General features: G+C 69.7%; 109 protein-coding genes and 3 tRNA genes (2 of these 112 only partly in view). 44 read left to right on the forward strand and 68 right to left on the reverse strand.

Annotated elements, in window-relative coordinates:
* A protein-coding gene (locus ACRSBM_RS39205; RefSeq protein ID WP_434451770.1) for a BNR-4 repeat-containing protein crosses the window boundary here: on the forward strand, positions 1–421 show its 3' portion. It extends 893 nt beyond the left edge of the window; 421 of the gene's 1,314 nt are visible here — the last part of the coding sequence; its start codon lies beyond the left edge, outside the window; it ends in the stop codon at positions 419–421.
* A gap of 139 nt (positions 422–560) precedes the next feature.
* Here the strand turns inward: ACRSBM_RS39205 and ACRSBM_RS39210 are convergent, their stop codons facing one another.
* Positions 561–1,769, reverse strand: coding sequence for a thioester domain-containing protein (locus ACRSBM_RS39210; protein WP_434451771.1), 1,209 nt, complete (start codon positions 1,767–1,769; stop codon positions 561–563).
* A 311-nt stretch (positions 1,770–2,080) separates the two neighbouring features.
* Entirely contained in the window at positions 2,081–3,286 is a 1,206-nt protein-coding gene (locus ACRSBM_RS39215; RefSeq protein ID WP_434451772.1) for a DNA cytosine methyltransferase, read from the reverse strand.
* Between the two features lie 62 nt (positions 3,287–3,348).
* Here ACRSBM_RS39215 and ACRSBM_RS39220 point away from each other — a divergent pair, with 62 nt between their 5' ends.
* Positions 3,349–4,113, forward strand: a complete 765-nt coding sequence (locus ACRSBM_RS39220) for a hypothetical protein (RefSeq protein WP_434451773.1) — start codon at positions 3,349–3,351, stop codon at positions 4,111–4,113.
* A 6-nt stretch (positions 4,114–4,119) separates the two neighbouring features.
* Here ACRSBM_RS39220 and ACRSBM_RS39225 read toward each other — a convergent pair whose 3' ends face one another.
* Positions 4,120–5,412 (reverse strand): hypothetical protein, encoded by a 1,293-nt coding sequence (locus ACRSBM_RS39225; protein WP_434451774.1) that lies wholly within the window; start codon positions 5,410–5,412, stop codon positions 4,120–4,122.
* On the opposite strand from ACRSBM_RS39225, the gene ACRSBM_RS39230 reads away from it, so the two are divergent.
* Positions 5,392–5,532, forward strand: a complete 141-nt coding sequence (locus ACRSBM_RS39230) for a hypothetical protein (protein WP_434451775.1) — start codon at positions 5,392–5,394, stop codon at positions 5,530–5,532. The genes ACRSBM_RS39225 and ACRSBM_RS39230 overlap by 21 nt on opposite strands.
* Positions 5,533–5,724: 192 nt before the next feature.
* Here ACRSBM_RS39230 and ACRSBM_RS39235 read toward each other — a convergent pair whose 3' ends face one another.
* Entirely contained in the window at positions 5,725–5,934 is a 210-nt protein-coding gene (locus ACRSBM_RS39235) for a hypothetical protein (protein ID WP_434451776.1), read from the reverse strand.
* Positions 5,935–6,000: 66 nt separating this feature from the next.
* On the opposite strand from ACRSBM_RS39235, the gene ACRSBM_RS39240 reads away from it, so the two are divergent.
* The gene (locus ACRSBM_RS39240; RefSeq protein WP_434451777.1) at positions 6,001–6,858 is read left to right on the forward strand and encodes an NAD-dependent epimerase/dehydratase family protein; all 858 of its coding nucleotides are present in this window, start codon (positions 6,001–6,003) and stop codon (positions 6,856–6,858) included.
* On the opposite strand, the gene ACRSBM_RS39245 is transcribed toward ACRSBM_RS39240, so the two are convergent.
* Entirely contained in the window at positions 6,803–7,714 is a 912-nt protein-coding gene (locus tag ACRSBM_RS39245; protein ID WP_434451778.1) for a ribonuclease Z, read from the reverse strand. The two genes, ACRSBM_RS39240 and ACRSBM_RS39245, sit on opposite strands and share 56 nt — an antisense overlap.
* Before the next feature lie 23 nt (positions 7,715–7,737).
* Between ACRSBM_RS39245 and ACRSBM_RS39250 the strand changes: the two genes are divergently transcribed.
* The gene (locus tag ACRSBM_RS39250) at positions 7,738–8,559 is read left to right on the forward strand and encodes a serine hydrolase domain-containing protein (protein ID WP_434451779.1); all 822 of its coding nucleotides are present in this window, start codon (positions 7,738–7,740) and stop codon (positions 8,557–8,559) included.
* Here ACRSBM_RS39250 and ACRSBM_RS39255 read toward each other — a convergent pair.
* The 10 genes from ACRSBM_RS39255 to ACRSBM_RS39300 form a co-directional block, all read right to left on the reverse strand.
* On the reverse strand, positions 8,543–8,869 hold the full coding sequence (locus ACRSBM_RS39255) for a hypothetical protein (protein WP_090097679.1): 327 nt from the start codon (positions 8,867–8,869) through the stop codon (positions 8,543–8,545). The genes ACRSBM_RS39250 and ACRSBM_RS39255 overlap by 17 nt on opposite strands.
* Positions 8,870–8,949: 80 nt before the next feature.
* Positions 8,950–9,795, reverse strand: a complete 846-nt coding sequence (locus ACRSBM_RS39260) for an SAM-dependent methyltransferase (protein ID WP_434451780.1) — start codon at positions 9,793–9,795, stop codon at positions 8,950–8,952.
* A gap of 94 nt (positions 9,796–9,889) precedes the next feature.
* The gene (locus ACRSBM_RS39265; protein WP_434451781.1) at positions 9,890–11,116 is read right to left on the reverse strand and encodes a SagB/ThcOx family dehydrogenase; all 1,227 of its coding nucleotides are present in this window, start codon (positions 11,114–11,116) and stop codon (positions 9,890–9,892) included.
* Complete coding sequence (locus ACRSBM_RS39270) at positions 11,113–12,264, reverse strand: thiopeptide maturation pyridine synthase (protein ID WP_434451782.1); 1,152 nt, start codon at positions 12,262–12,264, stop codon at positions 11,113–11,115. Before ACRSBM_RS39270 ends, ACRSBM_RS39265 begins: the two co-directional genes overlap by 4 nt.
* Complete coding sequence (locus ACRSBM_RS39275; RefSeq protein WP_434451783.1) at positions 12,261–13,286, reverse strand: lantibiotic dehydratase C-terminal domain-containing protein; 1,026 nt, start codon at positions 13,284–13,286, stop codon at positions 12,261–12,263. Before ACRSBM_RS39275 ends, ACRSBM_RS39270 begins: the two co-directional genes overlap by 4 nt.
* Entirely contained in the window at positions 13,279–15,819 is a 2,541-nt protein-coding gene (locus ACRSBM_RS39280; RefSeq protein WP_434451784.1) for a lantibiotic dehydratase, read from the reverse strand. Before ACRSBM_RS39280 ends, ACRSBM_RS39275 begins: the two co-directional genes overlap by 8 nt.
* A gap of 20 nt (positions 15,820–15,839) precedes the next feature.
* Positions 15,840–17,705 carry a TOMM precursor leader peptide-binding protein gene (locus ACRSBM_RS39285; protein WP_434451785.1) on the reverse strand — a complete coding sequence of 622 codons (1,866 nt, stop codon included), beginning with the start codon at positions 17,703–17,705 and terminating at the stop codon, positions 15,840–15,842.
* Between the two features lie 130 nt (positions 17,706–17,835).
* Entirely contained in the window at positions 17,836–18,012 is a 177-nt protein-coding gene (locus ACRSBM_RS39290; RefSeq protein ID WP_434451786.1) for a thiomuracin/GE37468 family thiazolyl RiPP peptide, read from the reverse strand.
* 79 nt (positions 18,013–18,091) lie between these two features.
* On the reverse strand, positions 18,092–19,561 hold the full coding sequence (locus tag ACRSBM_RS39295) for a SagB family peptide dehydrogenase (protein ID WP_434451787.1): 1,470 nt from the start codon (positions 19,559–19,561) through the stop codon (positions 18,092–18,094).
* Positions 19,558–21,411, reverse strand: coding sequence for a hypothetical protein (locus ACRSBM_RS39300; RefSeq protein ID WP_434451788.1), 1,854 nt, complete (start codon positions 21,409–21,411; stop codon positions 19,558–19,560). The genes ACRSBM_RS39295 and ACRSBM_RS39300 overlap by 4 nt, the downstream gene beginning before the upstream one ends.
* Before the next feature lie 675 nt (positions 21,412–22,086).
* Here ACRSBM_RS39300 and ACRSBM_RS39305 point away from each other — a divergent pair.
* Complete coding sequence (locus tag ACRSBM_RS39305) at positions 22,087–22,236, forward strand: Lsr2 family DNA-binding protein (protein WP_434451789.1); 150 nt, start codon at positions 22,087–22,089, stop codon at positions 22,234–22,236.
* Between the two features lie 61 nt (positions 22,237–22,297).
* Here the strand turns inward: ACRSBM_RS39305 and ACRSBM_RS39310 are convergent, their stop codons facing one another.
* From ACRSBM_RS39310 to ACRSBM_RS39350, 9 genes are all read right to left on the reverse strand, one after another.
* Positions 22,298–22,735, reverse strand: coding sequence for an Imm1 family immunity protein (locus tag ACRSBM_RS39310; RefSeq protein ID WP_434451790.1), 438 nt, complete (start codon positions 22,733–22,735; stop codon positions 22,298–22,300).
* A complete protein-coding gene (locus tag ACRSBM_RS39315; protein ID WP_434451791.1) occupies positions 22,726–23,466 on the reverse strand; it encodes a DddA-like double-stranded DNA deaminase toxin in 741 nt (246 codons plus the stop codon). The genes ACRSBM_RS39310 and ACRSBM_RS39315 overlap by 10 nt, the downstream gene beginning before the upstream one ends.
* A 377-nt stretch (positions 23,467–23,843) precedes the next feature.
* Positions 23,844–23,919 (reverse strand) — tRNA-Arg (locus tag ACRSBM_RS39320).
* 41 nt (positions 23,920–23,960) lie between these two features.
* Positions 23,961–24,050, reverse strand: a tRNA-Ser gene (locus tag ACRSBM_RS39325).
* Positions 24,051–24,216: 166 nt separating this feature from the next.
* On the reverse strand, positions 24,217–26,160 hold the full coding sequence (locus ACRSBM_RS39330) for an acetoacetate--CoA ligase (protein WP_434451792.1): 1,944 nt from the start codon (positions 26,158–26,160) through the stop codon (positions 24,217–24,219).
* A 75-nt stretch (positions 26,161–26,235) separates the two neighbouring features.
* Positions 26,236–26,991: an ESX secretion-associated protein EspG gene (locus ACRSBM_RS39335; RefSeq protein ID WP_434451793.1), complete on the reverse strand. Its 756-nt coding sequence runs from the start codon at positions 26,989–26,991 to the stop codon at positions 26,236–26,238.
* Positions 26,988–28,265, reverse strand: a complete 1,278-nt coding sequence (locus ACRSBM_RS39340) for a PPE domain-containing protein (RefSeq protein ID WP_434451794.1) — start codon at positions 28,263–28,265, stop codon at positions 26,988–26,990. Before ACRSBM_RS39340 ends, ACRSBM_RS39335 begins: the two co-directional genes overlap by 4 nt.
* On the reverse strand, positions 28,262–28,825 hold the full coding sequence (locus ACRSBM_RS39345; RefSeq protein ID WP_434451795.1) for a hypothetical protein: 564 nt from the start codon (positions 28,823–28,825) through the stop codon (positions 28,262–28,264). The genes ACRSBM_RS39340 and ACRSBM_RS39345 overlap by 4 nt, the downstream gene beginning before the upstream one ends.
* Before the next feature lie 135 nt (positions 28,826–28,960).
* Positions 28,961–29,602: a dienelactone hydrolase family protein gene (locus ACRSBM_RS39350; RefSeq protein ID WP_434451796.1), complete on the reverse strand. Its 642-nt coding sequence runs from the start codon at positions 29,600–29,602 to the stop codon at positions 28,961–28,963.
* Between the two features lie 76 nt (positions 29,603–29,678).
* On the opposite strand from ACRSBM_RS39350, the gene hisC reads away from it, so the two are divergent.
* Positions 29,679–30,746, forward strand: a complete 1,068-nt coding sequence (hisC, locus tag ACRSBM_RS39355) for a histidinol-phosphate transaminase (RefSeq protein WP_434451797.1) — start codon at positions 29,679–29,681, stop codon at positions 30,744–30,746.
* Here the strand turns inward: hisC and ACRSBM_RS39360 are convergent.
* A complete protein-coding gene (locus ACRSBM_RS39360; protein ID WP_434451798.1) occupies positions 30,736–31,485 on the reverse strand; it encodes a sulfite exporter TauE/SafE family protein in 750 nt (249 codons plus the stop codon). The genes hisC and ACRSBM_RS39360 overlap by 11 nt on opposite strands.
* A gap of 122 nt (positions 31,486–31,607) precedes the next feature.
* Positions 31,608–33,662, reverse strand: coding sequence for an SdrD B-like domain-containing protein (locus tag ACRSBM_RS39365; protein ID WP_434451799.1), 2,055 nt, complete (start codon positions 33,660–33,662; stop codon positions 31,608–31,610).
* Between the two features lie 360 nt (positions 33,663–34,022).
* On the opposite strand from ACRSBM_RS39365, the gene ACRSBM_RS39370 reads away from it, so the two are divergent.
* A complete protein-coding gene (locus ACRSBM_RS39370) occupies positions 34,023–34,445 on the forward strand; it encodes a helix-turn-helix transcriptional regulator (RefSeq protein ID WP_434451800.1) in 423 nt (140 codons plus the stop codon).
* A gap of 19 nt (positions 34,446–34,464) precedes the next feature.
* On the forward strand, positions 34,465–34,875 hold the full coding sequence (locus ACRSBM_RS39375) for a VOC family protein (protein ID WP_434451801.1): 411 nt from the start codon (positions 34,465–34,467) through the stop codon (positions 34,873–34,875).
* Between the two features lie 364 nt (positions 34,876–35,239).
* Here ACRSBM_RS39375 and ACRSBM_RS39380 read toward each other — a convergent pair.
* Positions 35,240–35,324: transfer RNA gene (locus tag ACRSBM_RS39380), tRNA-Ser, on the reverse strand.
* Positions 35,325–35,351: 27 nt separating this feature from the next.
* Entirely contained in the window at positions 35,352–35,783 is a 432-nt protein-coding gene (locus ACRSBM_RS39385) for a MarR family winged helix-turn-helix transcriptional regulator (protein WP_434453408.1), read from the reverse strand.
* Positions 35,784–35,947: 164 nt separating this feature from the next.
* Here ACRSBM_RS39385 and ACRSBM_RS39390 point away from each other — a divergent pair, with 164 nt between their 5' ends.
* From ACRSBM_RS39390 to ypfJ, 4 genes are all read left to right on the forward strand, one after another.
* Positions 35,948–37,660, forward strand: coding sequence for a bifunctional metallophosphatase/5'-nucleotidase (locus tag ACRSBM_RS39390; protein WP_434451802.1), 1,713 nt, complete (start codon positions 35,948–35,950; stop codon positions 37,658–37,660).
* Between the two features lie 97 nt (positions 37,661–37,757).
* Positions 37,758–38,324: a hypothetical protein gene (locus tag ACRSBM_RS39395; RefSeq protein WP_434451803.1), complete on the forward strand. Its 567-nt coding sequence runs from the start codon at positions 37,758–37,760 to the stop codon at positions 38,322–38,324.
* 63 nt (positions 38,325–38,387) lie between these two features.
* A complete protein-coding gene (locus ACRSBM_RS39400) occupies positions 38,388–39,128 on the forward strand; it encodes a hypothetical protein (protein WP_434451804.1) in 741 nt (246 codons plus the stop codon).
* 580 nt (positions 39,129–39,708) lie between these two features.
* A complete protein-coding gene (gene ypfJ / locus ACRSBM_RS39405) occupies positions 39,709–40,605 on the forward strand; it encodes a KPN_02809 family neutral zinc metallopeptidase (protein ID WP_434451805.1) in 897 nt (298 codons plus the stop codon).
* Positions 40,606–40,667: 62 nt separating this feature from the next.
* Here ypfJ and ACRSBM_RS39410 read toward each other — a convergent pair whose 3' ends face one another.
* Positions 40,668–42,176 (reverse strand): M28 family metallopeptidase, encoded by a 1,509-nt coding sequence (locus ACRSBM_RS39410; protein ID WP_434451806.1) that lies wholly within the window; start codon positions 42,174–42,176, stop codon positions 40,668–40,670.
* Positions 42,177–42,256: 80 nt separating this feature from the next.
* Positions 42,257–42,889, reverse strand: a complete 633-nt coding sequence (locus ACRSBM_RS39415) for a GNAT family N-acetyltransferase (protein WP_434451807.1) — start codon at positions 42,887–42,889, stop codon at positions 42,257–42,259.
* 45 nt (positions 42,890–42,934) lie between these two features.
* Here ACRSBM_RS39415 and ACRSBM_RS39420 point away from each other — a divergent pair, with 45 nt between their 5' ends.
* Positions 42,935–43,900, forward strand: a complete 966-nt coding sequence (locus tag ACRSBM_RS39420; protein ID WP_434451808.1) for an NAD(P)H-quinone oxidoreductase — start codon at positions 42,935–42,937, stop codon at positions 43,898–43,900.
* Here ACRSBM_RS39420 and ACRSBM_RS39425 read toward each other — a convergent pair.
* Together ACRSBM_RS39425 and ACRSBM_RS39430 are read right to left on the reverse strand one after the other, a co-directional pair.
* Positions 43,884–44,528, reverse strand: a complete 645-nt coding sequence (locus ACRSBM_RS39425; protein WP_434451809.1) for a class I SAM-dependent methyltransferase — start codon at positions 44,526–44,528, stop codon at positions 43,884–43,886. The genes ACRSBM_RS39420 and ACRSBM_RS39425 overlap by 17 nt on opposite strands.
* 20 nt (positions 44,529–44,548) lie before the next feature.
* Complete coding sequence (locus tag ACRSBM_RS39430) at positions 44,549–45,748, reverse strand: cysteine desulfurase-like protein (protein ID WP_434451810.1); 1,200 nt, start codon at positions 45,746–45,748, stop codon at positions 44,549–44,551.
* Positions 45,749–45,839: 91 nt separating this feature from the next.
* On the opposite strand from ACRSBM_RS39430, the gene ACRSBM_RS39435 reads away from it, so the two are divergent.
* The 3 genes from ACRSBM_RS39435 (at position 45,840) to ACRSBM_RS39445 (ending at position 50,268) form a co-directional block, all read left to right on the forward strand.
* Positions 45,840–46,316, forward strand: a complete 477-nt coding sequence (locus tag ACRSBM_RS39435) for a bacterial proteasome activator family protein (protein WP_434453410.1) — start codon at positions 45,840–45,842, stop codon at positions 46,314–46,316.
* Positions 46,317–46,594: 278 nt separating this feature from the next.
* Positions 46,595–49,201, forward strand: a complete 2,607-nt coding sequence (locus ACRSBM_RS39440; protein ID WP_434451811.1) for an HAD family hydrolase — start codon at positions 46,595–46,597, stop codon at positions 49,199–49,201.
* Positions 49,198–50,268 (forward strand): class I SAM-dependent methyltransferase, encoded by a 1,071-nt coding sequence (locus ACRSBM_RS39445; RefSeq protein ID WP_434451812.1) that lies wholly within the window; start codon positions 49,198–49,200, stop codon positions 50,266–50,268. Before ACRSBM_RS39440 ends, ACRSBM_RS39445 begins: the two co-directional genes overlap by 4 nt.
* Before the next feature lie 55 nt (positions 50,269–50,323).
* Here the strand turns inward: ACRSBM_RS39445 and ACRSBM_RS39450 are convergent, their stop codons facing one another.
* Positions 50,324–51,859, reverse strand: coding sequence for a DUF2142 domain-containing protein (locus ACRSBM_RS39450; RefSeq protein WP_434451813.1), 1,536 nt, complete (start codon positions 51,857–51,859; stop codon positions 50,324–50,326).
* A 290-nt stretch (positions 51,860–52,149) separates the two neighbouring features.
* Between ACRSBM_RS39450 and wzm the strand changes: the two genes are divergently transcribed.
* The 6 genes from wzm to ACRSBM_RS39480 all read left to right on the forward strand — a co-directional run bounded on the left by wzm (position 52,150) and on the right by ACRSBM_RS39480 (position 57,800).
* Entirely contained in the window at positions 52,150–53,070 is a 921-nt protein-coding gene (wzm, locus tag ACRSBM_RS39455; protein ID WP_434451814.1) for a galactan export ABC transporter permease subunit Wzm/RfbD, read from the forward strand.
* Between the two features lie 15 nt (positions 53,071–53,085).
* Positions 53,086–53,886: a galactan export ABC transporter ATP-binding subunit Wzt/RfbE gene (gene wzt, locus ACRSBM_RS39460; protein ID WP_434451815.1), complete on the forward strand. Its 801-nt coding sequence runs from the start codon at positions 53,086–53,088 to the stop codon at positions 53,884–53,886.
* A gap of 3 nt (positions 53,887–53,889) precedes the next feature.
* Positions 53,890–54,792, forward strand: coding sequence for a galactofuranosyltransferase GlfT1 (glfT1, locus tag ACRSBM_RS39465; RefSeq protein WP_434451816.1), 903 nt, complete (start codon positions 53,890–53,892; stop codon positions 54,790–54,792).
* Between the two features lie 94 nt (positions 54,793–54,886).
* Positions 54,887–56,116 carry an ABC transporter substrate-binding protein gene (locus ACRSBM_RS39470; RefSeq protein WP_434451817.1) on the forward strand — a complete coding sequence of 410 codons (1,230 nt, stop codon included), beginning with the start codon at positions 54,887–54,889 and terminating at the stop codon, positions 56,114–56,116.
* Positions 56,113–56,991: a carbohydrate ABC transporter permease gene (locus ACRSBM_RS39475; RefSeq protein ID WP_434451818.1), complete on the forward strand. Its 879-nt coding sequence runs from the start codon at positions 56,113–56,115 to the stop codon at positions 56,989–56,991. Before ACRSBM_RS39470 ends, ACRSBM_RS39475 begins: the two co-directional genes overlap by 4 nt.
* Positions 56,988–57,800 (forward strand): carbohydrate ABC transporter permease, encoded by an 813-nt coding sequence (locus ACRSBM_RS39480; RefSeq protein ID WP_434451819.1) that lies wholly within the window; start codon positions 56,988–56,990, stop codon positions 57,798–57,800. Before ACRSBM_RS39475 ends, ACRSBM_RS39480 begins: the two co-directional genes overlap by 4 nt.
* A gap of 18 nt (positions 57,801–57,818) precedes the next feature.
* On the opposite strand, the gene ACRSBM_RS39485 is transcribed toward ACRSBM_RS39480, so the two are convergent.
* Both ACRSBM_RS39485 and glf read right to left on the reverse strand, forming a co-directional pair.
* Positions 57,819–59,681 carry a glycosyltransferase gene (locus tag ACRSBM_RS39485; protein WP_434451820.1) on the reverse strand — a complete coding sequence of 621 codons (1,863 nt, stop codon included), beginning with the start codon at positions 59,679–59,681 and terminating at the stop codon, positions 57,819–57,821.
* Between the two features lie 370 nt (positions 59,682–60,051).
* Complete coding sequence (glf, locus tag ACRSBM_RS39490) at positions 60,052–61,239, reverse strand: UDP-galactopyranose mutase (protein ID WP_434451821.1); 1,188 nt, start codon at positions 61,237–61,239, stop codon at positions 60,052–60,054.
* Positions 61,240–61,410: 171 nt separating this feature from the next.
* Between glf and ACRSBM_RS39495 the strand changes: the two genes are divergently transcribed.
* Positions 61,411–63,393 (forward strand): DUF6541 family protein, encoded by a 1,983-nt coding sequence (locus ACRSBM_RS39495; protein ID WP_434451822.1) that lies wholly within the window; start codon positions 61,411–61,413, stop codon positions 63,391–63,393.
* A gap of 124 nt (positions 63,394–63,517) precedes the next feature.
* Here the strand turns inward: ACRSBM_RS39495 and rfbB are convergent, their stop codons facing one another.
* From rfbB to ACRSBM_RS39510, 3 genes are all read right to left on the reverse strand, one after another.
* Entirely contained in the window at positions 63,518–64,504 is a 987-nt protein-coding gene (rfbB, locus tag ACRSBM_RS39500) for a dTDP-glucose 4,6-dehydratase (RefSeq protein ID WP_434451823.1), read from the reverse strand.
* A gap of 44 nt (positions 64,505–64,548) precedes the next feature.
* Positions 64,549–65,430: a glucose-1-phosphate thymidylyltransferase RfbA gene (gene rfbA / locus ACRSBM_RS39505; RefSeq protein ID WP_434451824.1), complete on the reverse strand. Its 882-nt coding sequence runs from the start codon at positions 65,428–65,430 to the stop codon at positions 64,549–64,551.
* A gap of 79 nt (positions 65,431–65,509) precedes the next feature.
* The gene (locus tag ACRSBM_RS39510) at positions 65,510–66,118 is read right to left on the reverse strand and encodes a dTDP-4-dehydrorhamnose 3,5-epimerase family protein (protein ID WP_434451825.1); all 609 of its coding nucleotides are present in this window, start codon (positions 66,116–66,118) and stop codon (positions 65,510–65,512) included.
* 104 nt (positions 66,119–66,222) lie between these two features.
* On the opposite strand from ACRSBM_RS39510, the gene ACRSBM_RS39515 reads away from it, so the two are divergent.
* Positions 66,223–67,113 (forward strand): glycosyltransferase family 2 protein, encoded by an 891-nt coding sequence (locus ACRSBM_RS39515; RefSeq protein ID WP_434451826.1) that lies wholly within the window; start codon positions 66,223–66,225, stop codon positions 67,111–67,113.
* 44 nt (positions 67,114–67,157) lie between these two features.
* Here the strand turns inward: ACRSBM_RS39515 and ACRSBM_RS39520 are convergent, their stop codons facing one another.
* The 4 genes from ACRSBM_RS39520 to ACRSBM_RS39535 form a co-directional block, all read right to left on the reverse strand.
* Positions 67,158–67,523, reverse strand: a complete 366-nt coding sequence (locus ACRSBM_RS39520) for a DUF2304 domain-containing protein (protein ID WP_434451827.1) — start codon at positions 67,521–67,523, stop codon at positions 67,158–67,160.
* Position 67,524: 1 nt separating this feature from the next.
* Positions 67,525–68,217, reverse strand: coding sequence for a glycosyltransferase family 2 protein (locus ACRSBM_RS39525; RefSeq protein WP_434451828.1), 693 nt, complete (start codon positions 68,215–68,217; stop codon positions 67,525–67,527).
* 105 nt (positions 68,218–68,322) lie between these two features.
* Positions 68,323–69,204: a glycosyltransferase gene (locus tag ACRSBM_RS39530; protein ID WP_434451829.1), complete on the reverse strand. Its 882-nt coding sequence runs from the start codon at positions 69,202–69,204 to the stop codon at positions 68,323–68,325.
* Entirely contained in the window at positions 69,201–70,556 is a 1,356-nt protein-coding gene (locus tag ACRSBM_RS39535) for a lipopolysaccharide biosynthesis protein (RefSeq protein WP_434451830.1), read from the reverse strand. Before ACRSBM_RS39535 ends, ACRSBM_RS39530 begins: the two co-directional genes overlap by 4 nt.
* Positions 70,557–70,676: 120 nt before the next feature.
* Between ACRSBM_RS39535 and ACRSBM_RS39540 the strand changes: the two genes are divergently transcribed.
* Both ACRSBM_RS39540 and ACRSBM_RS39545 read left to right on the forward strand, forming a co-directional pair.
* The gene (locus ACRSBM_RS39540; protein ID WP_434451831.1) at positions 70,677–71,588 is read left to right on the forward strand and encodes a glycosyltransferase; all 912 of its coding nucleotides are present in this window, start codon (positions 70,677–70,679) and stop codon (positions 71,586–71,588) included.
* The gene (locus ACRSBM_RS39545; RefSeq protein WP_434451832.1) at positions 71,585–72,466 is read left to right on the forward strand and encodes a glycosyltransferase family 2 protein; all 882 of its coding nucleotides are present in this window, start codon (positions 71,585–71,587) and stop codon (positions 72,464–72,466) included. Before ACRSBM_RS39540 ends, ACRSBM_RS39545 begins: the two co-directional genes overlap by 4 nt.
* Here the strand turns inward: ACRSBM_RS39545 and ACRSBM_RS39550 are convergent, their stop codons facing one another.
* Together ACRSBM_RS39550 and ACRSBM_RS39555 are read right to left on the reverse strand one after the other, a co-directional pair.
* The gene (locus ACRSBM_RS39550; protein WP_434451833.1) at positions 72,467–73,402 is read right to left on the reverse strand and encodes an NAD-dependent epimerase/dehydratase family protein; all 936 of its coding nucleotides are present in this window, start codon (positions 73,400–73,402) and stop codon (positions 72,467–72,469) included.
* Between the two features lie 21 nt (positions 73,403–73,423).
* The gene (locus tag ACRSBM_RS39555; RefSeq protein ID WP_434451834.1) at positions 73,424–74,227 is read right to left on the reverse strand and encodes an HAD family hydrolase; all 804 of its coding nucleotides are present in this window, start codon (positions 74,225–74,227) and stop codon (positions 73,424–73,426) included.
* A gap of 71 nt (positions 74,228–74,298) precedes the next feature.
* Between ACRSBM_RS39555 and ACRSBM_RS39560 the strand changes: the two genes are divergently transcribed.
* Positions 74,299–75,171: an LLM class flavin-dependent oxidoreductase gene (locus ACRSBM_RS39560; protein ID WP_434451835.1), complete on the forward strand. Its 873-nt coding sequence runs from the start codon at positions 74,299–74,301 to the stop codon at positions 75,169–75,171.
* 39 nt (positions 75,172–75,210) lie between these two features.
* Entirely contained in the window at positions 75,211–76,371 is a 1,161-nt protein-coding gene (gene lhgO, locus ACRSBM_RS39565) for an L-2-hydroxyglutarate oxidase (RefSeq protein ID WP_434451836.1), read from the forward strand.
* 9 nt (positions 76,372–76,380) lie between these two features.
* Here the strand turns inward: lhgO and serS are convergent, their stop codons facing one another.
* The 4 genes from serS to ACRSBM_RS39585 form a co-directional block, all read right to left on the reverse strand.
* Positions 76,381–77,628, reverse strand: a complete 1,248-nt coding sequence (serS, locus tag ACRSBM_RS39570) for a serine--tRNA ligase (RefSeq protein ID WP_434451837.1) — start codon at positions 77,626–77,628, stop codon at positions 76,381–76,383.
* Positions 77,629–77,762: 134 nt separating this feature from the next.
* Positions 77,763–78,215 carry a DUF350 domain-containing protein gene (locus ACRSBM_RS39575; RefSeq protein ID WP_434451838.1) on the reverse strand — a complete coding sequence of 151 codons (453 nt, stop codon included), beginning with the start codon at positions 78,213–78,215 and terminating at the stop codon, positions 77,763–77,765.
* 21 nt (positions 78,216–78,236) lie between these two features.
* Positions 78,237–79,400 carry a glutathionylspermidine synthase family protein gene (locus ACRSBM_RS39580; protein WP_434451839.1) on the reverse strand — a complete coding sequence of 388 codons (1,164 nt, stop codon included), beginning with the start codon at positions 79,398–79,400 and terminating at the stop codon, positions 78,237–78,239.
* 6 nt (positions 79,401–79,406) lie between these two features.
* Positions 79,407–80,075 (reverse strand): hypothetical protein, encoded by a 669-nt coding sequence (locus ACRSBM_RS39585; protein WP_434451840.1) that lies wholly within the window; start codon positions 80,073–80,075, stop codon positions 79,407–79,409.
* A gap of 192 nt (positions 80,076–80,267) precedes the next feature.
* Between ACRSBM_RS39585 and ACRSBM_RS39590 the strand changes: the two genes are divergently transcribed.
* Both ACRSBM_RS39590 and ACRSBM_RS39595 read left to right on the forward strand, forming a co-directional pair.
* Complete coding sequence (locus tag ACRSBM_RS39590; RefSeq protein WP_434451841.1) at positions 80,268–81,290, forward strand: septum formation family protein; 1,023 nt, start codon at positions 80,268–80,270, stop codon at positions 81,288–81,290.
* A complete protein-coding gene (locus ACRSBM_RS39595) occupies positions 81,287–81,637 on the forward strand; it encodes a metallopeptidase family protein (RefSeq protein ID WP_434451842.1) in 351 nt (116 codons plus the stop codon). Before ACRSBM_RS39590 ends, ACRSBM_RS39595 begins: the two co-directional genes overlap by 4 nt.
* On the opposite strand, the gene ACRSBM_RS39600 is transcribed toward ACRSBM_RS39595, so the two are convergent.
* Positions 81,634–82,233 carry a TetR/AcrR family transcriptional regulator gene (locus tag ACRSBM_RS39600; protein ID WP_434451843.1) on the reverse strand — a complete coding sequence of 200 codons (600 nt, stop codon included), beginning with the start codon at positions 82,231–82,233 and terminating at the stop codon, positions 81,634–81,636. The two genes, ACRSBM_RS39595 and ACRSBM_RS39600, sit on opposite strands and share 4 nt — an antisense overlap.
* A 67-nt stretch (positions 82,234–82,300) precedes the next feature.
* Between ACRSBM_RS39600 and ACRSBM_RS39605 the strand changes: the two genes are divergently transcribed.
* Positions 82,301–83,086 carry an MBL fold metallo-hydrolase gene (locus ACRSBM_RS39605; protein WP_434451844.1) on the forward strand — a complete coding sequence of 262 codons (786 nt, stop codon included), beginning with the start codon at positions 82,301–82,303 and terminating at the stop codon, positions 83,084–83,086.
* Between the two features lies 1 nt (position 83,087).
* On the opposite strand, the gene ACRSBM_RS39610 is transcribed toward ACRSBM_RS39605, so the two are convergent.
* Positions 83,088–83,687, reverse strand: a complete 600-nt coding sequence (locus ACRSBM_RS39610) for a histidine phosphatase family protein (RefSeq protein WP_434451845.1) — start codon at positions 83,685–83,687, stop codon at positions 83,088–83,090.
* Positions 83,684–84,574: a prephenate dehydratase gene (pheA, locus tag ACRSBM_RS39615; protein ID WP_434451846.1), complete on the reverse strand. Its 891-nt coding sequence runs from the start codon at positions 84,572–84,574 to the stop codon at positions 83,684–83,686. The genes ACRSBM_RS39610 and pheA overlap by 4 nt, the downstream gene beginning before the upstream one ends.
* A gap of 147 nt (positions 84,575–84,721) precedes the next feature.
* Here pheA and ACRSBM_RS39620 point away from each other — a divergent pair, with 147 nt between their 5' ends.
* Complete coding sequence (locus ACRSBM_RS39620; protein WP_434453412.1) at positions 84,722–85,240, forward strand: macro domain-containing protein; 519 nt, start codon at positions 84,722–84,724, stop codon at positions 85,238–85,240.
* A gap of 44 nt (positions 85,241–85,284) precedes the next feature.
* Here the strand turns inward: ACRSBM_RS39620 and ACRSBM_RS39625 are convergent, their stop codons facing one another.
* The gene (locus ACRSBM_RS39625; protein ID WP_434451847.1) at positions 85,285–85,779 is read right to left on the reverse strand and encodes a GNAT family N-acetyltransferase; all 495 of its coding nucleotides are present in this window, start codon (positions 85,777–85,779) and stop codon (positions 85,285–85,287) included.
* A 61-nt stretch (positions 85,780–85,840) separates the two neighbouring features.
* On the opposite strand from ACRSBM_RS39625, the gene ACRSBM_RS39630 reads away from it, so the two are divergent.
* Positions 85,841–86,458, forward strand: a complete 618-nt coding sequence (locus ACRSBM_RS39630; protein WP_434451848.1) for a response regulator — start codon at positions 85,841–85,843, stop codon at positions 86,456–86,458.
* On the opposite strand, the gene ACRSBM_RS39635 is transcribed toward ACRSBM_RS39630, so the two are convergent.
* From ACRSBM_RS39635 to ACRSBM_RS39650, 4 genes are read right to left on the reverse strand one after another with little or no spacing between them, the layout of a single operon-like run.
* A complete protein-coding gene (locus ACRSBM_RS39635; RefSeq protein ID WP_434451849.1) occupies positions 86,436–87,542 on the reverse strand; it encodes a GAF domain-containing sensor histidine kinase in 1,107 nt (368 codons plus the stop codon). The genes ACRSBM_RS39630 and ACRSBM_RS39635 overlap by 23 nt on opposite strands.
* A gap of 5 nt (positions 87,543–87,547) precedes the next feature.
* Positions 87,548–90,541, reverse strand: a complete 2,994-nt coding sequence (gene cydD / locus ACRSBM_RS39640; RefSeq protein ID WP_434451850.1) for a thiol reductant ABC exporter subunit CydD — start codon at positions 90,539–90,541, stop codon at positions 87,548–87,550.
* A gap of 1 nt (position 90,542) precedes the next feature.
* The gene (gene cydB / locus ACRSBM_RS39645) at positions 90,543–91,514 is read right to left on the reverse strand and encodes a cytochrome d ubiquinol oxidase subunit II (RefSeq protein WP_434451851.1); all 972 of its coding nucleotides are present in this window, start codon (positions 91,512–91,514) and stop codon (positions 90,543–90,545) included.
* Positions 91,515–91,526: 12 nt separating this feature from the next.
* Positions 91,527–92,981 (reverse strand): cytochrome ubiquinol oxidase subunit I, encoded by a 1,455-nt coding sequence (locus ACRSBM_RS39650; RefSeq protein WP_434451852.1) that lies wholly within the window; start codon positions 92,979–92,981, stop codon positions 91,527–91,529.
* Between the two features lie 332 nt (positions 92,982–93,313).
* Between ACRSBM_RS39650 and ACRSBM_RS39655 the strand changes: the two genes are divergently transcribed.
* Positions 93,314–93,892, forward strand: a complete 579-nt coding sequence (locus ACRSBM_RS39655; protein WP_434453414.1) for a TMEM165/GDT1 family protein — start codon at positions 93,314–93,316, stop codon at positions 93,890–93,892.
* Here the strand turns inward: ACRSBM_RS39655 and ACRSBM_RS39660 are convergent.
* The gene (locus tag ACRSBM_RS39660; RefSeq protein ID WP_434451853.1) at positions 93,889–94,458 is read right to left on the reverse strand and encodes a Uma2 family endonuclease; all 570 of its coding nucleotides are present in this window, start codon (positions 94,456–94,458) and stop codon (positions 93,889–93,891) included. The two genes, ACRSBM_RS39655 and ACRSBM_RS39660, sit on opposite strands and share 4 nt — an antisense overlap.
* A 75-nt stretch (positions 94,459–94,533) precedes the next feature.
* Positions 94,534–95,007, reverse strand: a complete 474-nt coding sequence (locus ACRSBM_RS39665) for a MarR family winged helix-turn-helix transcriptional regulator (RefSeq protein WP_434451854.1) — start codon at positions 95,005–95,007, stop codon at positions 94,534–94,536.
* Between the two features lie 35 nt (positions 95,008–95,042).
* Here ACRSBM_RS39665 and ACRSBM_RS39670 point away from each other — a divergent pair, with 35 nt between their 5' ends.
* Positions 95,043–95,414 carry a cupin domain-containing protein gene (locus tag ACRSBM_RS39670; RefSeq protein ID WP_434451855.1) on the forward strand — a complete coding sequence of 124 codons (372 nt, stop codon included), beginning with the start codon at positions 95,043–95,045 and terminating at the stop codon, positions 95,412–95,414.
* Positions 95,415–95,508: 94 nt separating this feature from the next.
* Here the strand turns inward: ACRSBM_RS39670 and ACRSBM_RS39675 are convergent, their stop codons facing one another.
* The 6 genes from ACRSBM_RS39675 to ACRSBM_RS39700 form a co-directional block, all read right to left on the reverse strand.
* Positions 95,509–95,670 carry a hypothetical protein gene (locus tag ACRSBM_RS39675; RefSeq protein ID WP_434451856.1) on the reverse strand — a complete coding sequence of 54 codons (162 nt, stop codon included), beginning with the start codon at positions 95,668–95,670 and terminating at the stop codon, positions 95,509–95,511.
* Positions 95,667–97,832 (reverse strand): DUF5682 family protein, encoded by a 2,166-nt coding sequence (locus ACRSBM_RS39680; protein WP_434451857.1) that lies wholly within the window; start codon positions 97,830–97,832, stop codon positions 95,667–95,669. Before ACRSBM_RS39680 ends, ACRSBM_RS39675 begins: the two co-directional genes overlap by 4 nt.
* Positions 97,825–98,910: an ATP-binding protein gene (locus tag ACRSBM_RS39685; RefSeq protein WP_434451858.1), complete on the reverse strand. Its 1,086-nt coding sequence runs from the start codon at positions 98,908–98,910 to the stop codon at positions 97,825–97,827. Before ACRSBM_RS39685 ends, ACRSBM_RS39680 begins: the two co-directional genes overlap by 8 nt.
* Positions 98,907–100,334, reverse strand: a complete 1,428-nt coding sequence (locus ACRSBM_RS39690; protein WP_434451859.1) for a DUF5691 domain-containing protein — start codon at positions 100,332–100,334, stop codon at positions 98,907–98,909. The genes ACRSBM_RS39685 and ACRSBM_RS39690 overlap by 4 nt, the downstream gene beginning before the upstream one ends.
* 181 nt (positions 100,335–100,515) lie before the next feature.
* Positions 100,516–101,679, reverse strand: coding sequence for an SWIM zinc finger family protein (locus ACRSBM_RS39695; protein WP_434451860.1), 1,164 nt, complete (start codon positions 101,677–101,679; stop codon positions 100,516–100,518).
* A gap of 32 nt (positions 101,680–101,711) precedes the next feature.
* On the reverse strand, positions 101,712–102,884 hold the full coding sequence (locus tag ACRSBM_RS39700; RefSeq protein ID WP_434451861.1) for a homogentisate 1,2-dioxygenase: 1,173 nt from the start codon (positions 102,882–102,884) through the stop codon (positions 101,712–101,714).
* A 70-nt stretch (positions 102,885–102,954) separates the two neighbouring features.
* Here ACRSBM_RS39700 and ACRSBM_RS39705 point away from each other — a divergent pair, with 70 nt between their 5' ends.
* The 4 genes from ACRSBM_RS39705 to ACRSBM_RS39720 are packed head-to-tail and all read left to right on the forward strand — an operon-like array spanning position 102,955 to position 106,749.
* Positions 102,955–103,818, forward strand: coding sequence for a hypothetical protein (locus ACRSBM_RS39705; RefSeq protein ID WP_434451862.1), 864 nt, complete (start codon positions 102,955–102,957; stop codon positions 103,816–103,818).
* Positions 103,815–104,978 carry a fumarylacetoacetate hydrolase family protein gene (locus tag ACRSBM_RS39710; RefSeq protein WP_434451863.1) on the forward strand — a complete coding sequence of 388 codons (1,164 nt, stop codon included), beginning with the start codon at positions 103,815–103,817 and terminating at the stop codon, positions 104,976–104,978. The genes ACRSBM_RS39705 and ACRSBM_RS39710 overlap by 4 nt, the downstream gene beginning before the upstream one ends.
* The gene (locus tag ACRSBM_RS39715; RefSeq protein WP_434451864.1) at positions 104,978–105,610 is read left to right on the forward strand and encodes an IclR family transcriptional regulator; all 633 of its coding nucleotides are present in this window, start codon (positions 104,978–104,980) and stop codon (positions 105,608–105,610) included. The genes ACRSBM_RS39710 and ACRSBM_RS39715 overlap by 1 nt, the downstream gene beginning before the upstream one ends.
* Positions 105,607–106,749 carry a VWA domain-containing protein gene (locus ACRSBM_RS39720; RefSeq protein ID WP_434451865.1) on the forward strand — a complete coding sequence of 381 codons (1,143 nt, stop codon included), beginning with the start codon at positions 105,607–105,609 and terminating at the stop codon, positions 106,747–106,749. The genes ACRSBM_RS39715 and ACRSBM_RS39720 overlap by 4 nt, the downstream gene beginning before the upstream one ends.
* Before the next feature lie 159 nt (positions 106,750–106,908).
* On the opposite strand, the gene ACRSBM_RS39725 is transcribed toward ACRSBM_RS39720, so the two are convergent.
* Together ACRSBM_RS39725 and ACRSBM_RS39730 are read right to left on the reverse strand one after the other, a co-directional pair.
* Positions 106,909–107,358 (reverse strand): hypothetical protein, encoded by a 450-nt coding sequence (locus tag ACRSBM_RS39725; RefSeq protein WP_434451866.1) that lies wholly within the window; start codon positions 107,356–107,358, stop codon positions 106,909–106,911.
* A 32-nt stretch (positions 107,359–107,390) separates the two neighbouring features.
* Positions 107,391–107,855, reverse strand: a complete 465-nt coding sequence (locus ACRSBM_RS39730) for a hypothetical protein (RefSeq protein WP_434451867.1) — start codon at positions 107,853–107,855, stop codon at positions 107,391–107,393.
* Between the two features lie 77 nt (positions 107,856–107,932).
* Here ACRSBM_RS39730 and ACRSBM_RS39735 point away from each other — a divergent pair, with 77 nt between their 5' ends.
* The 4 genes from ACRSBM_RS39735 to ACRSBM_RS39750 all read left to right on the forward strand — a co-directional run bounded on the left by ACRSBM_RS39735 (position 107,933) and on the right by ACRSBM_RS39750 (position 111,485).
* A complete protein-coding gene (locus tag ACRSBM_RS39735) occupies positions 107,933–108,697 on the forward strand; it encodes a DUF2470 domain-containing protein (protein ID WP_434451868.1) in 765 nt (254 codons plus the stop codon).
* Positions 108,698–108,791: 94 nt separating this feature from the next.
* A complete protein-coding gene (locus ACRSBM_RS39740; RefSeq protein ID WP_434453416.1) occupies positions 108,792–109,490 on the forward strand; it encodes a CPBP family intramembrane glutamic endopeptidase in 699 nt (232 codons plus the stop codon).
* Positions 109,491–109,637: 147 nt separating this feature from the next.
* Positions 109,638–110,825: an arginine deiminase gene (locus tag ACRSBM_RS39745; protein WP_434453418.1), complete on the forward strand. Its 1,188-nt coding sequence runs from the start codon at positions 109,638–109,640 to the stop codon at positions 110,823–110,825.
* A gap of 99 nt (positions 110,826–110,924) precedes the next feature.
* Positions 110,925–111,485: a ferritin gene (locus ACRSBM_RS39750; RefSeq protein WP_434451869.1), complete on the forward strand. Its 561-nt coding sequence runs from the start codon at positions 110,925–110,927 to the stop codon at positions 111,483–111,485.
* Positions 111,486–111,554: 69 nt separating this feature from the next.
* Here the strand turns inward: ACRSBM_RS39750 and ACRSBM_RS39755 are convergent, their stop codons facing one another.
* Both ACRSBM_RS39755 and ACRSBM_RS39760 read right to left on the reverse strand, forming a co-directional pair.
* Entirely contained in the window at positions 111,555–112,688 is a 1,134-nt protein-coding gene (locus tag ACRSBM_RS39755; RefSeq protein ID WP_434451870.1) for an RNA polymerase sigma factor, read from the reverse strand.
* 3 nt (positions 112,689–112,691) lie between these two features.
* On the reverse strand, positions 112,692–112,857 hold the 3' portion of the coding sequence (locus ACRSBM_RS39760; RefSeq protein ID WP_434451871.1) for a YciI family protein. 242 nt of this gene lie beyond the right edge of the window; the window shows 166 of its 408 coding nt (coding positions 243–408); its start codon lies beyond the right edge, outside the window; it ends in the stop codon at positions 112,692–112,694.

Genomic DNA, 112,857 nt, shown 5'->3' on the forward strand with positions numbered 1-112,857 from the left:
GTCGCCGGACTACATCCAGCAGGTCGGCACCACGCTGGGCAAGCCGTTCCTGTTGTGGTTCATGGGCGACGCGGCCGGTGGCCCGCTGCGCAACTACCTGTCCACGTGGAACGGTCGCGGCTGGGAGACCAAGGAGGTCACACGGGGACTGCGCACCCGTGAGATCGAACCGGTCGACCCGATCACCTGGCGCGTCTACGCCACCGAGGACGGCAAGCCGAACGTGAACACGTACCTCGTGCGGTTCGGTCGCTTCTGGACGCCGGAGACCGTGATCCCGACGGCCAAGCCGGTGCAGCGCGTCGACGTCGTGGCGAACTTCCGCGACCCGGCCCGCGCGATCCTCTCCGGGGCATCGTCCAACCGGGACGTCGCGATCGCCGACGGCGACATCAGCGTGGCGGGCATCAGCCGCCGCTGACCGACGCCTTTCGAAGTGCACGCGGGGGCCCTTCGTGCCGCTATGGGAAACGTAGGGCTCCCGCGTTCCCCGAAAACGGCAAACGCCCCCAGGACCGGCGCGGAACCTGGGGGCGTTCGTCAGTGGGGCGGCGGCTAAATCAGGCGCCGGCCTTCTTGCGACGGACCACGAACAGCGCACCCGCACCGGCGCCGACGAGGACCAGGCCGCCGAGCAGCGGCCACATGATCGAGGCACCGGTCGAGGCCAGGTCGTCCTCGCCGCCACCCGGAGCCGGAGCGGCCGGGGTGGAGGAGGTGGTCGGAGTGGTGGTCTCCGGCTCCGTGGTGGTCGTGGTCGTGGCCGGCGGCGTGCTCGAGGTGGACGACGGCGGAACGACCTCGAGCTTCCAGTCGGCCTTGGCCTCCTTCTCGACCTTGGCCTTCTGCGGCTGCGCGACGACGAGCGACTGCGCCACGTCTTCCTTGTCCTTGTTGTGCGCGACGAAGAGGCGGCCGATCGCGAGCTCGGCCTCGGCCGAGAGCTTGATCGAGGCGTTGCCGGTCGGGGTCTCCTCCGGGACGTTCACGAAGAACTCGGAGACCTTCTCGCCCGCGGCCTTGACGGCGACCTTGTCACCCTGCTGCTGCATCGCGAGCGGGGTGCCGTCCTTGTCGGTGAGGGTGACGCCCTCGGGGAGGTTCGCGGTCAGCTTGACCTCGGAGGCCGTGGTCGTGACGTTGAACGGGCCGATCTTCTCGCCGGACTTGCCAGACTTGGACGCCGGGTCGATCTCCAGCGTCGGCTTCGGCTGTTCCTTGATCTCGTTCTCGGCGGCGTCCTTGACCAGGCGCTCGTACAGCTTGACGACGTCGGGGGCGGTCTTGTCGCTGTTGAGCTCAGCCTCGTCGGTGAAGTGCCAGATCGCGGCCTGCGTGGCGGCGATCGTCTCCTTCTTGTCGAACTGCTCGCCGAACTTCGCCTGGACCTTGTCCATGGACTGGCCGGGGTAGGAGTTCGTCAGGATCCAGAGGACCTTGCCCGCGTTGACCTTGAACTTGGTGTTCGGGTTGGGGTGCTTGTCCCACGGCACCTCCTTGAGGGCGTCGCGGTCCTCGAGCGGCGTGGGCAGCTCCACGCAGTAGGTGAGGACGTTCGAACGCTCCGCGTCACCCTCGATGCGCAGCTTGATCACCGCGGTGTTCTGCTTGTGGTGGTGGTCACCGTTGATGAGGTGGACGTCGAGGCCGTCCTCCTGGCCCCCGCGGTCCGGCTTGATGATGACGTCAGCGTGGGCCGGAAGGGCCGAGAACGACAGAAGGGCCGAGGCGCCGAGCAGCGCCGCGCCGATCCTCAACCGGGAAGCCATGGGTCTCCTCTTGCTCACTGAAGTTAGCCCGAACGCGGCGGGAAGTCGTCATCCGTCGGGACGGTCGGCACGTCGACATCGACACAGAACCGACAGGAAGCGAGCGGACACTATCCGATGGGGTGACACACGTGTGAGTGAGGTAAGAGAACCGGACGATACTGGGCGTGAGCTGCGAAAACATACTCACGGCGTCCACAGTGGATAGGGTCGCGATGCATTCATTTTGTCAGGTGACGTTAGATTCGTTGCCGAACAGTTATCAATAGCGGCGTCCCGCTACGGATGATCGGCACCGGCGGTTCAAAGACCTACGCCACCATTTCGGTAACTTCTGCGGGGCGAATGTCTCCGGGACGGAGCGAAGTGCCCCGCAGGCACATGTCCCGCGGCTCGGGACGGTCGCCGGTGAGAATCCACCGGGTGAGCGCGGCCAACTGGTAGGCGATCAGCGGCGGAACGGCGTCGCCCACGTGCCGGTACGCGTTCCCGAGAATCGAGACGTCGAACTTGAACTGGCGCGGGAACCCTTGCAGCAGAGCCATCTCACGGACCGTGCAGAGCCGGTGCTGCACCGGGTGGGCATAACGGCCGTTGCCCACGTGGCCGCATTCTCGCTTGATCGTTCTGGCCGGTTCGTCCCACCACATCCGGCCGTAGACATCCGGGTGTGAACCCCAGTTCTGCTGTTCGACGATCTTGCGTTGTGCCGGGTTCAACAACTCGGCGGTCTCCGGTGAGCGGAGCAGATCAGCCCACGATCCGCCATTTGCCGGAATCGCACGCATTCTTTCGAGGCTGCGGTCCTGGGAAAAGGTCGGCGACACGTGAATGGGGTCGTCCGGGTCCGCCACGCCGGCCGCGACGACCGGCAGCTTGCCGATCGCGCGCCGGACCGTGACGGCGGACGGGCGGATGACCCGGCCCTCCCAGAGGTCGTCGAGCGTCATCAGCGGCAGGCCACCGTCCACGGCGACCATCAACGTCCGCTCGCGCAGCTGCGGCAGGCCGAACCTGGACAGCATGTGCGTGCCGCCCCAGACCTTGTAACCGATTCGGGTGAGTTCCTCGGCGAGGCTGTCGAAGTGGTGGCGCTGCTTGCCCTTGACGAGCTCGCGGGCGTTCTCGACGAGCACGACCTTCGGCCGGAGCTCCTGCGCGTAGACGGCGATCCGGCCCACCAGCGAGTTGCGCGGGTCGTCGCGCAGGTGGTTCTGCGAGGTGATGCGGCTGAAGCCCGAGCACGGCGGGCACGCCAGCAGCACGTCCAGCTCACCGCGCCGCAGGCCCCAGACCTCGCGCAACGCCGCGGGCGAGACCTTCGCGAGGTCGACCTCCAACGGGTCGACGCCGATGTTCGCGCGGTACGTGTCGTTGCAGCGCAACGAACCCAGCTTCGAGCTGGGCTTGCCGATCTGCGCGTCGGCGGCACCGACGACCCGGAAGTCGCGGTGGGCGTGGAAGCCGTAGCTCATGCCGCCCGCACCCGAGAAGATGTCGGCCACCGAGAAGGACACGGCGAGATCGTACGGGCGAGGCACCGAGTCGCCTTCCCTGACATCCCGTACCTTTTCCGCCTATGGAGCTGCCGCGTGCGTGGCAACGGCCTGACCCGTTGCGTGGACTCGACAGGATTTCCTGGTCCGAGGTCTACGACGGCCGCGGTGGCGCCGGTCGGGTGCCGCGGCTGCTGCGCTCCCTGATGGACACCGGCGCCGACGTCCGCTCCGAAGCGCTCAGCTCGCTCGCCGACCGGCTGCTGACCGACGACACGGTGTCCGAGGCCTCGTTCTGCGCGGTGCCGTTCCTGGTGGAGCTGGGGGCGTCGTACAAGGTCGCCGGGGACGTGCGCGATCGGGTGATTTTTCTGCTGGCCGCCATGGCGTTGGCGGGCAAGGGGTTCACCGAGGACGGGCGGCGCACGCACCGCCGGTGGAACGCCCTCGGCCGTGAGCTGCCGAGAACCGCCCCGGACTGGCTGACGCAGACCCGGCACGCCGTCGCCCAGGGCGCGCCGAAGATCTTCGAGGCGCTGGCGTCCGAACGGGTCGCCTGTCTGGTCGCGCTGGCCTGCGCGGTGCCGGAGAAGCTGCCCTCGTTCGTGCACGGGCTGATGACCGACATGGTCGATCTGCCCGGCGAGGAGATGCTCGCGGACGCCGCCGAGATCGCCGTGGCGCTGCTCAGGAACTCGCCCGAGTTACTCGGCGTGGACCTGCCGCGGCCGAAGGTGCTCGGCGAAGGGCTGGTGCGTCCGGCGCACCAGCCGCGTGAGGTCGCCGCCGCCCTGATGGGCTACCGGTTCGCCCTCATCTCCGCGTACGGCGACGAGGGCGCCTGGTAGGCCCGTTCAGGCGGTGACCGCCTCTTCGATGGCCTGCTCGACCTGGTGCTCGTCCTCGACCGCGATGGCGGGTTCCAGCGCGCCGAGGCCCGTGCCCCACTCCTGGTCCGCGAGCGCGAACGCGGCGACCGTCAGCGCCGCCACGGGGGCGCCCACGGGCATGTTCTCGCGGTGCAGGTCGAGGTCGAGACGGCCGCCGATCGGTGACGGGCTCAGCCGCAACGTCGCGTGCGCGGCCTCGTCGGAGTGCGCGAGACGGCACGCCCAGCCGGTGAAGATCACCCGGCGCTCGTCCGTCTCCGTGGGCTGCACGGCCCGCACGTTCGCGCCGACGGCACCGGAGCGGTGGTTGTCCGCCGCCTGCAGCACGAGCTCCTCGAACTCCATCGAGGAGATCCCCAGGTCCCAGTCGGCGACCAGCGCGACCTGCACCAGCGCGAGCGGCAGCGTCGGGACGGCGTCCTCGAAGCACACCATCGCGCCGCCGTAGCGGGTGTTGATCTCGGTCGGCAGGAAGCCGTCCTCGGTCGCGATGCCGTCCAGCGTGAACGTGCCGCGGTAGCCGACGGTCCCGCGCAGGTGCTCGCCGACGCGGCGGGCCAGGTTGCGCATCTCGTCGCGGATCCACACGGGCGGGTCGTAGTAGGACGCGCAGCCCGCGTAGAGGAACTTGGCCTGGCCCTGGCGGCGCGGCACGACCATCTCGATCGGGCGCAGCACCGCGGTGCCGTCCGGGAAGACGATGCCGTGCACGCTTACCGGAATGCCTTCCAGGAACGGCATGACGCGGATCTGGTCGCACTTGGGCGCGAGCACGTCGAAGGCATCCTTGGCCTCCTCGTACGTCCGCACGCGGCGCACGAAGTTCGCGCCGCCGTTGATCGCCGGGCCGTCGCCGGACCAGACGACGCCCGCGCCGCGGTCCAGGATCTCCGAGGCGCCCCAGAGGCGTTCGAAGTCGAGGTCGAACACCATCGCGGGCGCGCGACGGGCGCTGAGCTCGTCCCAGAGCGCGTCGATCGTGGTCTTGTTCTCCAGCTCGACCCACTCGTGGCGGCGCGCGTTGAGCACCGGGCGGCCCTCGAAGGTGCCGATCTCGTTGTACGGCGTGCTGATCACGACGGCTTCGGACTTCGCGTCGAAGTCGCTCAGGATCGCCCTGACCTCGGCGCCCGGCCTGGTCAGCAGCTTGCCGAGGCGGCGCTGTTCGACGGCGACGAAGCCACCCTTGATGCCCAGCGAGACCCAGCGGGCGATCTCCGAATCATGTAGCGGCGCATGATCGTCGGTATCGAGCACGAGCGTATGGCGAGCGCCGAGCGTATAGAGCTCATGCGCGCGCTTTGCCAGACGCGTGCCACCGGCCAGGACTACCAGCCGGTCACCGAACAACCTGCGGAGGCGCTCGTTGAGCGCTGAGAGGACATGATTCATCGCCGAAAACTCGCTTAAGAGAAGCGGAGGACGTGACCGGCGATCGCCGGGTGACGCGTAGCGTAGAGCCACCCGGTATGTGAGTCGAAGCACGGTCCGGCAACGGCCGGATGAATCTTGCGACGGGCCTGTCGGCTGGGGCCTCGCGGCAAGTGGATCAGTGGTTGGCGCCGGCGCTCACTGGGAGCGGGACGCGTCCCGGAGGACCTGGTCGACGCGGTTGAGGAAGCTGCGCTTGGGGTTGATCGACGGCAACGGCGCGGTGAGCTCTGCCGGCTGCAACGCGGGTGCGGCGCCCACGATGTCAGCGACGTTGCGGAGGAACTCCTGCCGCTTGAACTCGTGCACGGCGTGATCGTGCAGGAGCCCGGCGATGCTTGTGTGCACAGCGCGATGGGGGTAACTCACTCGTGTGTTATCGGCGCAGTCGCCGTCGACCTTTAGGGTCAACTTGTGCGAGTTCTAGTGACCGGTGCCACGGGGTACGTCGGCCGCGCCGTGGTGCGTGAGCTGCGGGTTCACGGGCATGAACCAGTTCCGTCCCGGCAACGCCTCTCGGAGCCGTTCGAACCGGCCGACGTGGACGCCGTCATCCACCTGGCGGCCGTGGCCCGCGTCCGGGAGTCCTTCGAAGATCCACTTTCGTACTACGAGACGAACGTGACGGGGACGCTGAACCTCCTGAAGGCGTTGAAGGGTCAGCGATTCCTCCTCGCGTCGACTGGCGCGGTGTACCGGCCGGCGGACGCCGTCCTGACCGAGGAGTCGGCCAGGGAACCCTCCTCGCCGTACGCCGCGACCAAGGCCGCCGCGGAGGACCTCGTGGCGTGGGCGGCGCGGTCCGGGCGGATCGGGGCGACCACGCTGCGTCTCTTCAACGTCGCTGGAGGGGGTGACACGGACACCACTCGGGTGATCACCCGGGCCGTGGCGTGCGCCGCCGGAACGGTGCCGGGCATGGAGGTCTACGGCGACGGCACGGCAGTGCGCGACTTCGTGCACGTACGCGACGTTGCCGCCGCCTTCGTCGTGGCGCTGGAGGCAACCTCTGTTGGCACGTCGTCGGTCTACAACGTCGGCGCCACGCCCGCGTCGGTGCGGGACGTCCTCGGCGCGGTGCGGGAGGTGACCGGGCGGTCCGTGGACGTGGACTGGAAGCCCGCGCACCCCGGTGAGGCCCGGTCGCTGCGGGCGGACGTGTCGAAGCTGCGCGTGCTGGGCTGGGAGCCTCGCCACTCGGCGCTGACGGAGATCGTCAGGGACCAGTGGCTCGCTTCGGCACCGGCACCCGGTCCAGGTCCTTCGCGATGACGATCTCCCCGTCGAACTCCCGCGCCGCCTCGGCGTGGAACTCGGCGGGGTCGTCGTAGCGCTGGGAGAAGTGCGTGAGGACGAGTTTGCGGACCTTGCACTCGCGCGCGACGCGGGCGGCCTGCTGGGCGGTGAGGTGGCCGTGGTCGCCGGCGAGCTTGGTGTCGCGGGCGAGGTAGGTCGACTCGATCACCAGCAGGTCGGCGTGGTCCGCGAGCTCGTAGACGTTGTCGCAGAGCCTGGTGTCCATGACGAACGCGAACCGCTGGCCCTTGCGGGGTTCGCTGACGTCCTCGAGCCTCACGCCGTCAAGCTCGCCCTGGCTCTGGAGGACCCGGACCTGTGGCCCCGCGATGCCGTGCTCCCTGAGCTTGTCGGGGAGCATGCGGTGGCCGTCCGGTTCGACCAGCCGGTAGCCGAAGCTTTCGATGCCGTGGTCGAGGCGGTAGGCCTCCAGCCGCCCGAACCTGCCCTCCGCCAGCAGGCCGTCGTCCTCGACCGGCTCCTCCTTGATGTCCGCGGCGTCGTAGAACGCGCTGGCGTAGCGGAGGCGTTCGAAGAAGTGGGCGCCCGACTTCGGGAAGTGGGCGTGCACGGTGTGCGGGACGCGGTCCAGGCTGATTCGCTGGACGATGCCGGGCACGCCCAGGCAGTGGTCGCCGTGGAAGTGCGTGATGCAGATCCGGGTGATGTCGCTCGCAGCGGCGCCCGACCTGAGCAGCTGCCGCTGGCTGCCGTCGCCGGGGTCGAAGAGCAGGCCCTCGCCGTCCCACCTCAGCAGATAGCCGTTGTGGTTGCGCTGGCGCGTGGGAACCTGGCTGGCCGTTCCCAGGACGATCAGTTCCCGGACTGTCACCCCCTGACGTTAACGTCTGTCCCATGCGGAGCGTGGAAGTGGCGGCGTCGTGGCCGGTGGAGAACGTGGCGGTGGCCGTCGTGTCGGACGGGGCCGTCGTCGGCTCGCTGGGTGATCAGCGGCGGGTGTTCCCGCTCGCGTCGGTGACGAAGCTGCTGACGTCGTACGCGGTCCTGGTGGCCGTCGAGGAGGGGGCGGTCGAGTGGGACCAGCCCGCCGGTCCCGAAGGCGCGACCGTGCGGCACCTGATCTCGCACACCGCCGGGTACGCGTTCGACAAGCCCGAGGTGCAGGCCGCTCCCGGGACGCGGCGGATCTACTCCAACGCCGGTTTCGACGTGCTGGCCTCGTTCGTGGGCTCGGCGTGCGAGATGCCGTTCGCCACTTATCTGCACGAAGCTGTTTTCGCGCCGTTGGGGATGAATTCTTCCGCGTTGGTCGGTTCCGCGGGTGCCGGCGCCGAGTCCTGTGCCGCGGATCTGGCTTTGTTCGCCGCCGAACTGCTGTCGCCCTCGCTGGTTTCCACCGGATTGGTGCGGGAGGCGACGTCGGTGGTCTTCCCCGGCCTGAACGGCGTGCTGCCCGGTTACGGCATGCAGAAGCCGAACGACTGGGGGCTCGGGTTCGAGATCCGCGACGGGAAGTCGCCGCACTGGACGGGCCTTTCCCATTCGCCGCGCACGTTCGGCCACTTCGGCCAGTCCGGCACGTTCCTCTGGGTCGACCCGGAGATTTCCGCGGCCTGCGTCGCGTTGACGGATCTGCGTTTCGGGCCGTGGGCGGTCGAGGCGTGGACGCCGTTCTCCGACGGCGTCCGCGCCGAGCTGGTCAGTCGGCGAGCCTGAGCGCGAGCTGCCGGAGGATCTCCTGGACGTCGGCGTCCTCGTAGTCGTTCTCGTACGCCTGCGCGACGCCGTGGAAGGCGTAGAGCAGGCCCGCGGTGAACCAGCCGAACTGCGACAGCACCTGGTCCATCGCCTGCTTGAGGGCCTGCGCGCCGGCCTCGTTCAGCTCGCCGTCGACCTTGACCTCGTAGCTGAACACGCCCTCCTGCAACGACTTCAGGGCCATCCGCAGGTAGTCGTTCGAGCCGGCGCCGTCGTAGGTGAGCGTCAGGACGCCGAGCGCCCGCTGCATGATCTCCCGCTGGTCCACAGGGCCACTCTGCCCTCTGCGTCCGCGCGCGTCACCTTCCGACACGAAGGCCCGGCACCCGCCGGGCCTTCGTCACGTCGTCAGGCGGGCTTACGGGCGACCCAGCGTGCGACCGAGAAGACACCGGCGGCACGGGCTGCGTCGAGCACGCGCTTGCCGTCGTGGATGACGGTGTTCTTCTCGCCGTCGTAGTCTCCCCAGCCCTGACCGTCGTCCGGCGGCGTGCTGCCCCAGCACTCGACGTCCGGGTAGAGGTCCTCGGCCACCTCGATGACGAAGCCCGCCGCCGCCATCTGGTCGCGGTAGCTCTCCAGGGTGCCGAGCTCCGGGATGGAGATGACCTCCTCGACCGGCCGGATGAACTCCGCGATCCGCTTGGCGGTCCGGTGCTCGCGGAACGGCCGCGCGATCCAGTCGACGCCGACCAGGCACGCACCGGGCTTGAGCACCCGGAACGCCGCGGCGAAGAAGGCACCCTTGTCCGGCAGGTGGCACACCGACTCGTAGAAGCTGACCATGTCGAGCGACCCGTCCGGCCACGCGACCAGTGACTTGTAGTCCTCGTCGCCGACGGTGAGGAACGCGGTCTGCCCGCTCATCCCCTGCTTGGCGGCGTAGTCGCGGGCCTGGGCCGACAACCACTCGTTGTTGGAGATGCCGACGACGTTCGCGTCGGCGATCGAGGCCATGTAGACCGCCGTGCCCCCGACTCCGCTGCCGAAGTCCAGCGCGGTCCCACCGGCCCGCAGCCCTGCCGCGTCGACCTGCCTGCGTGCCAACGCCTTCGCCGCGTCCTCCGGCGACAGTCCCGCCTGCTCGGCCTCCAGGTCTCCGTGGTGCCAGAACTGCCCCATGAGCGCGTGGTAGGCGGGCCCGGCGTGGTCGTAGTACTCGCGGACCTGTTGCTCGACAGTGGTGGTGTTCACCAAACCCGGCCTTTCGTGTTCTGCTCGCGGCCGCTCGGAGGGGCCGGCAGAAGCACGTCCGCCACGTCGAGGTGGACCAGCACCAGCGCCCCCCTCACGCACCGTCCGGCCATCGACGCCGGTGCGGGGTGTCGGGCACCGGCGAATCCCAACGTAGTGCCCGCTCATCCGGGTTGTCCACGGTTGCCCGGCCGAGGGGGATGACGTACTGGAGGGGCTCGGCGAGGTCGTCGAGTGCGAAGAGCTCGTGGGCGAGGTCGTCGTTGAGGCCGCCGACGGGAGCGCCCGCGAGACCCAGTGCGGAGGCGGTCATCAACAGGGACTGGGCGAGGTGACCGGCTTCGAGCAGGCCGAGGCGCAGCGCGCGCAGGCCGTAGCGCCGGCGCAGCAGGCCCAGGTCGACGTAGAGGCCGAGCAGGACGGGGACGTCGTCGAGCGCGATGGCGTTCGGCGCGTCCGGTGGCCAGGAGAAGTAGGGCGACAGGCCCTTGAGGCCGTCGAGGCCGGGCAGGTCACCGAGGCGGTGCAGCGAGCGGTCGTCCGGGACCACGTCGTAGCGGCCGGGCGGGACGCCGTCGACGGACAGGGCGAAGAGCCGCAGGCGGGCGCTGTAGAGGGTGCCGGCGCTCGGGTAGGGGCGGTGGACTTTGTCCTCGGTGCGGTGGGTTTCGGCGTGCGCGTTCCACAGGAGGGTGCCGAGTTCGGTCGCGTTCAGCGGGCCTTTCACCGCGCCGCGGGTGGTGACCCGGCCGGACACGACCTGCTGGAACGACACCGCGGGCATGGGCTCGTGCGGCAACGGGAGGTCGCCGGTGCGAACCGGCGCGGGCACCTCGGACGGGAACCAGTCCTGTCCACTGTGGAGCTTGCTGCGTTCGAGGTACCGGACGTCCTCGTTGTCATCGTCGCCGTCGAGCAGGGCGCGGGCGGTCAGCAGGAACACCGCGCGTTGCTCGTCGGGGACGACTTCCATGCGGTCGAACAGGGTGCGCAGGTGGGAAGCCCAGACCTCGGGGCTCCGGTCGGACGCTCGCGTGATCGCGTCGGTCCACTCGGGCTCGGTGGCGTTGCCGATCGCGTGCAGCAGTGCGGGGCGTTGGGCCTGGTAGACCGCGTTGATCTTGGCGTGGACCTTGGCCGGCGGGAGGCTCACCGCCAGGTCGCGGGCCTGGGTGCGGAACCAGCGGGCGGCCGTCACGCGGTCCATGCCCAGTTCGCGGGCGGTGACGACCGCGAGCATGGTCGCCGGGACGAGGCGGGCGGCGCGCACCGGAACGTCGTGGATCACCCGGCGCGCGATCCGCTCCGCCGGGCTCGTCACCGGGCGTCCGCGGTCGCGCGGGCCACCCACGCCTCGCCCTGGCTGCGCCACGAGGTGTCCGCGGAGACCACGTAGCGGTTGAAGGCGTCGATCGCGGTGATCCCGTGGGCGGCCTCGATGGTGTCGACGGCCAGGTGGCACAGCAGCGCGCGGTCGTCGGGGCGCAGGCCGAGGCGGCCGAGTTGCAGGTACAGGTAGTTCAACATGGTCTTGAACGTGGTGAACCAGATGTCGTCGGCGCGGAACGCCTCGTGACCGTGCCCGGACAGCAGCAGCCCGTGGAAGTCGCTGAGCCGCCGGGTCGGCAGCCGCGGCGCCAGCGCGCCGTCCTGGAGCAGCTCCCCCGCCACCGTCAGGCGGGCCAGCCTGGGCTGGTGTTCGCGCACCGCCGCGACCCAGTCGGTCACCAGTGGCAGTTCGGGGCCGCCGCCCTCGACCGCGGCTTCGACGGCCGCGAGGCGCGCGGTCAGCGCTTCCCGCTGCCGGTCGAAGGTCCGGACGAAGGCCGCGCGGTAGGCGTCCGGGTCGGCGGTGCGCGAGATGAACGCGTCGGCGTGCGAGCGCAACGACAACATGCCGCGCTCGATCGGGGAACCGCCCTCCACGAAGGGGATGCTGGCCACCGACGCCGTCGCCCACATCAGGTCCAGCGCCAGCGGAGCCAGCGCGCCGCCCCCGCGCAGGTACTCGTACATGCGGAAGGTCTGCTCGGTGGTGTCGGCGGCGAAGGCCGCCATGGCCTCGCTCGCCGCGACCGTGGTGAAGACGTGCAGGCGCTGGTCGTAGGGCTCCTCGACGATGCTGTTGTCCGGGTGGAACGGGTGCAGCGGCCCGCTTTCCACTTCGAGGACGGCGAGCTGGGAGTGCAGCGGGGCCAGCGCCTCCTCGTCCAGCTCGGCCGTCGACGGGTGCGCCAGCTGGTGCGCCGCCACGATCTCGGTCACCACCGCCCTGACCCGCGGCCACTTCTCCTCGCCGACGAGGAGGTTCAGCCGCAGGTGCGGGCCGCGGCGCCAGTGCCGTCCGAAGTAGACGGCGTCGACGTCCACGGCGACGGCGGCGAAGGCGGGGCGCACGGCGTCCAGGACCAGGTCCGCCTCGGTGGCCGGGTCGTGGTGGTGCACGTGCAGGCTGTGCCAGCTGCTCATGACCGCACCAGCAGCTGGGGGTGGTCCTTCAGCACGTAGCCGACGAGGTAGCGCACCTGCACCTCTTCCCACAGCGACAGGCCCATCCGGTTCACCACCAGGTGCGCGCAGCGCAGCAGCACCAGCAGCGTGCCGGGGTGCCTGGTCGACGGCAGGTCGAGCGGACGGGCCAGCGGCGACTCCGGCCACTCCGTGGTGAACGTCCCGTCGTCCTCCAGTTCGCCGAGGCGTTCGCGCAGTTCGAACTGCGAGCGCAGCCAGAACGCCAGGTACCCGTCGCCGACGTCCTCGCGGCGCTCGACCCGGTCGGTCAGCCGCCAGGTCGCCGTCAGCCGGTCGCGCAGCGACTCCTTCTGCCGTTCGTACTGGACGATCACGTCCGGCGACTCCTCACCGGTGCCGAACGGCGTCGACAGGCCCGCGATGGCGGACCAGCGGTCACGCAGGTCGTCGCACATCGCGAAGTTCGCGACCATCAGGTCGAACGCGACGTTCGCGCGCAACGGGACCGGCGCGCCGGACTGGAGCACTTTGAGCGCCAGCAGGCTGGAGTCGTGGAAGTGCTTCTCCACCACCGCGATCGCCGCGCCGCGCCCGTAGTCGGCGTGCTCGCGGACGTAGGTCGCGACCTCGACGTGGTTGTTCGGCCGGACGTACGAGTCGTACTCGGTGCGGCCCTCCAGCTCGGCGAGGTTGGCCGCGTTCGCCGCGAACTGGACGCGGTCGACCAGGTCGGGCACCGGGTTGGCGGCGAGGTAGGCGTTCACCGTCTCGACGGCGCGGCGCTCGATCGCGGCCCGGTCGGCGCGGCGGTGCGGCAGCAGGCGCAGCCGGACGTGCGGGCCGCCTTCCCAGTAGCGCAGGAAGAACCAGCGCTGCACGTGCCCTTCCTCGGTCAGCGCGAGCGCGAGCGGGCCGATGCAGTCGGTGATGAGCTCGTCGTGCGCGGCGTCGAGGAAGGTGTGCACGCACACCCAGTCCGCTTCGAGCGAGGTGTCGGGGTCGACCAGGTCCTCAGTCACGGTTGCCTCCGGAGATCTCGATGAGGTGTTCGGTGTTGCGGCGCCCGTCGTCGCCGTAGGAAGGGGCGTCGCCAGGGGCGGGCAGCGCCTCCTGGAGGAAGATCAGCTGCTCCGGGCCACCGAGCATCCGCTCGAACAGGCCGACCAGCGACAACGACGCGAAGTCGACGTACTGCGGTTTGCGGGACTTCGTCCGCCACAGGTTGCCGTCGAGCATGACCTCCGGGTCCAGCCCGCGTACGAAGCACCGGTCGGGAACCCGGTGCTCGACCCGCCACGCGGTCAGCCGCAGCAGGTAGGCACCGTCGGTCTCGCCCTTGGCCCGCACCGGGAACTCCCGCACCGGGAACACCCACTGCGCCCGGCTGACCACGACCGAGCCGAGCACGACGCGCGGTTCGGCGCGCACCCCCGACACGCGGGTGATCGAGCTGTCGCCGAACATCCGGCGACCGGGAACCAGCAGGTAGGGCGTGACACCGAAGACCTGGAGCAGCAGCCGCAGCGCGGGTGGCATCCACATCTCCGCGACCAGGTTCGGGTGCACGAACGCCACTTCGGCGGCGCGCTCGGCCGACCACAGGCGCAGCAGCCCTGCTTTCGGGTCGTGCACGACCCGCAGGTCGGACAGGGGAATCCGCTCCTCCGGCGGCCGCGAGCTGCGCCCGCCGGGGTAGTCGATCTCGAACGGGACGGCCGAGTCGCGCAGGCCGACGTTGGCGCCGAAGGAGAAGCAGGTGTCGGCGACCAGCCCGTCGACCCGTTCGACCGGGCCGGGCGGCTCGCCGGTCTGGGCCAGCATCCGGTGCACGCGGTCGCGACCACGGCCGTGTCCCGAGTTGACCGAGTTGAGCACGAACCCGTCCGGCGAGACCTGGCCGTAGGCGGTCATCGAGTCGAGCGGGACCATCCACAGTGGCCAGTCGGCGGTCTCGGCCAGCAGCCGGTCCCCGGCCATCCGCACGGTGCCGCCTGCGTCCGGCGCGGTGCCGTTGACCAGGTCGCACAGCCGCGTGCGCAGCCCGGAGAGCCGCCGCAACCGGGGCGACTCGACGTCCTCGATCACGTGGAACCCCTGGGTGCCGACGGCGAGCGCCGCCTGCAACGCGGGTTCGGCCTGTGCCCATTCCTGGACGGCGCGGTGGAAAGCCAGGAACCCGACGCTCGCGCCTTCGCCGAGCCGTGCGGCGAAGACGTCCGCGACGGCGACCCTGGCCGGCAGCGCCGGGTCGAGGCAGGCTTGGAGCTTGCGCACCACTTCGAGGTCACGGACGACCTCCGTCCACTCAGGACCGGGAACGGGGTCGAGCACCACCGCGTTCTCGATCACCGCGTTCTTCGCCGGCACCTCGGCGCCACCGAGCGCTGCCCGCGCGTCGGCCATCGCCCGTTCGACGGCGGTGACGCGGCGCAGGCGCGCGGCGGGGTCGGTCTCCGCGGGGTAGCCGTCGAGCGCGGTGGAGATCCGGCCGAGCGCTTCGGCCAGCGGAGCCCAGCGCGGCCCGCCGGTGGCGACCCATTCGGTCAGCCGTCCCAGCTGGTCCGGCTCCTGGTCGGCGATCGGGGCGAGGCACTCCAGCAGCCCGACCTCGACGAGTTTGCCCAGGAAGGCGGCCGCTTTCTCGGCACCGGCTCCCGTCTGGCCGGCGAGCCGTTCGCGGGCCACGAGGAGGGTGGGCTCGTCGGCCACGACATCGAGGCAGGCCGCGACCGCCGGACCCGCGGGCAGCCCGCGCAACGGCTCGTTGTCCTCGGGCGCCAGGAACTCCCAGCGGCCGTCGGTGAGCGTGGCGCTCGGGTTGCGGCGCAGCACGGTCGTCGCGGCGAACTCGGGCTCGGTCACCAGGCGGCGGCTCACCTGGCGCAGGAACCACAGGTTCGCCTCGACCGTCGTCGTCACGCGCAGCCGGTCGACGGGCTCGCCGCCGGGCGCGCCGAGGCCGCTGATGGTGAAGGTGCTGAACGGGCTCGTCTTCACCGCCGCGCGCGAGAGGTACTTGGTCAGCCGGAGCGCGAGCTGGCGGTCGGGCGTGGTGCCGTCCGGGCGGGCGAGCCACTTCTCCAGCTGGCCGTGGAGGACGGGGCTGCCGAGCAGGAGACCGTGCCGGAACCACGGGTCGGCGACGGCCTTGCGCAGCGCCGCCGCCTCCGCCCGCACTCCCCCGGCGACCGCGTCGTCGACCCCGGCGCGGCGGGCCCGTTGCGCGGTGACCAGGTCGCACCACTCCTGGATGCCTTCGGCCAGCTCGGCGGGCAGCAGCGCGCGGGTTTCGGCGTTCCACAGGCGTTCGCCGGGCAGGCGGTGGTTGTGCAGGGCGCGGCGCAGCGCCACCAGGGCCGAGCGGTGGCCGTCGGCGGCGCCGATGACCGGGTACAGCGTGTCGGCCAGTTCGGTGGCACGGGCGGCGATCGTGGCGTCGGCGCGCAGGATGCCGGTGAGCAGCGCGAGCAGCTCCGGGGAGCGGAGGTCGTCCAGGACGGTGACCGGCTGGCCGCCGATCCGCACCCCGACGGCCGGTTCGGGCGTGGTCATCGATTCGGCTCCTGTCTGGATCACGGGAAGGGGTGCGGGTGCGGGTTCGGCCCGGCACCGCGGTACCCGAGCTCGGCGGGCAGCGTGCTCAGCCGGGACAGGCCGTGCGTGCGGCGCATCCGGTGCCCGAACGTCATCGGCAGCAGGCCGGGCACGATCACCTTGACGCAGGCCAGGCCGGTCGCGCGGTGCTCGTCGGTGGTCTGGTCGACGACGATCACGTCCAGGCCGTGCTTGGTGAACCGCTCGACCGTGTGCGCGAGGTCGTCGCGGAGATCGCCGAACCGGGGGCGGCAGTCGGCCCTCGCGAACGCCTCCGCCAGCGGCACCGGCTTTTCCTGAAGCAGGAAGGAGAACCGGTCGAACGCGCCGGGGTGGCAGTAGAGCAACGCGTGGTCGCGCATCTCGCGCACCTGCTCCGGATCGTCGACCATCCCGGCGACCCGCTCCCGCTCGGCCAGGTAGGCGTCCCGGTTCCAGCCGAGGTTCGCGGTCAGCTCCAGCAGTCCGTTGAGGACAGCCTGCTCGGGGTCGAAGTGCGCACCCGCCGCGCAGATCGCGGCGGGCTCGTCGGGCGCGGTGTGCACCGCCATGACCCACGAGGTGGGGATACCGTGCTCCCCCGGCGTCGCGAAGGCGAGCACCTCGTGACCGCTCTCCTGGCGGATCCGCTCCACCAGCAGGGAGATCCGCCGGTCCTCCACAGTGGACAGATCGACCCGCGGGACGGCCAGCCGGGCGTACCAGGTGAGCAGGAACGCGTCCCGCTCGGCGAGTTCGATCAGACCGTGCAGAGCGGCTTCCTCGAGGCAACCACCGATCGCACAACCGTTGGACACCTCGTAGGCCAGCGGCCGGGCGGCGGGATTGGTGTGGTGCGTGCGGTAGTAGGCGTAGTCCTCGGGCACGAGCACCGGCTCGTCACGGGCGAAGGAATGGCCCCACACCCATGGCAACGGCAGGTCGCGGTCGAACGGCGGGTACGGGAAACCGGTCTCGGCGTAGCGCTCGTCGGGGTAGAGGCCGAGGTCGAGCGGGCAGATCGCCTGCGCGGCGACCGCGCGGTATGGGGCGTGGACGACGGTGCGACTGCCACCGGGACGGGCGCCACCGAGGCGTTCCATGGCCTCGGCCAGCGAGGTGCGGGCGCAACCGCGGTAGTCGAGGCCACGGCCGAAGCCCGCCTCCTCTTCGCTGCCGGGCAGGTACAGCGGGGCGGAGACCATCGGATAGCGGTAGTCGGTGCGCACGTCGAGCTGACGGACGACGCCGGTGTGGCCGTCGACGTAGGCGCGCTCCATCAGGTCCCCGATGCTGTCGAGGTCCTTGACGCGGTAGACGGCCGGCGACAGCTTCGGCCGGGGTTCGGCCATGAGCACCGGTGGCCGGTTGTCCGGCAACCCGCCGCAGGACGGGCAGGCCGGGTCCGGCAGGAACGGATGCGCGTCCACGGTCAGCGTCGACAACCCGACCATCGTCACGACGTCCTGCTCACCCGCCCGTTCGACCAGGCCGGCGACGATCTCGGCGACCGCGGCCGCGGCGAACGCGGTGACCAGCGGTGACGGCCGGGTGGCGAGCCGGTCGGCGTGGCGGCGCACCAGTTCGGCACGGGCGCTGCCCGGTCCGAGCGCGCGCTCGCGGCGGGTCTTCGCGCACCGCACGCAGCCGCGGCGGCCGGTCACCTGGACGGGGCCGATCACCGCCGTGCCCAGTTCCACCCGCACCGGCAGCCACCAGGCGAGGCCGGGATCCGGCTCCGCGTCGGTCCAGCTGTCGTCGACGGTCACCAGGCCGGGGCCGAGTTCGGAGGCAGCGGCGCCGTCGAGCCGTCGGCGCACGGCGGCCGCGAGGCGGCCTTCGCCGCGCACGGTCGTTCGAGTCATCACAATGCCCTTCACCTGATGACGGATCGGTCACCCGGCGGACGCGAGAGCGGCCGCCGGGTGCCGGGTGTTGAACCGGGGAACGGCTACGCGGCGAACGAGGTCACCGGAAGCCGTGGTGGCAACCGGATCAGCAGCAGCAGCAAGAGCAGCAGCTGGCCGGCGAGGACGTCGAGGTGCAGTTCGAGGCACCGATTTCGACCATGCCGTGGCCGGTGTTGATCGCTTCGAGGCCACCGCCCCGGTTGACGGGCAGAACGTCCAGCTGGTCGACGCTCAGGTCCGACAGCTCGAGGGTGAAGTCCATGACAGTTTCCTTTCCTTCGGCCGACACCGGGCGGTTTCGTGCCCGATGCGTTCGTGGGCGGCCTCTCGCGGGCCGCGGTTCACCAGACGAGGAGGGGTTCGTACTGCGCGGACGGGGCGCGGCGGCCGAGCAGCAGCGCGAACACCGCCACCCGCGCCGGGTCGTGACCGAGCGCGGCGCGCACGACCTCGCAGTCGTAGCCGTTCGTGATGCGGGCGGACAGCCCCGCCGCCGCGGCCGCCACGCTGATCCGCTGCGCCACGATTCCCGCCTCCTGGTGGGAGATCCGGTAGCCGCGGGCGCCCAGCGCGCGTTCGGCGGCCTCGCGGTCGACGGTCAGCAGCACCACCGCGGCGGCGCGCGCCGCGTCGACCGACGGGGTCCGGTCGCAGAACATCCCGATCACCCGCCGCCACGGCACCGTGCCCGGCTCCTCCGGCACGAGCCGCATACCCGGCGTGAGCCGGTAGAGCCCGGGCGGGACGTCCACCACGTGCTGCGCGAGCACGTGGCAGTCCACCAGCGGAGCCAGTACCCCGCCGGTGTGGTCGGACTCCAACGGCGACAAGGCGTCCCGCAGGGCGGAACCCAGCTCGGCGGCGGTCGTCGGCCGTTTGGCGGGCCCGAACATCCGGCCGCCCGAGTCGCGCACCCGCAGCGCCGACGCCAGGTCGGCCACCCGTGCGGCCGGCAGGACCACCGGTTCGCCGCCGGGCACCGGCAAGTGGAAGTCGTTGGGCGCCAATGATTCCACCGGCTCGGGACCCAGGCGGCTCGCCCGGTCGACGGCGAGCAGCCCGGCCCAGTGCGCGGCCGGGCTCGCGTTGAGTTCGAGGGGCTCGGGTGCGATCGGCTCCAACGGCTCGGCGCGCACCGGCACCGGCGCGCCGAGCGAGAGGATCGCGAACGCGGTCTCCTCCTCGCCGTCGAGCCCGAACACCCGGTTGACCGCGTCGTCGTCGAACCGGTGCCGCACAACGCCTTCCAGGCCGAGCGCGGCGCCGACGAGCAGCAGGTTGCCGATCGTCAGGCCTGCCTCCTGCGCGGCGATGCGGTAGGCGTAGTCGCGGTAGCGGAAAGCCGTCTTGCGGAAGCGCGCCGCCGCCACGACTGTCACCGCGCCGGGCGTGCCGAGCTCGGCGGGCGGTGCGCCGGTCCGCAACCGGACGAGGCTGTGGTGCGCGACGTCGAAGTGGTAGCCGCCCGCGGGCACCTCGCTGTCGTCCGCGATCCAGACGTACACCTCGATCGGGTGAAAGCAGCGTGCCGACGCCACGGTGCGGTGGTACGGCCAGACCGCGTGCGGGCCCAGCTCGACGCGGTTGAGGCCGTAGCCGAAGTGCAGCAGCGTCGACACCAGCGGTCCGTCGCCGATCACACGACCGGGTGCCGCGAGCGCCTGTCTGGACAGACCGCGGAAGACCGTGGCCGTCAACGGGTCGTCCGCGCCGCCTTCCTCGCCGTGCCCTTCCGCGAACAACGCCTGGACGTCCTCGAACGTGCGCCGCCAGAACCACGTTCCGACGCTCTCGCGCACCGCCGCGGTCACGGCGTGCCCACCAGGACGCGGAGGATGCCGGGGACCAGTTCGTGCACGACCGAGTCGTGGTCCAGCGGCACGGCGACCGGACGAAACCCCCTGTCGCGCAACGCCTTCAGCATCTCGGCGGCGGTCGCCGCCCGTGCCGGGACCGGGGTGCCCTCCGGCGCGGGAACGCCCGTGATCGGCACCGGCCGGTAGTCCTGCTCGCCCGTCAGCGCGCCCTGGCTGTCCAGCGCGACGGCGGTCAGCCCGTCGAGCACGGCGTCCGGTCCGCAGGTGACGGCGACGACCTCGGCACCCTGCCACCAGGCGAGTACCGGTAAGCCGAGCGCGGCGCCGACGTCGGCCACCCGGAGCCGTCCGCCGGCGGCGACCACCAGCGCGGGCAGTCCGGACCGGTGGTCGCCGAGGTCGACCGGGACGGGCCGCACCCGCCCGGCGCGCACGTCCTCGACCGCGACGCGGGCGCAGTGCTGCCCGAGCCCGTCGGCGAGCGCGTCGGCCCAGCTCAGCCCGGCGGCCAGGCCGGTGTCGACGGAGAACACCGTGGCGGCAGGAAGTTCGACCACCTCACCGAGCGAGATGCCGTGCTCGCCCGGCAGCAGTGTCACCGCCGGGACGGTGGCGCCGGTGCCGCGTCGCGGGTCGGCCGAGTGCACCGCCAGCGCGCGCAGGGCCGCTTTGGCACGCGCCTCGCGGAAGCCGAGCGCGGCGCCGAACACCCGCTGGGTGCCGGGTTCGGGCAGCAGCGCTTCGGTGACGTTCAACGGGATCTGGGTGAAGTCCTGCTCGTCGAGATCGCGGATCACCCCGGCGTGACGGTCGAAACACGCGGCAGCGCGCTCGGAGAACTCCTCGGGCGTCGACGCCCTGGCTCTCAGCAACCCGTCGACTCGCCGCGCGAACGCCTCGTGCGACTCCGGGGCCGGGCTCACGACCGGCAACACCGGGTGGGTGGACGTGCGCAGGGTCTCCAGGTCGATGCGGGTCAGCTCGGTGTCCTCACGGCGGACCACGCCGGTGAGCACCCGCAGCGCGAGCGTGCCGAGGTGCGCGGCGACGACCGCGGCCGCCGGACCGGTCAGGAAGCGGTTGGGCGCCGGGGTCGCGGCCACCCGCCGGAACGCGGACAGCCAGCCGTCGCCGACCGGCCCGAGCCACGCGACGTCGCCGAGCACGTAGCCCTGGACCAGCGTCGCACCGGCCTCGCGGCACCGTTCGTCCAGCAGCAGCGCGCGCTCCAACGCGCCTTCCTCCGCGACGTGCAGCACGACGTCCGAAGCGCCGATCTCCGGCCGCTCGACCAGGTCGAACCGCTGCGCCGGGTCGTGCGACAGCGCCTCGTCCACCAACGTGGACAGCCGGCCGGTGTCGGTGACGCCTTCCGGCGAGATCGCCGCGCGCACGGTCCGGACGCCGGACCGCAGCACCGAGGCGACCAGCGAGACGAAGACCGGGCCGGACCCGAACACGGTCACCGGAGTGTTGCGGTAGCGCTCGAAACGCCGCGCGGCGGAAGCCCCGTAGTAGTCGAGAAAGGCGATCTCCGACGAGTAGGTCTCCAGCTCCCGCGCGGTCAGCCCGTGCGGCTCGTCCTCGGTCGCGTCGACCACGCACCCCGCCTCGGCGAGCCGGCGCACGATGGCCGTCACGGCGTCCGCCTTGTCCGCGGGCAGCGCGCCGACCAGCTCACCGAGCTCCCGCGAACCGTCCAGGTAAGGGGCGATGCGGTCGAGCCACGCGTAGGCGCCACCGCCGTGCAGCGCGACGTCGGCACCCGCGCCGAACACGTGCACGCCACCGTCGATCGGGACGTACAGGACGTCCGACTTCAGCCTGGGCCGCAGCTTCTCCACTTCACACCTCCGTCTCGGTGGCGGAACCGTCCAACCGGTTCCCAAGCCTGGCCACGCGTTCCGGGACGGACACCGTGGTATCTCCGCAAGAACCGCAAAAGCGCAGTTCACAGCGCTTGTTCCCACTGAGACGGACCATCGGGGGGGGGAGGAAACGGCCACGCACGAAAGCCCCGGCCAGACCGAGGTCTGACTGGGGCTTTGTGCACAACCGCTGCGAGGACTCGCCGTCAGGGCTTGACCGAGCGACTGACCGCACACTTCTTGGTGCCGGTGACACATACTTTGAGATGCACGTCGGTAACGTTCGAGTCGGTATTCCAAGTTACCGTCGGAAAAGTTGTCCCATGAACCCTGCAGCCAATTTTGACTTCCACGTACTTGATGCGGAAGTGCCGTTCGCAAGGTTTGCCGTGACATAGCCCCAGACCGGATAGTTGTCACCGGGGCAGACATCCCTGAGGGTCCAGTTCGAGACGACTACCTTCCCAACCACGCAGCCCACGCTGGTCTCGCCACCGTCAGGCTGGGCCCGATCCATCGGACACGTGCTGTGTCATGCGACTCGGCAGCCAACAATGACGGTGACCAGGCCAGTTCGGTGGCCGAGTCACCGTCATTGTTCGATCCGCCGTATCCAGGCTTAGGCGGTCCCCAACATCGCCACGTTTTCCTGTGTCCGACGACGTGCATGAACGCCTCGATGACAAGGCCGAAGCACAGCGCTTCCGCGACTGGGCGCGCGCCGAGGGACACCAGATCTGCGACCGCGGACGCATCCCACAGGCCTTCGTCTCCCAGTTCCAGAACGCCCACGCGTCCTGACCAAATGCAGAACGCCCCTTCCGTCATTTGACGAAGGGGGCTTTTTTGCTTGGCAGCCGAGTCACAACGCCGCGTCTGAAGCGGGGTTCAGAACAGAACTAGGCTGCCATTCGACTACGGTCGGACGCTCTCCGTCCGACATCATGTATTCCTTGCATGCCTGCCAGACAATATCGACCGGGTACTCTGCGGTCATCGGGAACTCGCGGTCAGATGACATGTAGTAGTAGAGGCGGTTTTCGGGCGCAGAGAATCCATCATCTGGGTTCTTGCTGTACAGCCCGTGTCGGTGTTCGCCGCCCGAGTAGTACAGGACGCCGCGGTCGCCGAAGAACCCTGCATTGAGGATGACGCGGTAGGGGTCGCTGGCGTCCAGCATCTCGAACAACACCGGGTAGTCGACTGCGCTTGCCTGCACCCGGAGGGCGTCCAGCTCCTCCAGGGTGCGAACGAACGTGGGCTCGTCGCTGTCCTCGTCCCACCAGACCTTCAGCTCCACGACGGCTTCGCCCCTCCGGTGTAGGTCTTCTTCATCATCACGCCTTGCCGGTTGATCCCGTACACGGTCAAGGAACTCCCTTCCGGCAAGACGATCGGAACCAGCGGGTCACAGCCGAAGTCACCCTTGCACGGGACGTGATTTATGGTCACGGTCGCATCGGTGATGCCCTTCTGGGCCATGTATACCGCGATCTTGATCTCGACGTCCTTCGAGGTAACTGGTAGCGCTGGGATACCCATATCCGTGAGGTGCTGCTCGACAGCCTTCGACATCTCGTCGACGCCGCTGGTCAGCCTCCGGATAGGTGCTTCGGGAACGTCGGTGTTCGTGAACCAGCGACCGTGGGTCTTCTGACCTGATCGCGGCTCCACCGGCGGCGGTAGATCCCGGCGCAGTTGTTCGATGTGGTCTGGGCTACCTCGCGGTGGAGGCGCCGATGCTGGCTTGGGGTGCGGCTGGGCAGCTGGTTCAGGCCCTGCGGGAGTCGCCGACGTTGTCCCGCTGAGTTCGAGGCTATGCAGGATCTTCTCAACGCCGGAGATGCCAGCACCAAGAAACTGGTGCAGGCCCTTCGCACCGCTGACGACTGCGGCGAACTGCGCATTTGTTGCTTCGGCGTCTCCTTGCAGGCTGCCCTCTACTGCCGATACCAGATGGTGCTGCGCTTCCTCTGCCAGTTCTGCGGCCTGTTGCAGCGCCTCGCCAGCCTGCGCGGCCTTGTCGAGCACTCTGTTGAGTCCGTCTCCGACCTCTCCGAGCGATGCCACACCGTGCCCCTCCCTGCCACGACCTCCGGATGTTCGCATGAGGCACCGACAGAAAGCGGCCTCGCCCGAGATGGGCGAGGCCGCAGAACTTCGCTGTAGCTGAGGTCTAGGACAGCCAGGCTGGCCCATCGGAGCCGCCGTTCTCGCTGCCCAAGGTGGCGCGGGACGCGGCGGAGAAGACTGTCGCACTGATTCCTCGGGCACCCACCAGAGCATCCAACGGAACGCGCGGGCACCCGTCGGGCACCTACAAGATCCACACAGTGAATTCGGAGGTGAAGGAAATGATCCGGGCATAACAAAACCCCAGCTAGACCGAGGTCTGTCTGGGGCTTGTGTGGTGCGCTCGGCAGGATTCGAACCTGCAACCTTCTGATCCGTAGTCAGATGCTCTATCCGTTGAGCTACGAGCGCGAGTATTCAATTATAACCGATCCCCTAGAGGCTCGGCCTTGCGGAGGCTCCGGGATTTGAACCCGGGATGGGGGGTTACCCCAAACCGCATTAGCAGTGCGGCGCCATAGACCAGACTAGGCGAAGCCTCCCGGGACCATCCTCGGCCACGACGCATAGGTTACACAGGTCCTCAACCGACTTGCAAAACGCCCCCCTCAAACACCAGAACGCGCTGGTCAGAGCACGTTCAGAGGGGCCGGGAGGGGCGTTGAACGCCTGGTCACCGCCGCGAGAGTGACCTAGATCATTCCCAGCTCATCCCGAGGCGAGGTCCAGGAACGGTTGGAGGGACTCGGGATTGCGGAGCGCCCCCGCGCTGACGGCTCGGTCCGGGTCCACGCCGGCGAGGATCTTCTTGACCGGGACCTCGCACTTCTTGCCGTTCAGGGTCCTCGGGATCTCGGCCACCGCCACGAACCGGTCCGGGACGTGGCGGGGGGACAGCGACGAGCGCAGTTCCCGGCGCAGCAACGGTTCCACGTCGGCCAGCTCGACGCCGTCCAGGACGACGAAGCACAGGAGCTCGCCCACGGACACGCCCGAGGTGTCGATGACGAGGGAGTCGACGACGCCGTCCACGCCCTCCACCACGCGGTAGAACTCCGAGGTGCCCATCCGGACGCCGCCTCGGTTCAGGGTCGAGTCGGAGCGGCCGTAGATCACCGCCGAGCCTCGCGGGGTGATGCGGATCCAGTCGCCGTGCCGCCAGATTCCGGGATATGTGTCGAAGTACGCCTCGCGCAGCCGTGAGCCGTCGGCGTCGCCCCAGAAGTAGAGCGGCATGGACGGCATCGGCTTCGTGATCACGAGCTCGCCCACGGCGTCCACCACCGCGGCGCCGGACTCGTCGAAGGCCTGCACGGCGGCGCCGAGGGCCCGGCAGGAGAGCTCACCCAGCCAGACCGGGCGGTCCGGGGAGGCGGTCACGAAGGCCGTGCAGACGTCGGTGCCGCCGGAGACGGAGGCGATCTGGACGTCCTTGCCGACGGCGTCGGCGATCCAGCGGAAGCCTTCCGGGGTAAGGGGTGAGCCGGTCGAGCCGACGACGCGCAGGCCCGTCAGGTCGTGGTGGGCCGACGGGGTGAGGCCCTCCTTCAGGCACGTCTGGACGAACGGGGCGGAGGTGCCGAAGTAGGTGACCCGGTGCTGTTCGGCCAAGTGCCACAACGTGTTCAGCGACGGGTACCCCGGGCTGCCGTCGTACAGGACGATGGTGGTGCCGACCAGCAGACCGCCCACCAGGTAGTTCCACATCATCCAGCCGGTCGTGGTGAACCAGAAGAACCGGTCGCCGGGGCCGAGGTCGCTGTGCAGGGCGAGCATCTTCAGGTGTTCCAGCACGATGCCGCCGTGGCCCTGCACGATCCCCTTGGGCAGGCCCGTGGTGCCGGACGAGTAGAGCACCCACAGCGGGTGTCCGAACGGCACCGGCGTGAACTCCGGCGGCGCGCCCTCGAAGGAACCCAGCAGTTCCGTGAACGACAGCGTGTCCGGCAGCGTCGAGCCGTTCCCCAGGTAGTCGATCAGGACCGTGGCGCGCAGCGACGGGATCTGGGCGCGGATCTCCTCGACGACCGGGCGGCAGTCGAACGACCGTCCGTTGTAGACGTAGCCCGAGACGGCGACGAACACGACGGGCTCGATCTGGGTGAAGCGGTCGGCCACGGCGCGGGCACCGAAGTCCGGGGAGCAGGACGACCACGTGGCGCCGAGCGAGGCGGCCGCCAGGAAGGCGATGAGGGCCTCGGGGGCGTTCGGGACGAGCGCGACCACCCGATCGCCCTCGGAGACGCCCAGGGACGCCAGGGCGGCCCGGAAGGCGGCCACACGCGAACGCAGGGCACCGAAGGTCAGGGAAGAGGTGACGCCGTCCTCGCGATGGAAGATCACGGCCAGGTCGTCGTCGGCACCGCGGCGCAGGGCGTGCTCGGCGTAGTTCAGCGTCGCGCCGGGGAACCACTCGGCGCCCGGCATGTCCGGCGACCCCAGCACGCGTTCGGGCGCGGAGTGGAACCGGACGTCGAAGTACGAGGCGATGGCGCCCCAGAACCCCTCGAGGTCGGAGACGGACCATTCCCAGAGCGACTCGTAGTCGGGGAAGTCGTGGCCGCGACCCTGGAGCCACGACCGGAAGGCGGTCATCCCGTTGCTCCCCGCGAGGTCGGGGCGCCACAGCACTTCGACGTCGGTGTCGGTCATCCCCCATGTCTAACCCAGGGACGACCGGACGTCCATGTGTGGCGGGCGGACACGCGCCCGCCCGCCGGTGTGGATCTACCCCGCCGCGAGCAGCTCGTCGACGGCGTTCGTCAGCCGGGCGGCGTCGGCGGGGGCCAGCACGAGCCAGCCGTCCTGTTTGCGCAGGAGGTAGCGGCCCTCCCTGGTGTCGAGCCAGGAGACCGATCGGCCGGTCGGGCGCGGCACGCCGTCGCGGTTCCGTGCGGTCAGGCCCAGTTCGCCGCCGCCGATGCGGGACGTCACGATGCGCATCAGGTTGTGCGCTTCCGGCTCGCGGATGCCGGCGTCGCGCAGGACCTCCAGGAACGCCTGCTTGCCCTCCTGCTCACCCGCCCGGCCCGCTCGCACGTAGTCGTCCCAGCGCACGTTCACCGCGCGCCCGGACCCCGGTACGAGGCCCGGCAACGACGACACCGTGGCCGAGGCCAGCGACGTCGGGCGGAACGGGTAGAGGTGCACCTGGCCGTTCACGCGGGCGGCGAACGCGCCGTTCCAGCCGGCGCACGCGACGCCGCGGGCCAGTTCGGTGCCCTTGAAGTACGCGATCTCCAGCGCCCGGTCGAACTCGCCGAGGCCGCTGACCAGCGCCCTCAGGTCGGGGTCAGGGCGCTGGATCGTGCCCAGCCGGCGAGCCAGCAACGTCTGCGAGCTCTCCTCGACGAGACGCTGCCGCGCCGCACGGGTGGCCCCGACGTGGGGCGTGCCGAGCGGCACGACGCGGTCCTCGCCGTGCACGGCCTGCCACAGCAGGAAGAACTCCTGCGAGCTCACCGTGAACTGGCGTTCGTTCACTGACCGATCACCGGCGGGGCCGCCTTGCGGTCCAGACCGAAGACGTTGTCGTCCTCTTCCAGGTAGCTCGCGGTCTTGTGCTCACGCGCGTCGTCACGGCCGCCTGCCGCCGCCGGGGCACCGGCCATCGGCGCGCCCATCGCGAGCGGGTTCTGGAACGCCTTGGTCTGCCCACCGGTCGACTGCGAGGCCGCGGCCGCCGCGGCACCGGCGCCACCGCGCGAGCCCTCGCTCACGCCGGCCGCGCCACCGGCGGACCCACCACCACTGGCACCGCCGGCGCCACCGGCGCCCTGGTTGCCGGTGTTGGGGCCGAACGGACGGGCCATCCCGCCGCCGAATCCGCCGCCGAATCCGCCTCCACGGCCGCCGCCACCACCGCCACCGCCGCCGTAGCGCGACGACGTGTTCGTGGTACCGCGGTTCTGGTTCTGCGTGCCGGTCGTCGCCACCGGGGCGCCGGTGCCCGCGCCCGTGGTGCCGTCCGGGGTGCCCGGCGTGCGGGTGCCACCGAGTTCGGGGCCGGTCGGAGCCGGGTTGATCGGGTTCACCGGAGGCGTGAACTGTGCGGGCACGGTCTGGTCGACGGCGGCCGAGTTGCGCTGGAAGGCCGCCATCACGTCCGCCGCGCGGCGGTGCGAGGCGTCGTTGGCCGCGAGGGTGTCGACGGGGCTGCTGCCGATGGTCTCGAAGCCGGCGAACTCACCGGGCGTCGTCTCCGCGATCATCCGCTGTTCCCGCAGGTTCGTCGAGGCGAACCCACCGGCCTGGTCGACCGCCACGACGCGGTCCTGCGGGCGCAGGACGGGCCTGGGCACCGCCGTGTCGGGCGGCACCGGCGGATCGGGGGCCTTGGGAGGCGGCGGCATCGCGGCACGGGCGGCCTCGACGTTGCTGGTCTCCGTCGTGATCGCGACCGACACCTTGGTCGCGTAGGTCGCGGTGTCGTCGACCCAGTTGGTGACCTCGGTCAGACCGTCACGGGCCAGCCGGGCCGACTCGCTGTCCCAGCCGACGGCCGAGTCCTCGACGGCCTTGAGCAGGTTCGTGCGCACGCCGGCGATGTCCTCGCCGATCTTCTGCCAGTTCGTGGCGGCGGCCTGGGCACCGGCGAGGTTCACGCCCGTGTGCACCATGTTGTAGAGCTGTTCGTGCGTGTACGTCATCCAGTCGACCGGCTCATGTAAGTCGCTGCGGTCGTACTTGTGGTCGTGGTGCGGCGACTTGTCGTCCTTGTCGCCGTTGCCCTTGTTGTCGTGCGACCCGTGACTCACCAGGACCCCCCGGCGTTATTCATCGAGTTCTCGGCTTCTTCTTCGGCATCGCGGATGGTGTCGCGGCTGCGGCTCAGGGCGTTGCTGATGTCGTCGAGCACCTTGAAGAGGTCCAGCAACGCCTTCGCGGCGCCGGAGTCCTCACCGACGGCGAGGTCGGCGAACCGCGCGCTGATCGCCTTGGCGACCGGGTTCTCCCCGAGCTGCAGCGGCGTGGCCAGCTGGTCGGTGGTGCGCTTCCACAGGTCCATCACCTGGTCGCGCGCGGCGTCGACCGCCTTGATCAGCGCGTCCGCGGCGTCGACGTCGAGCGTCAGGTTGCCGCTGTCCGCCGCCTCGTCGAGCTTGGCCGCGGCGTTGCTCGCCTCCGCCTTGTCCACTGCCATCTGTTGCTGGAGAACAGGTTTCACCGCCGCCAGCTGTTCAGCCGTGATCGGCGTGGTGGTCGCCGTCGAGACCGCTGGAGTCACCTCTGGAGTCACCGCCGGTGCCTCCGCGGGCGGCACCGTGCCGATCGCCGTGCCTGTCGTCTCAGTGCCTGTCCCCGTGCCTTCAGCCATCCCTAATAACCCCCTGCACTGCTAACTCGTCACCGCAGCACTGAGTGTTACGCGCAGCCACACCCAGCCAGCCGTCCGAAGCGTTCCTTAGATGTACCTGCAGGACGGTTCGGTTCCAATCCGCCGGAAGAACTCTTACCTCATGTGCGCGTCGAACCAGTTCAACGCACGAGCCCATGCTTCGTCACTGGAAACGTCGAAACGGATCACATCCGACGCGGTCTCCGAGCTGATCACAGCATCACGAAGCTTGCTCACTTCTTCCGAGTCGTCGTCGCGGAAGATCCCGAGCCACGGGCAGGTCAGGTCGGCCGCGACGTCCACCAGCGCGGGCAGCCCGTCCGAGAGCGGCTCGAGGATGCCGGGCGCCTGCACGGTGACGGCCGCGCCGATCGTGCGGCTCGCGGCGACGACCATCGCGACGGTCCCGCCGATGTCGAAGCCGACGACACCCATCCGGTCGGCGCCCACCCCCTGCTGCCCCAACCAGACGAACGCGACGTCGGTGTCGGCGAGCAACCGGTCGCCGGAGAGCTTGCTGACCCGGTCCCTGATGTCGTCACCGTGGACGCGGTCCTCGTCGTAGAGGTGCGGCGCGATCGCGAGCCAGCCCTCGTCGGCCAGGCTGCTGACGAGCGTGCGCACCCCCGCCGTCATACCGCGGGCCTCATGCAGCACCACGAGCCCGCCCCGCACGGCGGAGTCGGGTTCGGCGATCGTCACCCGCAGCTCACGGCCGTCGGTGAGGGAAAGCGTCTCGATGCGGGTAGTGGTCATGTTTCCCAGCCTTCCACGTGGGGGTGAACTCCAGTCAACGTGACCAATCGGACGGAGCAATGCGAGGATCGGGCACATGACCGTGCGAACCCGTGCTGACCTGGCGTCCCTGCCGTCCTACGTGCCCGGCAGGAGCATCCCCGGCGCCATCAAGCTCGCGAGCAACGAGGTGTCCGCCGGACCGCTGCCCAGCGTCGTCGAAGCGATCGCCGATGCGGCCACCGGCATCAACAGGTACCCGGACTCCGGGTGCGCCGAACTCACCGGACGGCTCGCCGACAAACTCGGCGTCCCGGCCGACCACCTGGCGATCGGCTGCGGCTCGGTGACCCTGTGCCAGCAGCTCGTCCAGGCCACCTGCGCCGAAGGCGACGAGGTGCTGTTCGCGTGGCGCTCGTTCGAGGCGTACCCGATCGTGACGCACGTCGCGGGCGCCCGGCAGATCCGCGTGCCGCTGAACTCCGAGCACGTGCACGACCTGGACGCGATGCTGGCGGCGATCACGCCGACCACCCGGATGGTCTTCGTCTGCAACCCGAACAACCCGACCGGCACCGCGCTGCGCACCGACGAGATCGAGGCGTTCATCGCCAAGGTGCCGCGCGACGTGGTCGTGGTCCTCGACGAGGCCTACAAGGAGTTCGTCGACGACGCACACGTCCCGGACGGCGTCGAGCTCGCGAAGCAGCAGTGGGCCGCGGGCCACAACAACGTGGCGGTCCTGCGGACGTTCTCCAAGGCCTACGGCCTCGCCGGCCTGCGCATCGGCTACGCGGTGGCACCCCCGGTCGTCGCGGACGTGCTGCGCAAGGTCTACGTGCCGTTCTCGGTGAACGCCCTGGCACAGGTGGCGGCGATCGCCTCACTGGACGCCGAGGACGAGCTGATGGCCCGCTGCCGCGCCATCGTGGCCGAACGCACGCGCGTGCGCGGCGAACTGCTGGCGATGGGCTACGACGTGCCCGAGACCCAGGCGAACTTCGTGTGGCTGCCACTGGCCGAACGCACGGGCGAGTTCAACGAGCACTGCCTGACGCACAAAGTCGTGGTCCGCGCGTTCGTCGGTGAGGGCGCCCGCGTGACCATCGGCGAGCCGGACGAGAACGACGCGTTCCTCGCGGCAGCTCGCGCGTTCACTTCATGAGCAGCTGAACGATCGCCGCGACTCCCACCACCACGATGACGCCGCGCAACACGGCGGGTGGGAGTTTGCGGCCGATCTTGGCCCCGATCTGGCCACCGACCACGGACCCGGCGGCCAGCAGCAGCACGACCAGCCACGCCACGTCGGCGATGAAGATGAACAGGACTCCCGCGACGAGGTTCACGAACGCGGTGAGCACGTTCTTCAGCGCGTTCATCCGCTGCAGGTGCTCGCTGACGAGCACCCCCATGATCCCCATGACCAGCACACCCTGCGCGGCGCCGAAGTAACCGCCGTAGATGCCGGCGGCGAAGACACCGATCCACAGCAACACGCCGCCGTCGTTCTCGCTGCGCCGGTGGGCGAGCTTGCGGTTGAGCCACGGCTGGATGAGCACGAGGACGAGCGCGATCACGATCAGCACCGGCACGATCGCGGTGAACGCCTTGTCGGGCAGCGTCACCAGCAGAATCGCGCCGAGGACACCCCCGAGGATCGAGGCAGGCAGCAGCCGCTTGATGCGGTCCGACTGCCCCTTCAGCTCCTCGCGGTACCCCCACGCGCCGGACAGCGATCCGGGCACGAGGCCGAGGCTGTTCGACACGTTCGCGACCACAGGCGGGTAACCGACGGCGAGCAGAACGGGAAACGTCACGAGCGTGCCGCTGCCGACCACGGTGTTGATGCCGCCTGCGAACACACCCGCGATGACCACCGCGATTGCTTCCCAGACCGTCATGTCACCCCCAGATACCCGATGGTTCGCGACGCTAACACTCCGTTCGGACCAGCGAGGTGTGGCGCTGATGACAGCGGGGCCGGCACTCAGCGTGAGTGCCGGCCCCGCAGGTCGATCTTCGGTTACGCGGTCTGCCTCCGCCTGCCGATCACGCTGGCGCCGAAGCCGAAGGCGACGAGCAGCGCGCCGACGAGGCCGAGGCCCAGCACGCTGGCGCCGGTCTTGGCCAGCGCGTCATCGGTGCCCGAACCACCTGCACCGGCGCCGCCCGCGACAGGATCTTCGCCGGCGCCACCGGGAGCAGGCTGTACGTCCGGCACGACGGGGAAGCCGCTGCGCGACTCACTGCCTGCTCGGACCCGCACGTGGCCGCCCCACTCGCCATCGAACTTCCACGGCCCGTCGACGTGGGCCCAGAAGTCGCCGGCCGGCACGTTGTCAAAGCGCACGTTGCCCTGGGCGTCCGAGATGGTCTCGGCGACGTCCACACCCAGCTCGCGATCGTGCAGCAGGAGCCGCGTGTTGGCGAGGCCTTCACCCTCGTCGAGCCGGAAGTTGCTGTTGCGGTCGTGGTAGAGCTCGCCGACCAGCGAGCCGAACCCGCCGGGAACGCGTGCGGTGTCGTGCGCGTACGGACCATCCGAGTTCCAACCGGCCTTCGGTGCGAAGGAGCACGAGGCGATTACGATGCCGACGCCGAACGCCGCAGCCGGCACCTGCTCGACCGCGACGAACGTCTTGGTCTCGCCAGGACCGACCGTCACCCCCTTGGAGTGGTGCAGGTCGCCCCAGCCCTCGGGCATGGGACGGCTCGGGGTGCCGCCGAGGTGGTGCTCGTCGCCGATGCCGTTGCAGGCCGCCGTGATGCCGCTGATCTGCCAGTCACCCGAGTTGGTCAGCGTGACCGTGATCCTGGCGTCCTCGCCGACCTGGTACACGTCCTTGTCGAGAGTCAGCGTCGCGCTCAGCGACTCGTGGTAGGGGCGCTCACCGCGAGCCGTGAGGTGGACCGGTGCGCCCGGCTGCACGCGGACCTTCGAGTCCACGCCGTCCGAGTGCACGACCCAACCGTCCGCGAAGGTGTAGCCGACGTAGTAGTCACCCGACGGCACGTCCCTGAACGAGTAACGGCCGTCCGCGTCCGTGGTGGTCTTGAAGTAGCCGTACGGCACACCGCCGTTGGCCTCGACCACAGCACCCGCGGCGGCCTCGCCCGCGTCCTGCTGGCCGTTGCGGTTCTTGTCGGTGTAGACGACGCCCGAGATATCGCCCTTGGTCTGCACGACAGTGACTTCGCCGGAGAGTCCGCACTGGCACGGGTTCGGCCGGCCGTCCCAATCGATGAGGGTCGACGGCCGCACCTTGCCGTTCGTGATGTCGCGGATCAGACCGGAGACCTGGAACGTGCGGGACTCCCCGGAGGCCAGCTCGATGCCGGCACCGCGCCAGCCGAAGTCACCCCACTGCTCGTCAGCGATCTCCACGGCGTACAGCGACCCCGACAGCTTGGCGCGCTGGGCGGTCTGACCACCGATGTTGGTGACGGTCGCCGTCATGCGCACCATCTCGTGCGACTCGTAGCTCGACTTCTCGAACGTCAGCGAGCCGCGCAGATCGGCGGCGGACGTTCCGGGCTCCATAAAGTAGATGGCGCCGCCACCTGTGTCGGACTCCGGGATGTGCACCGGCATGCCACCCTGGCCACCCCGCATCCTCCAGGCGGTGTCGAACACACCCCAGTACCGCCCGGCCGGAATCCCGGTGAACACGATCTTGCCGTCCGGCCCGCTCACGAAGTCGGCGGCCTTGGCGCCGGTGACCTCGTTCAGCACGGTCACCTTGAGACCGACGATCTCCTCACCGGCGTCGTCCCAGGAGTCGCCGTCCTTGTCGTGGACGAACTTGACCGTGAACTTGCCGACGGCGGCCTCGGGCGTCTCGACCGGCGCGGGAGCCTCGGTCGTCGGCTGAGCAGGCTCAGACGGCTGCGCCGGCTCACTGGTCGGCGTGGACGAGGGTGGTGCGGACTCGCTCGCCGACGGAGTGGGTTCCACCGGCGGCGTGGACGTCTCCGTCGGCGTGGACGTCTCCGTCGGCGCCGGCGGGGTGCTCGTCGGGTCGTCCTGTGCGAACGCGGCGGACGTGCCGCCGAAAGCCAGGACGGCAGCGGTGGTCAAGGCCCCGATTCTGAGCAGGGCACGGCTGACCGATCTTTCGGACAAGAAATCCCCCAAATAGACCCGTTGATGATCGGCCGCCGACGTCAAGCCCCCGCATGCGTCGAGCAAACCTCGCGCAAGGTATCGGACCCGCAACCGTGCTGGAAAGACCTTTTGAACATCAACACCCACTCCGGAAGGTGGCGTGCCGCACCAGGACGGCGTAGACGTACCTCGTCTCACGTCAGCTCACCCGGAACACCGGCAGCCGGGCCGGGCGGAAGGCGGATCGACCGTTCGTCCGTTCAGTGGGTCCTGCGACGAAACCGGACCCGATGACCAGATCGATCCCGAGCGCTGCGTCCAGGTCCCGGTGGCATGCTGTTGTTCGTGACACCGGAGGACCTGGCGCACCTGCGCCGGGCACGCGACCTGATGGACCGCGAGTACGCGCGGCCGCTGGACGTGCCCGCGATGGCCCGCGCCGCCCTGATGTCGCCGTCGCACTTCGCCCGCCAGTTCCGCGCCGCCTACGGCGAGACCCCGTACGGCTACCTGATGACCCGGCGGATCGAGCGCGCCAAAGCGTTGCTGCGCCTGGGGAAGCTCTCGGTCACCGAGGTGTGCGTCGAGGTCGGCTGCACGTCGCTCGGCTCGTTCTCCGCCCGCTTCACCGAACTGGTCGGCGAAACGCCCTCGGCCTATCGGGCGCGGGCTCACGCGGCGCTGGCTTCGGTGCCGGCATGCGGTTTGAAGGGCCTGACGCGACCGAGCAGGTTTCGAGAAGCGCGGCGTTCCTGACGTACCTAGGGTTTCGCCCATGAAGCTCTCACACACGTTCCTCTTCGTTCACGACCAGGACGCCGCGCTGAAGTTCTACCGCGACGTCATCGGCCTGGAAGTGCGCACCGACGAGTCGGTCGAGGACTACCGCTGGCTCACCGTCGGCCCGGCCGGTCAGCCCGACATCGAGATCGGCCTGTCCCGCATCGGCCCGCCCGTCCCGCCGACCGACTACGAGGCGCTGAACGCGTTGCTGGCCAAGGGATCGCTGCAGGGGATCATCTTCGAGCTCGACGACGTGGACGCGAAGTTCGAGGAGGTCCGCGCGGCCGGCGCCGAGGTCCTGCAGGAACCTATCGACCAGTTCTACGGCGTCCGCGACTGCGCGTTCCGCGACCCGTCCGGCAACATGATTCGCTTCTCGACGCCCCGTTCTACCCAGCCGTAAATTCGTATGCCTTTGCCGTCGGCGATGTCGACGGAAGGGCGTTCGAGGTCGGCAGTCACCGGTTTTCGGCCGTGTCGCGCCGCTGACGTCGGGACAGGGCACTCCGTTTACCCACTCGCCATACGTCCAGCACAGCCAGGGTCACAGCGAGAACGACTACTATCGCCAGCTCTGCCGACCCGATGTTGCCGAACATCGCGAAGGCGAGCGAAAGAATGAAAGCCGCCACCACGAAAACCACAACTGCGCGGAGCGAAATCTTAACAACGGGCACATTTCCCCCTTGACGTTCTCTGGACCCCCGAATGAGACTGGACGCAAACAGGGCGGCACACCGAGTGGTGTGCCGCCCCTGGTCATACTGCGGAAGCGGAGGGATTTGAACCCCCGGACGGTTGCCCGTCTCCCGCTTTCAAGGCGGGTGCATTCGGCCGCTCTGCCACGCTTCCAAGACACCGAGGTGCCCGCCGAGAAGCCTAGCCGCTCGACTCCCGCAGGTGTGTCATGACCCGGTCGAACACCTTGGCCAGCACCTCACCCTCCTCGGGCGTGAGGAGGTCGACGATGTGCTCGCGGACGCCGCGCAGGTGGGTTGGAGCTGCTTCCACCAGCTGCGCCATGCCCTTGGCCGTCAGCTCCGCCAGGACGCCCCGGCCGTCCTCGGTGCACTCGCGGCGCAGCACCAGGCCCGCCTTCTCCATGCGGGCGACCTGGTGGGAGACGCGGGACTTCGAGGAGGCCACGTCTTCGGCCAGCTGTGTCATTCGCATGCGCTGGTTGGGTTGTTCCGACAGCCTGACCAGGATCTCGTAGTCCGCCAGTGACACTCCGTGGGTGTCCTGCAGCTCTCGGTGCAGGCGGTCCATGAGCATGGAGGAACCGCTCACGTAGGTGCGCCATGCACGCATCTCACCCTCGTCGAGCCAGCGCGGCTCCTGGTCACTTGGTGTCACGGGAACAAGGCTAGACCTGGGGATGACGATCGAGTCATTCCTCTGGAAAACGTGGCGTTCGGAAGGCAGACTCCTCCGCCGTACACGCGCGTTAACCACGCCTTGGAAAGGCTCTACCCATGAGTTCGTTCAGACGGCTTTCCGTTCTGGCGATCACCGCCGCCGCGGCCTCTGTCATCAGCGCTACCGGGCCTGCCCAGGCCGATGCCCAGTCACTGCGCGGTCGGGGCACGGTTGACGTGCGCCTGATCGGCATCAACGACCTGCACGGCAACATCGAGCCGCCGACGGGGTCGTCCGGACGCGTCATCCTGCCGGACGGCACGACCGTCGACGCCGGTGGTGCCGCCTACAACGCCACGCACATCAGGAACCTCCAGAAGGAGGTCAGGAACTCCGTCATCGTCGGGCAGGGTGACCTGATCGGCGCGAGTCCGCTGGTGTCGGCGTTGTTCCACGACGAGCCGACGATCGAGGTGCTCAACGCGGTCGGCATGGACACGACCGCGGCCGGCAACCACGAGTTCGACGAGGGTTACCAGGAGCTCCTGCGCATGCAGCGCGGTGGCTGCCACCCGGTGGACGGATGCCAGTTCCGCGACAAGTACAAGGGCGCGAACTTCCCCATCCTCGGTGCGAACGTCACGCACGCCCGGACCGGGATGCCGGCTCTGCCGCCGTTCTGGGTGGAGATCCGGGACGGGATTCCGATCGGCTTCATCGGCATGCCGCTCAAGGACGTGCCGATCCTGGTCGACCCGAACGGCATCAAGGACATCAGGTTCGGCGACGAGGTGAAGGCGGCCAACAAGTACGCCAACCTCCTCGACGCGATCGGCGTGAAGTCGATCGTGCTGCTCGTGCACCAGGGCGACCAGGTCACCTCCTCGGGCGGTGGGCCCAACGCGTGCAATGTGGCTCCGCAGAACCCCGGCAGCTACATCGCCACCAACGTCAGCCCGAAGATCGACGCGGTCTTCTCCGGCCACAGCCACCAGCACTACAACTGCGTGGTCAAGGACCCGGCCGGCAACCCGCGGCCGTTCATCGAGGGCCTGGCGTTCGGGCGTGAGCTCAGCGTCGTCGACCTCAAGATCGACCGCCGGACGCGCGACGTCGTCCGTGGCGAGACCAAGGCCGACAACAAGATCGTCACCCGCACGGTGACGCCGGACCCGGCCATCCAGTCCATCATCGACCTGGCCAAGCAGAAGTCCGGACCGATCGCGAACAGGCCGGTCGGCACGATCGCCGCGGACATCGTGCGCGCGGCGGTCGCCTCCGGTGAGTCGCCGCTGGGCAACCTGATCGCCGACTCGCAGCTCGCGGCCACCACGGGCAACGGCGCGGTGCTCGCGCTGATGAACCCCGGCGGCGTGCGCGCGGACCTGACCTACGCCCAGAAGGGGGCCGAGGGCAACGGTGTCGTCACTTACGAAGAGGCGTTCACCGTTCAGCCGTTCGGCAACATCCTGCAGACGGTCACGCTGACCGGCGCGAACCTCAAGAACGTGCTGGAGCAGCAGTTCACCGCGGCCAGGACGTTCGTGTTGCAGCCGTCGGCGGGCCTGAAGTACAGCTACTCGGCGTCCGCGCCGTTCGGTTCGAAGGTCTCGGACGTCGTGCTCAACGGCGCTCCGCTGGACCCGAGCGCGAACTACCGCGTGACGATCAACAGCTTCCTGCAGGGCGGTGGTGACGGCTTCAGCGAGTTCACGCTGGGCAAGGACATCACCGGTGGTGGCATCGACCTGGACGCGTTCTCCGCCTACCTGGCGGCGCACCCGAACCAGGGCGCTCCGGCGACCGACCGCATCACGAAGCTGCCGTAACCGCGGATCGCAGGCGAAGGCCGTTTCGGCGACGAAAGTCGCCGGGACGGCCTTTTTCGTGTGTCCGGCTGCTCCATTTGATCTAGGGTGAGGGCCGATGTCGTGGTTGCGTCGGCTCCTGCTGCTCGCCGGTCTGGTGACCGGCGCCTGGCTGCTGGGCGGCGCAGGTGAGGCGAACGCCGACGTCCGGGTCGAGATCGACCAGCTCGAGGTCGAGGTGAAGCTCCCCGTCGTCGACGTCGGTCTCGAGATCGAGACCGGAGCACCGGGGCAACGACCGGAAACGCCGGATCCGCCGAAGCCGGACCCGCGCACCGAGACTCCGGAACCTGCTCCCGCACCACCTCCGGCGCCCAGCCCGGTCGTCGAAGCGCCCGTTCAGGCCGAGGTGCCGCACCAGCAGCACACCCCGCCGCTCACGACGACGCGGCCCACGAACCCCACGCCCGTCCCGCAGCAGCCGCAACCGCAGGCCGAGCAGCCGATGACCGGCACGCTCCCGCACAGCGGCGCGGGGACGTCTGCGAGCGGCACCCAGATTCCGGTGGGTACGCTGCCGCACGCGTTGCGGCCGCCCGTCACCACAGCGTCTCTCGTCAGCACCGAACAGCACGACGCGCCCCGCACCGTGCGCGCGGAGGAACCGACGTTCTCCCCCGACTGATCCCGTGCCGCGCTTCCACAGCGGTGCACAGGGATCCGTCCTTTCATTCCGGGGAGAACAGTCATGCGCAAGAACCTCAACCGCACCATGTCCGCCGCCCTGCTGACCGGCGGCCTGATGGCCGCGACCGCCGGGTTCGCCCAGGCGGTTCCGGTGCCGCTCAACATCGACGAGGAGGTCCGCGTCGGCAACCTGGCGAGCATCCCGGTCAAGGTCTGCGGCAACGCGATCAACGTGCTGGGCAACAGCGACGCCACCTGCGAGGACAAGCCCGCCGCGCGCACCCAGGCCGACAATGCGCTCGTCTCCGCGCCCATCACGGTGTGCGGCAACTCGGTCGGCGTCGCCGGGGGCGGCACCGGCAGCTGCGGCGAGACCAAGGCCGAGGAGCCCAGCGGCACCGTCGAGGCCCCGGTGACGGTCTGCGGCACCAGCGCGGCCGTGCTCGGCACCGCGAGCGGCGACTGCGGCAAGTCCGAGACGCCCGAAGAGCCGGAGCAGCCCGAACAGCCGGAGCAGCCGGAGGAGCCCGAGCAGCCGGGTCCGGAGCAGCCGGGCGGCCAGAACCCCGGCGGCGGGAACAACAACGGTGGCAACGGCGGCAACAACGGTGGTGGCAACACCGGCGACGACACGGGCGCGGGCAACTCGCAGACCGGCAACAAGGCGTCGCAGCAGGCCTCCGCGATCCCGAACCTGTCGAGCACCGGCGCCGACCCGCTGGAGTTCCTGCTGGTGGGCCTCGGCCTGATGACCGCGGGCGTGATGGCTCGCCGTGGCGCGCGTCGCGTGACCAAGTCCTGATCATTTCCTGATTGCTCTCTGATCATTTTTACGGCAATCGCCCGGCGAGACCTCCTCGCCGGGCGATTGCTGTCCGCACAGTCGATCTCCGCAGGTCACCCGTCCGACTTCACCAATTCAGGTTGCGCGTGAGGTGTTGAGAAATGCGGCGATCAAGCGCATGCTCAATTACGAGCTGGCAACCGGAAGGTGAATGAACCAGACCCCCGGATGCCACGCCCAGAAGGGGTAGGTGGTGCTGTGCAGGTATCTCCTCGCTGTGGCGAAACGCGGTCTGTCGCATCCCTGCGAATGGATCGGACGTGACCGGTCCGGTCGCGGCTGTGTAGCGACGGACACGAGGTTTCGGGTGCCCAGGCGCCATCGGCGTTGCTCGGTGCACTTCGACGCTGTTGAGCTCGGCATCGGTGTCGTCTCATGGCGTCACCGGCTGAGCGCCACGCCAACCTTCGTGGGCCGTAGTCGTCACTACCAAATGGGAAAGCCTTGGTGCGGTGCCCCGACGTCGGGCTCCGCACCAAGGCGTGTTTGGTGCTTTATCGTTTGCGGCACCCATGGGGTCCTTGGCAGGAGGATTGCGGTGCAGTTCAACGAAGGCGCGGAACTCGACCTTTCTCAGGTGTCGGACCAGCGGGGCGTCGGCGGTCGGGTGGCCGGCGTCGGCGGCGGCCTCGGCGTGGTCGGCCTGATCATCTACTTCCTGTTCCAGCAGTTCACGGGCATCCAGCTGCCCGCGGGCGGCCTCGAGGGGCTCGGCAGCAACACGCAGGTCGAGTCCGGGCAGCTGGCCGAGAAGTGCAAGACCGGCGCCGACGCGAACCGCGACAGCGACTGCCGGGTCGTGGCCACGATCAACTCGATCCAGGCCTTCTGGACCGACCAGTTCGCCCGCTCCGGCAACACCTACCAGGTCACCAAGACCAACTTCTTCCGCAACAGCGTGAACACCCGCTGCGGCAACGCCACCTCCGCGGTCGGCCCGTTCTACTGCCCCGCCGACTCCCAGGTGTACATCGACCTGGACTTCTTCAACGAGCTGCGCACCAAGTTCGGCGCGACCGGCGGCCCGTTCGTCGAGGCCTACGTGCTGGCCCACGAGTACGGCCACCACGTGCAGAACCTGCTGGGCACCTCCGACCGGGTCAGCTCGCGCACCGGCCCCACCTCGGACTCGGTGCGCCTCGAACTGCAGGCCGACTGCTACGCCGGCGCCTGGGCCAAGGCCGCGACGACCGTCCCGTCCGCCAACGGCCAGCCCCTCATCTCGGACATCACCCAGGAGGACGTGGCCGCGGCCCTCGACGCCGCGGCACGCATCGGTGACGACTTCATCCAGCGCGAACTCGGTGGCGGCAACGTCGACACCACGAAGTTCAGCCACGGCAGCTCTGCGCAGCGCCAGAAGTGGTTCACGACCGGGCTGGAGACGGGCGACCCCGCCCGCTGCAACACGTTCGACACCAACAACCTGGGCTGAGCACAGGAATGCAGAAGGCCGGGCCTCCCACGGGAGACCCGGCCTTCGTCGTGCGGAGCCGACTACGACACGGCCGCGTGCGAGTGGTCGGAGTGCGCGGCCACCGACATCGTGGCCGCCGACCGGGCCTCAGCCCGCTTGGACCGAGGCGGCACCCCGTTCACGTCCTCGGTCGACACGCCGTAAGCAGCGGTCACGAACGCGATGGCACCGGCGTTGCGCCCCAGAGCCACCCGGTCGACGTTGCCGAGGTTGTCACAGGCCGAGTGGTAGCAGGGGTCGTAGGCGACCCCGGCCGTGCCACCCCACTTGGCGGCCTGCGCCGCCGTCTTCACGCCCTCGGCGCCGGTGAACAACCCGCCGGCCGGAATGCCCTGCGCGATGAACTCGCCGTAGTCCGAGCGGCCGGAGAAGTCCGTGCCCTCGGTCGGAACGCCCTTGGCCGCGAAGTAGTCGGCGAAGGCCTTCTCGATCTGCGCCGAGCCGAACGGGCCGGGGCCCGCGCCGACGGCGTCGGAGTTGTCGCCGTCGTAGATGAAGTACGCGGCGTTCGGGGAGCCGACCATGTCGAAGTTCAGGTACAGCGCGATGTCCAGCTGCTGCTCGAACGTCAGCGAGCGGACCCACTCCTCGGAGCCGATCAGGCCACGCTCCTCGGCGCCCCACCAGGCGAAGCGGACCGCGTTGTCGACCTTCGGGTGGGAACCCATCTGCAGCGCGGTCTCGAGCAGGGCCGCGGAGCCGGTGCCGTTGTCGTTGATGCCGGCGCCGAGCTCGACGCTGTCCAGGTGCGCGCCCGCCATCACGACGTTGTTCGTGCGGCCGGTGCGGGTCTGTGCGATGACGTTGCGCTCGGTGCGGGGCTCGGTGTGGAAGCGCATGTCGACGGTGACGGCGGAGCCGGCCTTCGTGGCGAGCGTGGCGCCGTCGGCCTGGGAGATGCCGCCGGTCGGGATCTTGCCGGGGTTGGTCAGCGTCACCTCCGACAGCGGGCCCTCGACGTTGTTCGACACCAGCACGGCGATGGCGCCGGCGGCGAACGCGTTGAGGTGCTTCTGCTCGAACGTGCACGCGCCGCGGCGGATCAGGGCGACCGAGCCGGTGAAGTCCTGGCCGGCGAAGTCACTGGCCTCGCAGCCAGGGGTCGCGTCCTCGGGGACGACGCGCAGCGGGCCGGTCACGCCGCCGGCCGGGGTCTGCGGTGACTCGACCATGATCAGGGCCTGGTAGTTCACGCCGTCGACGCGGGCCGTCTCGGCGTCGTTGACGTTGATGTCGTAGGTGAAGGTCGGCGTCGTCACGATGAAGCCCTTGTCGCGGAGCTTTCCCGCGACGTAGTCCACGCTCGCGTCGTAACCGGGGGTCAGGGCGGCGCGGTTGCCGCCGTTGCGGTCGGCGATGCGCTGGAACGCGATCAGGTGCCGGTTGACACCCTCGACGGTCACCTTCTTCGCGAGCTTCTTGGCGAGGGCGGGGCCCGCGGGTTCGGTTGCGGCGGACGCGGTGGCGATAGGGGCTGCGACTAATGCCGAGATGGCAAGCACAGTCGCCAGCTTGGATCTGCCGGACATATGAACGTTCCCCTTCGTTGGAGATGGCAGAACCCTCACAAGAAGGAGACGCAGGACACAATCCATCGGTCGGCGGGTGTTCAGCCGGTGAGCAGCCGAACACACTCCGCGAGCCCTTCGACGGACACGGTCCACTCCGGCCGCACGAAGTTCGCCGCGTCCAGACGCAGTCGCACGTGCTCAAGGCGTTCTCCGCGCGGTGCGGCACCGATCGTGCCGTCGTGCACGTAGCCGAGCTTCTCGCTGACGCGGTTGGAGGCGTGGTTGCCGAGCCAAGCCGCCGAACGAGCGATGCGCGCGTCCAGGTGGTCGAACGCGAACTGCAGCACGGCGACACGCATCTCGGTGCCGAGACCGCCGCCCTGGAACTTCCGGCCGAGCCACGAGCCGGTGTTCACCTCGCGCAGCACGCCGAAGTCACGCGCACCGAGCTCCTGCACGCCGATGACCTTGCCCTCGTGCCGCACGAGGAACGTGATCGCCCAGTCGTTCGCGGCGAGCTTCGCGCGGTTGCCCCAGAAGAACTGGACCATGCCGAGGCCGCCGTCCTCGGCCAGGCTGTCGGTCCACGGCACGTAGAACGGCATCTCCGCCGGGTCGTGCACACCCGCCTTCGCGACCTCGACGAGCTCGTACAGGCCCTCGTCGTCGTCCGGGCGCAGCTCCAGGCGCGGGGTGCGGAGAACCAGATGGCGTAGCGGCCAGGCGTCCATGATCCGATGGTGCCGGACCTGTCGAACGGTATTACGGTCGACTGTATGCATGCGATCTCTGTTCGCGAACCCGGCGGCCCGGACGTGCTCACCTGGACCGAGGTCCCCGACCCGGTGCCAGGCGAGGGCGAGGTGCTGATCGACGTCGCCGCCAGTGCCGTCAACCGCGCGGATCTGTTGCAGCGGCAGGGTTTCTACCCTCCGCCGCCCGGCGCGTCGGACATCATCGGACTGGAATGCTCGGGCACCATCGCGGCGCTCGGCGAGGGTGTCACCGGCTGGAACGTCGGCGACGAGGTGTGCGCGCTGCTCACCGGTGGCGGCTACGCGGAGAAGGTCGTCGTGCCCGCGCCCCAGCTCCTGCCCGTCCCACGGGGCGTCGACGTCGTCACGGCCGCCGCGCTGCCCGAGGTCGCGTGCACGGTGTGGTCGAACGTCGTGATGGACGGCCGGCTCAAGCTCGGCGAGACGTTCCTGGTGCACGGCGGCGCGGGCGGCATCGGCACGCACGCGATCCAGGTCGCCAAGGCGCTCGGCGCGACGGTCGCGGTCACCGCCGGGTCCGACGAACGTCTCCGGAAATGTGCGGAACTCGGCGCCGACATCACGGTGAACTACAAGACGCAGGACTTCGTGGCCGAGGTGGGCAAGGCCGACGTCGTCCTCGACAACATGGGTGCCGCCTACCTGCCCCGCAACATCGACGTCCTCGCCCCGGACGGCCGGTTGATGATCATCGGCATGCAGGGCGGTGTGAAGGGCGAACTGCCGATCGGCAAGCTGCTCACCAAGCGGGCGTCGGTGATGGCGACGGGTCTGCGCGGCCGCAGCGTCGAGAGCAAGGGCGCGATCGTGGCGCAGGTCCGCGAACACCTGTGGCCACTGGTCGAGAGCGGCGCCGTCCGGCCGATCGTCGGCGAGGTCGTGCCCATGTCGGACGCCGCGCGGGCGCACCGGCTGCTGGACTCGAGCGACGTCTTCGGGAAGATCCTGCTCAGGCGAGAGCGGTAGCCGCGGCGAGCGCGGTCCGGGGAGCCGTGCGGAACTCCATCCCGAACTCCTCGGACCACCGCGCCAGCACCGCCTGTTCGTCGGGCCGGTCGGCGTCGTCGGCCAGCACGGTCGCGCCCGGCGCCAGCACGGCACGCAGCACGGGCAACGCCGGATAGCGCGAGTCGCCGAACCCCGGCCCGTCGACCAGGAGCAGGTCCACCAGCCCGAAGCGCTCGACGTACCCGAGCACCTCGTCGTGCACCTGCTGCGGCGCGTACCACTGGCCGTGCCGCGACAACGCCGCCGGATGCCGTGACAACGGCGCGTGCACCACGCGGGCGACCGAGCCGAGGCCTTCACGTCTCAGTTGCGAGGCAACGAAAGCAGCGATTCGCTCGTCGTGCTCGATCGACAACAGGTGTCCGAAACCCCGCTGCCGCAACAAACGCGCCAACAACACGGAGGACGAGCCGCAGCCCAGTTCGACCAGGACGGTCCGGGCGCCGAGCACTATCTCGTCCATCACCGCGACCAGCGCCGCGGGCCGGAGGTCGCCGGCGAGCTGCGGCAGGAACTCCGTGTTCAACGATTCGATGCGGTGCAGGGCCGAGAGATCCGCGAGCTCGCGAGCGAGCGAGTCGTCCAACGAATGGTCTCCCCAACAACTCAGCCCAGCTCGGCCACCGCGCGCACCAGGTCGTCCATCTCGACGGCGTTCGTGTAGTGCGCGAGCCCGATGCGGATGGCGCCACCGACCTCGCCGACGCCCAGCACCGAGAACACACCGTGCTGACCGGGATCGGCGAACGCGCAGACGCCCCGCGACGCGAGGTGTTCGACGCCGTCCTCCGCCTTGACCCCGGCGATCGAGAACGCCAGCGCGGGCACCCGGCGCATGGCGTCGCCGATCACCATCACGTGGCGCAACGATCGCAGTTCGTTGATGAGATTAGCGAGCAACCCCGCCTGATAGGCCTTCACGGACCCCAACGACGTGAGCAACCGCTCACGGCGCGTGCCCGACGCGGTGTCGTCGAGGTCCGCGAGGTACTCCACGGACGCGACGAGACCGGCGAGCATCGGGTAGGCGTGCGGACCGAGCTCCAGCCGCTCCGGGCCGCGCGCCGCCGGGTCGACCGAGACCGACGGCAGCCGCTCCAGCACCGACGGGTCGCGGAACACCAGCGCGCCGACGGGCGGCCCGCCCCACTGCCCGGCGGAGAGCGCGACGACGTCGGCACCCATGCCAACGATGTCGAGCGGCACGAAGGGCGCCGCCGACGACGCGTCGACCACCATCAACGACCCGTGCGCGCGGGCCACGGCCGAGATCTTGGTGAGATCCGGCCGGGTGCCGACCACGCCGGACGCCGCCGTGATGGCGATCAGCTTCGTGCGGTCGGTGACCAGCTCGTCGTACTGCCAGCTCGGCAGCTCGCAGGTCTCGATGTCGATCTCGGCCCACTTGACCGCGCTGCCGGTGCGCTGGGTGGCGCGCAGCCACGGCGCGATGTTCGCCGGGTGGTCCAGCCGGGAGACCAGGACCTCGTCGCCCATGAACCAGTCGTCGGTCATCGCGTCGGCCAGCCGCTGCAACAACACGGCGGAGGACGGGCCGAGCACCACACCGGCCGGGTCACCCCCGACGAGGTCCGCGACGGACCTGCGCGCGGCGTCGACGATGCCCTGCGCCCGTTGCGAGGCGGGGAAGATGCCACCCGGCCCGGAAACCGGGGCGCGCAGCGCGGTGGAGACGGCGGTGGCGACCTGTTCGGGCACCTGCATGCCGGCGGGTGCGTCCAGGTGGACCCAGCCGTCGCCGAGCGCGGGGAAGAGCCCTCGTACCCGTGCGACGTCGAACGCCATGCCACACACCGTACGTATGCGCGCAAACACGGTGTCGGCCAGCCCCCACCCGGATAATCCTCAAAAGGTGAAAGACGCGAGGATGGAGACCATGAACCAGGAGCAGCCCGTCGTAATCGTCGGCGGCCAGGACGGCGACATCACCGACATGGTCGAGCAGCCGGCCAAGGTCATGCGGATCGGCACGATGATCAAGCAGCTGCTGGAGGAGGTGCGGGCCGCGCCTCTGGACGAGGCGAGCCGCAACCGCCTCAAAGAGATCCACAAGCGGTCCATCGAGGAGCTCGAGGACGGGCTCGCGCCGGAGCTGCGCGAGGAGCTGGAGCGCCTGTCGCTGCCGTTCACCGAGGAGGGCACCCCGTCCGACGCGGAGCTGCGGATCGCGCAGGCCCAGCTCGTCGGCTGGCTGGAGGGCCTGTTCCACGGCATCCAGACGGCGTTGTTCGCCCAGCAGATGGCGGCGCGCGCCCAGCTGGAGCAGATGCGCGGACGTGCGCTTCCCGCCGGCGGGAGCGGCGAGACGCAGGACGGTGGCACCGGCGGCAAGGGGACGGGCCAGTACCTCTAGTACTACAGCTCTGAAGCTTCCGCCGGCCCCGAGTGCTCGCACGAGCCACCGCGGTGCCGGGCGCGATCACCGGCTGACGGCAGCACTTCCGCGTGGTCCAGGACCGACATGGCCACGCGGGTGGGCTGGGACGGCCCGCTGTGCCGCCCCGGTAAGGTGATGGCGCTATGTCGGCTGGCAGAAGCGCAATCCCGGAGAAGCGGCGTCGTCGCCAGGTGTGGGGGAGAGATGGGGTCGTCACGATGACCGATGTCGCGGAAACTGGTCGCCATCCGCTGTTGGAAGACGTACACCGGGTGATCGCGGACCGGTCCTGTGAGGTCCTGTCACTGGACATCTTCGACACCGTGCTGTGGCGTCGCGTCCCGCGGCCCGCGGACGTGTTCGGGCTGCTCGCGTCCCGGTTGAAGACAGCGGATCTGTGCCCGGACTGGATCACCGGCCCGATCCTGCGGCGGATGCGGATCAACGCGGAGCAGAAGGCCCGCACCGGTCGCGAGGCGCTCGGCACCGAGGTCTCGCTGTTCGACATCTGGCGGTACATGCCGTCGAACGTCTTCCCCGCGGCGGCGCTGGACGACCTGGTCAAGGCCGAGGTCGAGGCCGAGCGCGAGTTCACCGTCGTGGACCTCCACATCGCCGAGATCGTCCGGCTGGCACTCAAGCAGGACATCCGGGTCATCCTGGTGTCCGACACCTACTTCACCGAGGACCACCTCAACTACCTGCTGGACCGCCCGGAGCTGGGCTCCCTGCAGGGTGTGAAGGTGTACCGCTCGCACCAGCACGGCCTGGACAAGGCCAGCGGCCTGTTCGAGATCGTGCTCCGCGACCTCGGCCTCAGCCCGGAGCAGGTCGTGCACATCGGCGACAACCCCGTGGCCGACGTCGAGGCGCCCGCCGAGCTCGGTGTGCGGACCGTGCACTACGTCCGGCTCGACGAGTCGTTCGAGGCGGTGCTGGACCGCGAGCGCGAGCCGCTCGACCACCTCGGTGACTACGCGCCGCACATCGACGACGTCGACGGCGACTTCGGCATCACCAGCCTACGGGCCAAGACGCTGTCGCTGGGTGGCCGCAACTCGACGTCCGCGGTGGACACCGCCTGGCGCTACGGCGCCTCCGTCGTCGGTCCGGTGCTGACCGGCTTCGCCGAGTGGGTCGCCTGGAAGGCGCACGAGGCGGGCACCAAGGTGCTGTGGTGCCCGATGCGCGAGGGCGAACTGCTGTCCGAGCTGGTGAACAAGGCGGCCAAGGCCCGCGGCTGGGAGCTCGAGGCCAAGCCGATCTGGCTGTCGCGCCACGTGACCTCGCTGGCCTGCCTCGACACGTTCGACGAGGACTCGGTACACGAGTTCATCCGCCGCAGCTACCAGCTCACCGTCCGCCAGCTGCTCTCCATCCTGCACCTGCGGGCCGGCGACGTGCCCGGCCTGGCCAGCGAGCTGAACACGATCATCGACAACGGCGGCATCGCCGAGAAGGTCAGTATCGCGCTCACCGAGACGCCGCACCTGCAGAACCGCCTCAAGGGCACGATGACGGCGGCGCGCGAGCGCCTGCTGCGCTCGCTCAAGGCCGCGGGCGCGCTGGAGAGCTCGGACCTGACGCTGGTCGACCTCGGCTGGGGCGGCACCATCCAGGCCCAGCTGGCGAAGGCGCTGCGCCTCGCCGAGATCGACATCGCACCCGCCGGGCTGTACCTCGCCACCGACGACCGCGCGATCCGCTGCTACCAGCAGGGTCTCCGGGCCGAGGGCTACCTGGCCCAGGCCGGCGTCCCGACGGACATCGCCACCACGATCGTCCGCAGCCCCGAGGTGCTCGAGCAGTGCGTCAACGCGCTGTGCGGGTCGCTGATCGGCTTCACAGAGGACGGCTCGCCCGTGCTCAGCCAGGTCAGCGAGACCAACGCGCAGAACTCCGAGCGCCTCGCGGTGCAGGACGGCATCCGCGCGTTCCAGACCACCTGGAACCGGTACGTGCGCAACTCCGACGGCGCCTGGCCGGACCTCGCCCGTCCGCAGCTCGCCAAGGACCGGCTGGCCAACATCCTGGTGTCGGCGCTGCGGTCGCCGACGGCCGAGGAAGCCGGTGTGTTCGGCGACTGGGTGCACGAGGACAACTTCGGCTCGTCGGTCGTCACGAAGATCGTGCCGGACGACCTGAAGTCGGCGATCCCCTACCTGTCGCCGCTCGATCTCGACGACCTGCACATGCGCGACTCGTTCTGGCCCTCGCTGATCGCCGCCTCGGACACCGGTCTCGCCTCCGCGGTCAAGGCGCTGGCGTCCGGCCAGCTCGACCCGGCGATCTTCGAGCCGTCGGGCGAGCCGTACTCGACCGGCCTGCACTACCGCACCGGTGACGGCAAATGGCACAACAGCGACCGCCGCCGGGTCCGGATCAACCACAACGGCCTGTCGTTCGCCCGGATGCGCTTCGAGCACCACGACACCGTCGACGTCTCGCTCAGCCTTCCCGGCAGGCCCGCGCTCGTGCGGATCGACTGGATCGAGGCCGAGATCATCGCGGGCGGCAGGAAGGTCCTGCGCTGGGACGGCCCGGAGGACTTCGCGGGCATGTCCTACATCGGTGCCCGCTGGCTCGGCGCGAACCTGTTCGAGTTCGAGACCGCCGAGGCGTCGATCGTGCTCCCGGTCTTCCTGCGCGCCAAGGCGCTGGCGTCGTCCGGCCAGGTCACCGTCGCGTTCGCGGTGCTGCCGCAGTCGATGTCGAGCCTGGCGTCCCATCTGCCGGCGGTGGCCAAGCTGACGCGGATCAAGGGCAGGCTCCGCGAGGAGTACCGCGCTCGTGGCGCCACCGGTATGGCTGCCGGAGCAGCAAGGGTGGCCATCCGGAAATTGGGAGGTACTACTCCATGACCCTCAGCGTTGATGTGGTCAGCAGCAGCCGGGAAGACCCGCACGCCCAGGCGCGGGCCGCTCGCAGCCAGCCGCTGCTGCTGCACTCGATGTCGGTGTTCCGCGAGATGTTCGCGATCGTGTTCGCGAACAGGAAGATCTCCACCGTCGTCGAAGTGGGAGTCGAATCAGGTCAGGTCAGCTCGATCTACACCGAGCTGGGCGCGGACAGGGTCTACTGCATCGACCCGTTCCCGACGGACCACCTGAAGGCCACCCTGGCCAGGAACCCGGCGCTGGAGCTGGTCGAGCGGCCTTCTCCCGCCGTGCTCGGCGAGCTGCCGCCCGCCGACCTGTACGTGCTGGACGGCGACCACAACTACGCCGTTGTGCGCGGTGAGCTGGACTGGCTGTTGAAGAACACGCCGGACGCGGTCATCGCCATGCACGACGTGCTGTGGCCGTGGTCCCGGCGCGACCTGTACTACGAGCCGTCACCGCTGGCCGCCGAGGACCGCAACGAGCCTTCGTCCGACGGACCGACGATGTGGCACGACGAGCTGTCGCCGGCCGGGTTCGTCGGGCTGGGGTCGTTCACCGTGGCTCGTGAGGCCGGCGGTGAGCGCAACGGCGTGCTCACCGCGGTAGAGGACGCACTGGCCGCGGCCGACGAGGAATGGCTCTTCGTGGTGGTGCCCGCCGTCTTCGGCATGGGCGTGCTGGTCCGCAAGGACTCGCCGGGCGCGAAGAAGATCTTGGACGGTCTGCGGCCGTACACGTCGTCGAGGCTGCTCGGCATGCTGGAGAACAACCGGCTGGCGCTCTACACGCGGGTGCTGGAGATGCAGTACGAGGCCGTGGCGCACGCGAACGACGCGGACCGCCTTGCCGAGACGATCTCCTCCCAGCGCCACGAGATCGAACGCCTGCACGCCGAACTCGCCGGGAAGGACGCCGAGATCAGGGCGCTGCGTCAGGAGATCACCGAACTGCGCGACCCGATGATGCTGCAGCCCCCGACCATGGGCACCGTCGTCACCCAGCTCGGGCGGGTCGCCGCCGCACAGGTGCGCAAAGCCAGGCAGTGAACGCCTAACGCGAGAAGCCCCGCACCGGAGTGCGGGGCTTCTTCGTGTCCGCGGGTCAGACCGACGCGGTCTGCAGTGCGGGAGTGGAGGGCGACTCGTCCTCGGCCGGCGGTAGTTCGGCCGGGATGCGCGACGCCACCCAGTACGTGGCGAACACGATCGCGCAGCCGAGCACGCCCAGCACGAGCGGCAGCACCGCGCCGTACTGCGGCAGCCAGCTGCCCTTGAGCGGGTTGAGGCTCGTCAGGCCCGACTGCCAGCGCGTCATCGTGTACATGAGGCAGATCAGGTGGATCGGGACGAGCAGTACCGCCAGCATCCTGGTCATCGACCGCATCTGCTCGGCGGTGATGCCGCGGTTCGCCATGATGTACGCGCCGAGAATCGGCAGGCCGACGGCGCCCGCGAGGAAGTAGCGGCCCTGGTTGAACCAGCCGATCTGGCTGACCAGCAGCAGCTCGGCGGCCAGCAGAGGGATGAAGGAGCCGAGCAGGAGCGCCAGCAGGCCCAGCCGGTCGCGGCGGGCGCCCATGGCGAACCCTCCCAGGATCAGCAGGCCCGCGCCCATGAACCACGCGACGTAGATCAGCCGCGGCATGAGCACCTCGGACCAGCCGGTCACCGCCACCATCTGGTTGACCACGTTCGGCCAGATCTCCAGCACGGCGACCTTGAGGTTCTGCTTGAACGGGTCGTTCGGGTGGTAGGTCGGTACACCGACGCCGCTGACGAGCCTGGTCCAGCCGACGGAGGCGAGCACCGCGATGACGGCCACCAGGGACCAGAGTCGTACGGTCTTCGACCGCGCGAGCTCCTTGATGCGGCCCATCCGCGACGGGATCAGGAGCGAGACCAGGATGATCGCCAGCCACATCGCGCCGAGGAAGCGTGGTGTCACGAGCGCCGCGGCGGAGACGCACGCCAGTGCGACGGCGGCTCGGTTCACGCGTTCCTGGTTCTCCCGCAGGATCGCGATCAGCGCGACGAACAGCGCGACACCCGCGGCGATCTCCACGCCGTTCGGGTTGATCGAGCCGGCGAGGTGCGCCGTCATCGGCGTGATCGCCACGACGAGGCCCGCGACGACCGAGCGGTGCTTGGTCCAGCGGCTCGCGCCGACCACCGCGCAGGCGAGGAACGCCGCGACGAGCAGGCCGGTGAGCAGGCGGGACAGCATGATGCCGCGCCAGTTCGGCCACGGCGCCAGCGGCCAGGACGTGATCGCGTAGTAGATCGGGTTGTACTGTGCGGCGCTCACGAACTGGGGTTGCGTGCTCTCGTCGCCGCCCGGCTCCTGCGCGCAGCTCGCGGCGACGGTGACGTTCATGGGGAAGCAGTTCGTGTGCACCCCGCCCTTGCCCGGCGGCCGGCCACCATCGGTGTTGTTCTTGTTCAGGCTGCGGGGAACCTCGATCACGTAGTCGTCACCCGACAGAACTTCGCCGTTGACGATCCCGTAGGCGCGCAGAGCGTGTTGCTGCTCGTCAGGCGGCCCGTCGTACGGCGCGGCGAACGCCCAGCCGGCGTGCAACAAGCTGAACCCGATGAAAGCGAGGAGCCACAACCGGAACCCTGAGCGCTTGGTTCTCACGGGGGCGGATTCTATGCGAGGCCGTTTCGCGACCGACCCGCAACCCTGCGACACGGAAACCGTGGATCGTACCTCGCGACTCGGCGGATGGTCGGCCAACGGCTGTTCTGCCCATCGACGATCGATGGATTTGCGGGCGCGAACCCAGGTAGCATCGCGTTCGATTACACGCGGTGCGCCTATGACCACGAACAGGTCATCGCCGAGGTGATCGAGGTTTGACCCCGGTGATCGCACCGTGACCGCCCGGTGAGCATGCCTCCCGGCGGTCGCCGGTACGCTCAGTCCTCGTGCAAGCCACCAGTACCGTCGAGCACCCCGAGGTGCCGCCTACCGTCAAGTCGCGCAGTTTCAAACGCGCGTTCGCCGACGTACGTGAGGCGTGGGACCACCGCGAACTTTGGGGTCACCTCGGCTGGCAGGACATCAAGCAGCGCTACCGCCGATCGGTCATCGGTCCGTTGTGGATCACGATCTCGATGGGCACGACGGCGCTCGCGCTCGGCCTGCTGTACTCGGTGCTGTTCGACGCGACCGTTCCGACGTTCCTGCCGTACGTGACGGTCGGCTTCATCGTCTGGAACTTCATCGTCGGCTGCATCACCGAGGGCACCGACGTCTTCATCGCGAACGAGGGGCTCATCAAGCACCTCCCCGCGCCGATCACGGTGCACGTGATGCGCATGGTGTGGCGCCAGGTGCTGTTCCTGCTGCACAACCTCGTCGTCTACGCGATCGTGCTCGCCATCTTCTTCACGTCGCTCAACCACGAGTACCGGATCGCCGAGGGCAGCCCGCTGCAGCCCGGCCTGAGCTGGACGATCGTGCTCGCGATCCCGGGCTTCGCGCTGCTCGCGGTCAACGCGGTGTGGATCTCGCTGCTGTTCGGCGTCATCAGCACCCGCTTCCGCGACATCCCGCCGGTGGTGAACAGCTTCATCAACCTCGTGTTCTTCATGACGCCGATCGTCTGGGACACCGGTGTGCTGAACCGGGTCACCGGTGGTGGCGAGGGCGGCGGCAACTGGCGCATGCTCATCGCCGAGCTCAACCCCGTCTACCACTTCGTCGAGATCGTCCGCGCCCCGCTGCTCGGCCACGTGGTGGACTGGCACCACTGGGCGATCGCCGGCGGCTTCACCGTGTTCGGCTGGTTCGCCGCGCTGGTGATCCTGCGCAACTACCGCGCCCGCGTTTCCTACTGGGTCTAGAGGAGGTCGACACCCATGGTCAGCATCGACGTCTGGAACGCATCGGTCGACTTCCCGATCTTCGACGCGAAGTCGAGGTCGCTGAAGAAGCTCGCGCTCGGCAAGGTCGGCGGCAAGATCGGCTCAGAAGGCCGGGTCCCGATCATCGAGGCGCTGCACGACATCACACTGTCGCTCAAGGACGGTGACCGCGTCGGCCTGGTCGGCCACAACGGCGCCGGCAAGTCCACGCTGCTGCGCCTGCTGGCGGGCATCTACGAGCCGACGCGCGGCCACTCGCGCATCATCGGCAAGGTGGCGCCGGTCTTCGACCTCGGCGTCGGCATGGACCCGGAGATCTCCGGCCACGAGAACATCATGATCCGGGGCCTGTTCCTCGGCATGAACCGCAAGCAGATGGAAGCCCGCGTCGACGACATCGCGGAGTTCACCGAGCTCGGTGACTACCTGCAGATGCCGCTGCGCACGTACTCCACGGGCATGCGCGTCCGGCTGGCGCTCGGCGTGGTGACGTCGATCAACCCGGAGATCCTGCTGCTCGACGAGGGCATCGGCGCGGTCGACGCGGCGTTCATGGCGAAGGCCCGCGACCGCCTCAAGGACCTGGTCGCCCGCTCCGGTCTGCTGGTGTTCGCCAACCATTCCGACGAATTCCTGGCGGAGTTCTGCGACAAGGCCATCTGGATGGACGAGGGCCACGTCAAGATGTACGGAAGCCTGCGCGAGGTGCTGACCGCGTACAAGGGTTTCGACCCGCTCGAGCGGATGCACCAGCCCGACGAGACTCCCGTCCTCAGTGGAAATGGTGGCGAGTAGATCGTGAACCTCGAGGCACTGCCCAAGGGCTCCGTGGTCGCGGTGGTGGTCACCCGCCACCGCCGCGAACTGCTGGCCTCCTCGCTCAAGGCGCTGGCCACCCAGACCCGTGTCCCCGACCACCTGGTCGTCGTCGACAACGGCCCTGACCAGCCGGTCGACGATCTCGTCGAGCAGTGCCCGCTCCCCACGACGTACCTGCCGTCGCACCGCAACCTCGGTGGCGCGGGCGGCTTCGCGCTCGGCATCCTGCACGCCCTCTCCCTGGGCGCGGACTGGGTGTGGCTGGCTGACGACGACGGCCGTCCCGCCGACGAGAACGTGCTGGCCGTGCTGCTCGAAGAGGCCGACCGCCGCAAGCTCGCCGAGATCTCGCCGGTCGTCACGAACATCGAGAACCCGGACAAGCTCGCGTTCCCGCTGCGTCGCGGCCTGACGTGGAAGCGCTCGGCCGCCGAACTCGGCACGGACTTCCTGCCGGGGATCGCCTCGCTGTTCAACGGGGCGCTGTTCCGCGCCTCGACGCTGGACGTCGTCGGCGTACCGGACTACCGGCTCTTCTTCCGCGGCGACGAGGTGGAGATCCACCGGCGGATGGTCCGCTCCGGTCTGCCGTTCGGCACGTCGCTGCGGGTCGCGTACGTGCACCCGGACGGCTCCGACGAGTTCAAGCCGATGCTGGGCGGCAAGTTCCACGCCCAGGACCCGGAAAACCCGATCAAGCGGTACTACACCTACCGCAACCGCGGGTACCTGCTGTCGCAGCCGGGCATGCGCAAGCTCGGCGCGCTCGAGGTGTTCCGGTTCGGGCTGTACTTCCTCGCCGTGAAGCGGGACCCGAAGGCGTTCGTCGAGTGGCTGAAGCTGGTCCGTCAGGGCCAGCGGGAGCGCTTCTTCCGCAAGTGAGTTCGGAACGGGGGCGGGATCATCTTGATCCCGCCCTTTGGCAACTTCGGGTAACCGCTCGCATACTCGAGGTGATCGGAGTAAGACGGGATGAGTGATTTCCCGACGCAGACTTCTTTCACTGGCCGGTGCGAGCACGCTGCTCGCGGCGTGCGGTTCGAACACCGGCCGAGGCGGCGACGGCCAGGCCCTCAAGCAGTGGTACCACGCGTACGGCGAGCCCGGCGTCCAGCAGGCGGTGGAGCGCTACGCCAACTCGTTCGCGAAGACACCGGTCGACGTGCAGTGGAACCCCGGCGACTACGACTCCAAGCTGGCGACGAGCCTGCTGTCCGACGGCGGACCGGACGTCTTCGAGTCCACCCCGCAGATCAGCTCGGTCCGGGCGGGTCAGCTCGTGCCGCTCGACGACCTCCTCGGCGACGCCAGGAGCGACTTCACCTCCTCGATCCTCGCGACGCACACCGTCGACGGGAAGGTCTACGGGATCCCGCAGGCGGTGGACATGCAGATGCTGTTCTACCGCAAGAGCTTGCTGGAGAAGGCAGGCGTGCAGCCGCCATCCACTGTGGACGAGCTGATCGACGCTTCCCGGCGCCTCACCGGGGACGGGGTGAAGGGGCTCTTCGCCGGCAACGACGGTGGTGGCGGAGTGCTCGGCGGGCCGGCGCTGTGGTCGGCCGGTCTCGACTACGTGCGGGACCACCAGGTCGGGTTCGACGATCCCGTTGCGGCGCAGGCGATCGGCAAGCTGCGCGAGCTCTACACCAGCGGCGGCCTGTTGCTGGGGGCGGTGAAGGACTGGGCGGAGCCGGACGCGTTCACGCAGGGGCTCGTCGCCATGCAGTGGACCGGGTTGTGGGCGGTGCCGGCGGTCCAGAAGGCACTCGGCGACGACTTCGGCGTGCTGCCGTTCCCGAGGTTTTCCGGTGACGGCAAGGCGAGCGTGCCGGTCGGGGCGTTCGGTGCGATGGTCAACGCCAGGTCGAAGCGGATCGACGAGGCCAAGGAGTTCGTGCGCTGGCTGTGGATCGAGCGCACTGACTACCAGGAGGACTTCAACCTCAGCTACGGCTTCCACATTCCGCCGCGCAGGAGCATCTCGGAAAAGGCCTCGAAGCTGACGACGGGTGCGGCGGCGGAAGCGGTGAAGTTCGTGCGGGACAACGCGAAGGCGTCCAACCCGCCGGACTGGACGTCGGTGATGCGGACCGCGTTCAACGACGCCGTGTCGCGGGTGGTGCGGGACGGCGCTCCGGCCGACGCCGAGATCAAGGCCGCCGCGGACAAAGCTCGTGACGAGCTGAAGCGCCTGTACGGATGAGGCACGGACGCGCGTTCTGGCTCTTCGTCGGGCCGTTCGCGATCGGGCTGCTCGTGTTCGTGTACGTGCCGATCGGGTGGAGCCTGCTGCTGTCGTTCTTCGACGCCCGCAACACGGTGACGCCCAGCGAGTTCGTCGGGCTGCGCAACTACGCGGACATGCTGACCGACAAGCCCTTCCTGTCGAGCTTGGGGACGTTCAGCGTGTTCGCGGCGTTCATCGTGCCGCTGACGTTCGTGCTGGCACTGGCGCTGGCGTTGCTGGTCAACCAGATCGGCTTCATGCAGGGGTTCTTCCGGTCGGTCTTCTTCCTGCCGACGGCGTGCTCGTACGTCGTGGCGTCGCTGGTGTGGAAGCTGTCGATCTTCAACGGCGTGCGCTTCGGGCTCGCGAACACGGTGCTGGGGTGGTTCGGCGCGGAGCCGGTCGCGTGGACGGTGTCGACGTCGCCGCCCTGGTACTGGCTCGTGCTCGTGACGCTGCGGCTGTGGCTGCAGCTCGGGTTCTACCTGATCCTGTTCATCGCCGGGCTGCAACGGATCCCGCGGCACCTGTACGAGGCCGCGTGGATCGACGGCGCCAAGCCCGGCTGGCAGACGCTGCGGTACATCACGCTGCCGCAGCTGCGGACCACGTCGGTGGCCGTACTGCTGTTGCTGCTCATCGGCGCGTACCAGGCGTTCGACGAGTTCTACAACGTGCTGGGGACGGATCGCGGGTACCCGCCGTTCGCGCGGCCGCCGTTGATCTACCTCTACTACACGGCTCTGGGGTCCGGTGGGCAGGACTTCGGGCACGGCAGTGCGGGCGCGGTGATCCTCACGCTGCTGATCGCCGGCGTGACGTTGTTGCAGGGCAGGGTGATCACGCGATGAAGGCCCTCAGGTACCTGGCACTGTCGATGGCGGCGGTGCTGTTCCTGATCCCGTTCTACCTGGTGCTGCGCAACGGTCTGGCGACCGAGCAGGAGATCACCGCGCAGTCGTGGACGTTCTGGCCCAGCGAGATCCGCTGGGAGAACTTCACCACCCTGTTCAGCGACCCGGCCGTGCCGATCGTGCGCAGCATGGTCAACTCGTTCGTCATCGCCGTGCTGCAGACGGTGGGACAGTTGCTGTTGTGCGGGCTGGCGGGGTACGGGCTCGCACGGATTCCTTACCGGTACGCGAACGTGGTGCTGTACCTGGTCATCGCCACGTTGATGATCCCGGCGGCGGTGACGTTCGTACCGACGTTCGTGGTCGTCTCGACGCTGGGCTGGGTGTCCGACCTGCGCGGGCTGGTGATCCCCGGGCTGTTCAGCGGGTTCACGACGTTCCTGTTCCGGCAGTACTTCCTGAACTTCCCGCGCGAACTGGAGGAGGCCGCGCGGATCGACGGGCTCGGGCCCTGGGGCACGTACTGGCGGGTCGTGGTGCCGAACTCGAAGGGGTTCTTCGCCGCACTCGGCGTCATCGCGTTCGTGACCAGCTGGAACCAGTTCCTCTGGCCGCTGGTGATCGCGCAGGACCAGGACTCGTGGACCGTGCAGGTCGCGCTGTCGACGTTCCTCACGGCTCAGTCGATCAACGTGCAGGAGCTGTTCCTGGCGGCGGCGATGTCGATCACGCCGCTGGTCATCGTCTTCGTGGCGCTGCAACGGTTCCTGGTGCGCGGGGTGGCGGAGACCGGGATCAAGGGCTGATCCCGGTCTGTCCCGCGATCAGCTCTCGAACACCTTGCGCCACGACTCGGTCGAGGTCAGCTCCGGCAGCGCCGCCTGGTAGACCCGCTTGAGCTGGTCCCACTCCTGGCCGAGCCTGCGGTAGTTGCGCACGGCCCGCCTGGCGAGCGCGCGGAACTCCTTCGGGTCGCGCTTGTAGAACGCCACCCCGGTGCCGTCGGCGGTGGAAACCGTGGCGCTGTCCAGGTTGCCGAGCAGGGACCACCTCGCGTTCAGTGCCGGCACGTTCATCTGCGGCCGGTTCACCGACTCCGGCGGCGGCTGACGGAGGTTGTGCAGCACCGACTTCGCGGCCCGCTTCGCCGTGGTGAGCTTCGACGTCGACGGCTGGAGCAACGCCTCCGCGTGCACCTGGTCGAACGTCGGCGGCGGGAACTCGCGGGCCGACGGCAGGGTCTGCGCGTCGGAGTACTCCGCCCGCAGCTTGCGTGCCTCCGGCAACGCCGTGCGCAGCGAGTCGAAGAGCAGCGCCGGGCCGGCGAGGAAGTCCTCGATCGCCTTCTGCTGCAACGCGACCGTCGAGTACTCCATCGACAGCAGGTGCCGCAGCGTCAGCTTCAGGCCGTGCTTCACCAGGCCCTGCTTCACGTCGTACGGGCTGTGCAGCGCGGCCAGGATCAGGCGGTTGCGGGTGTGGAAGTACGCCTGCCAGTCGGTGGCGTCGTTCTTGCTGGTCCACGGCATGTGCCACACCGCGGAACCTGGCAGCGACACCGTCGGGAAGCCCTTCGCCAGCGCACGCAGCGAGTACTCGGCGTCGTCCCACTTGATGAACAGCGGCAGCGGGTAACCGGACTTGCGCACGACCTCACGCGGGAAGAGGCACATCCACCAGCCGTTGTACGTGGCGTTGACCCGCGGGTGCAGTTCCGCGGTCTCGCGCAACGAGCTCGTGGCGAAGTCGTGCTCGGTCACCGCGCCCGGTGCGGGACGCCAGAAGCACGTGTGGAGGTCGACGATCTCCGCGCTGCTGTGCAGCTGCGCACGCGAGTGCAGGCTCAGCATGTGGCTGCCGACGATCACCGGCTGGGCGGCGGCACGGGCGAACGCGTTGGAGCGCAGCACCGCGTCCGGCTCCAGGCGGATGTCGTCGTCCATCAACATGATCTGGTCGGCGTCGGTGTGCTCGATCGCCTCGAACATGCCGCGGGTGAACCCGCCGGAACCACCGAGGTTGTCCTGCTCGATGATCTCCAGCTTGTCCCCGAGCAGTGCCGCGGCCTCCGCGAAACCCTTGGTGTCGCGGACCTTCACGGCGCCCTGGTCGGCGACGAAGACCTTGCCCAGCACGTCGAGCACGGCCGGGTCCTCGCCGAGCGCGCGCAACGCGATCACCGCGTCGACCGGGCGCATGGTCGTCATGCCGATGGCGACCGTCTGCGCGGGCAACGGCTCGCGCACCGTCCACGCCGCCTCGCGGATCTCCAGCGGAGCGTCGTCGGTGAAGACGTCGAACCAGATCCAGCCGCCGTCCTCGAACGGCTTCAGCGACACCTCGAACTCCAGGTCGACCCACTCGCCCGCGTCACGGACGTACTGGCCCGCGACGTGGATGATGTCGGCGGAGGGGCGGGAGCGGTACACGTCGACGCGGCCGGAGCCGCGAACCGTCATCCGCAGCACCACCTCGTCGACCGTCGTCCAGCGCTTCCAGTAGGAGGCGGGGAAGGCGTTGAAGTAGGTGGCGAAGGAGACCTTCGCGGACGGGGGCACGGTTGTCGCCCGCCGCGACGTGACGTGGCAGTTCACCGTGTCGGGCTCGTCCAGGTACAGCGGCCGGACGTCGAGCGGGTCTTCGTCCCTGGGCAGGATCACCCGTTGCAGCACGCAGTTCTGGTCCACAGACCTTCCCCTGTCAGTAGTGCGGACGGCCAGGAAGATCCAGGCCGCCCGTGCAAAGCGTTGTGTGAATCAGAGCCGTACCACCGCGACCAGGTGTCACGGCTGGTGAGACGCCCCATCGCGTCCCGGTAGGAGCGCTGGACCTCGGGGGCCCCGCGGCGGGGAAGCGGCCGAAGTACGTGTTCGTCGTGACCGTGGCGTTCGGGCGCACCACCATGCGGTGGCGCTCCCGGTCCGCTACTCCCCACGTCACCTCGGCGTACAGGTCAGCCGAGACGACCTGCGAGGGACCTGTGAACAGGCCTCGCCGCGTCAGCAGCTTCCCCGGCGCCTCGTGCTCCACGAGGGTGGACTCGCCCGGCATTCCGATTCAGTCCTCCAACGACCCGTCCAGCGCCTGCCCCGACGCCAGGTGCGGTGCGATCTTGTTGTCGAACACGCTCAGCGCCGAGCCGATCGCCATGTGCATGTCGAGGTACTTGTAGGTGCCCAGACGCCCACCGAAGATCACGTTGCGCTCCGCGGCCTCCTGCTTGGCCAGCTCGCGGTAGCGCTCCAGCTTCGCGCGGTCCTCGGAGGTGTTGATCGGGTAGTACGGCTCGTCGTCCTTCTCCGCGGCGCGGGAGAACTCCCGGACGATGACCGTCTTGTCGCTCGGGTACTCACGCTCCGGGTGGAAGTGGCGGAACTCGTGGATGCGCGTGAACGGCACGTCCGCATCGTTGTAGTTCATGACCGGCGTGCCCTGGAAGTCGCCGATCGGCAGCACTTCCTGCTCGAAGTCGAGCGTGCGCCAGCCGAGCCAGCCCTCGGAGTAGTCGAAGTACCGGTCGACCGGGCCGGTGTAGACGACCGGCGTGCCTGCCGGGATCTCGTCCCGCACGTCGAAGAAGTCCGTGGACAGCTTGACGTCGATGTTCGGGTGGTCCGCCATCTTCTCGAGCCACGCGGTGTAGCCGTCGACCGGCAGGCCCTCGTAGGTGTCGTTGAAGTAGCGGTTGTCGAAGGTGTAGCGCACCGGCAGGCGGCTGATGACCGCCGCGGGCAGCTCCTTCGGGTCGGTCTGCCACTGCTTCGCGGTGTAGTGCTTGATGAACGCCTCGTAGAGGGGCCGGCCGACCAGCGAGATCGCCTTCTCCTCGAGGTTCTTCGCGTCCTTGGTGTCGATCTCCGAGGCCTGCTCGGCGACCCAGGCCTTCGCGTCCTCCGGCGACATGTAGCGGCCGACGAACTGCGAGATGAGACCGAGTCCCATCGGGAACTGGTACGCCTGGCCGTCGTACATCGCGAACACGCGGTGCTGGTAGCCCGTGAAGGCGGTGAACTGGTTCACGTAGTCCCACACGCGCTTGTTGGACGTGTGGAACAGGTGCGCGCCGTAACGGTGCACCTCGATGCCGGTCTCGGGCTCTTGCTCCGAGTAGGCGTTGCCACCGATGTGGTCACGGCGCTCCAGCACCAGCACCCGCTTGTTCAGCTGGGACGCGGTGCGCTCGGCGACCGTGAGACCGAAGAATCCGGAACCGACGACGATCAGGTCATAACCTGCGAAGCTCACGCCGACGAGGGTAACGCCGTCGGGTGCGTGTACCGCCAACCACCCCCGACGGCCCGTCCGTAGACTTCCACCGGCTCCGCATCTTCGCTCGGGCAGTGCGCCCGTACGCGCCCACCGGAACTGGCACGCCACTTCACGCGGGCGATTCACTCACTGTGAGGTAGCAGGACGATGAGTTGGTTCGAGGCATTGCCTGCCGCGCTCGCGGCCGCGGGCTGGTTGATCGGCCCCGGGGTGGCGCTGGCGTACGCGCTCGGTCTGCGCGGGCTCGGCGCGTGGGGCATCGGGCCCACCCTCAGCGTCTCGCTGATCTGCGTCACCGCCGCCGTCGCGCAGAAGGCCGGCGTGCGGTGGTCGGTGCCGCTGGTGCTCGGCGTCGCCGTCGCGGTGTGCCTGGTCGCGGTGCTGCTGTCGCTGCTGTTCCGCCGGATCGCGCCGCCACGCCAGAACGACCCGATCCGCACCCAGTGGGTCGCCGCCGCTGCCATGGTGCCCGCCGTGCTGATCGGCGCGTACGTGGTCATCAACGGCATGAAGACGCCGGACCAGCTCAACCAGACCTTCGACGCGATCTTCCACTACAGCGCTCTCAACTACGTCCTCGACTCCGGCTCCGCTTCGTCGCTGACCATGGCGTCGCTCGGCAACGAGCTGATCCCTCCCGGCTTCTACCCCGCCGGCTGGCACGGCGTGACCTCCCTGGTCGTGCTGAGCACCGGCACGAACATCGCGGTGGCCGCGAACGTGGTGGCCTGGGCCATCGCCTCGCTGGTCTGGCCGATGAGCATGCTGCTGCTGGTCCGCCAGCTCGTGGGGAGGAACACGGCGGCCATCGCGGTCACGCCGGTGCTGGCCGTCACGTTCACCGCGTTCCCGTGGGGCCTGCTCGGCTTCGGGGTGCTGTGGCCGAACCTGCTCGGTCTCGCGCTGGTCCCCGCCGGCCTCGGTGCCGTGCTGGCCGCCACATCGCTCGCCAAGGAGGACATCCTCGGTCGCCGCAGGGCGCTGGCGATGGCGGCACTCGTGCTCGTCGGCACCGCCCTCGCCCACCCGAACGCGATGTTCAGCCTCGCGGTGCTGTCGCTCATCCCGTTCCTGATCGCGGTCTTCCGCTGGGGCCGCGAGCTCCACGGCGAGGGCAGGAAGTGGCAGGGCGTCGCGGTCGTCGGCGGCACGCTCGTGGCGTTGCTCGGTCTCTGGGTCGTCGTGTCCCGCCTGCCCGCGTTCAAGCCCGTGCGGGAGATGTACTGGGCACCGTTCGAAACCCCGCCCAGGGCGGTCGGCGAGGCACTGCTGAACGCGCCGAACGGCAGGCCGGCCCTCTGGGCGTTGTCGATCCTCACCATCGTCGGACTCGTGCTCGCCTGGCGGCTGAAGGAGCACCGCTGGCTGGTCGGGGCGTTCGCCACCGTGACGTTCCTCTACACGCTCTCCGCGGCGATCAACAGGCCGGACACCAGGAAGTTCACCGGCCTTTGGTACAACGACTCGTTCCGCCTCGCGGCCATGGCGCCGATCGTGGCGGTGCCGCTCGCGGTCATCGGAGTGCTGTTCATCGCGGCGAAGATCGCGGAACGCGTGCCCCTGCTGGCCAAGGGGCCGGCACTGTTGCGCACGCCGACCGCGTTGACGATCATCGTGGTGCTGGCGCTGCTGCCGCTGAGCCGCGGTTACTACACGGGCACGAACATCCAGACGGTCCAAGCCAGCTACACCGAGGCCGAACCCACGAACGGCGTGCTGGTCGACCAGACCGAGCTCGCGTTCCTCGACGAGCTCGACCAGGTGCTGCCCGCCGACGCGGTCGTGGCGAACAACCCGTGGGACGGCTCGGCGACCATGCTCGCCGACATCCGCCGCAAGGCGTTGTTCCCGCACGCCGACCTCCCGTGGAGCGACGAGCAGAACTACCTGGCGAAGCACCTCGCCGACGCGGCGACGGACCCGAAGGTGTGCACGGCGGCGGACCGGCTCGGCGTGCGCTACATGCTGGTCGCCAACAAGACGTTCTGGGGCTGGGACAAGCGCACCCAGAACTACCCCGGCATCGAGGACCCGGCCACGTCCGGCGCGTTCGAGCTGGTCGCGTCCAGCGGCACGGTCAAGCTCTACCAGCTCGACAGGTGCGGCTCGGCCGTGTCACCGATCCGGTAGTCACCAGCGGCGGTTCGCCGGTCCGGACGCCTGGCCAGGCCCTGGTTCGGCCCAGCCGGTGGCCGGACACGACTCGGCCCCGGTCGCGGAATGCGACCGGGGCCGAGTGCGATCCGACGGCCGATCAGGCCAGTGCGGCGCGCTCCTTGAGCGGCTCCCACCAGCTGCGGTTGTCTCGGTACCAGGCGACGGTGCGGGCCAGGCCCTCCTCGAACGGCACCTGCGGGGTGTAGCCGAGCTCGGTGGAGATCTTGGTGATGTCGACCGAGTAGCGGCGGTCGTGACCCTTGCGGTCGGTGACCTGCTCCACGGAGGACCAGTCGGCACCCATCGCGGCCAGCAGCTTCTCGGTCAGCTCGCGGTTCGTGAGCTCGGTGCCGCCGCCGATGTTGTAGACCTCACCGGCGCGGCCGCCCTCGACGACGAGCTGGATGCCCCGGCAGTGGTCGTCGACGTGCAGCCAGTCGCGGACGTTCAGGCCGTCGCCGTAGAGCGGCACCTTCTTGCCGTCCATCAGGTTCGACACGAACAGCGGGATGACCTTCTCGGGGAACTGGTACTCGCCGTAGTTGTTCGAGCAGCGCGTGATGCAGACCGGCAGGCCGTACGTGCGGTGGTAGGACCGCGCGATCAGGTCGGAGCTGGCCTTGGCCGACGAGTACGGCGAGTTCGGCTCCAGCGGCTGCTCCTCGGTCCAGGAGCCGGTCTCGATCGAGCCGTACACCTCGTCCGTGGAGATGTGGATGAACTTGCCGACCTCGGCCTCCAGCGCGCCCTGCAGCAGCGTCTGGGTGCCGAGCACGTTGGTCACCACGAACTCGGCGGCACCGGAGATGGACCGGTCCACGTGCGACTCGGCGGCGAAGTGCACCACCACGTCGGTGCCGGCCATCAGCTTGCCGACCAGCTCCGCGTCGCAGATGTCACCGCGGACGAACTGCAGCCGGGGGCTGTCGGCCACCGGTGCGAGGTTCGCCTCGTTACCCGCGTAGGTCAGCTTGTCCAGCACGACGACCTCGGCGTCGGCGAACGCCGGGTAGGCGCCTCCGACCAGCTGCCGCACGTAGTGGGATCCGATGAACCCCGCGCCACCAGTTACCAGAACCCGCATCGTGCTCCTCGCCGCACCTGTCTGTTGGGCATTCGTCGACTTGTTCACTTGGCGGCGCCCGACGTGCGGGCGACCTCCATCACGTACTGGCCGTAGCCGGACTTGGCCAGCTTCTCGCCGAGGGCATAACACGCGTCGGCGTCGATGAAGCCCATCCGCAGCGCGATCTCCTCGAGACAGGCGATCCGGATCCCCTGCCGGTGCTCGAGCACCTGGACGTACTGGCCGGCCTCGAGCATCGAGTCGTGCGTGCCGGTGTCGAGCCAGGCGAACCCGCGCCCGAGGTCGACCAGCTTCGCGTTGCCCTGCTTGAGGTAGACCATGTTGACGTCGGTGATCTCCAGCTCGCCGCGAGCCGAGGGCTCGAGTCCGCGGGCGATCTCCACGACCTGGTTGTCGTAGAAGTAGAGACCGGTGATGGCCTTGTTGGACTTCGGGAGGGCGGGCTTCTCCTCGATCGAGATGAGGTTGCCCTGCGCGTCCACCTCGCCGACGCCGTAGCGCTCCGGGTCCTTGACCGGGTACCCGAACAACACACAGCCGTCGAGGGACTCCGCGTGCTGCTGGAGCACCTTCGCGAAGCCCTGACCGTGGAAGATGTTGTCGCCGAGCACGAGCGCCACGTCCTGGTCGCCGATGAAGTCGGCACCGATCACGAACGCTTCGGCCAGGCCGTTGGGCTGGGCCTGCTCGGCGTACTCGAGCCGGATGCCGAGCTGCGAACCGTCACCGAAGAGGCGCTGGAAGTTCGGCAGGTCGGTCGGCGTCGAGATGATCAAGATTTCCTTGATGCCCGCAAGCATCAGCACCGACAGCGGGTAGTACACCATCGGCTTGTCGTAGACCGGCAGCAGCTGCTTGGACACGGCCTGCGTGATCGGGTGCAGCCGGGTACCACTGCCGCCGGCGAGAATGATCCCTCTCATCGTCGCGCGTTCATCCCATCCGGTCGGAAATAGGGGCACTCGTCGAGCGCGTACACGGAAGCGATCCGGCGGCGCGTCATCACACGCTGTTGGCGCGGAGCTTCTCGTAGTAGGCGAGACAGTCCTCGTACCGGGGGAGGATACCGGCCGCTTCGGCCTCGGCGAGGGTCGGGGCCGCGAGGTCCTTCTCGGAAAGCACCTGCTCAAGATCAGTGGGCCACGGCAGTTCGAGTGCCGCGTCCAGCGGGTTGACGCCGTGTTCCGCGCTCGGGTTGTACGCCTCACCGCACAGGTAGCTCATGACGGTGTCGTCCTCGAGGGCGACGAACGAGTGCCCGAGACCTTCGGACACGAACAGCGCGCGGCACTCGGTCGAGTCGAGCCTGACGGCGTCCCACTGACCGTAGGTCGGCGAGCCCACCCGGATGTCGACGACGACGTCCAGCAGCGAGCCGCGCGGGCAGTAGATGTACTTCGCCTGGCTGGGAGGCACGTCGGCGAAGTGCACGCCGCGGATGGTGCCCTTGGCCGAGATCGAGTGGTTGGTCTGGGCAACCCTCATCGAGCGGCCAGTCGCCTCGATCAGCGCCTGCTCGGAGTAGGGGCTGGCGAACATGCCGCGGTTGTCGCCGAAGGTCCGCGGCACGAACTCGTACGCTCCGGCGATGGTCAGCTCACGAATTTGCACGATCGCAGAGGATAGCGGCGTGAGCTGGGCCCCATCCTCACGGACTCGGCCCGGGCCAGGTAGGGCATCATGGCCGCGTAGCCGATGAGGAGAGCCCCCGCGCCATGACGATGATCGACATCATGCTGCCGTACTACGGCGACGTCGCGCTCATGCAGGCCGCCGTGCAGAGCGTGCGGTCGCAGACGGACGCCGGCTGGCGACTGACGGTTGTCGACGACACGGCGGAGCCCAGCGTGCCCGGCTGGTTCGAGTCGCTGGCCGACGAGCGGATCCGCTACTTCCGCAACGAGCGCAACCTGGGCGTCACCGGGAACTTCAGCAAGTGCCTCGACCTCGCCGAACACGAGCTGATGTCGATGCTCGGCGCGGACGACCTGCTGCTGCCCAACTACGTGAGCACCGTGCTGGCCGCCTACAAGGACCACGCCGGCGTCGGCATGATCCAGCCGGGCGTGACGGTGATCGACCAGCACGGCCGGCCGGTCAAGGCCCTCGCCGACGAGGTCAAGAAGCGGCTGTACGCGCCGAAGGTGACCGACCGGCGGCTGATGGGCGGCGAGGAGCTGGCGGCGAGCCTGCTGCGCGGCAACTGGCTGTACTTCCCGTCGATCGCCTGGCGCACCGAGGCGATCAAGTCGGTCGGCTTCCGCGCCGACCTGCGCACCACCCAGGACCTCGCGCTGGAGCTGGAGCTGATCGAGCGCGGCGAGCAGATGCTGGTGGAGAGCACGGTCTGCTTCCAGTACCGGCGGCACCTCGAGAGCGTCTCGTCGAAGATGGCGCTGGACGGGGACCGCTTCACCGAGGAACGCGAGTTGTTCCTGACGATGGCCGACCGGATGAGGGCCAAGGGCTGGCGCCGCGCCGAGCGGGCCGCGCGCAACCACTCCTCGTCCCGGCTGCACGCACTGACCCTGCTCCCGACGGCCGTGCGGGGCGGGCAGCGCGACGTCGCCCGTGCGCTGGCCAAGCACGCCTTCGGAACCAGCTGAGAAAACAATCGTCCCCGGTCAGCCGACCGGGGACGAAAGGCGGTTCAGACGACCGACGTGTCGGTCGGCTTGATCTCCTCGTCGGGGGCCTTGGCGTTCTGGATGGCCATCGCGCGCACCAGCTTGGCGTAGCGCAGCTCCAGCTCCTTGAAGCGCAGGAACGTGTTGATGGTGGCGAAGCCGAACGCGACGATCAGGCCGTAGAGCAGCAGGTCGGTACCACGGCCGACGCCGAGGAAGTTGGCGATCGCGGCGACCTCGCCCGGCAACAGCACGGCGAGCACGCCGAACAGCATGAACACCGAGAAGCCGATCTTGACACCGGCTGCGGTCTTGCTCTTGCCGTGGTGCCGCAGGAAGAGGACCAGCAGCGCCAGGACCGCGACGATGAGCAGGATCTGGATCAACATGTCAGTGCCTCGAACCCCTCATGACACCGTCGAAGACGATGTTCACGCCGTTGATGAGCGACTGGCCCTTGGCCATCGAGTACTCCGTGTAGAGGATCGTCACGTGCTCCTCGCCGACCTTCCACTTGTGGTGGTCGATCAGCTCGACGAACTCCGAGGCGTGCCCCATGCCGTTGCTGGTGATGTTCAGCTTGTCCGCGACCGTCTGGTTGAACACCCGCAGCCCGTTGTGCGCGTCGGTCAGGCCCAGCCGCCGGGTGCGCGGGCTGAGCAGCACCACGGTCTTCAGCACGAACCGCTTGATCCACGGGATGTGGCTGGTGTCGGCGCCCGCGACGAACCGGGTACCAACGATGATGTCCAGCTCTTCGGCCTGCAGCCGCTTGAGCATCCGCACCACGTCGTCGACCTGGTGCTGACCGTCGGCGTCGAAGGTGACGAAGTACTTCGCGCCCGGCTGCGCCTTGGCGTAGCTGACGCCGGTCTGCAGCGCGGCGCCCTGGCCGAGGTTCACCGGGTGACGCACCAGGTGGGCGCCTGCCTGCTGGATCTGCTCGGCTGACGCGTCAGCGCTGCCGTCGTCGACGCAGACGATGTTCGGAAACGTCTGCCTGGCGTTCCGCACGACGTCCCCGATGACCTGGGCCTCGTTGTACACGGGAACGACCAGCCAGACGTCGGACCATTCAGCCACCGGGGTCCTCCAGGACGCCATGTTCTGTCGCAATGCCAAAGTCTGTGGAAATGCCCTACCAGTGTAGTGCAGCGGTTACGCCATCCGTGGCCGGTGCCGCGCTGCTCAGGACCCCGCGAGCGCGCTGCCGGCCGGCAGGTAGTCGGCGCTGGTCCGGCCCCTCACCCCATCCCGCAGGCCGTGCCACATCGCGCGCAGCCGTGCGCCGCGCGGCTGCTCGTACAGCGCCGTCAGCAGAGCCCAGCGCACCATGATGAGAACGGACGTCAGGCACCACACCGGCGACCGGCGCAGGTTCTCCTTCACCAGCAGCACGCCGTTGCGGATCACCCAGTACAGCCGCCACTTCGGGTGGTGGGTCACCCGGACGTGCCCGATCAGGAACCGGTGCTCGCGCACGTCGCCGAGTGAATGCGGCAGCTTGACCCGCTTGTCCTGCACGATCCGCATCCCGGTGCGCCGCAGCTTCAGGCAGAAGTCCTGGTCGACGCAGTCCACGAAGAAGTCCTCGCGGAACCCGCCCAGCTGGTCGAGCAGCGAACGCCGCACCACCATGCCGGAGGTGATGACGGCGTCCCGGTCGGCGACCTCGGACCGCAGCACCGTGCGGGGGTCGATGAAGGACTGACGGACGGCGTCCCACGGCGCGGGGGCCGCGGCACCGATCGTCGGGTCGGCCAGGTGCGCGGCCAGCAGGCCGACCAGTTCTCCGGAGAGCACCGAGTCCTGGTCGAGCAGCAGCACGGCCTCGGATGCGGGCGACATCTCCCGGATGCCCAGGTTGAGCGCGCCCGCGAGACCGAGGTTGCCCGCCGGCCGGAGCACGCGGACCCCTTCCGGCAGCTCGCCGCGCAGCAGTTCCGCCCCGCCGGGCGTGTTGTCCACGACCAGCACCTCGACGCAGGACGCCCGCGCGGCCTCGACGACGTCCAACAGCCGCTGGTCGGGGTGGTAGGCCGTCGCGATCGCGGTGATCTTGTCGGTCATCGGGTGGTTCGCTCCCTGGGCTCGGCGGGCGCCGGCGTCGGCGCCTCGACCGGGGCTGGCTGGTGGTCGTGGCCGGTCGCCCGCAGTAGGACGACGACCATGAAGATCGTGAGGGTCGCCGGGCCGGCCGCCGTCGACAGCACCGCCGCGGTGACCGGGTCGACCGGCAGGACGAACGTCACCGTCATGGCCGCCGCGCCCGTCAGGAACGCGGCCAGCACCATCCGGTGCTTGCCGAGGGCGACCAGTGCGGGCTGCATGACGTTCGCCGCCATGAGGAAGACGGTGCCGATGCCGAGCGCGGCCAGGGTCCCGTTGGACAGGCTGCCGGTCTTGGCGACGACGAGGGCGAGCAACCACGGCCCCGCGGTCGCCAGCAGCACGATGCCGAGCAGGCCCAGCGTGACGCACAGCGCGATGGTGCGGAGGGTCTGCGTACGCACTCCCCTCCGGTCACCCCGGGCCGCGGCCGCTGTCAGCCGCGGCAGGAGCGTGGTCTGGAGCGGGACGAAGGCGAACATCGGCAACCGGGTCAGCGTGACAGCCCCGGCGATCGCCGTCGCGACCTCGGGCAGCGCCTCCAGCTTGGCGCCGATCACCACCGGCGGCAGGTTGACCACGGCCTGGAAGGTGAGGCTGGCGACGACCAGCAGGAACAGGCTCCCCGAGAGGCCGAGCCACTTCCGGTCCGTGCTCTCGGCAGGAGGTGCCGCGGCCGCCGCCACCCGGCTCGCGTCGACGGCCCCGGTCCGCCACAGCACTCCGGCACCGACCAGCGCGGCGAAGGCCTGGCCGAGCACGAAGGCCAGGCCGAACAGCCATGCGGAGTCGGCCCCGAGCAGCCACAGCGCGACCAACGGCACCACCCGCGCCACGCCCTCCACGGCGAGCGTCGCCGCGTACAGGCCGAACCGCTCACTGCCGGCGAGAGCTCCGCGGACCGCGGAGGCGCAGCACGTGGCGAGCACGCCGACGACGAGTTCGACGAGCAGCACCCAGTGCCCGCCCAGTGCCTCGCCGACCAGCACCGGGGACAGCACGACGACCAGGGCGGAGATCAGCCCGAAGAGCACCAGGGCCTGCCGGGCCACCAGGCGGGCGGCCTGCCAGGACGGACGGCCGAGCGCGCGTTCGCGGCTCACCGTGCGGGACATCTCCTGCTCGACGCCGGAGAACGCGCCGAGCGCGATGGTGTTGACCAGGAAGTAGAGGCTCGCGAGCGCGGCGACGGCGGACTTGTCCACGCCGGAGCGCGTGATCAGCGGGATGAACGCGAAGCCAGAGAGGACGACCATCCCCAATCCGATGCCCATCAACGCCATCGGACTGCGCAGGAAGCGCAAGGGAGTCATGTAACTAGCCAATCGCTCTTCAGGGGACCAAATCGAGCCTAACGGACGCCCTCAGCGCCCCCGGCGCGCCTCTGTAGCATCGGCCGGGCACTGCCGATTCCCCGAGGAGCCCCGATACCGATGACCGATCCAGTCATCACGGCTGTCGTCACCGCGTACCACCCGGACGACCGGCTCTCGGCGGTGATCGACGCGGTACTGGTGACCTGCGCGGACGCCATCGTCGTCGACAACACGCCGACCGCGGAGAGCTCGTCGGCCGAGCAGCTGACCGACCCGAGGGTCCGGGTGCTCCGGTCGGGTCGCAACGGCGGTCTCGCGGGCGCGCTCAACGACGCGGTCCGGGCACTGCGGCCGGAGACCGAGGCGGTCCTCGTGCTCGACCAGGACTCCGTGCTCCCGGACGGGCTGGTGGCGGCACTTGCGGCGCACCTCGCCGACCCGTCCATCGGCGTCATCGCCCCGACCCCGGTCGACGCGGCGGACGGCAGCACGTACGAGCGCTTCTCGCCCACCGGCAGCGGGCTGGTGGACCAGGACACCGTCATCACGTCCGGCATGATCGTCCGGCGCGCGGTGCTGGACGCGGCGGGTCCGTTCCGCGACGAGTTCTTCGTCGACTGGGTCGACAACGACTTCTGTCTCAGGCTGCGCCGCAACGGCGTGCGGATCGTGCAGGACATGGCGACCCGGCTGCCGCACTCGATCGGCGACCGGCGCGAGCACAAGTTCGCCGGCCGCACGGTCAAGGTGCTGCGCTACTCGCCGTGGCGGCACTACTGGATCACCCGCAACGGGCTGGTGATGATCCGGGAGAACCTCACCCGCAACCCGCGCTGGGCGCTGATGGCCTTCCTCTACATCGGGCGGCAGGCGCTGACCACCGCCGTCTTCGAACCGAAGCGTGGCGCCAACCTCAAGGCGATCCTCAGCGGTGTTCGTGACGCCGTGCTGAACCGCGTGACCGCCGGCTACCTGCCCGCGGGCGCCGACTACCGGTCCGGTGCCGGCCGCAAGGAGGTCGGGCTGTGAAGGTGACCGCGCTCGTCACGGCGTACCACCCGGACGACCGGCTCGCGGCCGTGGTCGAGTCCGCCCTGCTCACCTGCTCCGGGGTGATCGTCTCCGACAACACCCCCGCGGGGTCGTCGTCGTCCGCCGAGAAGCTCGACGACCCGAGAGTCACCGTGCTGCGCAACGGCAGCAACCTCGGCCTGGCCGCAGCGCTGAACTCGGCGGTCGCCGAGCTGCCCGCGGACACGGACGTCGTGCTGTTCCTGGACCAGGACTCGGTGCTGCCGCCGGACCTCGTGCCCTCGCTCGCCGCCCACTTCGCCGACGAGTCGGTGGGCGTGGTCGCGCCGACGCCGTGGGACGCCGCCCACGGCGGGTCCTACGAGAAGGCCGCCCAATCGGGCCCGGCGCTCGCCGACCGGGACGGCGTGATGACGTCCGGGATGCTGGTCCGGCGCGCCTGCCTGACCGCGGTCGGCCGGTTCCGCGAGGACTTCTTCGTCGACTGGGTCGACTTCGACTTCTGCCTGCGGGCGCGCGAGCACGGGTTCCGCGTCGTGCAGGACACCACGGTCCTGCTGCCGCACTCGCTGGGCGACCGGCGCGAGCACCGGATCGGTCCCGTGCGGACACACGTCCTGCACTACCCGGCCTGGCGGCACTACTGGGTCGCGCGCAACAGCACGATCCTGGCGCGCGAGCAGCGTGCGAAGAACCGGCGCTGGGCGCTGTCCGCCGTGCTCTTTCTGGCGCGGTGGACGTTCAACACGGCGGTGTTCGAGAAGCAGCGCCGCACCCACGTGGCGGCGCTGCTCGCCGGGTTCCGCGACGGTCTGTCGCGGAGCGTCCGGCAGAAGTACGTGCCGGACGGCGCGCAGTACTCGGCCGCGCGCTGATCAGGCGGTGCGGAAGTACTCCACCGTCCGCGCCGTACCGGTCTTGACGTCGACCTCCGGCACCCAGCCGAGCTCGCGCGTCGCCCTGGACGCGTCCAGCGCGGAGGCCCGCAGGTCGCCGAGCCGCGCGGGGGCGTACTCGGGCTCGTCGGCCGCCCCGGCGGCCAGCGCGACCAGGCTGTGCAGCTCCTTGTCCGAGGTCTGCTGGCCGGTGCCGATGTTGTAGCGCTGCCCGCCGCCGCTCTCTCCGGACGCCGCCACGAACGCGGCCACCACGTCCTCGACGTAGACGTAGTCGCGGGTGTTACCGCCGTCGCCGAACAGCTTCGTCGGCTTCCCCGCCAGCAGGGCGTTGGCGAAGATCGCCACCACGCCCGCCTCGCCGTGCGGGTCCTGCCGCGGGCCGTAGACGTTCGCGAGGGCGAGGTGCGTGCACTCCAAGCCGTACAGCTGGCGGTAGGTGTTCAGGTAGATCTCGCCGGAGATCTTGCTCGCCGCGTACGGCGACTTCGGGTTGATCGGCACGGCTTCGGAGACCGGCAGCACGTCCGGCGTGCCGTAGATCGAGCCGCCCGACGATGCGAAGCAGATCTTGCGGGTGCCGGCCCTGCGGGCGGCCTCCGCGACGTTGATCGTGCCGATGACGTTCTGCTGCGCGTCGAGGATCGGATCGGCGACGCTGACCCGCACGTCGATCTGCGCGGCGAGGTGGAAGACCACCTCCGGGGAGAACCCGGTGACCACGTCGCCGAGCTCGGGGTTCGCGATGTCCAGCTGCGTGAACGAGTACCGGCCGGCGTGGGCGGGATCGGCCGGCGCGGTCCGGGTGCCGCGGCGCAGGTCGTCCACGACGTGGACCTCGTGGCCGTCGCGCAGCAGGCGGTCGACCAGGGTGGAGCCGATGAAACCGGCGCCGCCGGTCACGAGTGCACGCATGCCGCACAGGCTAGCCGTGCGTCAGAACCAGCGTTCGAGAACCATCGCGACGCCGTCCTCCGCGTTCGGGCCCGTGATTTCGTTCGCGGCGGCCCTCGCGGCCTCGTGGCCGTTCTCCATCGCCACGCCGTGACCGGCCCAGGTCAGCATCTCCACGTCGTTCGGCATGTCGCCGAACGCGATCACGTGCTCGCGCTCGACGCCGAACCGTTCCGCGACGTCGGCGAGGCCGGACGCCTTCGTGACGCCGTGCACCGAGGCCTCGATCAGGCCGTTGTTCGTGGAGTAGGTGAGGTCGACCTCGCCGTGCAGGACCTCGCTGATCGCGGACACCATCTCGGCGCTGGTCAGGTTGCGGTGCCGGATCAGCAGCTTCGTCGCGGGGAAGCCGAGCGTCTCGGCGCGGGTGAGGCCGCTGTGCGGGCCCTCGGGCCACGGGTGGGTGTAGCTGATCTCGGCGACGAACGTTCTGTCGTCCTTCGGTGTGCCGACCAGCTCGACGGCGTACGTGCAGTCGTCGAGCACGCTGTCGATGGCGGCGGCGATGTCGTGCAGCTGCACTGGGCTGAGTGTGCGCGCCCAGACGATCTCGTCCTTGCCGATGTCGTAGAGCACCGCGCCGTTCGCGCAGACCGCGAGGCCGTCGAGTCCCGCCTCCTCGGCGATCCTCGGGATCCAGCGCGGCGGCCTGCCGGTGGCCAGCACGAACGGCACACCCGCCGCGAGCACGCGCGCGACCACCTGTGCGGTGCGTGCGCTCACGCTCTCCTGGGGGGTGAGCAGGGTTCCATCGACGTCGGAGGCGACCAGGCGCGGCTGTTCCACACCGTCATCTTGCCTCTTCAACTACCGAGTCCAAGTTCGTAGGGACCTGAACAGCTGGTTACCGTACGTCCGTGCGCGTAGGCATCGTGATTCTTCCGGAGCACCGCTGGTGGATCGCCGAACCCAAGTGGCGCGCGGCCGATGAGTACGGGTTTCACCACGCGTGGACCTACGACCATCTCGGCTGGCGCACCCTGGTCGACGGTCCGTGGTTCGGCGCGATCCCCACGCTGACAGCGGCCGCCATGGTCACCTCGCGCATCAGACTCGGCACCTTCGTGGCGAGCCCGAACTTCCGTCACCCGGTGCCGTTCGCGCGGGAGCTGCTGACCATCGACGACGTGTCCGACGGACGGTTCACGCTCGGCGTCGGCGCAGGTGGGGACGGGTACGACACCGTCGTGCAGGGTGCGAAGCCGTTGTTGCCGCCCGACCGGACGGCCCGGTTCGGCGAGTTCGTCGAGTTGCTCGACCAGCTGCTGATCAAGGACCGCACGACGTGGGACGGCGAGTTCTTCTCGGCGGAGGAGGCCCGCAGCGCGCCCGGCTGTGTGCAGCGGCCGCGGGTGCCGTTCGTGGTCGCCGCGAACGGTCCGAAGGCGATGGCCGTGGCGGCCAGGTTCGGCCAGGGCTGGGTCACTACCGGGCCGACGGCCGACGACCACGAGGCGTGGTGGCGCGGTGTCGCGCGGTTGTCCGAGAAGTTCACTGAGACGTTGGCCACGCAGGGCCGGACGTCACGGGTGAACCGCTACCTGAACCTCGACTCGGCGCCGGTGTACTCGCTGTCCAGCGTGGAGTGCTTCATCGACGCCGTGGGCAGGGCCGCTGAGCTGGGGTTCACCGACGTGGTGACGCACTGGCCGAGGCACGACGGCATCTACATGGGCAGCGAACAGGTCGTGGAGGACATCGCGGCCGACGTGCTGCCCACGCTGGGATAGCACCTGTAACGGCAGGACGCTGAACTAGATTTCGTCACTGTGCGCTCTGTTGTGGTGATCGGTGGCGGAATCGTGGGGCTCGCGGTGGCCGCCGAGCTGGCCTCGCGCGGTGACCGCGTGACGGTGCTGGAGAAGGAGAAGCGCTGGGGAGCGCACCAGACCGGCCACAACTCGAACGTCGTGCACGCCGGGCTGTACTACAAGCCGGGTTCGTTGAAGGCCCGGATGTCCGTGGCGGGCAACGCGTCGATGGTCGCCTTCGCGCGTGAGCACGGCGTTCCGGTCGAGGTGTGCGGCAAGCTCGTTGTCGCCACTTCTGCCGATGAGTTGCCACGGCTGCATGCGCTGGCCTCGCGCGCTGAGGCGAACGGCGTCCCGGCGAAGCTGATCTCGCCCGAAGAGGCTCTGGAGTACGAGCCCGAGGTGGCCTGTCTGGCCGCTCTCCGGGTGGAGAGCACCGGGATCATCGACTACTCAGCGGTCTGCTCCGCGTTGGTGCGGCAGCTGGACGGGCACGACCTGCGGCTGCGGTCGCCCGCTCTGGCGATCCGGACGGTGGGGTCGCACGTCGAGGTCGCGACGCCGCAGGGCGTGGTGCGCGGCGACGTGCTGGTGAACTGCGCCGGCCTGCAGAGCGATCGGATCGCGCGGCTGGCGGGGCTTTCGCCGGCCGCCAGGATCGTGCCGTTCCGCGGGGAGTACTACGAGCTGCGGCGGACCGAGCTGGTCCGCGGGCTGATCTACCCGGTGCCGGATCCGACGCTGCCGTTCCTCGGCGTGCACCTCACCCGGATGCTCGACGGGTCGGTGCACTGCGGCCCGAACGCGGTGCTGGCGTTGCGGCGCGAGGGCTACCGGTGGCGCGACGTGTCGTTCCCGGACGTTCTCGACGTCGCCCGGTTCCCCGGAACGTGGCGGCTGGCGCGGAGGTTCGCCCGGACGGGAGCGAACGAGGTGCTGAGGTCGCTGTCGCGGCGCCGGTTCGCCGCGTCGCTGGCACGGCTGGTGCCCGCGGTGACCGAGGACGATCTGGTGCGGGCGGAGAGCGGTGTGCGCGCTCAGGCCATGCTCCCGGACGGGTCGCTGGTCGACGACTTCCTCATCGAGTCGGCACCCCGTCAGGTGCACGTCCTGAACGCGCCCTCACCCGCGGCGACGAGCGCGCTGGAGATCGCGCGCCACATCGCCTCACTCACGTGAACGCGGTGTTCACTTCAGGACGGAGAGCCCGCCCATGAACGGCCGCAGGGCCTCCGGAACGGTGACGGAACCGTCGGCGTTCTGGTGGTTCTCCAGGATCGCGACGATCCACCGCGTGGTCGCCAGCGTGCCGTTCAGCGTGGCCGCGATCTGCGACTTGCCGTTCTCGTCGCGGTAGCGCACGTTCAGCCGGCGCGCCTGGAACGTGGTGCAGTTCGACGTCGAGGTCAGCTCGCGGTACTTGCCCTGCGTCGGCACCCAGGCCTCGCAGTCGAACTTACGGTGCGCCGACGTGCCGAGGTCACCGGTCGCCGTGTCGATGACGCGGTAGGGCACCTCGATCTTGGCGAGCATCTCCTCTTCCCACCCGAGCAGCCGGGCGTGCTCCGCCTCGGCGTCCTCGGGCTTCACGTACGAGAACATCTCGACCTTGTTGAACTGGTGCACGCGGATGATGCCGCGGGTGTCCTTGCCGTACGACCCGGCCTCGCGCCGGTAGCACGACGACCAGCCCGCGTACCGCCGCTCGCCGTCGAGGATCTCGTCGGCGTGGTACCCGGCGAGCGGCACCTCCGACGTCCCGACGAGGTACAGGTCGTCGTTCGGCAGGTGGTAGATCTCGCTGGAGTGCGCCCCGAGGAACCCGGTGCCCGCCATGATCTCCGGCCGCACCAGCGTGGGCGTGATCATGAGCTCGAACCCGTTGGCCGTGGCCTGCGCCGCCGCCATGTTGAGCAGCGCGAGCTCCAACTGGGCGCCGACACCCTTGAGGAAGTAGAACCGCGACCCGCTGACCTTGGCGCCGCGTTCCATGTCGATCGCGCCGAGCTTGGTGCCCAGGTCGAGGTGGTCCTGCGGCTCGAAGTCGAACTCGCGCGGCTCACCGACCGTCTTGATGACGCGGAAGTCGTCCTCGCCACCGACCGGCGCGTCCGGGTGCACCAGGTTCGGGATCCTGGCCAGGAGCTCGTTGACCTCGTTGCTGGTGGCCTGCTGCTCGGCCTCGGCGGCCTTGACCTCGGCGGCCAGGTCCTTCGCCTTGCCCAGCAGCGCGGCGCGCTCGTCGCCCTTGGCCTTGCCGACCTCCTTGCCGAGCACCTTCTGCTCGGCGCGCAGGGTGTCCGCGCGGGAGATGGCGGACCGCCGGCGCTCGTCCGCGAACAGCAGGCTGTCGACGACGCCCTCGTCCTCGCCACGGGCACGCTGCGAAGCGCGCACGGTCTCCGGGTTCTCGCGCAACACCTTGAGGTCAATCACCCTGAAAAGGGTAGTCCCCACCCGTTCCACGTCTCATCCGGATATCCGCACCCACCCGACACGCGGGGGCCCCGCGTTCCCCAGTGGGAAACGCGGGGCCCCCGCGTTACTTTCACAAAGCGAAAAACGGGTGGCTAGCTGATGGCGACCGCCACCACGAGACCGAGTGCGACGTGCGCCGAGGCGACGACGACCGAGGCCGGGGCGAAGCGGTCCGACTCGATGATCGAGCCGATGTCGAGCTTCGTCACGAACTCGAGCAGACGCACCGCGGCGACCTGCACGATGATGCCGACCAGGCCGTAGACCAGCGCGGACAGCAGGCCCTCGTCGAGCTTGCCGACGGAGCTGGTGATGGCGATGACGACGATGAACGCCATCGACACGAGGCCGGAGGCGGTCACGATGACCGCGTTCGGGGCGCCGTTGCGGACGAGGGCGGACAACTTGCCCGGCGTCGTCCAGTCGATCGCGTAGAAGCCGAAGACCATGAGGACGAGACCGACGACGGCGTACAGCGCGATCGCGCCGATGTTCCGGCCCAGGGTCGCGCCGAAGCCCGGATCCAACGCGAGCTGCGTGATCATGTGCTGTTCCCTTTCGGAGTCTTACTCGACAATTCGATGCGGCACGAACGCCGCGCCATCGTCGGTCACGAGACCGACTGTTTCCCGGATGCCGAGGCCTGCCGACGTGTCGCCGACGACCCAGGCGCCCAACGCGGGGCGGTAGCCGTCGAAGTCCGGAAGCGGATCGAACAGCTGGTAGACGAAACCCTCTTTGCCGTACACGCCACCGGTCTGCGTTTCGTAGCCAGGGGCGACGATCTGGATGTTCGACCCCTCACGGCCGAGCAGCGGCTTGCGCACGTACTCGGTGAGCATGCCGGGATCGTTCAGGTACGCGGGGAGCAGGTTCGGATGACCGGGGTACATCTCCCACAGGATCGCGAGCAGCGCCTTGTTGGAGAGCAGCATCTTCCACAGCGGCTCGACCCACAGGGTGCCGGGCAGCGACTCGACGGCGTGGCGGCCGAACTGCTCCTCGACCACCCACTCCCACGGGTAGAGCTTGAACACCGTGCCCATCGGGGCCTCTTCGAGGTCGACGAACCGGTTGAGCAGCGTGTCCCAGCCGACCTCCTCGATCGCGAGGCCCACGGTGTTCAGGCCGGCTTCCGCGGCCGTCTCCTGCAGGCACGCGATCGTGAGGTGGTCCTCGCCGGACGGGTCGGCACCCGACCAGGTGAAGTGCAGCTCGCCGGAGGGCAGCTTGGCACCGATCTCCGTCCACCGCTCGACCAGGCGCTCGTGCAGCGAGTTCCACTGGTCGTCGTCCGGGAAGACGTCGGTCTTCCAGTACCACTGGACGTACGCGGCTTCCAGCAGTGACGTGGGGGTGTCGGCGTTGTACTCGAGCAGCTTCGCCGGGCCGGAACCGTCGTAGCGCAGGTCGAAGCGCCCGTAGACGTGCGGGTCGCGGCGCCGCCACGACTCCGCGATGTGCGGCCAGACCCATTCGGGGATGCCGAACTCGCGGTACCGCTCGGTGAGCACCACGTTGTCCACCGCGTCGAGGCACATGGAGTGGAGCAGCTCGACGTCGGCTTCGAGCGAGAGGATCTCGCTCATCTCGAACACGTAGTGCACCGACTCGTCCCAGTACGGCCGGTCGGCGCCGTTCGCGTACTTCGCGGGCAGGCCGAACACCAACCCCTGGTCCGAGACCGTCCGCTGCCAGTTCGGCCGCGGCTGCGAGGTTTCACGACGCAACTGTGCTCAGCCTCCGCTGCCGGACGAGCCGCTGCTGACGCCGAACCCGCCGCGCTGGACGGACGTGCCCGACTTCGTGGTGACGTTCGCACCCTTGGGGAGCGTGTAGCTGCCGCCGCTCACCTTCTGGCCGACGGTGCCCGTGCCGCCGTAGTTGTAGCGGTACGAGCTGCCGCCGATGTAGATGAAGCCGCCGCTCGAGTACCCGCCGTGGCTGCGGTAGTACGACTCGTCGCAGTAGTCGTCGTCGACGATCACGTTGTTCGAGTCGGTGCACTGCGCCGTGACGTTCTTCGGGCTCGCGGCCGCGTACCAGATCGCGACCAGCGCGACCACGCCCACGGTGACACCGCCACCGATGAGCAGGCGCTTGCGCGTCTTGCGCTTCTTCTCGAACGCGGCGGACTCGGCGGCGAACCGCTCCTGCTGCGCCTTCAGCGCGGCGGCACGAGCGCGCTGCTCGGCGACCGACGCCTGGCGCGGCTTCGTCATGCCCGGCTGCTGCTGGCGCATCTGGCCCTTGGCGGGCCGCTGCGGCTGCCCCGGTCCCGGCATCGGTGCCGGCATCTGCGGCGGCAGCTGCTGGTACGGCTGTTGCGGCTGGCCGGGCGGTCCCGACGGGCGCCCAGGCTGGGGCGTCGGCTGGCCAGGTCCTGGCAGGTTGTTGTCAGTCATCACCACTCCCGCGGGCAAGGTACCTAGCGAGACGTCGGAAACGCGGCCGATTCGGTGACGAGTGTCCTAAAAGCAACACTCGACCCAACCCGCCGCACAGCCGTCTCACCCGGCACGGGCATCATGGATGAGATGTCTCCGAGCGCCGGTTGGTTGAGTCGATCTGGTCACATCCGCGACACGCGGCTTGTGATGATCGGCGCTTTCGTGGGCGCGTTCGCCTTGTTGATGGTGTCCGCGTTCACGTCCGTGCTGGCAGGAGGCCCGCTCAGCACCAAGCGCGAGCTGGTCAACGCGGCATATCAGGCCGTCGCCGGCGAGTGCCTGAACTGGGAGAAGACCGACCTGTCGGACGCGCAGAAGGTCGACTGCGCGGCCGCGCACAAGTTCGAGGTCACCGGAACGGCGGACATCGCCGCCGCGTATCCCAAGGAAGCGCCGTACCCGAACGCCGAGGCCTGGGCGAAGATCGCGCAGGAGAACTGCGCGCAGGCGTCGATCACCTACCTGGCCGGCAAGCTCGACCCCAAGGGCAAGTACGGGGTCAGCACCCTGAACCCGGACGAGGGCCGCTGGTCGAGCGGCTACCGGCAGCTCCGCTGCGGCCTGCAGGTCACCGCACCCTCCGGCGCCGCCCTGCCGTCGTACGGCAGCGCGAAGACCCAGGACCAGTCGAACGTGTACGACCCCGGCGTCTGCGTGGCGCTCGCCGAGAACAACACGGTCGGTGACCCGATCGAGTGCGCCAAGCCGCACGCGTTCGAGATCGTCGGCGAGGTGCAACACCCGGAAGGCCCGTTCGTGGCGCCCGAGCAGCAGGACGCGATCATGTCCGAGAAGTGCGCCGTGATCGCCGCCGAGTACACCGGCGGTGCCGACCTGAAGGCCAAGGGCCTGCTCGTCACGTGGGACACCCGTGCGGAGGAGAGCTGGGCCGTCGGCTCCCGCAGGGCCAACTGCAAGATCGGCGCCGTCCCCCAGGGCGAGAAGCTGGTCGCCTGGGAGGGCAGCGTCCGCAACCCCAACGGCGCCCCGCTGACCACCTCGAACCCGCCGCAGACCACCTCGGTCAAGCAGCAGGAGGAACCCACCGGCGCGCCGCTGCACTCCCAGTCCGGCCAGCCGTCCTCGGAGTCCGGCAAGCCGTCCGGCTCGGGCACGCCCGACCAGCCGTCCTCCCGCTTGTTGCCCATCCCGTCGACGGAGAACCGATGACCGTCGAGATGACGCGGGCTCGTTTCGACGAGCTGGTGGAAGAGGCACTGGACCTGGTCCCGCCCGACTTCCTGCACGCGATGAACAACGTCGTGGTGCTCGTCGAGGACCGCAACCCGGACGAGCCGGCACTGCTCGGGCTCTACCAGGGCATCGCGCTCACCGAGCGCAACACCGACTACGGCGGCACGCTGCCCGACCACATCTTCATCTACCGCGAGGCGATCCTCGACATCTGCGACACCGAGGACGACGTCGTCGAGGAAGTGATCATCACCGTGGTGCACGAGATCGCGCACCACTTCGGGGTGGACGACGCGAAGCTGCACGAGCTGGGCTGGGGTTAGCTCTCCAGCGCCCGCTCGATCGCCCGGCGTGCCCTGCCGACGGCCGCCTCGTCGTGCTGGAGCTGCATCGCCGCGTTCAACGCCAGCCCGGCGGCGAGGATCTCGAACAACGCCTGGTCGACGTCGAAGCCCTCCGGCAGCTCCCCCGACTCCACCGCGCTGACCAGGTCCGACCGCAGCTGCCCCTGCCAGCGCGACCACACCTCGGCCACCGCGTCGCGCACCGCGCCGGGACGGCCGTCGTACTCGCTGAGCGCGGCGGTCATCAGACAGCCGCCGGGCAGCAGCGGCGCGGCCAGGTAGTCCACCGAACCCGCGCACACCGCGCGCAGCCGGCGCAGGCCGGGCGGCTCGGTCAGCGCGGGTTCGACCACGCGGTCCCAGAAGTCGGCGAACGCCTTGTCCAGCGTGGAGATCTGCAGGACCTCCTTGGTGCCGAAGTGCTTGTGCACCCCGGACTTGCTCATCTCGAGCTCCTCGGCGAGCCGGCCGATGGTGATGCCGTCGAGCCCTTCCTCCGAGGCGATCTCGGCGGCGCGGCCGAGGATCCGGCCTCGGGTGAGGAGCGCCTCGGCTGCGGAGCGTCGCGGTGACATGAGCCAACGATAGCGTACGAGCGTTCGCTATTGGCTTGGCGAACGCTCGTACTCTAATTTCGGCCACATGCGAGTACGACGACTGGGCTGGGCCGGGGTCGAGGTCGAGGCGGGCGGCCGGCGGCTGGTGATCGACTACGTGCGGGACCTGACGCCGCTGTTCACGGGCTGGCAGCCGGGGATCGGGCTGACGGCGCCGGGCGGGGAGGTCAGCGCCGCGCTGGTCACCCACCTGCACCGCGACCACACCGACGCGACCGCGCTCGCGGGCGTGCTGACGTCAGGAGCACCCGTGCTGCGCCCGGCGCCCGGCCACGGCGACGACGTGGACAACGTGACGACGCTGCTGAGCGAGCGCGAACTGCGCGAGTACGAGCTGGCCGCCGAGGTGGTCGACACCTGGTCCGAGCACGAGATCGGCCCGTTCCGCGTCACGGCCGTCCCGTCGATCGACGGGCTGGGCGACCCGCAGCTGAACTGGGTGGTGGAAGCGGACGGGCAGCGCGTCTTCCACGGCGGCGACACGATGTTCCACGGCTTCTGGTGGCTGGTCGCGCGCCGCTTCAGCCCGTTCGACGTGGCGTTCCTGCCGACGAACGGCGCGGTGGTCGACGCGCCGCACCTCCAGCCGCCGAGCCCGGTGCCCGCGGCGATGGACCCGTTCCAGGCCGCTGCCGCCGCGAGGATCCTCGGCGCCCGGCACGCCGTTCCCATGCACTACGAGATGGACCAGCCGGCGAAGCTGCCCGGCTACGTCGAGGTCGCCGACCCGGAGGCGGAGTTCCGGGAGCACGCGGGGCCTCGCGCGCACGTGCTGCCCGTCGGCGAGTGGCTGGACGTCGCCGCCGCGTGACCTACGGGATCTCCACGCCCGCCCACGACCGGCACAGCCAGCCGTCGCCGTCGGCGTCCAGCACCACGACGCCGGTGTTCGGCAGCAGGTTCTCGGCCAGCTCCACGGGCACGTTCGACGCCAGCGCCAACGCGCCCATCCGCCCGCAACCGCCGTGGGTCACGACCATGACGGTGCCGCTGTCCTGCCTGATCGACGCGATGGCGCCGAGGAACCTGTCCAGCACCTGCTGACCGGTCTCGCCGCCGCCGGGGAACGGCACGTCCAGCTCGCCCTCCGCCCACCTGATCACGGTCTCGAGGTAGGTGCGGTAGGCCTCGGTGTCGTTGCGGCCCTCGAGCGAGCCGACCTGGATCTCGTGGACGCCGTCGAGGATCTGCACCGGCAGGCCGAAGCGCTCGGCGGTCGGCACCGCGGTCTGCTGGGCGCGCAGGCCGATGCTCGCGTAGACGGCGGTGATGTTCTCCGCGGCGAGGGTGTCGGCGAGCTCGCGAGCCTGCTTCTGGCCGAGTTCGGTGAGCGGAGGGCCTGGCATGGCCGTGTCCAGTTTGCGATCGATGTTCGACGCCGTCTCACCGTGCCTGACCAGCAGTAACCTCACCCGCGCTCGCCCTTTCTGACAGCATCGACCCAAGCGGCGGCTGCGGCGAACTCCTCGTTGCGAGCCTCGGCGGGCTCGTGGTCGGCCTTCGGGAAGGACCCGAGGAACCGGATCTCGTGCGAGTGTCGGTGCAGCGCGGCCAGCGCGTCACCGATCCTCGGTTCTGCGATGTGCCCCTCGACGTCGATGTAGAAGCGGTACGTGCCCAGTTTGCCCTTCGTGGGGCGGGATTCGAGGCCGGTGAGATTGATGCCACGCAACGCGAGCTCGGTGAGCAACTCGGACAGCACGCCGACGCGGTTCGGCGTGGTCACGACGACGCTCGTGCGGTCTGCGCCGGTCGGTTCAGGCAGTGCGCCCGGACGGCGCAGCAGCAGGAACCTCGTCCGCGCGTCGGGCACGTCCAGCACGTCGGTCGCGTACTCGTCCAGCTCGTAGTGGTGCACCGCGACCGGGGCCGTCACGGCGGCGTCGAACTCGCCGCGCTCCACGGCGGCGGCGGCGGCCGCGGTCGACGACGTCGCGATCGAGGTGACGCCGGGCAGTTGCGCGGCGATCCACTCGCGGACCTGGGCCAGCGCGTGCGGGTGCGACGCGATCGTCTCGATCTCGGTGGTGCCCGGCCGGACCAGGACGCTGAACCGGACGTCCAGCACCGTCTCGGCGACGGCGACCACCGGCTCGTCGCGGATCAGCACGTCGAGCGTCGCGGGCACGGCACCCTCGACCGAGTTCTCGATGGGCACGCACGCGAACTCGACGGAGCCGTCGCGCACCGCGGCGACGGCGAGCGGGATCGTGTCGGCGGGGACGAGTTCGCCGTCGAAGCGGAGAGCCGCCTGCTCGGTGAAGGTTCCCTGTGGTCCGAAGTACGCAATGCGTGGCACCGCATCAGCGTAGTGCGGCGATCAGAGGCGGAAATCACGCCTGTGTCGGCTGCCAAACCTGGGTTCCGCCGGGACCGTTCGAACTGGAATGCTTGGGGCGTGCCCGCTCTAGCGCCTGAACTCGTGTTGTGCGCGGTCGACGAACCGATGGCGAACGCCTGGCTCGCCGTCGCGGACGGACGCACCGGGGTGACGGTGCATCGCGGGTCCGTGCTGGACATACCCGCGCAGGCCGTCGTCAGCCCGGCGAACTCGCAGGGCTGGATGCGCGGCGGCATCGACGCCGTCTACGCCACGGCGTTCCCCCACGTCGAGAACAACGTCCGCAGCGCGGTCCTCGCGTTGCACGGCGGCGAGCTCCCGGTGGGCGAGGCGCAGATCGTGGCGACCGGCGAGACCGAGCCGGCCTGGATGATCAGCGCACCGACCATGCGCCTGCCCGGCGAACGACTGCCCGTCGACACCGTCCACCCGTACCTGGCCGCGCGGGCCGTGCTGCGGCTGTGGCTGCACGGGCGCCTGGAGGACGGCACGCCGGTGCGCGACGCCGTCCGGACCATCGCGATGCCGGGGCTCGGCACCGGGGTGGGCGGCGTCGCGCCGTCCACGTGCGCGCACCAGGTCGCGGCCGCGTGGGACGAGTCGTTCAACCCGCTGCACGTCTGACCACCTGTGCACAACCTGTGGACAGAACTGTGGACAGCTGTGGACTACTGCCGGGGCGCGACCCATCGTTCGAGGTCCAGCTCGTCTGTGATGGGGATGCCGAATTCCCCAACCGCCGGTATCTCGGGCTTGAGCTTGCGCGCCTCGCGCACCGCGTCCGGTCGCAGCGCCGCCAGCTTGAACCCCCGGCGCTGGTAGAAGCGGACGGCGTCGAGGTTGTCGTTGGTGGTCGTCAGCCGCACGCGGTTGCATCCGAGCGTGCGTGCTTGACGAACCGCGGCGTCGACAAGCGCGGTGCCGACGCCACGGCCGCGCCGCAGCGCGTCGATCGTCACGATCTCCAACTGGTGGTTCGCCACCGCGTAGGTCAGCAGACCCAGCACCTGACCCTGCTTCTCCACGAGAAAGCCCGGCAGACTCGCCGGGAAGAACACCTCGCCGTGCGCGACGGCGGTGTGCGCTCCCCATAGCTCGAGGACCAATCGGGCGACGACTATGCGATCTGCTTCCTCGATCGGCCTTACCGAGCCTTCTGCCATGACAAGAACTGTGCCAATACGAGTCACCCTCAGGAACAGCCATTCGACGTACGGTGGATTCGTGCCAGTGCGCGTTTTGTTGGTTGACGATCACGAAGTAGTGCGCAGAGGACTGCGCGAGATGCTCGACGACGAGGCGGACATCACGGTCATCGCCGAGGCCGGTTCCGTCGACGAGGCGGTGACCCGGGCCGGACAGACGCCGCCCGACGTGGCGGTGGTGGACGTCCAGCTCCCCGACGGCAGCGGCGTCGACCTGTGCCGTTCGCTGCGGGACCTCGGCATTCGTTGTCTCGTCCTGACCGCGTTCGATGACGAGGAAGCACTGGTCGGCGCGATCATGGCCGGCGCGTCGGGCTACCTGCTCAAGCAGGTCCGCGGCCAGGACGTCGTCACGGCCGTGCGCGAGGTCGCTGCCGGACGGTCCCTTCTGGACCCCGCGACCACCAGCCGGGTACTCGAACGGATGCGCAATCCGGCCCCGGTCGGCCTCACCGACCAGGAACAGCGTGTGCTCGAACTGATCGGCGAGGGCCTGACGAACCGCCAGATCGGTGAACGGCTCTTCCTCGCGGAGAAGACCGTGAAGAACTACGTGACGTCCGTGCTCTCCAAACTCGGCATGGAGCGGCGGACGCAGGCCGCCGCCTGGGTGGCTAAACGGGGACGGACCAGGTGAGCGTCGTCCCGTTCGGCGAGCTCAGCACACGGAAGTCACCACTCGCGGCCTTCGCCCGTTCGGCGAGGTGCCGCAGTCCGCGCTGAGTCACGCCGGACGGGATGCCGCACCCGTTGTCCGCGACGCGCAGCAGCAGGTGCTTCTCATCGCGCCGTACGTCGATCTGGACGTTCGTCGCGCCTGAGTGCCGCACGACGTTCGACAAGGCCTCACGCAACGCCGCCCGCGCGTCGTCGGCGTGCTTGCGCGGCACGTTCGCCAGGTCTCCGGCCACGTGCAGGCGCGGCCCGAACCCGAGCAGCTCCCCGGCCGTGCGGACCTCCGCCTTGATCGAGTCGAGCAGGTCGGCGGAGTCGGCCGGGTCGGTGTTGCGCAGCTTGCGGACGGTCGCGCGTACCTCGGCGATCGTCTCGTCGACCAGGTCGACGGCCTCGTTGATCCGGGCGCGCTGACCCGAGTCCAGCTTCTTGCCCAGGCGTCGTTCGAGCAGGCTGAGCTGCACGCCGGCGCCGTAGAGCCGTTGGATGATCACGTCGTGCAGGTCGCGGGCGATCCGCTCGCGCTCCTCGTAGACGGCGACGCGCTGCCGTGCGGTGAAGCCCTCGGACAGCACGACCGCGAGACCCGCCTGAGCCGCGAACGCCGACAGCACGTCCACGGTCTCCTGCGTGAACGGCGCCTTGTCGCGCCTGCGGTACACAGCCAAAGCGCCGATCTTGCGGTCCGAGGTGCCGAACGGCGCCACCGCGAACGGCCCGTAGCTGCGCAACGCCTGCGGCACGTACGGGGCGGTGCGGGGATCGCTCGTCACGTCGTCGGCCATCACCGGAACGCCCGTGCGCGCGGCCTTGGCCGCGGCGCTGCGCGGGCTGAGCGTCGCGACGATCGGCTCGCCGCTGGACGCCTCGACGGTCAGCGTGCCGTCGTCGTCCTCGGTGGTGAACATGGCGAGGCCGAGGTCGGCGTCCGCGATCTCCGCGGCCGCCTCCACCACGAGCCGCAGCACGTTCTCCGGGTCTTCCAGCGCCGCCGACGTGATCTCGGTGGACGCGACGAGCACGCGCCGCGCCAGAGAAGGGTCCATGGTCCTCAACGGTATGCGGGCGTGCCGAGGTCCAGCACGAGGTCCGCCCTCGCCGCCTCGTCCGGGCGGTGCGTGATGTGCAGAACCGTCCTGCGGTCCTGCCTGAGCCGCGCCAGGAGCTTGCGCGCCGTCGGCTCGTCCAGGTGCGCGGTCGGTTCGTCGAGCAGCACCACGTCGGCGTCGTGCAGCAACGCCCTGGCGAGCGCGAGCCGTTGCGCCTCGCCGCCCGACACCTGGTCCGGCCTGATCACCGTGTCGAGCCGATCGGCCCAGTCCGGCAGGCACGCCGTGCGCAGGGCTTCTCGGAGAGCCTCGTCGTCGTGCTGTCCCGACATCCGCAGGTTTTCCCTGACCGTCGTGCTGACCAGCATCGGCTCCTGTGGGCACCAGGTGGCGCGGGGCAGTTCGACGATGCCGCGTTCCGGCGGCAGGAAGCCCAGGAGCAGCGCGAACAGCGTCGACTTGCCGCTGCCCGACGGTCCGACGATCGCGACGTGCGTGCCGGGCTCGATGCTGAGGTGCAGGTCGCGCAGTGTCGGCTCGGTCGCGCCTGGCCAGCGGACGTCGACGTTCTCCAGCCTGATCCGCTTGCCGCGCGGCGGCTCGGGACGTTCCGGAGCGTCGAACTGCAGCCGGGCACTGGCTTCCCGCAACGCCTTGCGCTGCTGGGCGGCCAGCGGCAGCGCGGCCAGCGGTTCGGCGAGCGCGAGCGGGACCAGGCCTAGCACCGGGTTGCCCGTGGTCGCGCAGACGAGGGCCGCCGCACCGGTCGCGAGCAGGACGATCGCCGTGGCCGCGCCGGTGCCAAACGCTTGCCTGCGGGTCTGTGCCGCGAGCTCGACGTCTTCGGCGTGCAGCTGGGCCAGCAGGCGGTGGTGGGCGTCGTGCGCGATGAGGTCCGGTGCGGCGACGAGTGCGTTGATCGTGTCGCGGGCGACCTGGCGGCGGCCCCTGGCGAGCTTCGTGCTGGCCCGGCGTTCGGTCCAGACGGCGACCGCCGGGGCGGTGAGGCCCGCGGCGAGCAGCAGTCCGCCGAGCACCAGCGCGGCGGCCGGGTCGATGAACGCGAACAGGACCGTGGTCGCGATGCCCGCGCCGATCGCCACCACCGGCGGGACCAGGACGCGCGGCACCAGGTCGCGCACGGTGTCGACGTCCTCGACGAGCCGTTGCAGCCCGTCGCGACGCTGGGTGCGGGTGAGCCTGAGCCACAGCTCGGCGCGCAGGCCGGTGGCGAGACGGAACGTCTCGTCGTGGGTGACGAGGCGCTCGACGTAGCGGAGCACGCCCTTGCTCAGCGCGAACGTCCGCACGCCCACGACCAGCACCGACAGCGTCAGGATCGGCGGCATCTCGGCGGCGCGGGCGATCAGGTGGGCGGCCAGGGCGGTCAGGGCGATCCCCGCGACGGCCGCGAGGATGCCGAGCCCGGCACCCTTCCACGGGATCGGCAGGCGCTTCGGGCGTTCCGGCTGCGTCTGTTCGGTGACGACCCTGGCGAACGTCTCGTCCTCGGTCGCCTCCTTCTCGCGGTGCGAGGCGAGGACGACGGCGGCCGTGGCGCTGGCCCGCTTGATCGCTTTGTCGACTTTGCGACTTGTCACCGGGTCGAGGTGCGCGGTCGGTTCGTCGAGCAGGAGCACCGTCGCGCCGTGACGAACCCTCAGCAGGGCGCGCGCGACTGCGACGCGTTGGCGTTCACCGGTCGAGAGGTCGGTGATCTGGCGGTCGAGCAGATGTCCGGCCACGACCTCGTCCGCGACCTCCTCGATGTCCTCCGCGCCCGGAACCGTCAGCTCCAGCTCGGCGCGCGGGGTGGCGGCGGCGAAGGCGGGTTTCTGCGGCACGTACGCGATGTCGCCGGCGACGAACGCGGTGCCGTCGGTCGGCTCCAGGAAGCCCAGGAGCACCTGGAACGTCGTCGACTTCCCTTCCCCGCTCGCACCCTCAAGCCGGTAGATCTCCCCCGGCCGGACGTCGAAGCTGATGCCGTCCGGCGCGAAACCGCCCCTGCGCAGGACGCGGAGGTTGTCGACGTGGACCGAGCCGCCGGGGAGGCGCGGCCGTGCGCCGTCCTCGTGCTCGACGACCTCGGCGACGCGCCGGACCGCCTCCAGGCCGTCCTCGCTGGCGTGGTGAGCCGCTCCGGCCGCGCGCAACGGCAGGTAGCACTCGGGCGCCAGGATCAGCACGACCAGCGCGGTCATCAGCGTCATGTCGCCGTGCACGAGCCGGATACCGACGCCGACCGCGATCAGCGCGACCGACAGCGACGCGGCGATCTCCAGCACCAGAGCGCTCAGGAAGGCGATCCGGAGCGTGCCCATCGTGGCCTTGCGGTGCTGTTCGCCGATCTGCCGCACCGCACCGGCCTGCTGCTTGGCACGGCCGAAGACGGTCAGCACCGGGAGGGCGCGGAGCAGTTCGAGGAGCTGTGCCGACAGGAGCTCGGTGACGTCCGCGGCCTTCTTGACGCGCTTCTCGGTGTACCAGCCGATCAACGCGGCGAAGACCGGGATCAGCGGCACCGTGACCGCGATCAGGACCGCTGACGGCCAGTCGGTGAAGAGGATCCACGCGCCCACGAGCGGCGGCACGATCACGGCCGTGACCAGCGCGGGAAGGTAGCGGGTGAAGTAGGCGTCGAGCGCGTCGAGGCCCTTGGTCGCGAGCACCGACAGCTCGGCCGTGCCGCGCCCGGCGATCCAGCCGGGACCGCGTTCGAACGACTTGGCCAGCAGCTGGGTCCGCAGTTCCTCCTTGGCACCGGCGGCGGCGCGGGCCGCGGCCGACTCGGTCGCCCACGACAGACCGGCACGCGCCAGGATCGCCACGGCGAGCAGCGGAAGGCCCTCGCGGGTCGTGATCACCGACGCCAGCGCGACGGCCTGGGCGACGAGCGCCAGGGCGTTGAGGAACGCCAGCGCGCCCACCCCGACGAGGGCGCGCCTGGCGTTCCCGGAGAGCTGGGGCAGTGCTCCCAGCGGGCCTCTTCTCATCTCAGTGCGCTGCCGGGATGTGCTTGACGCCGATGCGCTTGCGGAACACCCAGTAGGTCCAGCCCTGGTAGACGAGCACGGCGGGCGTGCCGAAGCCGGCGACCCACGTGATCACCTGCAGCGTGTACGGGCTCGACGCCGTGTTGGCGACCGTGAGCGACCACGCGTCGTTCAGCGTCGACGGCAGGACGTTCGGGTAGAGCGAGCCGAACAGGATCGCGACGCTCGCCGCGATCGCCAGCCCCATCAGCGCGAACGACTGCCCGTCGCGGTTCAGCAGCAACCGCCACATCGCGGCGGCGAGGACCAGCACGACCACGCCCGCCCAGAGCCCCGCGACGATCGCGAGCAGCGCGATCAGCGGCAGAAGCGCCACCGGCGCCAGCGTGATCGCGACGCGGCGGGCCCGTTCGCGGATCTCGCCCTCGGTCTTGAGGGCGGTGAACACGGCGCCGTGCACCAGCGCGTACCCCGCGAAGGCGAGCGCGCCGACGATCGTGTCGAACCGGAACGCCGCGAAGGGCGAGCCGACCCGGTCACCGTTCGCGTCGATCGGCAGGCCCAGCACCGTCGTCGAGATCAGCAGGCCGACGCAGAGCGTGGCGATCCACGAGCCGGCGACGATCGTGACGTCCCACGCCCTGCGCCAGCGCGGGTTGTCGACCTTGCCGCGGTAGTCGAACGCGACCCCGCGGCCGATCAACGCGACGAGGAACAACGTGAGTGGCAGGTACGCGGCGCTCAGCAGCGCCGCGTACCAGCCGGGGAAGGCCGCGAACGTGGCACCGATCGCGACGATGAGCCACACCTCGTTGCCGTCCCAGACCGGCCCGATGGTGTTGATCATGACCCGGCGTTCGGCGTTGTCGCGGCCCAGAACGGGCAGCAGCATGCCGACGCCGAAGTCGAAACCTTCGAGGAACAGATAGCCGAGCCACAGCACGGCGATCAGCACGAACCAGAGCGTTTCCACGTCGCCTCTCCCCTAGTACGCGAACGCCAGGGCGCCGTCGTCGGTCTTCTGCGGCAGCACGCCGGGGATCCCGCCTCGGACGTACTTGCGGATCAGGTAGAACTCCACGACCGCCAGCACGCTGTAGACCGTGGTGAGCGCGATGAGCGAGGTCAGGATCTCGCCGGGCGTCGTGGCGCTGACCGCCTGCGCGGTGAACATCCAGACGCCGTCGACGCCGGTCGGGTTGGGCACGACCACGAACGGCTGCCGTCCCATCTCGGTGAAGATCCAGCCCGCGCTGTTGGCCAGGAAGGGAGTCGCGATGCCGGCGAGGCCGAGAGCCGGGAACCACCATCCGGTGGGCGTCCGGTTCTTTCGGGTCAACCAGAGCATGAAGACACCCAGGCCGGCCGAGATCCCGCCGAACCCGATCATGAGACGGAAGCCCCAGTACGTCACGGGCAGCGCCGGCACGTAGTCGATCGGCTGGCCGCTCAGCTCACCCAGCCGTTCGTCGACCGGGTAGAACTCGCCGTAGCGCTCCTGGTACATCGGCACGAGGTCCTGGATGCCCTTGACCTCGCTGCTGAAGTCGTTGTGCGCCAAGAAGCTCAGCAGTGCTGGCACCGTGATGCTCTTGACGTTCTCGCAGTCGGGCCTGGTGACGTCGCCGACCGCGAAGATGCTGAAGCTCGCGGGCTGTTCGGTGTGGCACAACGCTTCCGCGGCGGCCATCTTCATCGGCTGCTGCTCGAACATGAGCTTGCCCTGCAGGTCACCGCTGATCGCGAGCACGCTGAACGCCGCGACGCCGACCCAGGTGCCGAGCTTGAGCGAGCTGCGCCAGACGCGTTCCTCCTCCGACTTCCGGTGCAGGTGCCAGGCGGCGATGCCCACGAGGAACGCGGCCGAGACCGCGAACGCGCCGGCGATGGTGTGCGGGAAGGCGGCGAGCGTCGTGTTGTTCGTCAGCACGGCCCAGATCGAGGTGAGGCGCGGACGGCCCTCGTGCATCTCGATGCCGACCGGGTGCTGCATCCACGAGTTGGCGGCGAGGATGAAGTACGCGCTGGCCATCGTGGCGAGGCTGAACGCCCAGGCACAGGCGAGGTGGACCTTCTTCGGCAGCTTGTCCCAGCCGAAGATCCACAGGCCGAGGAACGTCGACTCGACGAAGAAGGCGACGATCCCCTCCATCGCGAGCGGCGCGCCGAACACGTCACCGACGAACCTGCTGTAGGCGCTCCAGGCCATGCCGAACTGGAACTCCTGGACGATGCCCGTCACGACACCCATGGCGAAGTTGATCAGGAGGAGCTTCCCCCAGAACTTCGTCATCTTGTAGTAGCGCTCGTTGCCCGTGCGCACCCACGCGGTCTGCATCCCGGCGACCAGCAGGGAAAGGCCGATCGTCAGCGGCACCATCAGGAAGTGGTAGACGGTGGTAATGCCGAACTGCCACCGCGCGAGTTCGAGTACGTCCACGTCTTCGAATGTAGGTGTGGATCATGGCCGCTATCAGGTACGACGGTCCCGTCCCGGCTCGGGACCAAGGTCCCGTGCGCGAGGTCACGCCTTGTGGGTGGCATGCGTCGGATAAGATGTATGTGCCAGAGGGGAGTAGTTCCCACCGGAGTTCGCAGCCGGTGGCGTGGAGATCGACATACTGATCCGCCTTCGAGTGGATCCGGTCCCACACCCGATGCTTGTGTCGGGCGAACGAGACCTCCGGCCGGGTTGCAGCATGCCCGGTCGGGGTCTGTCGCGCCTCCGTCCGGGTTCCGTATTCGGACGTGGAGGACCTCGTGGCCACTTCATTGCTCGCGTTCATCACCGCCTTCGCGGTGGTGTTCCTCGTCGAGCTTCCAGACAAGACCATGGTCGCGACCCTGGTCCTGACCACGCGCTACCGCGCCTGGCCGGTGTTCGTCGGCGTCGTGGCGGCCTTCGCGGTGCAGAGCGTCGTGGCCGCCGCGTTCGGCTCGGCGCTGACCCTGCTGCCGGACAGGGTGGTGGCAGGCGTTGTCGCCCTGCTCTTCGGCGTGGGCGCGTTCCTGCTGCTCAAGGAAGGGTTCTCGCGGGACGAGGACTCCGCGGACGAGGCCGGCACGCGTGCCGACGTGCCGTTCTGGCGGGCGGCCCTGACGTCGTTCGGCGTGCTGTTCGCGGCCGAGTGGGGTGACGCCTCACAGCTCGCGACCGCCGGGATCACCGCCCGGTACGGGGCTCCGTTGATGGTCGGGCTCGGGGCGTGGCTGGCGCTGGTCTCGGTGGCGGGCCTGGCCGTGCTGGTGGGGCGGAAGCTCGCCGGGCGGTTGCCGACGCACTGGATCCAGCGGGTGGCCGGCGTGTTCTTCGCCGGGTTCGCGCTGGTGGCCCTGTGGCAGGTGTTCTAGGGGTCGAGGAGCTGGTCGAGGTCGATGACAGCGTCGAACGGTTCGCTGATCTCGTACTTGCCCGTGACTTCTCCTGAGTCGCGATAGCCGAACGGGCCCGCCTCGTGGCAGACCAGCATCGATACCGGCTCAGTGATGTCGATGATCCAGTAGTGCGGGATACCCGCTCTCGCGTACTCGTTGCGCTTGAGCACGTGGTCTATGCGCCGTGAGCTCGGAGAGACGATCTCGACGACGACGAGCACGTCCGATGCCCGCGCCACACCACCCTCACTCCGGAGTCGCTCAGCGGTGACCCGAGGAAGGATGTGCAGGTCCGGACGACGTGCGGTGCCCGGCTTGTCCGACGGCGCGAACTCCAGGTCGATGTCGATGTCCTGCGTGACGACGAACTCGCGTGGCAGCTGCTGCCGCAACTGCAGGTACAACTCCCCCATGGCCTCGTTGTGCCTGCGGTTGGGGCTTGCGCACACGATGATTCGCCCTTCCACCAGCTCGGTGCGCTCTTCGGTCTCACCGAGCTGCAGATATTCCTGAAGGGTGAACAGGTGCGGTACCGCGGTCACCATGCCTCCTCTTTGGTCACCACCAGTCTGACACGGTTCGCCGACTCCGAATTGGGAACAATTCGGACATCGCGTTCACCAGACCGGGCGAATTTTCGGCTGGTCCTCGCCGTGCACGTGCTGCAGGTAGGCGGCGAGACCGGACTTGATGGTCGCGAGCGTTTCCGCCCCGATCGCCTCGGCCATCTCGCCTTCGAGGTCCGACCAGAGGTTGTCCGCGAACTTCAGGTAGTCGCGGCCCTTCGTGGTGAGGGTGACGTACTGCGCGCGTTTGTCCGTCGGGTGCGGCTCACGGAGCACGTAACCCCACTCGTCGAGCTCGTTGACGATCTTGGCGGCCGCCTGCTTCGTGACGCCGAGGTGCTGCCCGACGTCGACCGCCGTGGCGCGCTTCTCCTTGAGGAACCGGAAGACGTAGCCGTGCGCCGGCCGCAGCGGCTCCAGGCCGACCTGCCCGAGCCGGTCGTGGAACTGGTCGCCCATGGCGCGGTACGTCATCGCCAGCAGCATCGGCACCGGTTCCACGTGAATCCCTTCAAAGGTAGACAACTTAGTTGTCCTTATTCTAAGGTTGGACAACTTGGTTGACTACTTTGGAGGTCGTCTTGCTGGTCACGGGGGATTCCGCCGAGCTGCACTCGTTCGGCGGGTTCGAGTTCCGGTCGCTGGCCGTGCCGTCGCGCGGCAGTTCCGAGATCGCGCTGTGGACCGTCGACGTGCCCGAAGGCGGCGACGGGACGCCGCACTCCGCGTCGAAGGAGGAGGTGTTCTACGTGCTGTCCGGGTCGGTGACGATCCAAAGGCAGACCGCGTCGGCCGGCGACGCGATCGTGGTGCCGCCGAACACCGAGCTGTCGCTGACCGGCGGGCCGGCGCGGGTGCTGGTGGCCACGTCGGTGGGCATCGTGGGCACGCTGGCGGACGGGCAGACGATCACGCCGCCCTGGTCGCTCTAGCGCCGCTGACGCCGTGGCCGGCGGGCTTTGGCCCCGTAGTACGGCGGTCAGCCGGGTGCCCCGCGTCCCTCACCCTGGTCGGTCGCGGGCGGCACTAGTTTCCGGGAGAACCCTTCTCCGGCGGCTCGGCCGCGGTGTCCGGGACTTCTTCGCGGAGGTCGTGGGCGATCTTCTTGGCCTCGTCGATGAGGTGCTGGGACTCCTCGAGGCGCTCTTCGTCCGGCGCGGTGAGGTGATCTTCTTCCGGTGCGGTCACGGTTCTGGGATCGGCAGATCGGCCGGACGCGAAACTCCCGCCATGAGGCCGCGGACGTGGGCGGCGAGGCGTTCGGCGATCTCGGGGTCCCACTCGTCGTCGGCGGCGGGTTGAGGGGTCTCGCCGGCGACGACTCGTTCGCCGAGCAGGCGTCGTTCGGCGGGGGTGAAGTCGGTGATCGCGCGGCGGAGCAGGGGCAGGGCGTCGTCGAACGCGTCGCCGCGCAGGCCGCTCAGCCACTCGTCGATCAGGCCGAACAGGCGGGGGTCCGCGGCCAGGAGCGTGGCCGAGCCTCTGAGGAAGCCCGCGACGAACGCGGTGGCGACCGAGCGGTGCAGGCGGGCGGCGACGTCGTCGCTGGTCAGCTCGCCCGCTTCCCAGAGCAGGCGGGTCGCCCTGCCGGTCGGGAGGCCGTGGGCTTCGGCTTTGACCAAGGCGTGGAGGGCTCGCCACCAGGTCTTCTGGTGGTCGTCGTCGGCGGCCAAGCGGGTGGCCTCGTGGGCGCCGTCGATCGTGGTCAGCGCGGTCTCGGCCGTTTCGTCGTCGACGCCACGGCAGGCTAGCGGGAGGCCGACGGCGCCACGGGTCAGCAGGCCGTGCAGTGCCACGCGCAGCAGTTCCGGGTCGGTGCCGCGGACCGAGCCGTAGCGGACCGTTCTCGCCAGGTCCGGGAGGGCGGCGAGCAGTTCGAGGGCGTCGGTGGCCATGGCCGCGCAGCGGTCCAGCGCGGTCCGGGCCTCGGCGACGGCCTTGGGCAGCTCGCAGCCGACGGATCTGGTCAGGGTCGCGGCGGCGTCGGCCACCCGTTCGGCGTCCTTCGCGGCCTGGGTGAGGACGGTCTCGGCGGCCGTGTGGACGGTGGTGCCGTGCCGGGCGGCGACGGCGACGGACACCGCGAAGACCGGGTCCCAGCGCAGTTGCCAGACCTCGGCGAAGGTGCCGAGGGAGTTCGAGCGGTCCGGTCTGCCCCACGGGACGCCGAGGACTTCGAGGCGCCGCAGGAGTTTCGAGCGTTCGCGGTCGGTGTCCTTGCGGAGGTCGAGCTTGAGCTGCTTGGGCTGGACGTCCGCGGGGAGGCGGAGTCTGCGTTGCAGGCGTTGGAGATCCGCGGCCAGCGGTGACTGCGGAACCGCTTCGCCGACCTCGCCGAGGCGTTCGCCGACGACGAGCTTGCGGTGGACCAGTTGGAGCGGGACCTCGTCGCCGCCGCAGAGGACGGCGAGCGCCGCCTCGTTCACCTCGCTGAGGCCCGCACTCGGGCGTTCCCTCAGCGCGGCAAGGGTTTCCGCGAGCCGGACGGCTTCCACGGCACTCGCGGTCGAGGCCGGGAGGTCTTCTTCCCTGAGCACGGCCGCGGCTTTGGCGAACCAGCGCGGGACCACGTCCTGCTGGTGCTGCCAGAGGTGCGCGTACCAGCCCGGCGAGTCGACGCCCGCGCCATAGCCCGACTCGGCGGCGAGCTGGCCGTGGCTCCACGGGACCCAGGTGCCGGAGATCCTGCGGCGGCGCAGGCCCTTCAGCAACGCGGTGTCGGCGGCGACGGTCGGGCTGGTCAGGAGCGCCGGGACGTGCCAGGCGCCGCAGACGACCACGATCGGACCGTCGGTCTCCTTGCGTGCCTTGCGGATCGTCTGGCGCATGAACGCTTCGCGCCTGAGCGTGCGTTCGCCTACCTCGGCCTCGAACTCCGCGCGCACGGCGACCATGGCCTCGGCGATGGCGTTCGCGAGGTCGATCGGGTCCGACGCGCTGTGCTCGACGACGTCCTCCCACCAGCGTTCCGGGTCGTCGAAGCCCGCGGCCTCGGCGAGCAGGCCGATGGGGTCGACGTTGCCGCTCGGGCCGTCGTCGCCGATCGAGGCCGCCGCCGGCAGGTCGAAGAAGCGTGCGGTGGTGCCGTTCTCGGCTGCGTAGCTGAGTGCCTGCCACTCCGGCGAGAACTCCGCGAACGGCCAGAACGCGGCGTTCTCGGGCTCGGTCTCGTCGTGCAGCAGGATCGCGACCGGCGGCGTGAGGGCGTGGACGTGCTCGAGGAGCGCGTCGGCTTCCGGCGGCCCCTCGATCAGGATGAGCGCCGGTCGTGTCTTCTCCAGCGCCCGCTTGACCATCCGGGCCGAGCCGGGGCCGTGGTGCCGGATGCCGAGGAGGACCGGGTCAGTCACCGCTGGCGTCCAGGCACGCCCGGTAGAGGTCACGCCACTCGGCGCGCTCCTTCAGCACCGTCTCCAGGTACTCCTGCCACACCGTCGCGTCCGACACCCGGTCCTTGATCACCGACCCGATCAGCCCGCTCGCCAGCTCGTCCGCGCCCAGCGTGCCGTCGCCGAAGTGCCCGGCGAGCGCCATGCCGTTCGCGATGACCGAGATCGCCTCCGCCGTGGACAGGCTGCCGCTGGGCTTCTTCAGCTGCGTGCGACCGTCCACAGTGGAACCACCGCGCAGCTCGCGGAAGATCCGCACGACGCGCCGCACCTCGTCCAGTGCCGGCGGTTCGGCGGGCAGCTGCAGCGCCTTGCCGAGCTGCTGCGCACGGGTCACGACGATCTCGACCTCGGCGTCCTCGGTCGCGGGCGGCGGCAGCACGACGGTGTTGAAGCGCCGCGCCAGCGCCGACGACATCTGGTTGACGCCCCGGTCGCGGTCGTTGGCCGTGGCGATGACCGTGAAGCCCGGCACGGCCTGGATCTGCGTGTTCAGCTCGGGGACGGGCAGCGACTTCTCGCTGAGGACGGTGATGAACGAGTCCTGCACCTCGGACGGCATGCGGGTCAGCTCCTCGACCCTGACCACCGCGCCCTGCCGCATGCCCTTCATGACCGGGCTGGGCACCAGCGCGTTCTCGCTCGGCCCCTCGGCGATCAGGCGGGCGTAGTTCCAGCCGTAGCGGACCTGGTCCTCGCTCGTGCCGGCGGTGCCCTGGACCACGAGCGTCGAGTCGCCGCTGATCGCCGCCGCGAGGTGCTCCGACAGCCACGACTTGGCCGTGCCCGGCACACCCACGAGCAGCAGCGCCCGGTCGGTGACCAGCGTGCCCACCGCGACCTCGACCAAGCGCCTCGCACCCACGTACTTCGGCGTGATCACGGTGCCGTCGGGAAGGGTGCCGCCCAGCACGTAGGTGACCACGGCCCGCGGGGACATGCGCCAGTTCGGCGGCCGCTGCCGGTCGTCCTGGGCCGCGACGGCGTCCAGCTCGGCGGCGTACTGCTGTTCTGCCGTCGGCCTGAGCACGGCGGTCACTGGGCCTCCTGGGGCGGTGCTGGTGCGAACGATTCACGCAGGCGGATCCGGAGGCGGAGAACCTCCAGCTCCAGGGAGTTCTCCGGCCAGCGGCGAGTCAGAGCCTCCCAGCTGGCGCCGAGCAGGTCGGCGTCACCCCGCGCGAGCAGCACCGCCGGCGGCCTGCCGGACCGCCAGCGCGGGTCGGGCAGCGCGGCGTAGCGGTGCAGCAGCGCGCGGGTCGTCTCCGGCGACCACGGGGCCGGGAGCTGGGCGCAGGCGTGGTCGAGGAGGTCGTAGTGCCAGTTCCGCGACACCGCCACGAGCGCCTGCTCGGCGACCTCGGCGGGCAGCGCGGCCAGCATCTCGAGCTGCTCCATGCCCGTCAGCGTCTCGGCGGCGGCCACGGCCCAGGGTCGCGGATCCTTCGCGGCGGCGAGCTGGTCGGCGACGCCCCTCAGCAGCGCACCGGCCCACGGCCCCCGTCTGAGCATGTCGGCGGCTTTGGCGTCGTCCGCCTTGAGGGTCGAGGTCCAGTACGACGGCGGAACACTCGCGGCCGCGGCCCTGATGCGGCCGGCCACCCCCTTCTCGGAGCCGTCGCGCATGAGATCGCGCTGCTCGGCCGCGTCGGGCTGCCCGGTCCAGAGCTCGTCCGGCCGGATGTCGAGCCCGTCCACGGTGAGGCGCAGGCCGTGGCGCAGGCGGTGGGCCGCGCGGGCGGCGAGGCGCGTGCGCCCCAGCTTGCGCAGGAGCCGGAGGGCCTCGTCGTGGACGGCCGCCGCCTTGTCGTCGAGGGCCGCTTCGAGGAGCCGCTCGTCCTGCGGCCCGAGGCCGGTCTCGAGGGCGCTGATCAGCACCTGCCGATCGGCCGAGCGGCGGGACTCCACGAACTCCCGCGCGATGAACGCGCCGACCTCTCGCGGGTCGGCCTTGCGTTTGCGGCGCAGGGCGCGGACCCGTTGAGCGCTGGGCAGGTCGAGGATCTCTTCGAGCGGGACCTCGTCCACCAGCGGGGCGTTGCCGCTGGCCCAGGACCAGCCAGGACGGGTGTTCGCGAGCCAGCGGCCCCTCGTGCCGAGTACCTCGACCACGGCTGCTCTGAGTCCGGGGCGGGCCGTGCCGAGGGCCAGCAGGGCGGGGAGCATGCGGTGCTCGGCCACGACGCCGCCGGCCTTGGCGAGGGCGCACCACTCGGTCAGGAGGACCTCGTCGTCGAGGCTCATGATCGCCTCGAGGACCGCCCTGGCGGCCGGGCGCGGGAAGTCGGCGGTCTCCTGCGGCGCGGGTGGCAGGGGGTCGGCCTGGACCTGCTGCGGGAGGGTGGCGCCGAACGCGGCCACGCCCAGCGCGGCGCAGTCGGACAGCAGAGCTGCCGGGTCGCCACCGCCTCGGGTGGTGCCGATGAGGAGGTCCTGGACGGTCTTGGACCAGTCGGCCTTCACGGCGCCACCTCCGGGGTGTGGTGGGGGTGGGTCGAACGAGGCACAGCCGGAGTGGACGAGCGGCACGGGTGCGCGGCCTCGATCGGCGAGCGAACGGCCCGGCGGTGAGAGGCGGGGGACGCGGAGAGCCGGACGGCCCGCGGACCGCCCACGGCCGGACGTCCGGCTCGCGGAGGCGCGCTCACGCCACCACCTCCAGCGCGCCGTCGATCGACACCGCGCCCAGCCGCAGGGCGTGGCCGTCCCACAGGCCCCAGGCGTCGAACGGGACGCCGCCGGTCAGCGCCAGGGCCATGTCCAGGCCCGTGTCGTCGCGGACCGGCAGGCCTTGGCCAGAGGCGTCCACCAGGGAGGTGCCGCACAGCCGGACGGAGGCGCAGCCGAGGGGGAACAGGCGTTGCCACGGGTCGGCCGTCAGCATCGGCTCCAGCGCCGCCAGGGCCGCACGCCACGAGGACGGCGCCGGCACCGGGTCCGGCGCGCGGGACCCGGCTAGCTCGCCCAGGGCCACGCGGTCCGAGCCGGGGTAGGGGTGGACCAGCGCCGAGGACTCCTGGCCGTGGGGCAGCAGCGGCACCGGGGCGCCCACCGCGGAGTGGCGGATCGCGACCACCCAGCGGGCCGTCTGGCGGCCCCAGCACCACTGGCGGATGGTGCGGACCCGGCCGTCGTCGGTCTCCAGGCGCAGCAGGGCCACCCAGCGGTCCGAGAGGCCGGGAGAAGACTTGACGCTCTCCTCGGGGACGGTGACGCCCAGGCGGGTGCGCGGCTGCACGAAGCACAGCAGGTGCAGGCCGCCGAGGCGGTCGGCCACGTCGGCGGTCCAGCGCGGGCCCGAGCGGGCGACGATCTCCTGGATCTCGGCGACGGCGGCGGCGATGCCGGGGACCTGGGCGTCGATCATGCGGGCGATGAACGCCTGCCACCACGAGGCCGGACGGCCCGGCAGGGAGGCGATGCCGGCCGAGGCGACGTCGAACAGCCAGTCGCGCAGGCCGTCGATGCCCGAGGACATCGCCAGGGCGCGGTTCGCCGCCGTCTTCTCGCGGGCACGGAGGCGCCGCGCCACGGCCTCAGGCGAGGAGTCGAGCTCACGGGCCGCCCGCCGCTCGGTCCACTCGGAGACCCACTCGGGCGGCGCGGCGTCGGGGATGTCGAGCTCCTGCAGGCTCACCGCGTGCTTGCAGGGGAACTTGCGGGAGGGGCACGTGCACTTCGCCGAGCCCGCCGCCAGGTCGACGCACACGCGGTACGGCACGGAGCCGGAGCCCGTGTAGAGGCCCCACAGCACCGGCAGGGCCTTGCCCAGGCCCTGCCAGCGCATCGGAACGGCTCGTGTCCTCACGGGTCCAAAGTAGCGAGGACCCCCGACAGAAATCAGGCCGGACCGCGACGGGCCCACGTCCACGCGTAAGCCGGGTCCTCACAGGCCTCCGCCGCCTCGCCCAGCTCCAGCGGGCGGAACGTGTCGACCATGACCGCGGTCTCGTCGAAGTAGTCCACGCCCAGCGACGCTTCGACGGCGCCGGGCTGCGGGCCGTGCGTGCAGCCGGACGGGTGCAGCGACATCGAGCCGATGCCGATGCCGGAACCCTTGCGCGCCTCGTAGTTGCCGCCCACGTAGAACATCAGCTCGTCCGAGTCGACGTTCGCGTGGTTGTACGGCACCGGCACGGCCAGCGGGTGGTAGTCGACCTTGCGCGGGACGAACGAGCACACGACGAAGTTCGGGCCCTCGAACGTCTGGTGCACGGGCGGCGGCTGGTGCACGCGGCCGGTGATCGGCTCGAAGTCGCGGATGTTGAACGCCCACGGGTACAGGTGCCCGTCCCAGCCGACGACGTCGAACGGGTGGTTCGCGTAGGTGAAGCGCGTGAGGCCCGCACGGTGCCGCACGAGCACGTCGACGTCCTCCCCTTCCACCACCAACGGCTCCTCAGGCCCCCGGAGGTCGCGCTCGCAGTACGGCGAGTGCTCCAGGAACTGGCCGGCCTTCGACAGGTACCGGCGAGGCGGCCCGATGTGCCCGGTCGCCTCCAGCACGAGCAACGACATCGGCGACGACGGCACCACCCGGTAGGTGCACGAGGTCGGGATCACGACGTAGTCGCCGTCACCGACCTCCAGCGCGCCGTAGATCGTCTCGACGACACCGGAGCCACTCTGCACGTACAGCAGCTCGTCACCGAAAGCGTTGCGGTACAACGGAGAAGGCACGGAAGCGACCACGAAACCGATGGTCACGTCCGGGTTCCCGAACAGCTTCCGGCGCCCGGTGACGGCGTCGACCTCGTCAGAAGCCCAGGTCAGGTCCGTGGTCTTGAAGTGCCGCGGCTTCAACGGCAGGTTCGGCGCGATGGTCCCGCGCTCGTCCTTCACCGTCTCCGCGTTCACGATCGCCGTCGGCAGGTGCCGGTGGTAGAGCAGGGCCGAGTCGGCCGAGAATCCCTCGACCCCCATCAGCTCTTCCGCGTAGAGGCCACCGTCCGGTTTGCGGAACTGGGTGTGGCGCTTTCGGGGGATCTCTCCCACCTGGCGGTAGTAGGCCATGAGTGCTCTCCGGGCGTTCGACTATCGGACATCTTTGTTCAGTTGGCGGTACACGGCTAGCGTGTCAGCCGTGTCAAGCGCTGTCGAACTCCGTGCGCCCGGTCCGCGCGGTACTCCGCCCCTGCTCGCGAGGCTTGTGGACGATGCCGCGCTGTTCCCTCCGGGGAACGCGCCGATGCCCGACGCGGTGCGCGGGCACCTCGACGGACGAGTCGGCGAGTGGTCCGGCGTCATGGGTCTCTTCCTCTGTCCTGCCTCCCGTCTCGCCGAGTTGATCACCGAGCTCATCAAGGTGAAGCCGGCCAAACCCATCGCACTGTCACTCGTGATCGACACCGGCCTCGGCGGCGTGCCGAAGGCCGTGTCCATCGTCGAGTCGAGAAGCGAGCTACTGGCACTGCGCATGGTCGAGATGCCCGCACCGTCCGATGTGGACGAGGTGTGGCTCGAGCGCGTGTCCGAGTTCGTGCCCGAGGACGTCATCCGCGTCGTCGAACCCCGCCGCGGCGGGGCTGAGTGGCTCGACGGCGTCCGCCGGGTGATCGAACACGGCAGCTGGCCCAAGCTGCGCTGCGGCGGCTTGAGCCAGGAGAACTTCCCGAGCGTCGAGGAGGTCGCGGACTTCCTGTCCGTGGTCAGTGGCGGCGGCGTCGCGTTCAAGGCGACGGCGGGCCTGCACAAGGCCGTCCGCCACACCGACGAGCAGGGCTTCACCCACCACGGCTTCCTGAACCTCCTCGTCGCGACGGCGAGGTCCCTCAGTGGCCGCGACGTCCGCGAGGCGCTGGCGAGCACCGACGCCGAGGCGCTCACCGCCGAGGCCAAGGCGCTCAGCGACCAGGCCGCCCACGCCGTCCGCGGCGTGTTCGCGAGCTACGGCTCGTGCTCGCTCGCCGAACCTGTCGCCGACCTCGAGGGGCTTGGACTGCTGTGAGCTGGATCAGCGACCCGAACTTCACCGAAGACCAGCCGTTCGGACCGCAGACCCTCCCCTACGGCGTCGTCGACGGGGGCGTGGCGGTCCGCGTCGGCGACCAGGCGTTGCTCCTGAAGAGCCTCGCCCTGGGCAAGTGCAGCGAGTACGTGCAAGGTGATTCGCTGGACCCGCTGCTGAAGGCCGGGCGCCCGGTCTGGAGCGCGCTGCGCGCCAAGCTCAAGGAGATCGTCACGGCGACGTCCGCCCCCAAGGGCGCGGAGCTCGTCGGGATCGAGACCGCGAAGCTGCCGTTCACCGTCGGCGACTACGTGGACTTCTACTCGAGCAGGCACCACGCGGAGAACGTCGGGAAGATGTTCCGCCCCGACGGCGACCCGCTCACGCCGAACTGGACGCACCTCCCGATCGGCTACCACGGCCGCGCGGGCACGGTGTACGTCTCCGGGACGGAGATCGTCCGCCCGAACGGCCAGAAGCGCGGCAGCGAGGGCCCGAAGTTCGGTCCCTCCGAGCGCCTCGACATCGAGGCCGAGGTCGGCTTCGTCTGCGGCGGTCCGCAGGCGGCCAACGTGTCCACCAGCAGGGCCGCCGAGCACGTCTTCGGCGTCGCCCTGGTCAACGACTGGTCGGCGCGCGACATCCAGGCCTGGGAGTACCAGCCGCTCGGCCCGTTCCTCGCCAAGTCGTTCGCCACCTCGATCGGCGCGTGGATCACGCCGCTCGAGGCGTTCTCGGTCGCACGCGTCCCGACGCCGCCGCTGCCGAACAAGCTGCACGACTACCTGACCTGCGATCAGCCGTGGGGCCTGGACATCACCATCACGGTGGAGCTGAACGACACGATCGTCGCGCGGCCCCCGTTCCGGGAGATGTCGTGGTCTTTTGTGCAACAGCTGGCCCACATGACGGTGAACGGGGCTACGGTGCGCCCAGGTGATCTGTTCGCCTCCGGCACGGTCTCCGGACCGGAGCGCACCGAGCGGGGCTCGTTCCTCGAGCTCAGCTGGGGTGGCAAGGAACCGTTCAAGCTCGACGACGGCTCCACGAGGTCCTTCCTGGAAGACGGCGACACGGTCAGGCTGACGGCGACGGCGCCCGGTGAGGGCGGTTCCGTGGTCGGTCTCGCCGAGGTGGTGGGAACAGTTCGGAGTGCGTGATGGTCGGAGCGACGAAGGAGAGCTCGCTGACCCTGGAACGGGGTCTGGCGCTGCTCCAGGCGGTCGCTGAGGCGGAGTCCGAGGCACCGTCGATCTCGGAGCTCGCCACGGCCATCGGCGCGTCCAGGGCCGCGGTCTACCGGCTCCTCGTGCCCCTCCAGGCGCGCGGTCTCGTGCGCCGGGAGGGTTCGAAGGTCCGGCTCGGCCTGGGCGTGCTGAGGCTCGCCTCCAACGTCCTCCCCCAGCTGCGGATGGCGGCGAACCCGGCGCTGCGCGAGCTCGCCGAGAAGGTCGGCGCCACCGCGCACCTGACCGTCGCGGACGGCACCGAGGCGCAGGCCGTCGCCGTCGTCGAACCGTCGTGGACCGCCTTCCACGTGGCGTACCGGGTGGGTTCCCGCCACCCGGTGCACCGCGGGGCGGCCGGCAAGGCCATCTCCCAACCCACCGACACCTGGGTCGTCTCCTCGGGCGAGCTGCAGCCGAACGCGTTCGGCGTCGCGGCACCGGTGCGCGGCGTCTCCGGCCTCAGGGCGTCCGTTGGCGTCGTGGCACTGGAGAAGCTCGACGCGGACATCGTCGGCCCTCACGTCGTGCGTGCGGCCGAAGAAGTGGCGGCGGCTCTCAAATGAGCGACGAACGGCTGCGGCGCTGGCGGCTGCTCCTGGGTCCGAGCGCGGAAGACGTGTCCGAGCTCGGCGAGGACGACCAACGACGTGATGGCGCGCTCACGGGCCTCTACGGCGGCGGTGGCGATCGTGGTGCCGGTCTCGGCGCCAGCTCACCTCAACTGCACCGGTGGCTCGGTGACGTCCGCAAGTACTTCCCCACGTCCGTCGTGCAGGTCATGCAACGGGACGCGGTCGAGAAGCTCGGCCTCAAGCAGTTGCTGCTCGAACCGGAGCTGCTCCAGTCCGTCGAGCCGGACGTGAACCTCGTCAGCACCCTGCTGCAGCTCTCCCGCGCCATCCCGGCCCGCACCCGCGACACCGCGAAGGCCGTGGTGCGCAAGGTCGTCGAGGACATCGAGAAGCGCCTGCAGGACCGGCTCGTCGAGGCGGTTCGCGGCGCGGTAGACCGCTCCAGGCGCACCAGAAGACCGCAGCTGCAGGACGTCGACTGGGCCACGACGATCAAGGCGAACCTGAAGAACTACCAGCCACAGCACAAAACCGTCATCGTCGAGGACCTGATCGGGCACCGCAGGCGCAGCCGGACGGCGGCGATGCGGGACGTGATCCTGCTCGTCGACCAGTCCGGTTCGATGGCGGAGTCCCTGGTGCACGCGGCCGTGCTCGGTTCGGCGCTCGCGAGCATCCGGTCGGTCTCGACGCGGCTCGTCGTGTTCGACACCGAGGTCGCGGACCTGACCGACCAGCTCAGCGACCCGGTGGACCTGCTGTTCAGCGCCCAGCTCGGCGGCGGCACGGACATCAACCGCGCGGTCGCCTACGCCCAGACGGTCCTGCGCAGGCCCACCGACACGGTCGTCGTGATCATCAGCGACCTCTACGAGGGCGGCTCGGAGACCGAGTTGCAACGCCGGGTGCGCGAACTGGTCGCGAGCGGCGTCACGGTCGTGAACCTGTTGGCGCTCAGCGACTCCGGCACGCCCGCCTACGACCACGAACTGGCCGCGAAGCTTTCCGCGCTGGGAGCGCCCGCGTTCGCCTGCACGCCGGACAAGTTCCCCGAACTGCTGGCGGCGGCGCTGCGCAAGGACGACCTCACGCAGTGGGCGGAAGCCGAAGGCATCGCAACGGGCCGTTAGGGCGTGTCCCGTGAGTCCGTTCGATGAGAGTCACGGTCGAGAGTCCCGGAGGCGGTGCCGCCGCGACGCCCTCATACCGGGCGTATTCGGGCGTTGCGGCGGTGCCGCCTCCGGGGCCCTCGGCCGCGACTATCGCGGACGAGACTCACGGGACACGCCCTACCGGTCCACGACCCGTCCGCGCGTGAGGAACGCGAGCCCGCGCGTCATCGCGACGACACGCCCGCGTTCGTCCGGGCCGGCGATCCAGATCCGCCGGGTGTGCCGGACCAGCACGCGCGCCCGCTCCGGCAGTTCGGGCAGCCGCAGGTTCATCTCCGAGTCGGCGACCCGCAGGTACGCCTGCCGCCCGATGCGCCGGCCCGCCACGAAGCTCACCGAGACCGGGCGGAACGGGAACCGCTCGATCAGCTCGACGGTGCCGCGGCGCGTGAAGAAGTGCCGCAACCCCGGCGCGGCCAGTTCCAGCACCACCGGCACGGACAGCACGGTGAGCCAGATCCGGTCGACCACGAGCACGACGCCGAGCACGGCGAGGCCGAGGAAGATGTGCCCGACCGCGCGACGATCCGCCCGCGCAAGGCAGGTGTCGCTCCACCCCGTGGTCACGTGCACGTCCATTGACATAGCCCGCTAGATGATCATCGAAACACGCGCGCGGTAATCAGTTGGGGTACTCCCCGGAAGGTCACGACGGTGTTGCCCGCGGCGTCCGGCGGCACGAACCACACGCGGCGGTGCCGGGCGATTCGCCCGCGCAGCAACGGACCCACGCGAAGGGTGAGCAACATCGGCGGCTGCCCCAGCACGACCAGCCGGCCGCCCTCCCACTTCGCCTGCGCGAAAATCCACGGTTCCCCCTCCGGCAAGCGCACCGGGCGCCGCCGCGTCACCATCAGCAGAACGGCCGCGGCGAAGAACAACAGCACCAACGCCACCGGAGAGGACCACGACCACACCAGCACGAGAACGAACTGGAGCACGAAGGCCGCACCGGCGAGAACCGTCCACATCAGGGCACGCCGGCTCGCCCGGTCCACGCAGTGCCGGGTCCACCGATCGTCGAGCGCCGTCACCTCGGTGGACGGCTTGTTGGGCACGACCACGCGTCCACCGTACAGGTGACGCTTCCCCTGATGACCATGGCTAAGTTAGGCTTGCCTAACCTCGAGGAGGTGGAGCGGTGACCGACACCCAGACCAGGCGCCCACCGGCGCCGCACGCCGCGGAGCGGGCTCGCACGATCGCGGCTCGCCACGGTCAGGCCGCCCTGCTCCCTCAGGCGGGATCCCGCACCAGCCCGCTGTTCCACCACGTGCGCCCGTGCGGGTCGACGATCTTGCTGCTGCCCGACGAACATCCGCTGGTCGGGCAGCTGTGGCAGAGCCCGCGCACCGAGGTGACGGCGATGCTGGAGATCGCCGACCAGGCCCCGGTGGCGTTGCGCGAACCCGTCCGCGGCCTGCTGTGGCTCACCGGCTGGGTCTCCGCGCTGGAGGGCGAGGAGGCGCGCGAGGAGGTGCTGGCCGTCGCCGACGTGCGCCCGGACCACCGGCTGCTCGACGCGGGCCACGGCGCCACGGTGCTGAGGCTCACACCCGCGTCGATGGTGATCGCGGACGCCGAGGGCACGTCGTCGATCCGGCCGGAGCAATTCGCGAGCGCGACGCCGGACCCGTTCTGCCGCAACGAGGACAACTGGCTGCGGCACCTGGAGGCCGCGCACCGCGACGTCGTCGGCCAGCTCGCCCGCCATCTGCCGGAGGAGCTGCGGAGTGGCCACGTGCGGCCGCTCGGGCTCGACCGGTTCGGGCTGCGGCTGCGGGTCGAGGCCGAGTGCGACGACCACGACGTGCGGATCGCGTTCTCCAAGCCGGTCAGCACGGCTCAGGAGCTCGCCGCGGAGCTCCGCCGGCTGATGGGCTGTCCGTTCCTCTCGCAGAGGTGACCACGGCGGTAGCGTCACGCAGGTGATCGAACCCGCGGTGATCCCCGACGCCGAGAAGCGCGGTTACCAGCTCGAGCTGCTGATCGTCTTCAGCATGACGCTCGGGCTGTCCGGCCTGCGCAGCCTCGTGCGGTTGGTCGACAGCCTGTTGCAGCCGACGCCGCTCAACGAGCAGTCCGTCGCGATCAACGTCCCGCAGGCGCGCGCCGACCTGCTGGACCTCGTGGCTCAGCTGCTCGGCGTGCTGCAGCTCGCCGCGTGGGGCGGCATCGGCCTGTACCTGTTGTGGCGCACGGGGATCAAGCTGCGCGTCATCGGTCTCGACGGCACCCGCAAGCGCGCGGACGCCCTCGGCGCGCTGGGCCTGGCCGCGATCATCGGCATCCCCGGGCTGGCGTTCTACTTCGCCGCCTGGGCGCTCGGGCTGAACCTCGCCGTTCAGCCGTCCACTCTGGACAACCAGTGGTGGATGAGCGTGGCGCTGATCCTCGCCGCCGCCGGCAACGCGTGGGCGGAGGAGGTGCTCGTCGTCGGGTACCTGATCACGCGGCTGCGGCAGCTCGGGTGGCGGCAGTACACGGCGCTGTTCGCGGCGGCCGTGCTGCGCGGCTCGTACCACCTCTACCAGGGCTTCGGCGGGTTCGTCGGCAACCTCGTCATGGGCCTGGTGTTCGGTGTCTACTGGCAGCGGACCGGGCGGCTGTGGCCGTTGGTGGTGGCCCACACGATCCTCGACGTGGTCGCCTTCGTCGGCTACACAATGTTGCGCGGCAAAGTGAGCTGGTTGCCTTAATGAATCGACCGCCGAACGCGAATTGATGCGCTATTCGTTGCGGATCAGGCCTCCGCAGCGGCGATTTGCGCTGTTCAGGGTTACGCTCGTCCGGTGACTGCGCACACGATCGCTGAGACCGAAGCACTCCCGGACGCCGCGCCCCGCGTGGACAGCGAGGTCGGCCCGCTGCGCACGGTGTTGCTGCACCGGCCGGGCAACGAGCTCAAAAGGCTCACCCCGCGCAACAACGACCAGCTGCTGTTCGACGGCGTGCCGTGGGTCGGCAGGGCCCAGGAGGAGCACGACGCGTTCGCCGCGACGCTGACCTCCCGCGGCGTCGAGGTACTACTGCTGGCCGACGTGCTGGTGCAGGCCCTGGAGGACAACCGCGCGCGCATCGCGGGCATCCACAGCGCCGTCAACGAGCGCCGCCTCGGCATCGACCTGGCCGACGCGCTGCGCAGCCACCTCTCGTCGCTGGACGCACCGCAGCTCGCCCAGGTGCTGATGACCGGCATGACGTTCGAGGAGATGCCGGCCGCCGAGGGCGCGTCGCTGGTGCGCAGGATGCACCTGCCGATCGACTTCGCCGTCGACCCGCTGCCGAACCTGCTCTTCACCCGCGACTCGTCGGTCTGGGTGGGCGACCGCGTGGCCATCACGTCGCTCGCGCTGCCCGCCCGCGACCGCGAGACGACGCTGACCGACCTGATCTACGCCTACCACCCGCGGTTCCGCCGCACGGGCCGCGCGTACGGCGCCCACTCGGCCCCGCTGGAGGGCGGTGACGTGCTGCTGCTCGCGCCGGGCGTGATCGCCATCGGTGTCGGCGAGCGCACCACCCCGGCGGGCGCGGAGTCGTTCGCGCGCTCCGCCCTGGCCGACGGTCTCGCGCACACGGTGCTGGCGGTGCCGATCGAGCAGGAACGCGCCACCATGCACCTCGACACCGTCTGCACGATGGTCGACCGCGACGCCGTGGTGATGTACCCGGCGATCAGGCACACGCTGACGGCCTACCCGCTGCGCTCCGACGGTGACGGCGGCGTGCGCGTCGACGGCCCCGTGCCGTTCCTGGAGGCGGCGGCCGAGGCGATGGGCATCGAGCGGCTGCGCGTGATCGACACGGGCCTGGACACCGTCACGGCCGAGCGCGAGCAGTGGGACGACGGCAACAACACGCTGGCGGTCGGCCCCGGCCTCGTCGTGGCGTACGAGCGCAACGTCGAGACGAACGAGCGCCTGGAGGACGCGGGCGTCGAGGTGCTGCGGATCGCCGGTTCGGAGCTGGGCTCGGGCCGCGGCGGACCCCGGTGCATGTCCTGCCCGATCGACCGCGCGCCATTGGTGTGATCGTTAGGAATGCCTAACCTTTGTTTGGATTACCTTTCCAAACAAAGGTTAGCTTTTCCTGGAATGCGGGAACAACCGTTTTGGGTTAACGTACTCCACATGGCCTCGAACGTGAAGAAGATCCTGTCCAAGAAGTCGCGGTTCCACGAGCTCCTGCAGACTCAGGTCGGCAATGAGTTCTCCGCTTCCCAGCAGTACATCGCGCTCGCCGTGTGGTTCGACAACGAGGACCTTCCGCGCCTCGCGTCGCACTTCTACAAGCAGGCCCTCGAAGAGCGCAACCACGCCATGATGATCGTGCAGTTCCTCATGGACAACGACATCCCGGTCGCCATTCCCGGCACCACTGCGCCGATCAACGAGTTCAAGGCGCCGCGCGACCTCGTCGACCTCGCCCTGCGCCAGGAGCAGCTGGTCACCGACCAGATCGTGGCGCTGGCGAAGGCCGCCCGCGAGGAGGGCGACTACATCGGCGAGCAGTTCATGCAGTGGTTCCTCAAGGAACAGGTCGAGGAGGTCTCCTCGATGAAGACGCTTCTCACGATCATGGACCGCGCCGACGGCAACATGTTCTACGTGGAGACGTTCCTGACCCGCGAAACCGTGGGCGACGAGGGTTCCGACGCCGGTGCGCCCACGGCCGCCGGTGGCACGGTCTGAAATTTTTCTTCGCACGGTTGAGTGCCTGATCACAAAGGCCCGTCTCACCTTTCGGGTGGGCGGGCTTTTTCAGGTGTTGAGCCGGGCGGCCTGGCGGGTGAGATATTCCCGCTCGGCGAGGTTCGACGCTTTCTCCGCCGCCACGACGTAGAGCCGCGCGGCCGTTCGCCGGTCGCCGTCGCGTTCGTGGAGGTATGCCGCCACCGCCGAGTAGCGGGGTAGCGAGTCGTCCAGTTCGGCCAGCGCCTTCAGCCCGGCACGTGGCCCGTCGGCCTCCCCCACCGCCACCGCCCGGTTGAGCCGCACGACGGGACTGTCGGTCAGCTTCGCCAGCTCGTCGTACCACTCGACGATCTGCACCCAGTCGGTCTCGTCGGCCCGCGGCGCGTCCGCGTGCAGTGCCGCGATGGCCGCCTGCGCCTGGAACTCGCCCAGCCGGTCCCGCGCGAGTGCCGCCTGCAGGATCTCGACGCCCTCGGCGATCAGCCGCGTGTCCCACTTCCCGCGGTCCTGCGCGGCGAGCGGCACCAGGGTGCCGTCGCTCGCCGTCCGGGAAGCGCGCCTGGCGTGGTGCAGCAGCATCAGGGCGAGCAGGCCCGCCACCTCGGGGTGGTCGATCGCCGCCGCGAGCTGCCGGGTGAGCCGGATGGCCTCGGCGGCCAGGTCGACGTCGCCGGAGTAGCCCTCGTTGAACACGAGGTACAGCACGCGCAGCACGGTGGCGACGTCGCCGGGCTGGTCGAACCGGACGTCGGCGACCGTCTTCTTGGCCCGGCTGATGCGCTGGCCCATCGTCGCCTCGGGCACCAGGTAGGCCTGCGCGATCTGGCGCGTGGTCAGCCCGCCGACGGCTCTGAGCGTGAGCGCGACGGCCGACGACGGCGTCAGCGACGGATGCGCGCACAGGAAGTAGAGCTGCAACGTGTCGTCGGTGCTCTGAGCCGGCCCCGGCTCCGGTTCTGCGTCGACGAACTCCTCACGCCTGCGCCGTGCCGTCTCCGCTCTCGTGGCGTCGAGGAACTTGCGCCAGGCCGCCGTGACCAACCAGCCCTTGGGATCCCGCGGCGGGTCCGCCGGCCACACGCGGACGGCCTCGACCAGCGCGTCCTGCACGGCGTCCTCGGCCGCCGCGAAGTCTGCTCCGCGACGGACGAGGATGCCGAGCACGGCCGGCGTGAGGCTCCTGAGCAGCGCCTCGTCCACTTCTCACTCCGTGATCGTCGGCGCGTTGCCGTAGAACGGGCGGAGCTCCAGCCACTCGTGGATCGGCTTGCCGTCCTTGCCCGGCGCCGCCGACAGCTCCCCGGCCAGCTCCAGCGCCCGCTCGTAGCTGTCGACGTCGATCACCATCCACCCGGCGATGAGGTCCTTC

Origin of the sequence: Lentzea xerophila, assembly GCF_051094245.1 — a bacterium.
GTDB classification, from domain to species: Bacteria; Actinomycetota; Actinomycetes; order Mycobacteriales; family Pseudonocardiaceae; genus Lentzea; species Lentzea xerophila.

Bases quoted from the DNA above. Each gene is read 5' to 3' on its own strand.
- ACRSBM_RS39270 (WP_434451782.1), bottom strand. From the start codon at position 12,264: ATGAGCAGCTGGCACAGCCTGCACGTGCACCACCACGACCCGGCCACC.
- ACRSBM_RS39530 (WP_434451829.1), bottom strand. From the start codon at position 69,204: ATGACCGACAAGATCACCGCGATCGCGACGGCCTACCACCCCGACCAG.
- ACRSBM_RS39520 (WP_434451827.1), bottom strand. From the start codon at position 67,523: ATGTTGATCCAGATCCTGCTCATCGTCGCGGTCCTGGCGCTGCTGGTC.
- ACRSBM_RS39590 (WP_434451841.1), top strand. From the start codon at position 80,268: ATGATCGGCGCTTTCGTGGGCGCGTTCGCCTTGTTGATGGTGTCCGCG.
- ACRSBM_RS39420 (WP_434451808.1), top strand. From the start codon at position 42,935: ATGCATGCGATCTCTGTTCGCGAACCCGGCGGCCCGGACGTGCTCACC.
- ACRSBM_RS39290 (WP_434451786.1), bottom strand. From the start codon at position 18,012: ATGGACTTCACCCTCGAGCTGTCGGACCTGAGCGTCGACCAGCTGGAC.
- ACRSBM_RS39720 (WP_434451865.1), top strand. From the start codon at position 105,607: ATGAGCGACGAACGGCTGCGGCGCTGGCGGCTGCTCCTGGGTCCGAGC.
- ACRSBM_RS39700 (WP_434451861.1), bottom strand. From the start codon at position 102,884: ATGGCCTACTACCGCCAGGTGGGAGAGATCCCCCGAAAGCGCCACACC.
- ACRSBM_RS39445 (WP_434451812.1), top strand. From the start codon at position 49,198: ATGACCCTCAGCGTTGATGTGGTCAGCAGCAGCCGGGAAGACCCGCAC.
- ACRSBM_RS39595 (WP_434451842.1), top strand. From the start codon at position 81,287: ATGACCGTCGAGATGACGCGGGCTCGTTTCGACGAGCTGGTGGAAGAG.
- ACRSBM_RS39395 (WP_434451803.1), top strand. From the start codon at position 37,758: ATGTCGTGGTTGCGTCGGCTCCTGCTGCTCGCCGGTCTGGTGACCGGC.
- rfbA (WP_434451824.1), bottom strand. From the start codon at position 65,430: ATGAGAGGGATCATTCTCGCCGGCGGCAGTGGTACCCGGCTGCACCCG.
- cydD (WP_434451850.1), bottom strand. From the start codon at position 90,541: ATGAGAAGAGGCCCGCTGGGAGCACTGCCCCAGCTCTCCGGGAACGCC.
- ACRSBM_RS39550 (WP_434451833.1), bottom strand. From the start codon at position 73,402: ATGCGTGCACTCGTGACCGGCGGCGCCGGTTTCATCGGCTCCACCCTG.
- ACRSBM_RS39385 (WP_434453408.1), bottom strand. From the start codon at position 35,783: ATGCGTGCATGGCGCACCTACGTGAGCGGTTCCTCCATGCTCATGGAC.
- ACRSBM_RS39740 (WP_434453416.1), top strand. From the start codon at position 108,792: ATGACGCTCGGGCTGTCCGGCCTGCGCAGCCTCGTGCGGTTGGTCGAC.
- ACRSBM_RS39345 (WP_434451795.1), bottom strand. From the start codon at position 28,825: ATGGCTGAAGGCACGGGGACAGGCACTGAGACGACAGGCACGGCGATC.
- ACRSBM_RS39330 (WP_434451792.1), bottom strand. From the start codon at position 26,160: ATGACCGACACCGACGTCGAAGTGCTGTGGCGCCCCGACCTCGCGGGG.
- ACRSBM_RS39625 (WP_434451847.1), bottom strand. From the start codon at position 85,779: ATGGCAGAAGGCTCGGTAAGGCCGATCGAGGAAGCAGATCGCATAGTC.
- ACRSBM_RS39280 (WP_434451784.1), bottom strand. From the start codon at position 15,819: ATGACCACGCCCGAACCGGCCGTCGGGGTGCGGATCGGCGGCCAGCCG.
- ACRSBM_RS39400 (WP_434451804.1), top strand. From the start codon at position 38,388: ATGCGCAAGAACCTCAACCGCACCATGTCCGCCGCCCTGCTGACCGGC.
- ACRSBM_RS39285 (WP_434451785.1), bottom strand. From the start codon at position 17,705: ATGACTCGAACGACCGTGCGCGGCGAAGGCCGCCTCGCGGCCGCCGTG.
- ACRSBM_RS39480 (WP_434451819.1), top strand. From the start codon at position 56,988: ATGAAGGCCCTCAGGTACCTGGCACTGTCGATGGCGGCGGTGCTGTTC.
- ACRSBM_RS39210 (WP_434451771.1), bottom strand. From the start codon at position 1,769: ATGGCTTCCCGGTTGAGGATCGGCGCGGCGCTGCTCGGCGCCTCGGCC.
- ACRSBM_RS39620 (WP_434453412.1), top strand. From the start codon at position 84,722: ATGGCGAACGCCTGGCTCGCCGTCGCGGACGGACGCACCGGGGTGACG.
- ACRSBM_RS39635 (WP_434451849.1), bottom strand. From the start codon at position 87,542: ATGGACCCTTCTCTGGCGCGGCGCGTGCTCGTCGCGTCCACCGAGATC.
- ACRSBM_RS39515 (WP_434451826.1), top strand. From the start codon at position 66,223: ATGACGATGATCGACATCATGCTGCCGTACTACGGCGACGTCGCGCTC.
- ACRSBM_RS39250 (WP_434451779.1), top strand. From the start codon at position 7,738: ATGCGGAGCGTGGAAGTGGCGGCGTCGTGGCCGGTGGAGAACGTGGCG.
- ACRSBM_RS39750 (WP_434451869.1), top strand. From the start codon at position 110,925: ATGGCCTCGAACGTGAAGAAGATCCTGTCCAAGAAGTCGCGGTTCCAC.
- ACRSBM_RS39430 (WP_434451810.1), bottom strand. From the start codon at position 45,748: ATGGCGTTCGACGTCGCACGGGTACGAGGGCTCTTCCCCGCGCTCGGC.
- ACRSBM_RS39370 (WP_434451800.1), top strand. From the start codon at position 34,023: ATGCTGTTGTTCGTGACACCGGAGGACCTGGCGCACCTGCGCCGGGCA.
- ACRSBM_RS39360 (WP_434451798.1), bottom strand. From the start codon at position 31,485: ATGACGGTCTGGGAAGCAATCGCGGTGGTCATCGCGGGTGTGTTCGCA.
- hisC (WP_434451797.1), top strand. From the start codon at position 29,679: ATGACCGTGCGAACCCGTGCTGACCTGGCGTCCCTGCCGTCCTACGTG.
- ACRSBM_RS39350 (WP_434451796.1), bottom strand. From the start codon at position 29,602: ATGACCACTACCCGCATCGAGACGCTTTCCCTCACCGACGGCCGTGAG.
- ACRSBM_RS39220 (WP_434451773.1), top strand. From the start codon at position 3,349: ATGGAGCTGCCGCGTGCGTGGCAACGGCCTGACCCGTTGCGTGGACTC.
- ACRSBM_RS39230 (WP_434451775.1), top strand. From the start codon at position 5,392: ATGATCGTCGGTATCGAGCACGAGCGTATGGCGAGCGCCGAGCGTATA.
- ACRSBM_RS39585 (WP_434451840.1), bottom strand. From the start codon at position 80,075: ATGACTGACAACAACCTGCCAGGACCTGGCCAGCCGACGCCCCAGCCT.
- ACRSBM_RS39475 (WP_434451818.1), top strand. From the start codon at position 56,113: ATGAGGCACGGACGCGCGTTCTGGCTCTTCGTCGGGCCGTTCGCGATC.
- ACRSBM_RS39600 (WP_434451843.1), bottom strand. From the start codon at position 82,233: ATGTCACCGCGACGCTCCGCAGCCGAGGCGCTCCTCACCCGAGGCCGG.
- ACRSBM_RS39390 (WP_434451802.1), top strand. From the start codon at position 35,948: ATGAGTTCGTTCAGACGGCTTTCCGTTCTGGCGATCACCGCCGCCGCG.
- ACRSBM_RS39435 (WP_434453410.1), top strand. From the start codon at position 45,840: ATGAACCAGGAGCAGCCCGTCGTAATCGTCGGCGGCCAGGACGGCGAC.
- ACRSBM_RS39715 (WP_434451864.1), top strand. From the start codon at position 104,978: ATGGTCGGAGCGACGAAGGAGAGCTCGCTGACCCTGGAACGGGGTCTG.
- ACRSBM_RS39575 (WP_434451838.1), bottom strand. From the start codon at position 78,215: ATGATCACGCAGCTCGCGTTGGATCCGGGCTTCGGCGCGACCCTGGGC.
- ACRSBM_RS39495 (WP_434451822.1), top strand. From the start codon at position 61,411: ATGAGTTGGTTCGAGGCATTGCCTGCCGCGCTCGCGGCCGCGGGCTGG.
- ACRSBM_RS39535 (WP_434451830.1), bottom strand. From the start codon at position 70,556: ATGACTCCCTTGCGCTTCCTGCGCAGTCCGATGGCGTTGATGGGCATC.
- ACRSBM_RS39415 (WP_434451807.1), bottom strand. From the start codon at position 42,889: ATGGACGCCTGGCCGCTACGCCATCTGGTTCTCCGCACCCCGCGCCTG.
- ACRSBM_RS39540 (WP_434451831.1), top strand. From the start codon at position 70,677: ATGACCGATCCAGTCATCACGGCTGTCGTCACCGCGTACCACCCGGAC.
- ACRSBM_RS39375 (WP_434451801.1), top strand. From the start codon at position 34,465: ATGAAGCTCTCACACACGTTCCTCTTCGTTCACGACCAGGACGCCGCG.
- wzt (WP_434451815.1), top strand. From the start codon at position 53,086: ATGGTCAGCATCGACGTCTGGAACGCATCGGTCGACTTCCCGATCTTC.
- rfbB (WP_434451823.1), bottom strand. From the start codon at position 64,504: ATGCGGGTTCTGGTAACTGGTGGCGCGGGGTTCATCGGATCCCACTAC.
- ACRSBM_RS39605 (WP_434451844.1), top strand. From the start codon at position 82,301: ATGCGAGTACGACGACTGGGCTGGGCCGGGGTCGAGGTCGAGGCGGGC.
- ACRSBM_RS39410 (WP_434451806.1), bottom strand. From the start codon at position 42,176: ATGTCCGGCAGATCCAAGCTGGCGACTGTGCTTGCCATCTCGGCATTA.